The organism is Pleionea mediterranea, from assembly GCF_003148745.1.
GTDB lineage: Bacteria > Pseudomonadota > Gammaproteobacteria > Enterobacterales > Kangiellaceae > Pleionea > Pleionea mediterranea.
Genome location: NZ_QGGU01000012.1, coordinates 1 through 115,343 on the forward strand (window position 1 = coordinate 1; position 115,343 = coordinate 115,343).

The following is a 115,343-nucleotide window of genomic DNA, read 5'->3' on the forward strand; positions in this document are numbered from 1 at the left end:
AAATGCGCTTGCCATTGAGGTTCAAATAACAAACAAAAATCATCGACATCTACGTAAATTGCCTCTAAATTAGTCATGCCCTTGTCCTGTGTGATTTTTCTTTTTTCGTCGAAAGATCTGATCACCGCAAGGGCATTTAGTTCACTTTTCTTATCCGCAGCTCAGGTTAAATAATTAATGAGAATAAATTAACGCTAGGAGAGGTGCTTATATAAATTAAAAGAGTAATAACTTACTAACCTTTAAGCTATTACAATTAGCAATAAAAAAACCACCTTATTTAAGGTGGTTTTTTGTTTTAAATAATGAGAATTGCAGTTATTGCCCTTGTTTTGCCTCTGCAATATAAACTCTGGCCCGGCTTACCTTATCCAGGCAACTGTCATAACGCTCTATCGATTGCTGAAACTTGGCCGCCGATAATAAGCCCACTGCTTTGGTGTAACTGACGGATCCGGCAAAGCCTTCGGTTTTAGCAATATCCAGTTCTTTCCAGGCAATCTCCAGTTGAGTCGCACAGGTATCACGACCCAACTGTTTGGCTGCGCAGCCGCTGAGTACAACGAATAACAATCCTATAAACACTGTTTTTGCCGGTACAATCACTGCTTTAATAGATGTCATCTTTTAGTGTCCTCTGTGTGAATTTAAACGTCCAGGTTCGCCACGGCTAATGCATTATTTTCAATAAACTCTCGACGAGGTTCCACGTGATCACCCATCAAACAGGTGAACAGTTGATCCGCTGCCACAGCGTCTTCAATGGTAACCTGCAACATACGACGTGAGTCGGGATCCATGGTGGTTTCCCAAAGCTGCTCAGGGTTCATCTCGCCCAGTCCTTTGTAGCGCTGTACCGCCAGACCTTTACGAGACTGCTTCATTAACCATTCCAAAGCTTGTTCGAAGCTTGAAACCATCTGTTTACGTTCGCCACGCTGTATGTAAGCACCCACTTCCACCAAACCTGTTACTCGTTTTCCGATTGAGATTACTTTGGCGTAGTCGTTCGAGCCGAAAAACTCATGGTTAAAAGCATAGGGGTGTTCAAGGCCATGATGGATCACATTAACTTCTGGATAATAAATATGACGTTCATGATCTTCTTTGATAGTAACTTCATAACGAACAGCACCGGCTGTTTTATCCTGATTAATCGCTTCAAGCATTGCGTCACACCAGACTTCTACTTTAGAGCGATCACCTAATGACTCCGCGCTTAGTTCGGGTAAGTAAATCAGGTTCTTCATCACTTCTGACGGATACAAACGCGCCAACCGGTCAATCAACTTTTCTACTTCACGATAATCTTCAACCAACTCTGCCAGACCCTGCCCTTTAATTGGTGGTGCATCCGGATTAACGTACAAAGCGGTATCGTTTAGCGCTAAATTGGTTAAGTAGGCTTCTAATGCAGGATCGTCTTTCAGATAAGTTTCCTGTTTGCCTTTTTTCACTTTATACAACGGTGGTTGCGCAATATAAACGTAACCGTTTTCTATAAACTCGGGCATTTGACGGTAGAAGAAGGTCAATAATAAGGTTCGGATGTGTGCTCCATCCACGTCAGCATCGGTCATTATAATGATTCGATGATAACGGATCTTTTCCGCATTAAATTCATCGCGGCCAATTCCACAACCCAAAGCGGTAATTAAGGTGCCAACTTCAGCAGACGACAGCATTTTATCAAAACGCGCTTTTTCCACATTAAGGATTTTACCTTTTAGTGGAAGAATCGCCTGATTCTTACGATTACGCCCCTGCTTAGCAGAACCACCCGCCGAGTCACCCTCCACTATGTAGAGTTCAGATAACGCCGGGTCTTTTTCCTGACAATCCGCCAATTTACCTGGCAGGCCAGCAATATCCAGCGCCCCTTTACGGCGTGTCATTTCACGGGCTTTACGGGCTGCTTCCCGTGCTCGGGCCGCTTCCACCATTTTATTGACAATCATTTTCGCTTCGGTTGGATTCTCTAACAAATACTCACCGAGCTTTTCACCCATGGCCTGCTCTACTGCACTTTTCACTTCCGACGACACTAACTTATCTTTGGTTTGCGACGAAAACTTGGGATCCGGTACTTTTACTGATATTACGGCGGTCAATCCTTCTCGAGCATCATCGCCCGCTGTGCTGACTTTGCCCTTGTTCATGCCTTCTTTTTCAATAAAGTTATTTAGGGTACGCGTAAGCGCGGCACGGAATCCTGCTAAATGGGTACCGCCATCACGCTGAGGGATATTATTGGTGAAGCAGTAAATATTCTCCTGATACCCATCATTCCACTGCATCGACACTTCTACGCCAATATCGTCTTCTTCACGCTGCGTCGTAAAGTGGAATACTTCGTTATGAATGGGCGTTTTGTTTTGGTTTAAGTACTCAACAAAGGCTTGAATACCGCCTTCGTACTTAAAATGATCTTCTTTTCCGTTGCGTTCGTCTTTTAAAATAATCGAAACACCGGAGTTCAGGAATGAGAGTTCACGCAATCGTTTGGCCAGAATGTCGTAGTGGAACTCTATATTTGTAAAAATTTTATCGCTTGGTTTAAATCTTAAGTCTGTACCTGTAACATTTGTATCCCCCACAACCTTAAGATCACTGAAGGGTTCGCCCAGATGATACATCTGTTCATGCACTTTACCCTGACGACGAATGGTAATTTTAAGTTCGTCGGATAAAGCATTAACAACAGATACGCCCACACCGTGTAATCCACCGGATACTTTATAGGAGTTATCGTCGAACTTACCGCCAGCGTGCAGAACCGTCATAATAACCTGTGCAGCAGAAACCCCCTCTTCTGGGTGGATATCCACTGGAATACCACGACCATCATCGGAAACCGTTACTGAGTTATCGGTATGTATTGTCACTTTAATATCATTACAGTGGCCGGCTAGAGCCTCATCAATGGAGTTATCCACCACCTCAAAAACCATATGGTGCAAACCGGTACCGTCGTCGGTATCGCCGATATACATACCCGGTCGTTTCCTTACCGCATCGAGTCCTTTTAATACCTTAATACTGGATGAGCCGTAATCTGCATTCTCTGACATATATATACCTTTATTGTTGACTATTCTGCACCTGGAACTGGCCGTGTTCCACGTGAAACATTTGCCTATTATACCCTGAAATTGCCCTTGGCAGGGAGTCTTGTGTGATGGCAGTTAGCACTATTTGTGCGCCTTCTAACGCCATCAGAGCCTTTAGTAAACGCTCCTGATTGCTGCTATCTAACTCTGACGGCAAGTCATCAATACAAATAAGACAAGGCTTATTGTTCTTCATTAAAAAGCATTGAATCATCGCCAACATTACACCATTAATCAATATTTTTTGTTGTCCCCTGGAAGCTGTTTCCAGGATGTTTTGCTTGTCTTTAATCAGACGAAAATCGGCTCTATGAGGACCACTTTGTGTACTGCCTCTTTGTATATCCGATTCCTGATTATTTTTCAGTACCTCTGACAAACTTGATGATTTACTGGAACCCGTCAAATACTCCATATCGATACCCTGCAAAAACTCTGAGTAATCCAACTGATTATTTTCGAACAGCTGACTTATGGACTTAAAATAGCGAAGCCTTAATTCGGTCAGTTGCTCGGAAGTATTGCAGAACAAAGAATCCCAGTAGGATAAGTCTTTCAACCCATGCCCTTTATATTTAATTTGTTTTAGTAGAGCATTGCGTTGTTTTAACACTTTATTGAAATCACGCCAAACGCTGTAAAAATTATGTTCCACGTGGAACACTCCCCAATCGAGTAGCTTTAATCTCGCCTGACGTTGCAATGATATTTGATCATAAAAACCAGGAACTATGGAGAAAACGGGCAATAATTGAGTGAGCTCGTATTGCTTTTGACAAATATCACCATTAATTTTGGCTTTATAGTCACCAGAAAGTGAACGACTTAAGCCTACCTGAAAGGGATAATCCTCGATAAAGCCATGAGCAAATACGGTTAATTTATCGGTATTCGATTGTATAACCTTGGCAACTTTGCCAGTGCGAAAGGATTTGCCATTGGCTAATAATGACAGAGCTTCCAGTAAACTGGATTTACCGGCGCCATTGTCGCCCGTTATGATGGTGAGTTTTGGATGAAGACTAAGGTCAGCGTAAGCAATGTTGCGCACATTGCTTAGCTTTAACTGACGAATTAACATGAAAGGCTAGACTACAACCTCATCGGCATGATGACGTAAACACTGGTAGAGCCGTCTATTTCTTCCACCAATAAACTGCTGTTAGCATCGGAAAAAGTCAGTTTTACGTTTTCGCTGGATACCGTGCCTAATACATCCAGCATGTAATTAACGTTAAACCCTATTTCAAGATCGGGCCCGTTGTAATCCACTTCCAGCTCAATTTCAGCTTCTTCCTGCTCAGGATTATTCGAATGAATTTTTACTTGGCCATTCAGCAGGTTAAATCGAACCCCTCTGAATTTTTCATTACATAAAATAGACGCCTTTTGTAATGAGTCTCTTAAGTTGGAACGATTGGCGACCACCAGTTTATCACCGCCTTTCGGCAGTACTTTTTCGTAATCCGGGTATTTTCCATCGACTAACTTGGAAGTGAATGAAAAATGATTACTGGAGGCTTTTATATGATTACCACTGATTTGTAACTGGATCGCTTCATCAACACTGGATAGAAAACGATTCAGTTCCAATACACCCTTGCGCGGTACAATGGCTTGTTGGCGTTCCTGAATATCACTTTCAATGTCCGTTGAGGACATGGCAAGACGATGGCCGTCGGTGGCAACAGCAATCAGCTTTTTATCGGGACTGAAGTCGAACAGCATGCCATTCAGATAGTAACGGACATCCTGCTGTGCCATGGCAAACTGGGTGTCACTGATCACCGATTTAAGCTCGTCAACATTCAGTTTAATATCGGCTAGCCCTAAGGAATCTTCGAGACTGGGAAACTCGGTCGCAGGTAAGGTAGATAGAGTAAAACGACTTTTAGTGGTCGATAATTTAACTTTATTCTCAATTAATTCCAGACCTACGTGTTCGTCTTGCGATAAGCTTTTTATGATATCGACGAATTTTTTTGCCGGTACCGTGGTTTCACCAGGCTCAAACTCACCATCAAGGGGAATATGGGCAACCATTTCAACTTCTAGATCGGTGCCCGTGATCGAGAGCTGACCATCTTCAACCTGCAGTAAAACATTAGCCAGAACCGGTAACGTCTGTCGACGCTCTACCGCACCACTAACCAATTGCAAAGGCCCGTAAAGTGCCTGCTGTGTAAGCGATAATTTCATAAAATTACCTTTAAAATCAACTAGTTAATATACGAAGTAGGTTGGTGTAATCTTCTTCGATATCGAGGTTTTCATCTTTTAATTCTTTGATCTTACGACAGGCATGCAGCACTGTTGTGTGATCTTTACCGCCAAAGGCGTCACCAATTTCTGGCAAACTGCGATTGGTTAATTCTTTTGCCAGACTCATGGCAACTTGTCTGGGCCGAGCAACGGAACGACTGCGACGCTTAGATAATATATCAGCGACCTTAATCTTATAATACTCAGCGACAGTTTTTTGAATATTTTCGACACTGATTTGTTTATCTTGCGCAGCGATAAGATCCCTTAACGCTTCTTTCACAAATTCAATGGTGATTGGTTTTCCGGTAAATTGAGCGTTGGCGATAACCCGCTTAAGCGCCCCTTCCAACTCACGAACATTTGAACGAATCCGTTTGGCGATAAAAAATGCCACTTCATTAGGCAATTTAATTCCTGAGGATTCTGCCTTTGAAATTAAAATAGCAACACGGGTTTCGAGTTCTGGTGGCTCAATGGACACGGTTAATCCCCAGCCAAAACGAGATTTTAATCGTTCTTCTACACCATCGATTTCTTTTGGATAGCGATCACAGGTCAAAATAACTTGCTGATTGCCTTCAAGCAGTGCGTTAAACGTATGAAAAAACTCTTCCTGTGAACGCTCTTTATTGGCAAAAAACTGAATATCATCAATCAATAAGGCATCGACAGAGCGATAATAACGTTTAAATTCATCAATGGTGTTGGTTTGCAGCGCTTTAACCATGTCGGCAACAAACCGTTCAGAGTGTAAATATATTACTTTACCGTTAGGTTTCTTATCTAAGATTAGATTGCCTACAGCATGCATTAAATGGGTTTTACCTAAACCCACACCGCCATAGATAAATAAAGGATTATAAGCCGTACCCGGGTTCTCTGAGACCTGTTTGGCCGCTGCATTGGCCAACTGATTTGATTTACCTTCAACAAACTTTTCAAAACTGAAATTTGGATTTAAGTTTGAACGGTGATCAATGGAAACTTTTGAGTTTGGTTTTGGTTGTTGTTTCGCTGGTGCAGGATTAATTTGCCGCGGCTGTTGAGGTTTATGATTAACTGCAGAGGGTTCTGACTGGCCAATCGTTAAATTAACCTTTTTTGGTGTTCGTTGATCGATATCCTCAAGTAAACTATTGATTTTATTTAAATAGTTTTCTCTCACCCAATCAAGTACAAATCGGTTAGGGGCACTGACCGTAATAGATTCATTATTTTCGTTGATTTTTAATGGACGGATCCAGGTGTTGAACTGAGTAGGTGCCAGTTCATCCCTGAGTCTGCTTGCACAATATTGCCAGTGCTCTTGTTCCAATGTTCTAGTGCCCCGAATAATCGATTTGCTTGTTATATTTTTTGATAGCTAGCGAGTGTAGATCGATTTTGATTTCTGATCCATTACTTTTCCACAGTTTGTTTAAATCAAACTAATTTTTTGAATAATAATTAAACTGAACAGTTATTGGTCTTTTATTATTAAGTGGATTAAATCAGGGGTTAATTACCCTGTGTTATTGTAACTTTCTTGTTAATAATTATTACTTTTTTATAAATAATCATTTTATCCAAGATCTATACCTAGATTATACCTGGGTTATATAATGATGAAACACAGGGTTATTATTAATATAAACTATTGTATTTAATATAAAATACCCACTTATCCACAGATAATCCTTTGACTAATAATAGATCTTATAAAGATCTTTTTATATTTATTATTAAATATAAATATAGGTGGTGTGTGGATAGCTTGTTTGTGAACTTTGAATAGTCTTTTGGTAGGGTTTTGATAGAATTTGAAGAAATAATGGGAAAACATCGGAAAATGGTAATTTATTTTAAAATATTATTTTCCACAGTTAAGATTATTTAATTACTATATATTGATATAAATTGATCGAACTATGGACGATATAGTGGGTTTTTGGTGGAGAGCGGTATTTTTAAGTCTATGGGAAGCGTTAAAATAGCGGTTATTGCCTGTTATTTCGGCAGAAACTCGTTGATCTCAATAGACGCATCGGCTAGAATTTCGCCCCCTCCCAAGTTGGGAGTACAGTTGGATTAAAGCAACCGCGGGTTTTTAACAATGAAACGTACATTTCAACCAAGTAATTTAAAGCGTAAGCGTACTCACGGTTTCCGTGCGCGTATGGCAACTAAAAACGGACGCGCTGTTTTGGCTCGTCGTCGTGCAAAAGGCCGCAAAGTACTTAGCGCCTAATACGACTCTAGTTTCTAGAATAAAACGCAGGCTCTTGCTGAAACTATGATGGGTTCCGAAACGAACTCGTTTGGTTTTTCGCAGGAGCTTCGTCTTTTAAGCGCTAAGCAATTTTCATTTGTATTTGCTGATGCCAATCGCATTGGTAATAAAGCGTTTACTGTGTTGTTTCGTAAAAACGGGCAAACACACCCTAGACTGGGCTTAGCAATTGCCAAGAAGCAGGTTAAACTGGCCACTGGCAGAAACCTGATCAAACGAAAGATCAGAGAGTCGTTCCGCTTAAACCAACACCGTTTACCGGCGGTCGACTTTGTCTTTATGGTTCGTCGAGATATTAATCATATGGACGCAAAAGCCATTGATGATGCATTGGCTCATGTGTGGCGAAAAACTCGAAAACTATGCGAAAATTATTGATATTGATTATAAGGCTCTACAAAAAGGCATTAAGTCCTTTGTTGGGTGATCGATGTCGTTTTTACCCCAGCTGCTCATCCTATGCCATAGAAGCATTGGAAAAGCATGGTGTTTTAAGAGGCAGCTGGTTATCAATAAAACGAATTTTAAGGTGCCATCCGCTCAATGACGGCGGAAACGATCCGGTACCGGAATCATTCAGTGGCGTTCACAAACACAAACATTAAGAAAATTTGAGATTGTAGATTATGGAATCTTCCCGCGGAATTTTATTGCTTGCCCTCGCCTTTGTAACGTTTTTAATGTATCAACAATGGCAAGAAGATTACGCACCAAAGCCACCTGTGCAATCAGATGTAGCAGCTGAAAGCGCTGCTATCAGTCAAAATGAGTCGGGTATTCCCTCGCAAACCTACCAGCCGGATAGCTCTTCTGACTCAGATATTCCTCAAGCCACCCCTACTGAGCAACCGGTAACACACAATCAATCAGAAACCATCACTCTGAAAAACAATGTACTTGAGTTGAATATTGATACTCATGGCGGAGATGTTGTGCTGGCTCGGTTGTTGAAATTTAATGAAAAACTGAATCAAAACGATAATAAAATCGAGTTATTGAATCGCACGCAAAATCGAACATTTGTCGCTAAAAGTGGTTTGATTGGTGAAAATGCGCCTGATACGGCAAAAGGTCGTGCTCAGTTTAATGTGATTGAAAACAGTACCACCGACAAAGGCAGTCGTCTGGTTCTTCGCTGGATCAACAGTGATGGTGTGGAATTTTATAAAGTGTTCGAGCTGGCGAAGGATCAATATGATTTAGCGGTCAGTTATCGCATCAATAATAAATCATCTGAAGAGCTGAATGTCAGAATGTTTAATCAGCTTAACCGGGATCGTTATGTGTCTTCCGAGGGCGGCAGTGGCTTTGGTATTCAGGCCTACACTGGTGCTGCTTATTCTACGGAAGAAACGCGTTATGAAAAATACGATTTTGACGACATGGATGAAGCCAATCTAAATTTAAAAACCAAGGCGGGCTGGGTAGCGTTTTTGCAGCACTACTTTGTTACTGCCTGGATCCCGAACCAACAGGGTATTAATGAAATAACCTCACAAGTGTTGAAGAACAAAAATGTCTCTATCATTCGAGTAATGCAACAATGGGTGAGTGTCGGTCCTCAGGCGACTAAAGAAATCAGCAGTACCTTGTATATGGGACCAAAAGAACAGGAACAATTAGAACAGTTAGCGGAAGGACTTGATCTTACCGTGGACTATGGCATTTTCTGGTGGATTGGCCAGCCGCTTTTCTGGTTATTAACTTTTTTCCAATCCATAGTGGTGAATTGGGGTGTGGCCATTATTTTGGTTACGGTTACGGTGAAACTTCTGCTTTACCCATTAGCTAATGCGCAATACCGGTCGTTCGCTAAAATGCGGTTATTGCAACCGAAATTACAGCAACTTAAAGAACGCTATGGTGATGATCGTCAGAAAATGTCCATGGCGATGATGGAAATGTACAAGAAAGAAAAAGTGAACCCCATGGGTGGTTGTTTGCCTCTTATTGTACAAATGCCAGTATTTTTTGCACTTTACTGGGTGTTGTTGGAGAGTTATGAAATTCGACATGCGCCATTAGCATTATGGATCCAGGATTTATCCGCGGCCGATCCTTATTATATTTTGCCAATATTAATGGGTATTTCCATGTGGGGGATGCAAAAACTGCAACCGACTGCTGCAACTATGGATCCCATGCAACAAAAAATCATGCAGTTTTTACCAGTAATGATGACCGTATTCTTTATTTTCTTCCCTGCTGGTCTGGTACTTTACTGGTTAGTGAATAACTTATTGTCGATAGCTCAACAACTCTATATCACCAAAAAAATAGAGCGTGAGTACGCGGCGAAAAAAGCCTAGCGATCAAATTTATGAGTGCGACGGAAATTATTGGATCTTCAGAGCAAACGGAGTTTCAGCAAGACACAATCGTCGCACTAGCCACACCACCCGGTCGAGGTGGTGTGGGTATTATTCGTATCTCTGGCGCAAAAGCTTCCAACATTGGCGTAGCCATTACGGGCCAAGTTTTAAAACCCCGTATTGCCACCTATCTAAATTTTCATCTTGAAAATGATCAGGTTGTTGATCAAGGGATCGCACTTTTCTTTAAAAATCCTCATTCATTTACTGGCGAAGATGTGGTTGAACTGCAGGGACATGGCGGACCTGTGGTTTTAGATATGTTGATTAAACGCATTATTCAACTCGGTGTAAGGATGGCCCATCCGGGGGAGTTTTCGGAACGCGCATTTCTCAATGATAAAATCGATCTGGCACAAGCAGAAGCCATTGCCGATTTAATTGATGCCTCTTCGGAACAAGCTGCAAAAAGTGCACTTAAAAGTTTACAGGGCGAGTTTTCAAATAAAGTACACAATCTGGTTGAGCAATTAATTCATTTGAGACTCTATGTTGAAGCCGCCATTGATTTTCCCGAAGAGGAAATAGATTTTTTATCCGATGGTAAAGTAGAGAAAGATTTGCGGGCCATCGTTTCATCTATTGCACAGTTGCAACAGGAAGCGCAGCAAGGTGCTATTTTACGTGATGGTATGAATGTGGTGTTGGCGGGTAAACCTAACGCCGGAAAATCCAGCTTGCTGAATGTGTTATCCGGTAAAGACAGTGCAATTGTCACAGATATTCCGGGAACCACTCGAGATATTTTAAAAGAGCATATCCATATTGATGGTATGCCATTGCACATTATTGATACCGCTGGTTTGCGGGAGTCGGGTGATCATGTTGAAAAAATTGGCATTACCCGAGCCTGGCAGGCAATTGAACAGGCGGATCGATTATTATTGGTGGTTGATGCTACGGACAAAGATCCGCAAGCAAGCATGCAGGATGTAATAACTTTTTTATCCAGTCATATTCAACAATTACCACCATTAACGGTTGTCTATAATAAATGTGACCTGATTGGATCGACAGAAACATTAAAACAAACCCAGTCAAAAACGTTATTTCTCAGTACTAAAAGTAGCCAGGGTATAAGTGAGCTAAAGCAACACCTTAAAGATTGTATGGGGTATGAATCCACCGGTGATGGTGTATTTATGGCAAGACGCCGTCATATTGAGGCAATAGAAAGTGCCAGCGATCATACCGATAAAGCTATGTATCAGTTAACGACTCATAACGCTGGTGAGTTGGTTGCTGAAGAATTGCGTCAGGCACAAAATCAATTAAGCGAAATTACCGGTGAGTTTTCTGCCGACGATTTATTAGGGCGTATTTTTTCCAGCTTTTGTATTGGCAAATAATTTTTTATTGAATTTCAATTAAAATAAAACTCCTTCAGTACAATATTTTTACTGAGTACTGAAGGAGAGGTTGAGCTAGTTATCGGGTTGCTTCGCTACAAGATATTTTTAATAGATTATATAGGTTCAATTGATTTCACTTGTTGCGGCTTAAACCTAACCTGTGCCTTACCACCCGATTGTCGAATTTCCAGTTTAACCAATTTTGCGGTTACTAATAGCAAGCGACCTTCATACTCCCTCCCATTCTCGTCGATTAACAGGACAGTTTCATTTAAGCGTTGCTTTAGTTGATAGAGTGATGGATTACGAATAATCTTTGATACTGGCTGAACAACTGCTGGTTTATTCTGTTTTTGTTTTTCTTGTGCTAACTCTTCTTTGGTCTTTTCTGTTTTAAGTTCAGTAATTGCACGACCATTTATATTCAACTTCATACCGAAGGCATTAACTTTTTCAGCCAAAGATAGCTCATCTATAGTATTTAAACGGATACCAGTTCTAGGGCTTAGAGTAAACGAAAAGTTTTCCGGGGTGTTAGTAAAGTTCTCATATTGCTCTATTAATAAATCAGATACAACAATGCCATTATTTTGCAGATGATTAATAACGGCTTCGGCATGGGATTGTTTAAAATTAGCCATCGATTGATCAGAAAGTTTGGCGCAATATTGATTGCGACTGTTAATGACATGAGGATCGAACATGACCCATTGAGCGTATACTAAATAAGGCGATGTTAGGCTGTCGGGTATCACGTCGTTTAATTCGAACTGCCATTCAAAAGATGCCAGTTGATCGAGTTTAACGCTACTGGTGAGTTTAAGATTTTTTGCAAGACTGTCGTATTGATAATTTAGATCCATAAATCCGGTTACTTTTGTAACTCCGGTATTAATTAAGTCCACCAAAGAAAAACTTTCAGAGTCGCCGCATTGTTGTGCCATTAACTTTATTAAAGTGAGATCACTGGTTTGTTTGAGTGATTTTGCCAGATTACTGATAGGTATTTCGATATTGGTAAAGTTAAATTGCCCTGCTTCTGTATATTCCGAACGAATAATCTGTTCGTTCAAATCAAATAGTTCATCCCAGCCACCCGGTTCAAATGTCAATACATCTGCCTGTAGCAACAAACCGTAAATGGAATGATTGACTCTTGGGTTGGTTAAGACAATTTCGCCCTGTGAGTTGATATAGTGATGTTTATAGTGCAGTGAAAAGTGCTGCGGTAATTTATCCTGAGCCGACTCAATGATCTGGCCAGTTTCACGCCAGCCATAAAATGCAACAGTGACGACAAGTAATAACAATAACAGCAAGAAGCGAAAGATTTTCCTGACCATGAAGTGTCCTTGGGTTTACACCTGTTTTTTATAATTAATAAAGTAAATCAATAAGTTACCTTATTTAATAGCAGATATACAGATTAAATACATCGACAGCGTTCAAAATTTAGGCAAACTCAGGTAAAATCGGCGCCCATTTTCGAAAAGTGACACGATTTTATGCGTTTTGCAGAACAGTTTGATGTGATTGTCATTGGCGGCGGTCATGCGGGTACCGAAGCGGCACTGGCTGCTGCTCGTATGGGATCCTCGACTCTGCTGTTGACTCACAATATAGAGACTCTTGGGCAGATGAGTTGCAACCCGGCCATTGGTGGTATCGGTAAAGGCCATCTGGTGAAAGAAGTGGATGCGCTTGGCGGCATTATGGCTCGAGCCATTGATAAAGGCGGCATCCAGTTTCGTACCCTTAATGCGTCGAAAGGCCCTGCGGTTCGAGCCACCCGTGCTCAGGCCGATCGTGCACTTTATAAAGCAGCGGTACGGGAAGCGCTTGAAAATCAGCCCAATCTTAAGATATTCCAACAGGCAGCTGATGATTTAATTATCGAAAATGACCGTGTGGTGGGTGTTAAAACCCAGATGGGTCTCGATTTTTCAGCCAAAACCGTTGTCTTAACCACGGGTACCTTTTTGGGTGGTGTGATCCATATTGGTATGCAAAACCAGAGTGGTGGCCGGGCCGGCGATCCACCATCAATCGCGCTTGCGGATCGTTTGCGTGAATTGCCCTTTCGGGTTGACCGACTAAAAACCGGCACGCCTCCCCGTATTGATGCGAAATCAATAAACTTCGAGGGACTTGAAGCGCAGCCCGGTGATTATCCAACGCCGGTGTTTTCGTTTACCGGTTCAAGACAAGATCATCCCAAGCAGATTGATTGCTGGATCACCCATACCAATAACCAGACCCATGATGTTATTCGCAGTGGTCTGGATCGTTCGCCCATGTATTCCGGAAATATTGAAGGCATAGGCCCGCGTTATTGCCCATCCATTGAAGATAAAATCATGCGATTTGCCGACAAATCGTCGCACCAGATTTTTATTGAGCCTGAAGGGTTAAATACCCACGAGGTTTACCCTAACGGTATTTCGACCAGTTTACCGTTTGATGTGCAGTTGGCGTTTGTTCGATCCATTAAGGGGTTTGAAAATGCTTTTATCACACGCCCGGGTTACGCCATCGAATATGACTTTTTCGATCCAAGGGACTTAAAGCGTTCATTAGAAACCAAGTTTATTAACGGTTTATTTTTTGCCGGACAGATCAATGGCACAACCGGCTATGAAGAAGCCGCCGCTCAGGGATTGCTGGCAGGATTGAATGCGTCACTGCAAGCTCAGGAAAAAGAGGCCTGGTCGCCCCGTCGCGATGAAGCTTATATGGGTGTGTTGGTGGATGACTTGATCACTTCCGGCACCAAAGAACCCTACCGGATGTTTACCTCTCGAGCGGAATATCGCTTATTGCTTCGTGAAGATAACGCCGATGCCAGACTGACAGAAACTGGTCGTAAACTGGGGCTGGTGGATGATCATCGCTGGTCAGTGTTTAGCGACAAAATGGAAGCCATTGCTGCAGAAAATACCCGGCTGAATAAATCCTTTGTGCAGGCAGGTAGTTCACAAGCGAAAGCATTGGATCAATTTATCGAAAAGCCTTTATCGCGCGAAGCGCGCTTGATGGATCTATTAAAGCGTCCCGAACTCGACTATCAAAAATTAATGTCGGTTGAAGGCGTTGGACCGGGTGTTAAAGATGAGCAGGTGGCATTACAGGTGGAAGTTCAGGCGAAGTACGCCGGTTATATTTCACGGCAGCAAGATGAAATAAACCGTAGTTTACGCTATGAAAATGCCCCGCTTCCGGTGGATCTGGATTATTCGGATATTAATGGCTTATCAGCAGAAGTGATGCAAAAGTTGCAGGACAGTCGACCAGAAACGGTGGGTCAGGCCTCGCGTATTTCCGGGGTCACGCCAGCGGCCATATCATTGATGTTGGTGTATTTGAAAAAACGAAACCTGTTGCGAAAGTCAGCTTAATGGATCTGTCTAAAAAAATTGCCCAGGGTATTAATAAGCTAGGGCTTAGTGTAGGTGAGCAGCAACTTAGTCAGTTTCAGGAAATTATTGAGCGACTGATCAAATGGAACAAAGCCTATAACCTGACGGCGATACGTGATCCGGAGCAAATGGTGATCCTTCATTTATTTGACTCCTTGTCGATTGCGCCTTTATTACGACCGGGTCGATTGCTTGATGTTGGCACCGGCCCAGGCTATCCCGGAATTCCACTGGCCATACTGGAACCAAACCGGGAATATGTGCTGTTGGACAGTAATGGAAAAAAAACACGTTATCTCAAGCAGTTAGTTCATGAGATGAAATTAAAGCAGGTAACAGTGCTAGACAGCCGAGTTGAACAATGGCAACCTGATCGACCGTTTGATGTTATTGTCAGTCGTGCCTTTGCCAGCTTACAAAAAATGACCGATCTGACTGACCACCTGTTAGCGGAAGACGGTGTGTGGCAGGCGATGAAAGGCGAAAACCCCGTAAACGAACAGGCATCACTGCCTGAAAACATTCAACTGGTGTCGGTTGAACCTGTGGCGGTTCCCCTGTTGAATGCTGAACGTCATCTGGTGACATTAAAAAAAGCCTGAAGATAAAATAGTTGAGGTTCAAAGTGGCAAGAATAATTGCAATCACAAACCAGAAAGGTGGTGTGGGTAAAACCACAACCAGTATTAATATTGCTGCCTCTTTAGTGGCCACCAAACGTAAGGTGTTATTGGTGGATCTTGATCCTCAAGGCAATGCTACCAGTGGCTGTGGTGTCGATAAAGCACAGCAGGAACAAAATGTACTCGATGTACTACTGGGAGATTTGTCGGCTGAGCAGGTGATTCAGCCTGCAGTTAATGGTGGTTTTGATTTGTTGGCCGCAAACGGAGATTTATCCGCTGCCGATGTGCATTTAATGGAGTTGGAAAATAAAGAGTCCCGTTTAAAAACGGCACTAAAAGCCGTTCAAGAGAATTACGATTATATATTCATTGATTGCCCGCCTTCGCTCAACATGCTTACCGTTAATGCTTTAGTGGCATCAGGTTCGGTACTTATTCCGATGCAATGTGAGTATTATGCACTGGAAGGTATTTCTTCTTTAATGGATACCATTAATCAGATAGTCGAACATGTGAATCCTGATTTAGAAATTGAAGGGATCCTGCGCACCATGTACGATCCGCGCAACCGTCTGGCGACCGAAGTTTCGAACCAATTACATGAATACTTTGGTGATAAAGTCTATCGAAGTGTTATTCCAAGAAATGTGCGTCTGGCCGAAGCGCCAAGTTATGGTATGCCAGCGTTACAGTATGATCGTTTATCAACCGGTGCAAAATGCTATCTGGCATTGGCCGGAGAAATTATTCGTCGACAAGAACAAAAAGAACCGCCACTTGCGGTTACCAATGCCTAACAGCAATTTACTCAGAACATCAATAGAACGACTTTAAAGAGCAGGAATCATCATGAGCAAACGACTGGGCCGCGGACTGGATGCGTTTATCAGTAAGAAAATAGCTGAAAATAAAGCGGCTGAGCCTGAGCCAGCAACATCATCGGATGATGACCTTCAAGCAAACGAAAAAGGTGAGTTGCGCAAACTGCCGATTGAGTTTTTGCAGCCAGGTCAGTATCAACCTCGAAAAATAATGACTGACGATGCTCTGGAAGAGTTGGCGGAGTCGATAAAAGCTCAGGGCATTATTCAGCCAATCGTGGTTCGGGCTATTGGTCAAAATAAATTTGAAATTATTGCCGGTGAACGCCGATGGCGTGCAGCACAACTGGCCAAACTGTCTGAAGTGCCGGCATTGGTAAAAGATGTACCCGATGAAGCCGCCATAGCCATGGCGCTGATCGAAAACATCCAACGCGAAGATCTGAATGCCATTGAAGAAGCGTCGGCGCTGCAACGGTTGATGACCGAGTTTGGATTAACCCATCAGCAAACCGCCGATGCGGTTGGTAAAAGTCGTACCACCGTGACCAATTTATTGCGTTTGCTGCAATTAAGCGAAGCTTGTCGCGTTATGCTAGAACGTGGTGATATTGAAATGGGTCATGCGCGATCCTTGTTATCGCTGGATAAAGAGCAGCAATCGGAAGTGGCCCGTCAAGTGGTGGCAAAAGGGTTAACGGTTCGTGAAACAGAAAAGCTGGTGCGTAAAACCATTAATCCGGTGAAAGTGAATAATCCGGTAAAAGATGAAGATCCTCATATTGCCAAGTTGGAACAACGGATTTCCGATAAGTTTGGTGCCCCTGTTTCAATTCAACATGGTGCCAAAGGTAAAGGAAAGCTGGTGTTAAGTTACAGTAATCTTGATGAACTCGATGGTATTTTGGGGCATCTTGGATTGACCGACGACTATTAATTAAGCTGCGCACGAAAAGTTTAAGCGTCTAAATTATGACAAAACAGCAACCCAATAATCCGCTGCATGGAATAACTCTTGAGAAAGTGGTAACAAGTCTGGTTGATCATTACGGCTGGGAGAAACTGGCTCAGCGAATAGATATTAACTGCTTTAAAAGCAATCCGTCGGTTAAATCATCGTTAAAGTTTTTACGAAAAACCGATTGGGCAAGAGCAAAAGTTGAGAGTCTGTATTTATCGACTTTTGATAACCCATCACCCTGGGGTCGTTAGGCGTTTTAACGTCAATCATGCCTATGGTTGACGTAAGTTAGATTTAAGTTAAAAAATAACACGCAGTAAAAAAACACCTAAATTTCAATACGTTCTTTTCAAATCCTTCTATGCATTTACACTTTGTTACCTTTTACACTTAGCGCTTCAATTTTAGCTCCGTTATAACTATCAGGTTTTTTGTTGATAAAAGTAACCGGAGGAAGGGTCGAATGATTCAGACCAGAAAATTTAAAGGTATGGCCATTGGAGTGGTCACAGCGCTGGCGCTTAGTCATAGCGTTATGGCAGCTGACAAAGGTAAAGACAGTAAGAAGAAAAAAGATAAAACTGTCGCTGAACTGATTAAAGATAAAACCGAATACGATGGGTTTCTGGATTTTTATCAAGATCCTAAAACCGGCTCGATGATGCTGGTAATTGACGAGGCGCAGCTCGACAAGCCATTTTTATATCACACTCATACTGTAAACGGAGTTCTGGACGCAGGGCATTTTAAAGGTGCATTTCGTACTCAGCGTTTGTTGGAGTTTAATAAGGTTTATGACAACATTGAAGTGGTTTCAAAAACCCCTCGTTATTTGCTCGATGAAGACAGCGCTATTTCTCGATCTGCCGGCACCAATATCAGCAAAGCCATTTTAGCCAGTGCAAAAATAGAAGCGCACGATAAAGACAAAGGTCAATACGTAATTAAGCTTGATCCTTTGTTGTTGTCAGAAACGCTGGAAAAAGTATCACCCTACCCTCGCCCACCTGTACCCGGACAAAAGCCGAAACCACGCTTTAAACTAGGTGGTTTAAGTAAGTCTAAAACCAAATATGTTGGTGTGCGTAGCTTTCCGAAGAACAGTGATGTTGTGGTTGAGTACGTGTTTGATAATAAAGCACCCATGGTCCGTGGTAGCAAGGCGGTTTCTGATCCTCGAACGGTAGCGGTGCAGTTACAACATTCCTTTATTGAATTGCCTGAAAACGGATACCACCCACGACGTGATGATCCCAGAGTCGGTTATTTCACTCAGCAGTTTGATGATTTATCTTCTAATTCCTGGGCGCCTTATAAAGATGTGATCAATCGTTGGAAGTTGGAAAAGAAAAATCCAGAGGCTGAATTATCTGAGCCCGTGGAGCCAATTGTCTGGTGGATAGAAAACACCACCCCCGTTGAGTGGCGGGACACCATAAAACAAGCGGGCGAAGCCTGGAACATTGCGTTTGAAAAAGCCGGATTTAAAAACGCCGTGGTGGTTAAAGTTCAGCCCGATGACGCTGAATGGGAAGCCGGTGATATCCGTTATAATGTTTTACGTTGGACGGCATCTCCGCGCCCACCTTTTGGCGGCTATGGACCCAGTGTGCCTAACCCGTTAACCGGACAAATCATCGCTTCGGATATTATGCTGGAGTTTTCCTATTTCCGTAATCGCTGGTTATACACCTCGTTATTCAGCGATGGAGCAACGGCTGAAGAAATGATGCCAGACACTCCTGTTGAACTAACCTGTAGTGCCGGTCATTTGTTACACGATTCAATGATGGCCGGATTGGTGATGTCGGACATCAATGGGTTCGATGTCAACATGAAGCACAAACTGGTTGAGCAAGCCATGAGTCGTCTGATTTTGCATGAAATCGGTCATACCCTTGGTTTGAATCACAACATGAAAGCCAGTCAGTTATTTAATGCAACCGATGTCCATGATGCGAGTAAAACACAGGGCGTTATAACCGGTTCTGTTATGGATTACCCGTCAGCCAATATTGCTCCACCGGGAATGACACAGGGTGATTTTTACGATACCAAACCGGGTCCTTATGATTTATGGGTGATTGAATACGGCTATTCACCTGCACTGGAAGATCCTGAGGCAGAAGAAAAACGTCTGCAAGGGATCCTTTCGCGATCAACGGAACATGGTTTGGCGTTTGGTAATGATGCTGATGATATGCGTCGTCCAGGATTACACATAGATCCCCGCATTATGATTGGTGATATGTCGAACGAAGCGGTTAAATACGCTGAAGGTCGTTTTCAGTTGATTGATAAAGCCTTTGCTGAATTAAAAGACAATACAACTCAGGAAGGTGGAAACTATCATCAACTGTTAACGTCAGCGAATTATCTTGCGCGTGAATGGCGCACACAAACCGGTGTCATTTCACGTTATATCGGTGGTGTGTATATTGATCGGGCTTATGTTGGCCAAAAAGGCGCAACACAACCTTATACACCGGTGGATAAAGCGACACAGAAAGAAGCCATGACAGCCTTGAAAGATCATCTGTTCACACCCGATGTGCTGAAAAATGCCCAGCCAGTATTTGCTTACATGCAAAAACAACGTCGCGGTTTTGATGGGTTTACCACAAACGAAGATCCTAAACTGCACAAGATGGTGTTGAATGTTCATCGCAATACATTGGATCACCTGTTGCACAGAAATGTATTGCAACGGATCAGTGATACTTCTTTGTACGGTAATGAGTACACGTTAAATGACGTGTTGAATGATTTGACCGATGGTATTTTTGCAGAAGATTTGGCAGCGGATGTAAATACCTATCGGCAAAACCTACAGCATGAATACGTTAAGCGATTAATCGCCATCAGTGGTGCGAAAAAAGGCTCGGCTTATGACTATCTGTCACAAGCTGCTGCGACAGCGCAATTGAAAAACATTAATCGTATGATTAAGTACAATAAGGGAACTGGTTCTACCAGAGTGCATCGTGATTATTTACATATGCAAATAGAAAAAGCGTTTCATGGTGCTTGATCAGGAGTTAATTAAATCGTGAAATTAAAAAAAGGGGCTTAACGCCCCTTTTTTGTATCTTATTGTTTTTTAAGGGAGTTATTGGTAGTGGGGATACCTGTGGAAATGATAAGTTGGACTATTTACTGCGCGAATAAGCGTTTATTAAACTCAGAGCAAGAAAAATAAGTTGGCAATATTTACTCTATTTTATCTCATATCACTATGCTAGCTTCGAGTTCTCTTGGAGAAAATGATAAGCCGCCCCAGGGACCATAAAAATAATGGCGGCAATAATTAAACAGATAAAAAGAGACTACTCAATGATAAATAATAAAGTATTCCTGACAACTCTGGTTGCAGGATCAATCTCCGCAGCGCTGGCCCAGCCTGCACAGCTGAAATCCGTTTCAGCAATGAATACCGATAAAATGGGTACCGTTGAACAATTAGAGCAACGCTACATTATCAAATTTAAAAACGGTTCAACTTTCTCTACCTTAAATAAATCAGGCAAGGCTACTTTAGCCGCAAAAGCAGCGCATAACGCTATTCAAAAAGCTGGCGGTAACGTTAAGCTGGATATGCCAAACAACCTGGCGGTTGCGGCTGTTTTATCGGCTTCTGCAAAACAAAAATTACAAGCTGACGCAAATATTGAATACATCGAAATTGATCAACCCCGTCGTTTAATGGCACAAAGTCAGCCTTACGGTATCGGCATGGTTCAAGCCGATCAAGTTGATGATTCGGTTGCTTCTGCAGCAGCAGGTGGTAAAAAAATCTGTGTTATTGATTCTGGTCTGGATTTGCCACACGAAGATATGGGTTCTTTAAATGGAACCATCACAGGTACTAATAATAGCGGTACTGGAAACTGGTACCAACACGGCGGCCCACACGGTACTCACGTAGCTGGAACTATCGCTGCATTAAATAATGGTCTTGGTGTACGAGGCGTTATTGGTACTGATCCAAACATGCACATTATTAAAGTATTTAATGAGTCAGGTTGGGGTTACTCTTCATCTTTGGTTAGCGCCATTGAAACCTGTGCAAACAATGGTTCTGATGTGGTTAATATGAGTTTGGGTGGTTCAGGATCATCAACCACTGAAGGCAACGCAATGCAATCACTGTACGACAGTGGTGTGTTATTGATTGCTGCCGCTGGTAATGATGGTGTTGCATCATCAACCACTGATGCGGAATCTTTCCCAGCTTCTTACGATGCGGTTATGTCGGTTGCGGCTATTGATAGCTCAAAAGCATTGGCGGATTTTTCACAGAAAAACTCTCAGGTAGAAATTGCTGGCCCGGGTGTTGATGTTTACTCGACTTACCCAGAAGGTTTGGGATCGGTTGTTGAGTTATCAGTAGGCAGTAACGGTTACAGTGTTAACGCTATGGAAAATCAAGGCAGCGCTTCCGGTGCATTATTTGATATGGCAACTGGTGAATCAACCAATTCTGGTGCAAACGGTAAAGTTTGTTTGATTCAACGTGGAAATATCTCTTTCCATGACAAAGTGAAAAATTGTCAGGACAGTGGTGGCGTTGGCGCGATTATTTATAATAACGCTGCCGGTTCTTTCGGTGGAACATTGGGTGACACTAATGCGACTTCAATTCCTGCGGTAACAGCAACAGACTCTGATGGCGCAGCGATGTTAAACCAGCTAGGTCAAACAGCGTCTATTAATATTGGTCCGGGTAACTACGGTAAAATGAGTGGAACCTCTATGGCTTCTCCTCACGTGGCTGGTGTTGCTGCTCTGGTATGGTCAACACACCCAACCTGTAGTGCTGCAGAAATCCGTAATGTATTGAACACAACGGCACAGGACTTAGGTTCTGCCGGTCGTGATGTTAAGTTTGGTTATGGTTTGGTGCAAACCAAAGCAGCGGTTGATTACATCACCAATAACGGCTGTGACGGTAATGGCGGAACTACCCCACCACCACCACCGCCTTCTGATACAACTTTGGAAAACGGTACAGCTAAAACAGGTTTGTCCGCTTCTACTGGTGAAGAGCTTCACTACACAATGGAAGTGCCAGCCGGTGCAACGGATCTTTCGTTTGTAACCAATGGTGGATCGGGTGACGGTGACCTTTACGTGAAGTTTGGTTCACAGCCCACTACGTCTAGCTACGACTGTCGTCCATACAAAAATGGTAATGCAGAAACTTGTAGCATCAGTAATGTACAGGCGGGCACTTACTACGTAATGGTTCGTGCTTATTCTACTTTCTCCAATGTTAGTCTGACGGGAAGTTTCACTGAAGGCGCGACGGGTGGTGAAGGTGGTTCTGCATCTCTGTCCAACTTGTCAGGCAGTCGACGTGCCTGGGATCACTACACTGTTGATATTCCAGCTGGAATGAGCAGCCTGACGGTGACCATGTCGGGTGGTTCAGGTGACGCGGATCTGTATGTGAAGCAAAGCTCACAGCCAACTACGTCAAGCTACGATTGCCGTCCTTATAAAAACGGTAACAATGAAGTATGTACTTTTACTAACCCTACTTCAGGAACCTGGTACATCAGCTTACGCGGTTACAGTGCTTACTCAGGCGTTAGCTTGAATGTCGAGTGGAAACCATAATCGACTTTAGTACTTTTAAGTAAGTTAAAAAGCGGCCCGTTAAACGGCCGCTTTTTTTATGTCTGGAATTTTTTAAAGAAATTCGAGGGGTAGATCATTACTTTATTATTTATATTTTAAAGTGAGATATAAAAGTTTCTAATTGATAAAAATATGTGAATATTTACCTATTGCAAAGTGAGCTGATATGGCAGTTTTATGACTGGTCACAAAATGGCCAGATAGGACTACCTAAAAACATAACCTTATAAACAGAGGCAAATATAGTATGAAAAATAAATCAGCCAAACTGTTTATGACGACTTTGATTGCTGGATCCATTTCAGCAGTGTTGGCTCAGTCGCCATATGACATGAATAAATCTGATAGCTCAAAGCAGATAATGTCTACCAACAAGATGATTGCAGAAACGCAAGGTGAAAAGCGTTATATCATTAAGTTTAAAAATAATTCAGCTTATGCAATGTCTGCGGCTAATGGTGAAATGAAAGTTTCTTCACAAGCTCATCAGTTATTAAATAAACACGGTGCTCGTGTACAGCGCACACTTAATAAGCAAGGCGCAATGGCTGCCATGTTAACCGAGCAGGCGAAACAGCAATTAATGGCAAATAGTGATGTTGAGTATATCGAGGAAGATCCTCGTCGACATCTAATGGCAGAAAGCACGCCTTATGGCATTGGTATGGTTCAAGCGAACCAGGTAAGCGATGGCCTTACAGCAAACAGAAAAGTTTGTATCGTTGATACCGGTTACGACATCAATCATGAAGATTTGATCTCAAATGGTGTTACCGGTGATGACAATGACGGTAATGGCAATGACACCGGTAATTGGTACAACGATGGCCACGGTCATGGTACCCATGTTGCTGGAACTATTTCTGCACTTAGCGGAAATGGTAAAGGAGTAGTTGGGGTTAACCCAAGCGGAAACCTTGGTTTGCACATTGTAAAAGTATTTAATGATTCAGGTAGCTGGGCTTATGGTTCTGACCTGGTTGCTGCGGTTAATCAGTGTGTCAACGCTGGCTCCGATGTGATCAGCATGAGTTTGGGTGGTAGTGCTTCAAGCACCACTGAGCGAAATGCTTTTGTATCAGCATTAAATAACGATGTGTTATCAATTGCAGCCGCTGGTAATGGTGGAAACTCAAGCTTGTCTTACCCTGCCTCTTACGATGAAGTTGTTTCAGTTGCAGCGGTAGACTCTAGCGGTAACCATGCAAGTTTCTCGCAGTACAACTCTCAGGTTGAAATTGCTGCGCCAGGTGTGAGTGTTAACTCAACGCTTCCAGGCAATAGCTATGCATCCTGGAATGGAACATCAATGGCCACACCTCATGTGTCCGGTGTTGCGGCATTGGTATGGAGTCATTACACCTCTTGTAGTGCAGCTCAAATCCGTAGTGCTTTGAATGCAACAGCTGAAGACCGCGGTTCAGCGGGTCGTGACACCCGTTATGGTTGGGGTATCGTAAAAGCGAAAGCGGCTTATGATTATCTGGCCAATGGTTGTGACGGTGACGGCGGTGGCGGTGAACCACCTACGGGCGATACTGAACTAACCAATGGTGTTGCAGAAACCAATTTATCGGGTGCGCAATACTCAGAAGCTTTCTTTACTCTGGATGTACCTGCTGGTGCTACGGACTTAAGCTTCCAGATCTCTGGTGGTTCCGGTGATTCCGATATGTATGTGCGCTTTGGTTCCAAGCCAACTACCAGCAGCTATGACTGCCGTCCATATCGTAACGGTAACAATGAGACTTGCTCAATCAGCAATGTCCAGGCCGGAACATATTATGTGATGCTTCGCGGTTACAGCAGCTTCTCTGGTGTGTCCCTGGTAGGCGCTTTCACTGAGCCTGGTTCAGGCGGTGATGGTGGTACCTTCAGTAAGAGCAATTTATCGGGCAACTCTGGTAGCTGGAGACACTACACGGTAGATATCCCATCAGGTATGTCTTCGTTTACCATTGATATGGCCGGTGGTTCGGGTGATGCGGATATGTACGTACGTCGTGGATCTCAGCCAACAACCAGTAACTATGATTGCCGCCCTTATCGTTGGGGTAATACCGAGTCTTGTAGCTTTAATAATCCAGCTTCAGGTACCTGGTACATCAGTGTAAGAGGGTATTCTTCTTACTCAGGTGTTGGCATCAACGCTGAATGGAAGCCTTAAAACTCATCTGAGTTTGAAAAAGCTGGCTTAACCGCCAGCTTTTTTTATTAACATAACAACTCAGTGTTTGATCGCCAGTAGAGTAAGGTTGTTTAAAATATCTACATCTGGCTAACAAAATACCTTTTTATACATATATCTAGATAAATAAGCATTACGACCTACGCAGGTTTAAAAATGCAATAGAGCTTCAAACTCACCCTTTCCAACTTTAGCGCTACAGAGCAGTAATTTCGGTTGAATTAAGGTCGTTACGAAACTATAATCTGCGCGAAATATAAATATTGGTTGATAATGATTATCATTTTTGGATGTTCAGCTGGTTTTTTACCGATAATTTAAAAGTTAGTGGGTTTAATTGAGAATGTCGCATAGTTTATCAAAATATGGTCGTGCGGCTGCTTTTAAAGTTATTGCTGTCCAGTCAGCCGTAGTAATTATTTCAGCAGCAATAGCTTTGTTTTGGGGATTTAAGGCTAGTCTTTCAATACTTCTTGGCGGAGCCGTGAGTGTATTGCCCTCCCTTGCTTTTGCATATTTTGCTTTTAGGCACTCGGGTGCGCGTTCGTCACAGCAGGTGGTTAAGGGATTTTTATTGGGTGAAGCCATTAAATTTTTCTTAACAATAGTGCTGTTCATTCTAGTGTTTAAATTTGCATCGGTCATGATTGGCGCGGTGTTTATTGGATTTGGAGTGGCGCTAGTCAGTTACTGGTTAGTGCCCTTTGTTTTAGATCGTCAACCGGTAAATAAGAAGGTTTAATTATGGCGACCGAAAATGGTGAGTTAACAAGTGCCGGATACATCCAGCACCATCTTAAAAACTTGACTGTTTGTCACACTGAACAAGGTTGGCAATGGAGCGGTGCAGACAATAACTACGTATGCGACGGTAACTTTACTGCATTTCACGTAGATAGTATTGGATGGTCTATTTTCTTAGGTGTTTTCTTTTTGTGGCTATTTCGCCGAATTGCGAAAAAAGTCGAAATTGAAAAGCCAGGAAAGCTGCAATCTTTTGTCGAAATGATAGTTGAGTTTGTCGATAAAAGCGTTAAAGATACGTTTCATGGTAAAAGCCCGGTTATTGCCCCTCTTTCTCTTACCATTTTTGTGTGGATTTTCCTAATGAATCTGATGGATTTAATCCCAGTAGATTTATTGCCTTGGGCGTTCCATGCTGGCGGCGTTGATTATATGAAGGTCGTTCCTTCGACTGATCCTAATATTACCTTTGGTCTTTCTTTATCTGTTTTTGTATTGATTATTTTTTACAGCATCAAGATTAAAGGTGCTGGTGGGTTCTTCAAAGAATTAGCCTTTCAACCCTTTGGCCCTTGGATGATGCCATTTAACTTGATACTTGAAGGTATAGGTTTGTTGGCGAAGCCGGTATCGCTTGCGTTACGTTTATTCGGTAACCTGTACGCAGGTGAACTTATTTTTATGCTTATAGCACTTTTATTTACTGCTGGTATAGGTGGTGCTGTAGGTGGTGTGCTAGCACACATTGTTTGGGCGATTTTCCATATTTTGGTAATCGTACTTCAAGCTTTTATTTTCATGATGTTGACCATTGTTTATTTAAGCATGGCACACGAAGATCACTAGAATTTAACAGATATTTACTTTATTAACTTTTAATAACTTTTTAGTTTTATAATCCCTGGAGGAAAACAATGGAAACTATCTTAGCTATGACCGCTTTAGGTGTAACTTTGATCTTAGGTCTAGGTGCTTTAGGTACTGCGATTGGGTTTGGTATTTTAGGTGGTAAGTTTATCGAAGCTTCTGCTCGTCAACCAGAATTAGCGCCTCAGCTTCAAGTTAAAATGTTCTTAGTTGCAGGTCTTCTTGACGCCGTAACCATGATTGGTATTGGTATTGGTATGTGGTTCACTTTCGCAAGCCCATACTTAGCAGCTCTTCAAGGTTAATTTTTTATCCAAACCCATTAGGAGAGAACCGACGTGAATATTAATCTCACTTTAGTAGTACAAATGGTAGCTTTTGCTATCTTCGTCGCGTTCTGCATGAAATATGTGTGGCCTCCTTTGCTTGGCGCTATTATCGAGCGTCAAAAGAAAATTGCTGAAGGCTTAGCTGCTGCAGAAAAGGGTGAGCACGATTTAGTGCTTGCCAAAGAAAGCGCAGTTAACACTTTAAAAGAAGCAAAAGCTGAATCAGCAAAGTTAGTTGAACAAGCAAAGAAGCGTCATAGCGAAATCGTTGAATCTGCAAAAGACGATGCTCGTGAAGAAGCCGAGAAAATCTTAAAAGGCGCTCGCGCAGAAATTGAGCAAGAGGTTAACCGTGCTAAAGAGCAATTACGTGCTCAGTTAGCTGGATTAGCGGTAGCCGGTGCCGAGAAAATTCTTGAGCGTAACATAGATGCAGCACAGCAGAACGACATTGTTGAAAAGCTGGTCACAGAACTTTAATAAAGGTGGACCATGGCTGAATTAACCACAGTAGCGAGACCTTATGCCAAAGCGGCATTTGAGCATGCTATGGCGGAAAATGCGTTATCCAGTTGGTCAGACATGATTGATTTTGCAGCAGCAGTTGTTGCTGATAAACAAATGAAAAGTTTATTGTCTAGCCCACACTTAACGCATGAGCAACAACGTGACGCCATGTTGAAAGTTTGCGAAGGCAAACTGGATGCTCAGGGACAAAACTTTATTAAGTTATTGTCTCAAAATCACCGCTTATTGGTGTTGCCACAAATAGCAGATATTTTTGAGCACTTGAAGGCTGAGTTTGAAAAAACCGTTGATGCTCGAATTACCTCTGCTGCTGAACTGACAGCTGAGCAACAAGATAAGTTAAAACAGAAGCTGGCTTTAAAGTTAGGGCGACAGGTCAATATCGAAGTTAAAATCGATGCTGATTTACTGGGCGGCCTGGTCATTGAAGCTGAAGATATGGTCATTGATGGTTCGGTACGCGGTAAGCTTGCCAAACTGTCAGAGACGCTGAAAGTATAAAAGGAATCCAGAGCATGAGTATGCAACTGAATCCATCTGAAATTAGCGAGTTAATTAAACAACGCATCAACGAGTTTGAAGTTGTTTCTGAAGCTCGTAATGAAGGCACTATCGTCAGCGTTTCTGACGGTATATTAAAAATTCATGGCCTCGCCGACGCGATGCAAGGTGAAATGATTGAGCTTCCTGGCGGAAGTTACGGTCTTGCATTGAACCTTGAACGTGATTCTGTCGGTGCGGTTGTATTAGGCGACTATTCACACATCGTTGAAGGTGAAAAAGCCAAGTGTACCGGACGTATTCTTGAAGTCCCAACCGGCGAATGTATGTTAGGCCGTGTTGTTGATGCACTAGGTAACCCACTCGACGGTAAAGGCCCAATTGAAGGCGCAAAGAATGCACCAGTAGAAAAAGTTGCACCTGGTGTTATTTCTCGTCAATCGGTTGATCAACCTGTACAAACCGGTATCAAATCAATTGATGCGATGATTCCTGTTGGTCGTGGTCAGCGTGAGCTTATCATTGGTGACCGTCAAACAGGTAAAACAGCGATTGCAATTGATGCCATCATCAACCAGAAAGGTACTGGTGTTAAATGTATCTATGTCGCGGTTGGTCAAAAAGCGTCAACAATTTCTGGCATCGTTCGTAAGTTAGAAGAGCATGGCGCAATGGATCACACAGTGGTTGTTGCGGCAGGCGCGTCTGATTCTGCAGCGTTGCAATACATTGCACCATTTGCGGGTTGCTCAATGGGCGAATACTTCCGCGATAAAGGTGAAGACGCTTTAATCGTATACGATGACTTAACCAAGCAAGCTTGGGCTTATCGTCAAATCTCACTATTGCTTCGTCGTCCTCCTGGTCGTGAAGCTTACCCTGGTGACGTATTCTACTTGCACTCTCGCTTATTGGAGCGTGCTGCACGTATCAATGCCGATCACGTAGAGAAGTTAACCAACGGTGAAGTTAAAGGTAAAACCGGTTCTTTAACCGCGTTACCCATTATCGAAACACAGGCGGGTGACGTATCAGCGTTCGTACCGACTAACGTAATTTCGATCACCGATGGTCAAATCTTCCTGGAAACAGATTTGTTTAACTCAGGTATTCGTCCTGCGGTTAATGCGGGTCTGTCGGTATCGCGTGTTGGTGGTGCTGCTCAAACCAAAATCATTAAGAAGCTTGGTGGCGGTGTTCGTCTGGCGTTGGCTCAATATCGTGAGCTTGCCGCTTTCGCGCAGTTTGCTTCGGATCTTGATGAAGCGACTCGTGCACAGTTAGAGCACGGTCAACGCGTTACCGAGTTAATGAAACAATCTCAATACTCTCCAATGTCTGTGGCAGAGATGGGCGTATCTTTGTACGCTGCTGAAAAAGGTCACTTACAAGCGGTTGAGTTGGATAAGATTGGCGACTTCGAGTCGGCTTTGATTGATTACATGAACAATCAACACAAAGCATTGATGGATAAAATTAATGAAACCTGCGCTTACGACGATGAGATCGCAGCAGCATTAGAAGAAGCCATCAATCAATTCAAATCAACTCAAACCTGGTAATTGAAATGGGAAGTGTTCTGCACTTCCCTTTTATTTTGATTAACGTTTTGAGAGTAACAGGAAAAGATTATGGCCGGCGCTAAAGAGATTAGAACGAAAATTGGGAGTATTAAAAACACCCAAAAGATCACCAGTGCCATGGAAATGGTAGCAGCCAGTAAAATGCGTAAAGCTCAAGATCGCATGGCCGCTACACGTCCCTATGCCAAACGTATCCGCAGTGTTATTGGCCATCTTGCGCACGGTAATACTGAGTATCAACACGCGTTTATGAATGAACGTGAAGTTAAGCGTGTAGGCTTTATTGTTGTTTCAACCGATCGTGGTTTATGCGGCGGTTTAAATATTAATTTATTTAAACAAGCGCTTAATGCGATGAAACAATGGAGTGACCAGGGTGTAGAAATTGAATTATGCCTGATTGGTTCTAAAGCCCACAGTTTCTTCAAGCGATACGGTGGTAAAGTGGTCGCAAAAGTTTCTGGCTTAGGCGATGCTCCGCAAGTATCCGATTTGATCGGTGCTGTTAAAGTTATGCTGGATGGTTACAACAAAGGTAATATTGACCGCTTATTTATGGCGCAAAATGACTTTGTGAATACCATGACTCAGAAGCCTGACGTCAGTCAGCTATTGCCCATCGTACCCAGCGAAGATGATGAACTAAAACATCACTGGGACTATATTTATGAGCCTGATGCAAAAGCGTTGCTTGAAGTGTTATTGACTCGTTACATTGAGTCTCAGGTTTATCAAGGTGTGGTTGATAATCTTGCTTGTGAGCAAGCTGCACGTATGGTGGCGATGAAAGCAGCATCGGATAATGCTGGTGATTTGATCGACGAATTACAACTGGTTTACAACAAAGCGCGTCAAACAGCAATTACTCAGGAATTGTCGGAGATTGTTGCAGGCGCGGCAGCGGTATAGTGAATCAGCTCAAAGAATTAAATTTGGTTAAGAGGACTGTGATATGAGCAGTGGTAACATTGTTGAAATTATCGGTGCGGTAATCGATGTGGAATTTCCACGTGGCAATGTACCCAAAGTGTACGACGCGTTGAATGTGAGCGGTAGTGAAATCGTTCTTGAAGTTCAACAGCAACTCGGTGACGGTGTTGTGCGTTGTATCGCGATGGGTTCATCCGATGGTATGAAGCGTGGAATGGACGTTAGCAACACAGGCGCGCCAATTCAGGTACCGGTAGGTAAGAAAACTCTAGGACGTATTATGGACGTTCTGGGTAACCCGATTGATGAGAAAGGCGCGATTGGTGAAGAAGAGCGTATGTCTATTCACCGTAAAGCCCCTTCTTATGAAGAGCAAGCAGCAACCAACGAACTGCTGGAAACAGGTATCAAGGTAATCGACCTTGTATGTCCGTTTGCCAAAGGTGGTAAAGTTGGTCTGTTTGGTGGTGCTGGTGTTGGTAAAACCGTAAACATGATGGAGCTTATTCGTAACATTGCGATTGAGCACTCGGGTTACTCGGTATTCGCTGGTGTTGGTGAGCGTACTCGTGAGGGTAACGACTTCTACCACGAAATGACGGATTCCAACGTTATCGACAAAGTATCCTTGGTTTATGGTCAGATGAATGAGCCTCCAGGTAACCGTTTACGTGTTGCACTGACCGGTTTGACCATGGCGGAAAAATTCCGTGATGAAGGTCGTGACGTACTGTTGTTCATCGATAACATTTACCGTTATACCCTGGCAGGAACAGAAGTATCTGCACTGCTTGGTCGTATGCCTTCAGCGGTTGGTTATCAGCCGACTCTGGCAGAGGAAATGGGTGTGCTACAAGAGCGTATTACCTCGACCAAAACGGGTTCGATCACATCGATTCAAGCGGTATATGTACCTGCGGATGATTTAACCGATCCATCTCCTGCAACTACCTTTGCTCACCTTGATGCAACGGTTGTATTGTCTCGTCAAATTGCAGAGCTTGGTATTTATCCTGCGGTTGATCCTTTGGATTCAACATCACGTCAGCTTGACCCATTGGTTATTGGTCAGGAGCATTATGACGTTGCTCGTGGTGTACAGTCGGTTCTTCAACGTTATAAAGAGCTGAAAGATATCATCGCCATTTTGGGTATGGATGAGTTAAGTGAAGAAGACAAGCAAGCGGTTGCGCGAGCTCGTAAAATTCAACGTTTCTTATCTCAGCCATTCTTCGTTGCCGAAGTATTTACCGGTGCACCTGGTAAATACGTACCACTGAAAGAAACCATCAGTGGATTTAAAGGCATCCTGAACGGTGAATTCGATCATCTGCCAGAGCAAGCTTTCTACATGGTTGGAAGCATTGAAGAAGCAGTTGAAAAAGCCAAGAGTCTTTAAGACTTTAACCTTGAAGGGATGAAGACTATGCCTTATACATTTCATCTCGATATCGTCAGTGCCGAAGAAGAAATCTTCTCCGGCACCGTAGACATGTTGGTTGCAAACGGTGAGCTGGGTGAGTTGGGGATTTCCCCGGGTCACGCACCACTGTTAACCTCGCTCAAACCTGGGCCGGTTAAGGTAACCAAGCATGGTGGCGACGAAGAGTTTTATTATGTATCCGGTGGAATGCTTGAAGTGCAACCGCACGTGGTAACGGTACTGGCTGATACAGCAGTACGAGCCGATGATGTGGATGAAGCAGCGGCTATCGAAGCACAAAAAGCGGCTGAACAAGCACTGCACGATCAATCCTCCGAAATTGAATACTCAAAAGCGGCTGCAGAGCTGGCTGAAGCTGCGGCTCAGTTACGTACTTTGCAGGCCATCCGCCGTAAAGCGGGAAAATAAAAACCAATCTGGTTTTTCACAGTCCAAATTAAGGGAGCTTAGCCTCCCTTTTTTGCGTGTATGGCCCTGAACTATTCCAATTCCTACGGTCTTAGGGCAAGATTACATTCTTTATTCATTGCGTTAAAACAATTATCTGACAGGGAATAATTATGGGATTAAGCGTTATTATTCTGGCAGCGGGTCAAGGTACGCGAATGCGTTCTTCAATGCCTAAAGTATTGCACCCAATCGCGGGTAAACCCATGTTACAGCACGTTATTGAAACCAGTAGCAGCTTACAGGCCGATAATATATTCGTGGTGTATGGTCACGGCGGTGAACTGGTCAAGCAAACCATTACGGAAGATGGCATTCAGTGGATTGAACAAAAACAGCAACTGGGTACTGGTCATGCAGTGGATCAAGCCAGTGATTTTCTGGCGGATGACGATGACGTATTAATCCTCTACGGCGATGTACCGCTGATCCACCACGATACTTTGTATGAATTGTTAAAGATAAAGCCAAATAATGGCATATCACTATTAACCAACCTGCTTGATGATCCAACCGGTTATGGTCGAATTGTTCGCGATGATACGCAAAAAGTAATAGGCATTGTTGAGCAGAAAGATGCCACCGACGATCAATTGTTAATAAGTGAAGTTAATACTGGAATATTGGCTGCAAACGGTAAAGATCTAAAAACCTGGTTATCGAATTTAAGTGATGACAATGCACAGGGTGAATATTACCTGACCGATATTATTGGTTTTGCAGCAACGGAAGGTCGTGAAATAGTTACCGCGGCACCAAAAGATGCCAGTGAAGTGGAAGGTGTTAATAACCGAATTCAACTGGCAGCACTGGAACGCGCCTATCAAAGAGCTTGTGCTTACAATCTTTTAGAAGGTGGCGTCACCTTGATTGATCCTGAGCGATTTGATTTGCGCGGAAAGTTAATTGTCGATCCTGATGTAACCATCGATGTTAATGTGATTATTGAAGGCAAGGTCAGCATCAAAAAAGGCGCGGTGATTCAGGCAAACTGCATTTTAAAAGACTGCAGTATTGGTGCAAATTCTGTGATTAAAGCCAATTCAATCGTTGAAGATAGCATTGTCGGTGAAGATTGTACCGTTGGTCCTTTTGCGCGACTTCGGCCCGGAACAGAACTTAACAATGATGCGCACATTGGAAACTTTGTTGAAGTTAAAAAGTCCACTATAGGTTCAGGCAGCAAAGCCAACCACCTTGCCTATATTGGTGATGCAGAGATTGGCAAAAAAGTTAACGTGGGTGCCGGTACAATCACCTGCAACTATGATGGTGCTAACAAACATAAAACCATTATCAAAGATAACGCATTTATTGGCAGTGATACGCAACTGGTCGCCCCGGTTACCATTGGTTCAGGCGCAACAATTGGTGCCGGGAGTACCATTACACGCGATGTATCCGATGAAACTTTATGCGTCACCCGCGTAAAGCAAAAAGAAATTAACGACTGGCAACGTCCAGTTAAGAATAAGTCTTAGTACTTGATGGAGTAAATAAACATGTGTGGAATTGTGGGTGCGGTTGCACAAAGGGATGTGTCTGAAATTTTAATTGAAGGTTTACGCCGACTCGAATACCGGGGGTACGATTCCGCGGGCGTTGCGATTTTAAATAACGCAGAAATACAAAGAGTCAGACGTTTAGGTAAAGTTAAAGAATTAGCCGATGCGGTTTCTGAATCCCCTGCTCCTGGTGGCATTGGGATTGCGCATACACGCTGGGCTACTCATGGCGAGCCCAGTGAAATAAATGCTCATCCTCATGTTTCCGGCAGTGATATCGCCGTAGTGCATAATGGAATTATTGAAAACCATGAAGCATTGAAGCAACAGCTAAGCGCTAAAGGTTATGAGTTTGTTAGTCAAACCGATACCGAAGTGATTGCGCATCTGGTAGCGGATCACTTTAAACAAACCAATGATTTATTAAAAGCGGTTCAACTTGCGGTTAAAGAACTTGATGGCGCCTACGGTACGGTGGTTATGCACCGAGATAAACCCGAAGAACTTGTGGTGGCCCGCTCAGGCAGTCCTCTGGTTGTGGGTAAAGGTATTGGTGAGATGTTTGTTGCGTCGGATCAACTGGCGCTTTTACCCGTGACGCGACAATTTCTCTATCTTGAAGAAGGTGAAGTGGCGCGTGTAGAACGTACTTGTGTTGAAATTTATGATGTTGATGGCAATTCGATTGATCGTGAATTTGAAGAGTCAACCGTGCAACATGACGCTGGTGATAAAGGACCCTATCGCCATTACATGCTAAAAGAAATATATGAACAGCCGACTGCCATTAGTAATACCCTTGAAGGGCGAATCATAAACGGTGATATTAACAGCGAGATATTTGGTGTTAATGCCAGTGACATTTTTGATAAAGTGGAAGCAATACAAATTGTTGCCTGCGGCACTTCATTTCACGCGGCTATGGTTACCAAATATTGGTGTGAATCCATTGCCAATATTCCATGTCATGTAGAAATCGCCAGTGAATATCGATATCGCGTCAGTTACACGCCAAAAAATGCGTTGTTTATTACTATTTCGCAATCCGGTGAAACCGCCGATACCTTGGCCGCCCTTCGACTTGCAAAAGAAAAAGGCTTTATGGCTTCGTTGTCCATTTGTAATGTGCCAGGTTCTTCTTTAGTCAGAGAATCTGATTTGGCCTTTATGACTCGTGCCGGCGCTGAAATTGGCGTTGCCAGTACTAAAGCCTTTACCACTCAATTAACCGGTTTATTAATGATGGTGGTATGTATCGCAAAACAAAAAGGCATGGCGAAAGAACAGGTCAGTCAACTGGTTGCTTCCATTGAATCGATTCCGGGTGAGATAAAACACGCATTAGAAAAAGATTCATTGATTGAGCAAATGGCGGAAGATTTTAGTGAGAAACACCATAGCCTGTTTTTGGGTCGTGGCGATCAATACCCTATCGCGATGGAAGGTGCGTTAAAACTAAAAGAAATTTCCTATATTCATGCAGAAGCCTACGCGGCTGGTGAATTAAAACATGGTCCTCTGGCATTAATCGATCATGAAATGCCGATTGTTGTGGTTGCGCCAAAAAATGAACTATTAGAAAAATTAAAATCTAATATGGAAGAGGTTCGAGCTCGTGGTGGTCAGCTGTATGTATTTGCTGATAAACAAGCGGCATTCAAAGAAGAGTCTGGTGTAAAAGTGGTTTCAATAGACTCGGATCATGATGTGACTGCCCCGATAATCTATACCATCCCATTACAATTACTGAGTTATCATGTTGCGGTGATCAAAGGTACCGATGTTGATCAACCCAGAAATCTGGCAAAATCTGTGACTGTGGAGTAAAACATGTCAAACAAACAATTACTTATTAAAACTATATTGATCAGTGCCATCTTTTTCATCTCGAATATTTTTGCAGTAGAAATGGAAGAAGGTGTCCATTATGACATCGTCAGTGCGCGCAAAAGTGACAGTAAAGTCGTAAAAGAATATTTTAACTACGGCTGCCCCGGTTGTTATAAATCGGAGCCATTAGTCAAAATGATAGAAAACTCTTTGCCAGAAGACGCTTCTCTACAGTCGGTTCCTTTTGAAAACCATGCAGGCTGGCGCATTTATGTTGAAGCTTTTTATATAGCTGAAATGTTAGGTATTCTGGATAAAGCCCATGAAGCTTTATTTCATCAGGTGCATGTTGAAAAGAAAGCTATTGCCAATAAAGATCAGCTTAAAACACTGTTTGTGAAATTAGGCGCTGATGAAAAACGCTTTGATCAGGCGGCCAATTCGTTTCAACTCAATTCTAAATTGCGACTGGCAAGAAAAGAAGCCATGAGTCATAAAATATTATCGACCCCCTCTTTTGTGGTGAATGATTATTACCGAATCAATGCTCAGGCATTTAAGTCGAATAAAGATCTAGTAGATGGGATTAATGAGTTGTTGCAGCGTTAAGCTAATAGCTCTCTGTCATTAAAACCATTAAAAAGGCGCTAAATAGCGCCTTTTTTACATTTTGTTACATGGAAAACTCAATCATTGAAAACTTTTAACCAAGACTGGTCGACTAGACAATAAACGCAAAAATAAAGAGGGACGTAATATGAACAAGAACAGCATCATATCGTTAGGCTTGATCAGTGGTTTGTTATTCTCCAGCGGCGTAAATGCAGAAATTAATGCCTGTGACTACGATTTTCCATATGATATCGAAATTAAACAACGCAATATTAAAATCAGCGATCATCATAAAGAAGTGCTCTCGATTAATGTTGATAATCAGTTGTTTATACGAGGTGAGAAACAATCATTAACTCACAATCAGCAACAGTTGGTTGATGAAATGGCGATGGGTTATCGCTCATTACTGCCATCGATAGCTGCGATTGCTGGTGAAGCGGCAGAGATTGGTATGAAAGCTGCCACGGTCGCACTGAATGCCCTATTTATTGATGATCCTGCGCTGCAGGCGTCATTGCTTAAAAAGCTGGACGGCATCGGTGAAAAAGTGAAAGCCAATGTCAGTGAGCAACATTTAAATGGTCATGTGCTATCCGATGATGTGTTAAATAATGAGTTTGAGCAAGAGATAGAAGCTCTGGTAACAGAAGCGGTAGAAAAAGCGAGTGGCAAAGTACTATTAAAAACCATTGCACAGGTGCTCAGTGGTGATCAGGAAGAAATAAACGATCTGGAATTTCGTATGGAAATGATGGGTGAAGATTTGGCGATGCAGGTTGAGTCTGAAGCGGAAAAGCTTGAAAAAGAAGCCGAAAAGCTGTGCGACAAAATAGCCGAGTTGGATAAAGTTGAAAGTAACTTGCAAACGGCATTGCCAAGTTATTCTGCCATTAATCTTATTAAGAAAAACTGAATATATAGAAAGCTGGTTGATCTTCAATTAGAGCCGTAATTGACTAAGAAATCTGTCCTCAGGTTTCTTTGTTTTACTTTAGACTCAAATTTGTTAATCGATTAATTGGTAGTCTGCTCTGGTATCCCATAAAATAGATGCCATACAGATTTTATTAGACTATCAATTATGGGCGTATGACAGAATTACCTCATTCAAAATTTTCCTTAAAACTAACATTGATCAACAGTCTGCTGTGGTTAATTGCACGACTGTCGTTTATGACCGCTCGTCGTTGGGGCGCATTTTTTGGCCGATTAAGTTATTACCTGAACTCGCGCTCCGTTAAAGTCAGCGCTAAGAATATAGCGTTATGCTTACCTGAATTATCCAGTAAACAACAAAAAAAATTACTGAAACAGAGCTGTATTCATTCTGGCATGGTTTTTTTTGAGTCCTGCTGGGTGTGGCAGGCATCGAATCAGGATGTTGCCAAGTTAATTGTTTCGGTAACTGGGCAGGAATATCTTGATAAGGCCATAGCGAAAGGCAAAGGTGTTATTTTAACCGGCCCTCATTTAGGCAACTGGGAAGCGTTACTGGCCTGGGGAGGCATGAACTTAAAGGCATCCTGTATGTATCGGCGGCCAAAGATAACTGAACTGGATCCGCTTATTCAGCAGGCACGGAGTAAATCCGGTGTTGAATTAATTATTGGTGAGCGCAGCAGTGTGCGGCAGATGCTTACGACCCTTAAGCAAGGTGAATGTTTTTTATTATTGTCGGATCAAAATCCTGCCGCAAACGCCGGTGTTTTTGCCCCCTTTTTTCACCACCCTGCCTATACTATGGTGCTTATCCAACGGTTAATAGCAAAAACGAAATCCGAATTATTATTTTTTCATGCTGAGCGGGTGGAAAACGGTTTTAAGGTTCATATTAAACCAGCGAATTTTTCAACGGCGGATCAATCCACAGAGCAGTTTGCCGAATTATTAAACCAGCAACTGGCGCAACAGATAAAAAGTTGCCCTGAGCAATTCGAATGGTCCTATCGACGTTTTCGTCCGGTACCGGAAGGCTATTCTCACGTATACCTGGATTTATGAAATCACTGATTATTTATCTTATTGCAGGTTTTCATCGCCTGTTGCCCTTTTCGGTCAATCGCTGGGTGGGACGACAATACGGTCGATGCCTTTACTATACTCATTCACGTTATGCTCGCACCAGTTTTACCAATTTAGAACACATCTTTTCTGAGCGCAGTCACAAAGAAAACCAACAGCTTGTGTATCAATCCTGCCTGCATACCGGAATGATGATTGCCGAGTCTTTTTGGCTGTGGCAACAGTCACTTGAAAAAATAAATCAACGGATTATCAGCGTTAAGGGGCAAGAATTAATAGAGTCTGCGATAAGTGAAGGTAAACCAGTGCTATTAACCGGACCGCACATGGGTAATTGGGAAGCATTTTCCATCTGGTTTGGTATTCATTTTAATACAGCTGTTATGTACCGACCGGCGAAAATAAAGGTTTTGGATAGGTTAATACGAAAAGGTCGTAGTTTAACGGGAACACAGTTAATTAAGGGTGAGAAGCGAAGTGTCCGTAAAATTTTGAGACACTTAAAATCTAAAGGTATTTTATTTATACTTTCTGATCAGGAGCCGGATAAAGGCAGTGGCGTTTATGCAGATTTTATGGGAAAGCCCGCTTATACAATGACTCTTGTGCAAAAATTAATGCAGAAAACACAAGCGATGCCTTTGATATTTCGCACTGAGCGGGTGTCAAAAGGGTTTGCCATTAATATTTCAGAAGCATTATCTCTGGATGTGGATGAAACGCCGGAAAAGTTTGCTGGTCAGTTAAATCAACTTCTGGAGCAGCAAATTATGACAAATCCAAGCCAATTCGAGTGGGGTTACAAGCGATTTAAATCACCGCCTGATGGCGATTATGACTTTTATCCAGAATAATCCAATTAAATTTCTGCAGTATACGAGAAGCGATCTCATTTAAATTTGTTATTTTAATCTTACCTTTAGTCGTAAAATGCATATAAATACTATGATCGACAGTTATTTACTGTAAATTGCTGAGAAATTTGGACAAATTTCATACCACTAACTATATTTACCCGTAATTACTCCCTCCGCGAGGATCAGCGTTAGTAGTCGCCTCTGTTGTGTGACGCTCGATAAAACTTCATGTTAAATCATTCCGTAAAATTAAAGATTTTTCTGGTATCGGCTTTTGCCCTGTTGATTGGTGCAATATTTAAAGCGGTTGAAAACGACTTTATTGTCGTAGTCGCTGATGTATTAATGGTTGGTATATTTTTACTGGCAGCCTTTCAGGTAGCCACCAAGCGTGAACGAAATCCCTCTGACTTTTTTATACTACAGATGGTTACGTTGTTTTATATGTTGGTGGTTTATCGGTCGCCAGAAGTTATTTACTTGTGGTCATATCCGTTGGTAATGGCGTACTACTTTCTATTACCACACCAGAAAGCTATTTCGTTAAATGGAGTTTTGCTGGCTTGGTCCGCACTGATTACTTATTCCTTCCTACCAATAGAATATTTTGCCCGTTATATTGTGACTTTATCTACTGCATCGGTGTTTGCCTACTCATTTTCGGTATTGGTGGCTAAGCAAAGCGAAATATTAAAACAACAGGCTCAAACGGATATTCTTACCGGTCTGTCGAATAGACGGGCCATGGAGGCCGAACTGGTAACCGAGCTGTCGCGCTTAAAGCGGTATAAAGGTGACAGTTGCTTGATGATATTGGATATCGATCATTTTAAATCGATCAATGACAAATTTGGACATGCCAAGGGTGATAAAGCATTAAATGCGCTGGCAAATATTGTTAAACAACGGTTACGAAAGTGTGATCGAATATTCCGTTACGGCGGCGAAGAATTTGTGATTATTTTACCCAATACGGAATTGCAACACGGTGTATTACTTGCGGAGTACTTTAGGGAGCTGGTGTCTCACACGGAGTTGATTGATGAAGTGAACTTAACCATTAGCGTCGGTGTGACCGAAATGGTTGTTGGTGAAGACTGGAAAACCTGTTTTGAACGTGCCGACAGACACTTATACGTTGCTAAAAAACAAGGTCGAAATAGAACTGTTTCTGACAAAGAAGACTTTCTGCAAATTATTAACGGCGGTGTCGGCTAACTCAGCCAACTTATGGTTTAGCGCCGCCAGAACGCAGGCGTTAGTAACACCAATAGTGTAAAGATTTCCAGTCGACCAAATAACATGGCAAGACACAGCAGCCATTTGCCCAAATCACTTACCGATGAATAATTCGCGGCAACTTCTCCGAGCCCGGGTCCCAGATTATTCATACAGGCTGCTACTGCTGAGAAAGCCGTGACCTGATCCATACCATCGGCAATTAAAATCAACATAATAATGACAAATATCGCCACATAAGCGGCAAAAAATCCCCAGACAGCGTTAGAGACTTTTTCCGGCAGTATTTGTTTACCCAGTTTTACCCGAAGCACAGCGTTAGGGTGGATCAGTTTTTGGATCTCACGCATGCCCTGCTTAAACAACAGTAAAAACCGCACGACTTTTATGCCGCCGCCTGTGGATCCGGCACAGCCACCGACAAAACTGAGTAATATAAGAAGCAGAGGCAACATGCCGGGCCAGGCTGAAAAATCGCTGCTGGCAAAACCGGTGGTGGTGCCAATGGAAATGGTGTGGAATATGGCTTTGTAGATGGATTCTCGAAAATTAAATTGTTGCGATATAAACAACCCGACAAAACAGATAATAAACACCAGAGTAATCAGTGTGATGTAAGCGCGAAATTCCGGGTCGCGACTGTAGGGCTGGATGCTTAATTGGCGATAGGCGACAAAATGCAGCGAAAAATTTATTCCTGAAATCAGCATAAAGATACTGCAGATAATTTCGATATTGCTGCTATTAAACCAGCCGATACTCGCATCGTGGGTTGAAAAGCCGCCAATGGCAACCGTTGAAAAACTATGACTGATGGCGTCAAACGGTGACATTCCCGCTACCCAATAGCTTAATGCACAGGCGATGGTGAGTCCCAGATAAATAAACCAGAGGGCTTTGGCGGTTCCGGCAATTCTTGGGGTGAGCTTGGCGTCCTTTACCGGGCCGGGTGTTTCGGCTCGATACAACTGCATGCCGCCGATCCCCAGCATCGGCAGTATGGCGACCGCCAATACGATTATTCCCATGCCACCCAACCACTGCAGTTGTTGGCGATAAAATAATATCGAGTGTGGCAGGTTATCAAGCCCGGAAATAACAGTGGCGCCGGTGGTTGTTAAGCCAGAAAAAGACTCAAAAATAGCGTCCACCAGATTAAAGTTTTGAATGTCGGACAGATAGAGAGGGATGGCACCGAAAAAACTGAGTACGGTCCAGAACATCACGACAATTAAAAAGCCATCGCGGGTTTTTAATTCGGCCTGTGCGTGTCGATTTGGCCAGAATATAGCAAGACCGGTGAGTAAGCTGAACATTAAGGCTATGGCAAAGTCGGTACCGGCACCATCGCCATAAATAATCGACACGGCAATGGGTGGCAGCATGGTTGTGCTGAACAGCATTAACAGAATGCCCAAAATACGAATAACCACATTGCGCTGCATGTTAGATTACGCCGCCTGTTGCTTTAGAAAAATGCAAAGTCCACCTGAAACAGTTGCTCAACATCATTAATGTATTTTTTATCCACCAGAAACAGAATAACGTGATCGTCCGACTGAATAACAATATTGTCGTGGGCAATTAATACCTGATCATCACGAACAATCGCACCAATATTGGTGCCCGGTGGCAAACTGATATCGCCAATGGCGCGGCCGACCACCTGTGAGGTTTGTTCATCGCCATGGGCAATGGCCTCTATGGCTTCAGCGGCACCGCGTCTGAGCGAGTAGACATTAGCAACATCACCGCGACGAATATGAGTGAGCAAGCTGCCGATGGTGGCCTGTTGGGGTGATACGGCTATATCAATTTCGTGCCCTTGCATTAAGTCCACATAAGCAGGGCGGCTGATCAGAACCATGGTTTTTCTGGCACCAAGCCGTTTTGCCAGTATGGCCGATAAAATATTTACTTCGTCGTTATTGGTAACGGCAACGAACACATCGATGTCTTCTATGTTTTCATCCATTAGCATATCTTGATTCGACGCATCGCCTTGCAATATTAATGTATCGTCAAGTTCTTCTGAAATAAGCTGGGCCCGCTTGGCATTGTGTTCAATTAATTTAACCTGATAATTTTGTTCAAGCAGTTTCGCCAAACCGAGACCTATATTACCGCCGCCGGCAATCATGACTCGCTTATAAGGGCGTTCCAGTTTTTGCAGTTCACCCATCACCGAGCGAATGTGATTTCTGGCGGCGATAAAAAATACTTCATCATCGGCTTCGATGACGGTGCCGCCGGTTGGCATAATGGCCTGACCCTGGCGAAAGATGGCAGCCACTCGCGTATCGATGGTTGGCATATGATCTTTTAGTGCCGATAAAGCATTACCCACCAGAGGACCACCGTAATAAGCCTTAACAGCAACCATACGCACTCGACCGCTGGCAAAGTCGACTACCTGTAAGGCGCCCGGGTTTTCAATCAGACGAAAGATTGACTGAACCACCAGTTGCTCAGGGCTGATCACCACATCCACCGGAATGGCGTCACTGTGAAACAGATCCTCTTCGTCAAGATAACTGGTGGCGCGAACTCTGGCGATTTTGCGCGGGGTATGAAAAATAGAAAAGGCTACCTGGCAGGCGATCATATTGGTTTCATCACTGTTGGTCACAGCAATTAGCATATCGGCGTCATCAGCGCCGGCTTGCCGAAGAATATGAGGAAAGGAGCCACAACCGACTATGGTTCGAAGATCAAGGTGATCCTGAAGCTCACGTAAGCGCTTGGCGTTGGTGTCTACTACGGTAATGTCGTTGTCTTCACCAGCCAGGTTAACCGCTAAAGTGCCACCAACCTGACCCGCTCCGAGAATGATAATTTTCATTTGATTCTGCGATTGTTGGGCAAATTCTTTGTAAAGACAAAGGCTTATGAACAATTTACAGCATTATGCGCTATTTGCGATGATTTTCCAGTAAAACCTCTGTTTTTACTGGAAAACGATAGACTTTATTGGAAATACCAAGTTACAGCAGAGAGTATTGCTCTCTGCTGTTTAATAAAGAAGTGCTGGAAGGATTAAAAAACTAATGGTTAGCCAACCAGTTTTTTTACTGCTCCAACAATGGCATCGCCTTTAAAAGGTTTAACAATCCAGCCTTTTACTCCGGCAGCTTTGCCCCGCTCTTTCATTCGCGGATCGCTTTCTGTGGTCAGCATAATGATATTGACGGTTTGATTACCCAGTTCGCCGCGAATTTTTTCTGCCATGGTCAGTCCATCCATATTTGGCATATTCACGTCAGAAATAATTAACTTTAGCGCGCCATCAGCACGAGTTTTATCCAGACCGTCTTTGCCATCAACCGCTGTGGCTACGGAAAAACCGTTATCGCTTAAAAATGTCGACACTTCGTTTCGTACAGTGGCTGAGTCATCCACCACAAGTATTTGCGCCATAGTGATCTCCTGTCTTGCTCGTATGTTCTTAAATAATTATAGGTTAGAAAAATTCCAGTTCGCCTGATTCAACCAGTTTATCGGTTTCAGTATCACAGTTTTGAAAGTCATCGGGATACCAGCTTAGATTAAAAATAAACTTTTGATAAATATCGATATAGGGTACGGAATCATTAATGCCACGAATGCGATAATGAAAGCACAGTTGTGGATCAGTGGTTCCAAATGATATATAGCGATGATGGTGATTGATGGAAATAGGTACCTGAGTTCGGGTATTTATGCCTGAGTCATCATTACTGACCGATGAGAATTTATTTTTAATACCACCCCAAATCAAGTTTGTGATCTCATTCAGTATCGCATTCACAAATCGAAAATCGGTGTCCTGTTTATTGATGTGTGTTAAACCCTTTTGAATAACGTCAACCACTTCCTGTTCGGTGGTTTGCAGCATCATATAACCGCGATACCAGTTACTTTCTAGTGGTATTAAGCTTAACAGTTCTCCGTATATGATTTGATCTTTAACCAGATAAGGTGGATCCACTTCGATTTTGCATTGCTTTATATTGGCTTTGATGGCTTCCAGTGAAATTTCCTGCATACCGCGGATTAAAGGTATGGGATAGTAGGTGGTAAATAAATGTTTATCGATGGCCTGTTTCAACTCATCCATATTATCCAGAGTAAAACTGCCCGATAAAAATGCGGTGGCTTTATCGGACGGTGATCGACCTCTGATAAACAGTGGTAATTCAGGGCGTTTATAGTGTAACTCCTGTATTAAAGAATCACCGGAGTAGTTCTCTATAGAGTAAGCATCGGACACAATAATGCCACCCAAGTCAGTATTGTTGTTGATGATTTCTAATGATGTTTGTGCGCTGGGTTTAAGCGCAATAATATTATTGGCTTCACAAAATTTCGCCACTTCTGTTGCCGCTGCTTGATCATGATCCAGAATAAGCAGTTTGCTTTTTACATGATTAATGTCAGTCATAAACCTTGCCTGTGTTTATGGTTAAAAGAGTTCGAGTTCACCGGTGTCGGATGTATCTTCTTCAACTAACGACACCAATACTTCCTGATTGGATGATGGTAAATAATAAAAACTGCAATAAAATAATATCGACTCGTTTAAACTGATTTGATAGTGCGCTTTTTTGTCGATTGAATAACTGGTCATCAAGTTAACGCTTTCTCTTGAAAGAAGGTTTGGTGTTGACATACCAAGTGCAGGCGTCGCTTTTCCGATTTCACGTTTAAATATGCCACAAAGGCCATTGCCAAACTCAAACATATAGTCATAAAACTCTTGTTCGGTCATGGTATCGGTTTTTGATTGGGTTGCCAGTCGAACAAATTCAGAGCAATCTTTTTGTGATAAATCAATCACCACAAACAAACGAAAACGATGGCTGCTAATGGTTAAAAATATCGCTTGATTTGTTGAACGCTTTTTAAAGCTTTTAGCCGAAGCGACAGAAAAGCTATCGCGACTGTTTGAATCCTGTATCGCCATGCTGATACTGCGATTAAACATATCATCGAGTAAAGTTGATAGGTTAACGTCATTCATTGCTAGCTGTCCGATACTCTATTTAAACATTTGTCCACCTGACCTTGCGCGGTTGATAATTCTGTCATAATCATTTTGCCGCTGGCCTGAATATCCTGAAAGGTTGACGTGGTTAAAATATCGTTTTTATATAAATTTTCACGATAGCTGTCGGACAGTTCCTGTGATCGCAATGCCAACGCCCTAACTTCATCGGCCACAACCGCAAAGCCACGACCGTACTCCCCTGCTCTGGCGGCTTCTATTGCCGCGTTAAGAGCAAGAATAACGATTTGTTTTACGATATTATAAAACTGACCATTCTGTTCGCTCATGGCCTTGTTGTGATCCATTAAATCGGTCAAGGATTCGTGCCAGCGCTCAAAGGTGATCATTATGTCTGCAAGCTCTTTTAACTGCAGTTGCAACTCAATCAATTGCGACTTTAAATCCCCCGTGACATTATCGGATTGCATACGGATGGATTCGATTTGCTCAGTCAAGCTGCTGGTAATATCCTGTCTTTCAGAATCAAATTGTTCCGCAAGCTCTGTTTTCATTTGCTCAGCAGAAGCCAGTTGTTGTTCATAGTCCTGAGATGTTGATTCTAATTGCTGTTGCAATTGAGTAACCAATTCTGCATCAACTTTATTGGCTAATTCGTTGGAGAGCTCATTGTTGGTTTGTTGTAGAAGGGTGAGCTTTTTATTAAGCCAATAGTAAATGGCGAAGGCACCAATGGCGCCGCCGACAATCAATAAAACAAAATTTAAAATTATATTAGTCATGGTATTAACTTACCGGCTGTCACGGTTAAAATTCAGGTTGTTCTAAGGTGTATTTTTTATGAATGTGAATTTCGGTAATAAACTGTCGATAATCATCACCTTCATTTCCAGAGGTCAGTGATATTTTAATGCTACCACCGGATTCTTCCAGAAACTGTTTGACGGCATCCATACCCACACCTCTACCAGAAATGTCGGAAACTTCCTCAGCGGTAGAAAAACCTGAATGAAAGATCAGGTTGGCAATGGTTTGATCATCGGGTTTAGGATCGCCATCACTCAATAAGTTCTTCTTTAAGGCACTGGCGTAAAGCTGTGAAAGTGCCAGGCCTCTACCATCATCCTGAATGGTAATAATCAGGCTGTTGGTTTTATCGGAAACATCCAGTGAAATGGTACCCTGTTCTGGTTTGCCAGCTTTACGTCGTGTGGCTGAATCTTCAATGCCATGATCGACCGCATTACGAAGCACATGCATGAATATATTATTGAGCATGTTATGAATTTCTTTTCGAATCAGATAGGGGCCGTCATTAACATTAAATACTGGCTTTTCTTTACCCAGTTGATCGGCCAGAGAATTAACCGATGAAATAACTGAAGTCAGTACGCCGCTAATCGGTTTTGCCTGAGTATGGGCTAAAACATCAAATGCATCTTTTACCCAGTTTTTAACCGGATTTTTGCAGCCTTCTATATTCAGATTAATGGCCTCATTAATTAAGTCTCTGACGTGAGAGTGATCAATGACAATACCACTGTCGCTGCCACCCCGTTGCATCAATTTTTCTTCCGCCACTTTTTCGTAGCGTTTGATGTCATGTTCGGCTTGCGATAGTTCTTCTAATAATAATTCCGGCTGCCACTCTTTGGTTTCATCTTTGCGTAATTCATCGTAGGAATGCTCAACATTATGAACAGAATCGGTTATATAGCTGAAGCCATAGGTTCGAGCGTTACCCTTAACGGTATGCATATTTCTAAACAGTGTTGCTACCAGTGAGGGATCTTTGTTTTTGGCCTGTTCGATAAGGCTTCGACAATTTCCGATGAACTCATACGAACTGTTGAGGAACTCTTCGAACTTCTCATCATCAACCGAGAGAATTTGGCCAATAATTTCAAGCTCTCGTTTTTGTTCTTCGGCGGCCATTTGTAAGGCTTTTAATTCGGTGACATCCCGAACCGTGACCATTAACTTTTCTATTTCATCGGTGTCCTGATTAACAATAGGCACCCAGTCAAGTTCCAGTAACTTATCGCTGCCTTCATCTGTGGTCATGGTGAATTCTGAAACCAGCAAGTGTGAATTAAAGTCAAACATCATTTCATCGACACCCAGCAGAGAATCAACAGCGGTTGAAATTTGATTCAAACTGTCGGAGCCAAGATTGGTGTTTTTAAATACCACATCCATAAAGTTGCGATTGGCGATTTGCTTGGTTTGTAAAATCTGCTCAAGGAATGATGAGTATTCAGGGTGAATTACACCGCCGTCCGTAATGGTGAATAAACCCTGATGCAGGTTTGCCATCATGGTGGCGATGTCTTTATTTTTCTGACGCAGTTCTGCTGTACGCTCACGCACTTTTTGTTCCAGAGTACGATTTTGCTCTTCAATAACTTCACGCATGCGTATGTTTTTAATGGTCGTCACTAACAAACGTGCAATCGATGAAGCAAATTCGTAATCACTGTCTTCAAAGGTAACGTCACTCACATTGCCCGAGAAGTTCATGGCACCAATCAATACATCTTTATCCACCAGTGGCACACAAAGCAGTGCTTTGTCAGGCATATTTTCCTGACCAATAAAGTTACTGTCTTTGGCAGTATTTGGCACAAATTTGATTTTCTTGCGTTCAGCGGCTTTCCCTAAAATACCTTCGCCCAAAGCAAATTGGGCTGGCTTAATATCGGGATCAACCTGTTTAGGTGGGTATGAGGCTTTAACTTCAAGTTTATCGTCCTGATTCATCAGGAATACAGAACCATAGGCGACGCCGGTTTGATCGTGCATCGCTGCCAACACAGATTCTAACGCCCGGTTTTGATCCATCAGAGATGCGAGTTCTTCGCCCGTTGAATTAAGCTTCGCCAGATCAGCCATTTTCTTCTTGATGGATTTGCGCATTGAATTAAAGTTTTGCCACGCCAGTGCGATTAATACAATCCAGGCAATAATGACACTTTTACTGGCCAGATCCACGGTGTCGATTACGCTTTTTTGCCGATCGTTAAACAAGTCATCGGCTTGCAGTAATAAGGCATCGAATTTTGTAATGACTTCACGAATGGCGGCTTCTGACAGATCCAGTTGTTCTCTTGCTTTAATGGTTTGCTCGACCTGTTCGATTTTATAGTCAATAAGAGAGTTGTCACCGGCGACCCTTTGTTCAAGTTCAGTAAGGGCATTTTGATAATCTTTCCAGAGTTCTCTGTCTTTTAAATCGGGAATATTATTTTCTGCGCTGTTGTTGCGAACACGTATGCCATTGATCGAGGCTGCAATATCGTCTTTTGCATTGGTTAGGCTGTCGAGGTTATTGCTTAAGTTAATGTCTTCAAAGGCATTGAATAAGCCAATGATTAAGCCATCTATTCTTCCGGCAATGCCTTCAATCAAATCGCGATTTTTGTCATCGTCGCCGTATTCAACCCAGACAACATCCAGTAAATAAGCGCCGGCATCGTCAATTAGGTTGCTTAATGACTTTAGTTCTTCATTGGCGTTGTTCTGTGCTTTCAATAATTTTGATTTGGCGTCAAACATGCGCTCAACGGCTTGTGTGTATTCATCATAAAACTGCTTCGCGGTTAACAGATCTTCGGACATGGACGGATCCGAGCCAATGGTGTCAGTAAGCATCACATATTGTTGATTAAACAGAGTATCGCCCTGCTTAAAACTGCTGGACGCTTCACTGATCTGTGATTCATTTACTGCGTTGTAACCGGATGAACTGAGCTTGCCGAGTTTCAGTAAGTTAATTTGAATTTGATTGCTTTGTTTGAGAACCGGAACGGCGCTTTCATTAACTTCGGTGGTGGAATCACTGATATCGTAAAGGTTGTACAAGGCAACCATGCTTGAAAGTGATAATAGAAGGATAATGATACCGAATCCGAGCCATATTTTTTGTGAAAAATCGAGCTTGGGAAACATCGTGTATTGAGCCAGTTTGTTTTGTCTAAGGTAGTTAAAGTATGGCCTATTTCTTCAAATCGGCAACTTTCGGCAAGATTTTTATTTCTTGTCAATCAAGCCTTAACCTTTGGTGATGTTCACTTGAATGACTGGAAAAAAGGGTGATTTTGGTCTATGAGCAAGTTTCACGTCTATACTGAATTCACAGTCATTTGATAAGTGCTAAACTCCCCTCTATGGAAGAAGTAAAAGAAGAACACTATATAGGTCATCTGAAAGACATTAATACCCAACAGCCGGTATTGGCTTCGGAAGATATCTACAATGAAAACGGCGTCTTGCTGGTTGCTAAAGGAACGCCGCTGAGTGCGTCAGCCAGCCAGAAATTACTGTCTCATAAACTGGCAAAGCCGTTGGATGAAGTGGTCGCGTTGGAACACCGATTGACGGAGTTAAAATTATTTCATTCGATCCAGCAGTGTATCAAGCAGTATCCGGATCTTTATTATATCCATCAGTCTTTTCAGTTTGATGGCACCTTAAAAAATTTATTTACCACCCATGATCTGCCACGCACTCTGTTGCAAAAATTGACCGTGTTGCAGGAGAAGTTTCCACAAGTCTATCAATGTACCTTATTTACCTGCTGGTTCAGCAGCCTGATGGTATCGGAGATGAAGCTGCCAAGGCAGCAGGCCGAATCCATTTTTTTGGCGAGTTTGTTTTCTGATTTAGGCCTGCTGCACATTGCGGAGGAGCTGGTCGAAAAAGACAGTTTTGATGACGCCGTAGAGCAGCGCAATTACCAGAGTCATCCGCTTATTGCCCGAATGATTGCGGATAATTGTTCGCTGTACTCAAATGATATGCTTGAAGCCATTGCGCAGCACCACGAACGTCGCGATGGTCACGGTTATCCAAAAAAGCTCTATGGCGAGCAATTAACTTTTGAAGGGCAACTGCTAGCTATGGTGAATCATTTGTATCACGTACGAATGAAGGTATTCGTAAAAAAGCATCACACATTAATGGAGTTTGCGCCTTATTTGCTGATAAATTTGCGCAGCTTTCCTGCCGAGTTAATTCGAGCCATGCATCAGTTATTGCGTCGTTCCGGATTGCCTTTGCATCATAATATTGAGCTCGGTCAGCTGGTATCGGCAAGCCAACAACTCACCATTTCGATAAAGGCGATCCGCCAGGTACAGGCAAGCCTTGTGGAGTTAGCTCATTTGCTGGAGCCTTTACAGACCATAACATCGGCGAAAAGATTGTTGCGTTCGGCCTTGTCGCTAAACAGTACAATAGTGCGTTCGGGACTCACCAGTGAAGACATAGAAAACTGGCTTGGCGGTCTCAAAGAGTCTGACTATCAGGACAGTGTGCAGGATGTGGCAGAATTGCAACATCTGGAATACTGGTTGTATCAGGGAATTGATCGCATTAAACAACAACTGAGCAAGATGTCTGAACAGGATAAAGTGAATGACTCCACCAAGCAGTCTTTAACGGGGTTGGCTGAGCAGATCCAGCAGCAGCTCGCCGTTATTTATATATGATCATTCATATTTAGTCTTTCATCTATAGCAATTCATATATAACAACCAAGGATGGCTCAATGATTCAAAATCTGATGAGAGACAATCTCAAAATTTGCCTTGCCTCAGCTTCGTTCGCTATTTTTAAGATGGCATCTAGCTTACTTAAGTCTGCTTACAGTATTTTATTACGAAGACTTTTTTAACAGGCTATAGAAAAAGCCATCGTGATCCCGCTGGGGAAAAAGCTGTAAACCAAAACCGGTATCTGTGCCGGTTTTTAATACTGTGTCAGGCAGCGTTACTAGCGCTGCGTCCGATTGCTGTTTCAAAAACTTTTTAATCTGCTTTTGATTTTCATCGGGCAATATAGAGCAGGTAGCGTACAACAGGTGGCCGCCGGGTTTTAATTGTTGCCACAGATTGGTCAGAATAGCGTTTTGCAGTTGCACCAGTGGCCAGATATCTTCATCGCGTCGATGCTGCTTTATATCGGGTTGCCGCCGAATTACGCCAGTGGCTGAACAGGGTGCGTCAAGTAATATGGCGTCAAACGGTTGCTGCACAGAATAGGTTTGCGCATCGTCAATGATCACCTGTGCGGTTAAATTAAGACGCTGCAAATTTTGATGAATTTTTTCGGCACGCGCGGCCTCAAGTTCCAGTGCAGTAAGCGACAGCTCAGGATGCATTTCCAGTAAGTGAGCCGTCTTTCCGCCGGGTGCGGCACAGGCGTCCAGTACACGATCGCCAGCATTAACGGGCAGTAACGCTGCAGCAAGCTGCGCCGAGATGTCTTGCACACTGAATAAGCCGGTGGCAAATTCGGGTATATCCTGTACGTTTCGCGCCTCGTCTAGAATTCGTGCGTCTTTAGCAACCGGGTGAGTTTTAAATTCGATATGGGCCGATTGCAACAATGCATCAGAGCTTTTAGCGTTGGCGTGACTGCGATTCAGCCTCAGGGTGAGAGGGGCTTTCTGATTACTTTGTTCGCAGATAGCTTGCCAGTGTTTCGGCCAGGCGTTTTTAAATCGTTTAAGCAGCCAGTCTGGCATTGAGTATTGCACCTTCTCTGGCGCATTCGTTTGCTCCAGTAATGATTGCTTTTGACGTAAGGCATTACGCAATACACCATTAACCAACTTGGCAGCCCAGTCTTTTTCCATTTGCCGACAGGCATTGACGCTCTCTGAAATTACCGCGTGCTCAGCAGTATTGAGATAGAGCAGCTGGTAAACGCTGGAAAGCAACAATGATTGCAGTGACCATTGGTTTTTCTTCAAAGGTTTTTGCAGCAGTTGGGAGATTGCCCAGTCGAGTTGTTCAAACTGCCGACAAACACCAAACAGACATTTTCTTGCCAAAGCACGGTTTCGAGGATCCGTTACTTGCTCGGCTATTTGTTGAGTCACCACATTTGCAGACTGACCCTGATAAATTACCTGTGCCACCCAGTTGGCAATTTGACCGCGTAAATTAACCGGGTGCTGTTGATTGCTCTGCTGGTGTGATTGACGATGGATCACCGGTTATTCACCAACCATCTGATTGGGGACGAACCATTGGGCTCGGGAATTCAATAAGTCGCCAGCCTTCATGCGCTTTTTACCTGCAGGCTGCAGTTCGAGTAAGGTAAGTCGACCATTGCCGCAGGCAATTTCTATACCCGACTTATCGGCACCGAGAACTGTCCCAGGTTGTTGATCGTGCTGTTCGTCCGATGCAGTGGCCTGCCACACTTTTACCGGGTCGTCCCCCACCTTGAAAAAGGCTACCGGCCAGGCATTAAAAGCGCGCACTTTACGGGCAATGACGTCTGCGGGATCCTGCCAGTCGATGGCGGCCTGTTGTTTGCTCAGTTTGTGGGCGTAGGTTACACCCTGTTGCGATTGAGCGGTTGGTTGGCTGCTGCCTTGAAGAATGGTTGGTAAGCAGTTACTTAATGTTTGAGCCCCAATTTTAGCGAGTTCATCATGCAGGCTGGCACCGGTTTCTTCGCCCGTAAGCGCAAGTTCAGCAGATTGCCAGACAGGGCCAGTATCGAGGCCGGCGTCCATTTGCATGATAGCAACGCCAGTTTTATCATCGCCAGCTTCTATGGCTCGTTGGATCGGGGCTGCACCACGCCAACGGGGCAATAATGAGGCGTGAACATTAATACAGCCAAGCCTCGGCGTATCAAGTACCGACTGGGGCAGTAATATGCCATAAGCCACCACAATCATCAGATCAGCGTCATAGGACGCCAGCTGTTTTAGATGGCTCTCATCTTTAAAATTGATCGGTTGTTCCACCGGAATATTATGTTGTTCGGCCAGTTGCTTAACCGGCGAAGGTTGTAATTTTTTACCGCGACCGGCTCGGCGATCCGGCTGAGTGTAAACGGCAACAACCTGATAGGCATCATTTAGCAGTTGTTCGAGGCAATGAGCGGCAAAGTCCGGGGTACCCGCAAAGACAATTCTTGGCTTGGTCATGGCGTTAGCGGGCCTTTTGTAACTTTTTCAGCTTCTTTTTTATGCGATCTCGCTTCAGAGGTGACAAATAATCGACAAACAGCTTACCTTCGATGTGATCCATTTCGTGTTGTATGCAAACCGCCAATAGATCTTCGGCATCGAGAGAAAATTTCTTGCCTTCGCGATCCAGGGCTTCTATGGTTACTTCATCGGCTCGTTCGACTTTTGCAAACACTCCGGGAAATGACAGACAGCCTTCTTCCCGTTGTTCTACCCCTCTTTTTTCAATGATTTTGGGGTTAATTAGTACTAACGGACTGTCCTGATTTTCGGAGATATCGATAACAATCAGCTGTTGATGAAAGTTAACCTGAGTGGCGGCCAGACCAATGCCCGGAGCCTGATACATGGTCTCAAACATATTGTCGATCTGCTGCTGCAAAGCATCGCCAAAGTCGGTTACAGGCTCTGCTTTGGTGCGCAGTCGGGGATCTGGGTATTCAAGAATCTCTAATAAAGGCATATATCTGTGATCTAAGTTCTAGTAAAAAAGTAACTTTTGCTGCTAAGATTATGATCATACTGAATAAGTCTGTATAAATATACTCAGATTTACTTGGCAACAAAGACGAATTGTGAGGTTGAGTTTAACAGTATTCGGTAGTGCTAACCCGATAGTATAAATTAAGGGATATCTATTATGAAAACGTTTATTGCCGGAATTGCGGCGATGGTGGCATTTTTCAGTGTTTCCTGGGCCGATGCCGCTGAGTTACGACCCGATCATCCGGAATTTCACATTGTACAACCGGGTGACACCCTCTGGGATATTTCTGCCCAGTTTTTACAGGACCCCTGGTTATGGCCTGAAATCTGGCACGTTAATGATCAGGTTGGTAATCCCCATTTAATTTATCCCGGTGATGTACTGGCGCTGGTTTATGTTGATGGCCAGCCGCGTATTGTGCGCAGTGACCGATTACCCGATGGTACCGTAAAGCTATCACCACAAATTAGAGAACTAAGCCGTGGTCAGGCGATTACCACTATACCGCTTGATGCCGTATTGCCATTTTTGGTCAGTGCCCGCGTCGTATCAAAGCAAGAATTGAAAGATGCTCCTTATGTGCTGGCTGGAGATGAAGGGCGATTGGCCAATGCAGTACAAAACAAGGTCTATGTACGAGGTATCACTACACCTGAAACCAGTAAGTTTGCGTTTTTCCGACAAGGTGATGACTACGTCGATCCGGATACCGGCGAATTTTTAGGCGTTGAGGCCATTCATCTCGGTTCGGGCATTAAGGTTCGAAATGGTGATCCGGCATCTATCCGCATCGATAATTCTGTTGCAGAGATTATGCGTGGCGACCGACTCTGGGCGACCAACGATGAGCAGTTACGCCCCTATTACTTTCCTCATGCTCCGGAAAAAAATATCGATGCTTCCATTATTTCGGTGTACGACGGTGTGGTGCAAATTGGTCAATACGACGTAGTGGTACTGAATCGTGGTGAGCGTGATGGTCTGGAAGTGGGTCATGTATTAACCGTACACCAACGCGGCGGCGAAGTGGTTGATCCTTATGCCCGAGATAATAAAAACGTCAATAAAGACGGCGCTTTCGTTAATTTCTTTAAAGATCTGGTGAATAAGAAAGAGGAAGTGACCTTGCCTGATGAAGAAGCGGGTATGTTGATGGTGTTCCGAACTTTTGAGAAAGTCAGTCTTGGACTGGTATTAAAAGCTCAACGCCCTCTGCATGTGCTGGATAAGGCAAAAACACCTTATTAATCAAATAACCCATCAATCTTTTTTAGTGATGGGTATAAAATCGAATAACAGGAGGTTCATGGATGAACCCATTACAGCTGCAACGCTGGTTTACATTATCGCAACTGGATCGCGTGGGCTGGGCCACCAGTCAAAAACTGCTGGATCATTTTAAAACCATTGATGAAGTTTTTGAGGCCAGCGAAGCCGATTTATTGGCGACTGGCGCCAGTGAGGCACTATGCCAGCGTTTATTAACTGCCGAGCCTGTCAATATTGATTATGAATTAGAATGGTTGGCGGCCGATAGCTCCCATCACATAGTCACGCCGGATCAATCCAGCTACCCTCGTTTACTGAAAGAGTGTCCCGGTGCACCCATTATACTGTATGGCAAAGGCGATATTTCACTGCTGCACCAACCACAAATTGCCATTGTTGGAACACGAAACCCGACACCTGCCGGCAAGCTTGCTGCAAAAGATTTTGCCGCAGAAATGGCAAAGCAGGGACTGGTGATCACCTCGGGCATGGCGTTAGGTATTGATGGAATTGCTCATCAGGCGGCATTATCAAGTGGTGGCGCAACCATTGCTGTAGCGGGTACCGGGCTTGATCGGGTTTATCCGGCACGACATAAACAGCTGGCGCATCAAATAGTAGAACAAGGACTTATAATTTCCGAGTTTGCACTGGGGACGCCTGTGAGGGGCATTAATTTTCCCAAACGCAACCGGATCATCAGTGGTTTGAGTTTAGGCGTATTGGTGATTGAAGCGGCGATTAAAAGCGGTTCATTAATCACGGCGCAAATGGCGGTTGAACAATCGCGCGAAGTGTTTGCACTGCCCGGTTCAGTGAACAACACTCTCGCTAAAGGGTGTCATGCTTTGATCAAGCAGGGAGCGCACCTTGTTGAAACGGCGGACGATGTGTTGCAACAGATTGGCTGGCTTGCTCAGGCTCAGTCTGACAAAGGAGAGTCGCAACAAAACTCCGAGAGCGCAGAAGCTTTTAAAGCAGCAAAACACCCGGATGCAAACGGTAAAAAAGAAGCATCGCTAGCAGGCGCATCACCGAAAAATGCCATCGACAGTCTGGATGAAGAATCGCTTAATTTATTGCGACAAATCGACTTTTGCTACACTTCGCTGGATTTATTGGTTGAGCGATGTGAAAAATCGGTGGCTGATCTTTCCTCAAAATTGTTAACATTAGAACTTGATGGCTGGATCACCAGCGGCGCTGGTGGTTACCAGCGACAAAAATAACCATATAAAGCAGTTAACCGATACTTTGCTTAGTTAGGGGAATCCATGAAAAATGACGTGCTAGACGTCTTGATGTATATCTTTGAGCGTTTTCAGGATCAGGAATATGTGGTCATTGAAGAGGCAACCAAACTTGCATCTGAATTAACGGAAGTAGGATTCTCAGATGTTGAGATCGATTCGGCACTGGAATGGATCGATGGGCTGGTAGAGTTGCGGGAGTCCGCTGACAAGGATCCTGATGAGGTATCAACGCCGGTATTCAGCAATCGCCTGTTTTGTGAACCTGAGTGTAAAGCTATTTCACTTAAAGCCAGAGGCTTTATTTACCATATGGAGCATCTGGGTGTGTTGGATGCTACCACCCGGGAACTGGTGATTGAACGGATTATGGCTCTGAATATGGATAATGTAGATGTAGAACAGGTTAAATGGATCACCATGATGGTGTTATTTAATTTGCCCGGTCGTGAAAGTGCCTGCGCCTGGTTTGAAAATATGGATGATCATATTCACTGAGTAAACCCCTCCTTTAAAGTTTACTCAGTGGGATTTAACTTTCAAGATATCCTGATTGCCCAACTAAATGCCATGAAGGCCGTTTTGTACTGGTGAATCATTTAGGTAATTAATTTCGCATTCCGTTGGTCCTTTGTTAAAATTTGCCCACCCACTAATCTCTGGTTAACCTCTAAATTAATCAGCCGATCATAATCAATGGTACATTGAACGACTGGATGAACGATGCATTCTAGTAGCGGATTTATTTCTAACTGGCAGCTTGATAAGGCTGCCATTTTGTTATCCAGAGGCGGCGTTATTGCCTACCCCACAGAAACCGTTTGGGGATTGGGTTGTCGACCGGATGATCCGGAAGCCGTGGATCGTATTTTATCGATTAAACAGCGAGTGCCAGAGAAAGGCTTGATCCTGCTGGCGTCACATCCAGACCAGTTTCGAAACTGGGTAACTCCGTTAACCAGTGATGAGCAAAAAAAGCTAATGGCGAAGCAACAACAACCGACGACCTGGGTGTTGCCAGCCACTCAACATGCACCTAACTGGATTACCGGTGGTCGATCGTCCATTGCCATACGAATGACCACGCACCCTCTGGCGCGAGGTTTATGCCAACGAATGGGTTTGCTGGTATCTACCAGTGCAAACCGTGCCGGAAAACCTTCGCTAAAACAGCGCTTTTCATGCATTCAACAATTTGCCGGTGAAGTCGATTGGGTCATGCCCGGACAATGCGGTGGAGAGCGCGGCGCTTCCCGTATCATCGACTGGCAAACTGGCCGCGTATTGCGATAATTCCGCTCTATCAAAATCAGGAACTTTATGAATAAACAACAGGTTTTAAGTTACCTTCAACAATTGCAACAGACGATTTGTAGTGCGTTGGAGCAACTCGACGGTGACGGGCAATTTATTAAAGATAGCTGGCAGCGAGAAGAAGGTGGTGGCGGTTGTTCGCGGGTGCTAGAAAATGGCCGTGTGATTGAAAAAGGCGGGGTGAATTTTTCTCATGTTATGGGAGAGCAATTACCCGCTTCGGCTACTGCCGCTCGTCCTGAGCTGGCGGGTCGATCGTTTGAAGCTATGGGGGTGTCGCTGGTGATCCACCCACACAATCCTTTTGTGCCCACCTGTCATATGAATGTGCGCTTTTTTGTTGCAGAAAAGCCTGGAGAAGATCCTGTCTGGTGGTTTGGTGGCGGCTTCGATTTAACACCCTATTACGGCTTTGAAGACGATTGCCGGCACTGGCATCAAACGGCATATAATGCTTGTGAACCTTTTGGCGACGCACTTTATGATGAGTTTAAAACTTGGTGTGATCAATATTTTCATATAAAACATCGTGATGAGGCCCGTGGTGTTGGTGGTTTATTTTTTGATGACTTAAACCGGTGGGATTTTAAAACCTGTTTTGCTTTTATGCGTTCAGTGGGAGATGCGTTTGTTCCGGCCTATCTGCCCATCGCTGAAAAACGAAAAGATCACCCTTACCAAACGTCCCATGTTGAGTTTCAGCGTTACCGGCGTGGCCGCTATGTTGAGTTTAATCTGGTGTACGATCGTGGCACCCTGTTTGGATTGCAAACCGGAGGTCGCACCGAATCCATATTGATGTCGTTGCCGTCACACGTCAGCTGGCATTATAACTGGCAGCCTAAGCCTGGTAGTGAAGAAGAAAAATTGTACACAGATTTTTTACCTGTGCGAGACTGGCTTAAGCAATAAGTTTTTTTATCGATGATTAAACCACATGTAGGAGAATCACGTGAGTGGATTTAGTTTTGGGTTTTATCCGTCAACACGAAAGCGGCGTAATCGAACCGATGATTTCGTTCGTCGTCTGGTGGCCGAAAACCAACTGAGTGTTAATGATCTTATTTACCCGGTTTTTGTGTTACCGGGTGAAAAGCAGCAACAAGCGGTTTCGTCGATGCCGGGGGTTGAGCGTAAATCGGTGGATCTTCTTCTGCAAGAAATCGAACAGCTGGTTTCACTGGGTGTTCCGGCTGTAGCCCTGTTTCCGGTTGTGGGTGACGATAAAAAATCATTACAAGCTGAAGAAGCCTATAACGAGCAGGGATTGGTACAAACAGCGGTTCGGGCCATTAAACATCGTTTTCCTGAAATGGGTGTGATCACGGATATTGCACTTGATCCTTACACCAGCCACGGACAGGATGGCATCATCGACAAAAACGGATATGTATTAAATGATGAAACCGTCGATGTACTCACCAAACAAGCGTTATCGCATGCTGCCGCAGGTGCCGATATTGTGGCACCTTCGGATATGATGGATGGACGTATTGGCGCAATTCGTGAGTCGCTGGAAGTAGAAGGCTTTGTTAACGCTAAAATACTCGCCTATTCTGCGAAATACGCATCAGCGTTTTATGGGCCATTTCGAGACGCAGTTGGATCGGCGGGCAGTTTGGGGAAAGCCGATAAAAAAACTTATCAAATGGATCCGGCTAATAGTGATGAAGCGCTGCATGAAATTGCACTGGATATTGAAGAAGGTGCGGATATGTTAATGGTTAAACCGGGTATGCCTTATCTGGACATTATTCGCCGCGTAAAAGAAAACTTTAAAGTACCGGTGTTTGCCTATCATGTCAGTGGTGAATACGCGATGCTGAAAGCTGCCAGCCAAAATGGCTGGTTAGACGAACAGGCTGTGGTGATGGAAGCCATGACCTGCTTTAAACGCGCTGGCACTGATGCCATTCTTACCTACTACGCCAAAGATATTGCTCACTGGTTAAAAAATTCATAACACTGTCATTGACACATTCCTGAACACAGACAATCATTAAAGAACGAAAGATAAACACGCTCTAGATGATTGTCTGTTTTAGGATCCTTAATGAGTCAAGATAACACCACTGAAAAGAGTTCGGTTACTGATGGCGCGGTAGAAGCCATAAAGCCATTGGGCAGTTATCTTGAAGAGGTCAATCCACCAACAAAAAAAGCGCTGGTTGATTTAGACAGTCCCGAGCTTTACATCAATCGCGAGCTATCCTTTTTACAATTTAACTGGCGTGTTTTACAACAGGCGCTGGATGAAGATCTGCCTATACTTGAACGAATAAAGTTTATCTTTATTTTTAGCAACAATCTGGATGAGTTTTTTGAAGTTCGGGTTGCAACGCACGTTCACTGGGCAACGCATCATCCACAGCGTACCGGCCCTGATGGTTTAACACCGCAACAGGTGCTTACCGAAGTCAGCAAAACCTGCCATAAAATGGTCGATGAACAGTACCGTATATTCAATGAGGTATTACTGCCGCAATTATCTAAACAGGCCATTCACTTTTTGCGTCGCAGACAATGGAACAGTAAACAGGCGCGTTGGATCAAACAGTATTTTAATAATGAAGTAGCTCCGGTTATCAGTCCTATTGGACTCGATCTGGCGCATCCGTTTCCTCGCCTGATCAATAAAAGTTTACACTTTATCGTTGCACTGGAAGGAAAAGATGCGTTTGGCCGTGATAGCGGTTATGCAGTGGTTCATATGCCTCGTTCATTGCCCCGTATAATTCAATTGCCCGATGAATTAAGTGAGCACGGACAAAGTTTTGTGTTTCTATCAGCCATTATTCACGCAAACGCTAAAGAGTTATTTCCGGGCATGAAGGTAAAAGGCTGTTATCAATTTCGCTTAACCCGTGACAGTGATTTATTTGTCGATGAAGAAGATGTTGAAGATCTGGCACATGCCCTGAAAGAAGAGTTGCAAAGTCGTGATTTTGGAACCTCGGTCAGACTTGAAGTGGCCGATAATTGTCCGGAAAAAATAGCGCATTTTTTATTGCAAAAATGTCATTTAACCGAAGCCGATTTATACCGGGTTAATGGACCGGTTAATTTAAACCGGCTGCTTAGTTTGCTGGATATGGTGGACCGACCCGACTTAAAATTCAAACCTTTTGAACCGGCCCATTCGAAAAAATTTGATAAAGACATTTTTAATATATTGCAGAGAAAAGATATTGTATTGCATCATCCGTATCAAGGGTTTGAACCGGTGGTTAACTTTATCAAAAAAGCAGCCAATGATCCCAATGTGCTTGCCATTAAGCAGACTCTTTATCGAACTGGGGCGCGATCACAAATTGTAGATGCGCTTATTGATGCCGCACGACAGGGTAAAGAGGTTACCGCTGTTGTAGAGTTAAGAGCGCGGTTTGATGAGCAGGCCAACATAGAATTAGCCAATAAACTACAGGAGGCTGGTGCATTAGTGGTTTATGGCGTTGTTGGTTATAAAACACATGCAAAATTATGTGTGGTTACCCGTCGCGAAAAAAAGAAACTGCGACATTATGCCCACTTAGGCACCGGAAACTACCACGCTGAAACTGCTAAAGTTTATACGGATTTAAGTTTGTTTTCTGCCAATAAAAATGTGTGTGACGATGCGCAACGAATATTTTTGCAGTTAACCGGAATGGGTAAAGCGTATCATATGAATCATATTTTACAGGCGCCTTTTACCTTACAAACAGGGTTGTTTGATTTGATCGATAAGGAAATAGAAAATAAAAATAATGGAAAGAAGGCTTATATTAAAGCGCGAATGAATTCTCTAACAGAATCAAGAATGATAAAAAAATTATACCAAGCCTCTCAGGCCGGTGTATCGATTGATTTAATAGTGCGAGGTTTGTGCTGCTTAAGACCCGGTCTAAAAAACATATCGGAAAACATACGGGTGCGATCCATTATTGGTCGATTTTTAGAGCATTCCCGGGTGTTTTGTTTCGCTGCCGATGGCGCTGAAAAAGTTTACGCTTCCAGTGCCGACTGGATGGATCGAAATTTATACCATCGGGTAGAAACCTGCTTTCCAATTCTCGATAAAAAATTAGCCACTCGAGTGAAACATGAAACCATCGATTTGTATTTAAAAGACAATACCCAAAGCTGGGAGTTGCACAGTGATGGCCGTTACATTAAACACATTCCTCAGTCGGAACCTTTTCGGGTACAAAGTTATTTACTTGGTGAATTAACCAGTAAACAGTGACCATGTATGTCCAATCATAAGTTTTTGATGATAGGTTTAAATGGCTCTATTTTTTTATAGAGCAAAAAGTTTGGCTAACAATATTTATTATTACAGTTGGGTTGTTTATAAGCATTAAAATAGCGTTGATTAGCCTATTGGGTAATAATTGGCTTTTTTTCTTCTTGTATTGAATTATGTTATAAACAAATGTAGTAATTATTATCCCGATAAAGCATGGCAGGTATTTATTATGATGCAGTATAGAGCTTTAGTTAAAGTTGCCCGTTGGTTGTTTATTTCAGTGTTGGCATTAATAAGTGCCTGTGGTGGTGGCAGTAGTGATTCATCTGGACCAACCCTAGGTGGCAGTACATTCCAGCAGTGCTCGGTACCGGATCAAAATCAGGTGTGGTTTGATTATCTGCAAGACTGGTATTTATTTTATCAGGATTTACCATCTTCCATCGATCCGGAAGCCTATTCCAGCGTCTCGGCAATGCTAAATGATGTGCGTTCAGCTCAGGATCGTTTCTCTTATATTATTACCAAACAAGAATACGATGAATTTTTTAATAGCGGCTCATTCTTTGGTTATGGTTTTAGTCTTGATCGCCAAATGTTTAATGACAGCTTTGTTATCCGTTATGTGTTTAATAATTCTGGCGCGGCCAATGCGGGTTTACAGCGAGGCGATCGATTAACCACGATTAATGGTTATACTATTTCAGAAATCCAGCAACAAAATATCGATGATGAAACAGTGTTTGGTCCTGATGAAGAAGGCTTTACCATAGAAGTGACCTACACCAATACCAATGGAGATAGCCTAACCACAAATATTGTTAAAGGTGATGTTGCTACCAATACCGTGTTTGCTGCGGATGTGATTAATACTCAGGTCGGTGCGGTGGGTTATTTATCGTTTCAACATGGCTTTATTGAGCCATCAGAAGCTGAACTCCAATCTGCGTTTGAAACTTTATCCGCTGGTAATCCGAATCAATTAATACTTGACCTTCGTTACAACGGTGGTGGTCGTATTAGTATTGCACAAATTTTAGGATCCTTAGTCGGTGGTGATACCACCAATAACGAAATATTAGGTACGCTTGATTATAATGATAAGCATCAAGACAGTAATTCGACTTATCGATTTAACAATCAAACTAATAAACTGGCAATTGATCGTTTGATTGTACTAACCACCGATAATACCTGCTCCGCCAGTGAAATGATCATTAATGGTATTGATCCATTTATTGAGGTTGTCACCATTGGCACAACCACTTGTGGTAAACCCATTGGTATGTCACCGCAAGAATATTGCGATATGGTAATGTCTGCGATTAATTTTAAAGTCGTGAATGCGGAAGGCTTTGGTGATTATTTTGATGGCATAAGCTCACAGTGTGTTGTCAACGATAGCATAGTGGCAGACTGGGGCAGCACCAATGATCCTGTGTTTGCAGAAGGCCTTTATTACGCGCAAAACAGCAGTTGCAGTATTAGTAAAATGAATGGCTTTGAGCGCTATATAGCACCTGAGAACCGTGAAAATTATCAAAGTATTTTGTTCAATAATACGTATTAGACAATGAAGAATTACCGTCAAAACGACTGATTCTTCAACAACACAATGACACAATAACGTAATATCACAATAAGGCTTAAGCTTATTCACTATTAATGACTAAGTTTAAGCCTGCTTTATTCAGGAAGTATTGTTCTTGCTGTAAATCTGCCGCCAACAGTTTATGTTGTTCCAAATAGCCTTTACTAAAGGTTAATACTAAAGTGTCCTGATCATCGATACTAATATCCGCATCCGGGCTATCAAAATCACGTCGTCGATGATTAAACAAAACTGCCAGACGAAGTAATCTTGCCAGACGGATCAGTCTTTGTTTATCTTGCTTATTGTCGATGGTATCAAATCGGTGCAATGGAAATTTTCGGCGAAAACTTCGAACCAACAGTGCCAGTTGTTGCTGCTGTTGCAGACTAAACCCATTGATGTCGGTATTTTTTAAAATGTATTCGCCGTGCTTCTGTTGCTTACTAAAATTAATATTCAGTCCAAGCTCGTGGCATCGAGCTGCCCAGCTTAATATAAGGCGTGATTGATCATCGTCTAGCTGCCAGTGTCTGGCCACTTTTTGCCATAATACCAAGGCGGTTTGGTTAACCCGTCGTGCCTGATCCATGTCCACATGATGTTTATTCAGCAAACCTTTGATGGCTCGCTCTTTAATATCGAATATCTTTTCGATACCGGTAAGTTCGTACAACATCCCTTCGCGCAATGCTGCCGGTGACGTTTCAATCGATGAAATTTTTAATGTCTGAAAAATGGCAATCAATATGGCCAGACCGGCAGGCAAAATTTCGCGGCGATTTTCAGCCAGACCATCCAGTACAATGGCATCAAAGTGTTTCATAGCCAATAATTGCTGTTTAAGTGTCAGCAAACAGTCCAGGGTGATGGTATTGGATTTGAAACCAATTCCATGACAAATCTCAACGATTGATTCTATGGTACCCGAAGTGCCAATGGTGAGGCTCCAGCCTTCTCTAAGGTACAAATCTTGTATTGATAATAGCTCTAGCTGTGAGGCCGTTATGGCACGCTCGAAATTCTCATCGTTGAGATGTTTATCGCTAAAATATTTTTGGCTGTAAGACACACAGCCCATTTGCAAGCTGTCCAGTAATACAGGTTCAAAGGCTTCGCCAATAGCAAACTCGGTGCTGCCCCCACCAATATCGATCACCAGTTGTTTGTGCTTTGATAGTTGGAAGTGCGCGACACCTTCATAAATCAAGCGCGCTTCTTCGGTGCCCGATATAACTTCAATCGGATAACCCAAAGCCTGTTGCGCCAATTGTAAAAACTGGCGGGCGTTTTTTGCTTTTCTTAAGGTATAGGTGCCTACCGCACGTACCTGCTGTTGAGGTAGGCCATGCAAGCGATGACGAAACTGTTTTAAACAGTCAAGGGCTCGCTGCTGTGCCTGTTCAGACAGCATATGTTGTTCATCGAGCCCCTCGGCAAGGCGAATTTTTTCTTTTAGACGACCAATAATCTGAAGATTATTGTGTTGCAGCCGGGCCAGGGTTAAATGGAAACTATTGGATCCCAAGTCGATGGCCGCTATTGTTGGCGCGACCTGTTCATCGATATTTTTTTCAGGCTGCTCAGCCATAGACATTCCTTGTCCGGTGATTAATGTTTGCGTTGCTGACCTTTTGGCGGACGCTTATTTGGACGACCGCGTGAAGGACGCGTTTTTCGAAACGGTTTAACGGCAGCTAATAAGTCGGCACTGATTTCTTGTTTCGGTATGCTGTGCTCTATGTATTGTTCAATGGCTGGCAGTGAAAAAGCACTGTCTTCACAGGCAAACGAAATGGCATCGCCATCGGCACCGGCACGGGCGGTACGGCCTATTCTATGAACATAATCTTCGGCATCATCGGGTAAATCGTAATTGAACACATGAGATACATTATCAATGTGTAACCCTCGTGCTGCGACATCCGTTGCGATCAGAGCTGGCAGCTCGTCGGATTTAAACTTTTCGAGCAGACTCATGCGCTTTTTCTGTGGCACATCGCCGGTTAACAAGCCAACTTTCCAGTCATTGGCGCGAAGCATTGAGTAGATGGTTTCAGCGTCGCGTTTGGTGTTAACAAAAATCATCGACTTTTCTGGCTGGTGCTTGTTCATAAGCCCTAATAACAGAGACAGTTTATCGAAATTGCTGGGATAATAGAGTACTTCTCGAACTTTTTTGGCGGTGACTTGCTCAGGTTCTACCTGTACATGTTCTGGGCTGTTCATATGTTCGTAAGCCAGCTCTTGCACCCGGTGAGACAAGGTGGCTGAAAACAGCATATTAAGTCGCTCAGTTGGTGCAGGCATTCGGCGCAATAAATAACGTATGTCGGCGATAAAACCAAGATCAAACATTCGATCGGCTTCGTCCAGTACAACCACATCAATAGCATCGAGTTTGTAAATGCCCTGCTTGTAATAATCAATCAGGCGACCGGTTGTGCCGATCAACACATCAATACCCTGAGTAAGCATTTGCCGCTGTTCGTCATATCCGGTACCACCATAAACGGCACCAACCTTTAGATCGGTAAATTGAACCAGATGTTTTGCGTCTTCCAGTATTTGCACCACCAGTTCCCGAGTTGGCGCCATAATCAATACACGGGGCTCATTCTGCAATCGGTTAGGATCGGCCGGTAACGTTAATAATTCATCCAGCGCAGCTAGCAAAAACGCAATGGTTTTGCCTGTGCCCGTTTGTGCCTGTCCGGCTACGTCCTGACCTTTTAAAGAAAGCGGTAGACTGAGCTTTTGAATGGGGGTGCAATGGGTAAAGTTTATGGCGTGAAGTGCTTTAACCAGTCTGGGATCAAGACCCATATGCGCGAAGGGTGTATCGGTAAGATGTTTTGCCATATATGTTTTCTTGGGGTTTCCTGTGAAGAACTCTTAGTGTAATTTATTAGAGTACTATATTTTATCATTATAAAATCAAGTGCTTATCTCATAAGAGATGCGCGAGTTAGGCGCTTAAAGCGCTGTGTGTGGAGTCAGTTTAATCGGGATCGCCACATTTGCAAACCGATTGTTTTGATATCTGCCTTGAAATTTGTCAAACTGAACCCCACAAATACAGCTTCTTGCTACCCACAGCACAGCTACATTATTAAGTTGAATTTTACAGGAGATACCTGCAAATGAGTGACCAAATTGTCCATCTAACCGACGACAGTTTTGAATCTGAAGTATTGCAATCGGATGTTCCGGTTTTAGTGGATTACTGGGCTGAGTGGTGTGGTCCCTGCCGAATGATTGCCCCTATTCTTGATGATATTGCCAGTGAGTATGATGGCAAAGTCAAGGTGGCTAAATTAAATATTGATGAAAACAGCGCGACACCCCCTAAGTATGGTATTCGTGGCATTCCAACGCTGATGTTATTTAAAAATGGCGCAGCCGAAGCGACTCAGGTTGGTGCTGTTAATAAGTCTCAGCTAGTGGCTTTTTTAGATTCTAATATCTAGTTTTACCCGACCTTGGTGATAAGGAATTATCGCCAAGGTATTTTCGAGTGCTGGACACTTCTTATTTTTAATGCTAAGTTTCGTTTAGCTTTCCTGTGGGGCCCACCCAGCTACAACGATTTTCCAGGCAAAAGCATTCACCTTAAACCGTTTTTGAATCGCTTATTACAGTCAAAATGTGTGTTCTGAAATAAGCAGCAATCTAACAAACAACAATCATTCGAATACCCAATCATGAATTTAACGGAACTTAAACAGAAATCAGCGTCAGCGCTTGCTGACCTTGCGACGAGCATGGGCATTGACAACATGGCTCGTAACCGCAAACAAGATATCATTTTTTCAATACTTAAAGCCCACGCAAAGTCGGGTGAAGACATCTTTGGTGATGGCGTATTGGAAATATTACCTGATGGATTTGGCTTTTTAAGAAGTGCTGACTCATCTTATCTGGCAGGTCCAGATGACATCTATGTTTCACCCAGTCAGATTCGCCGTTTCAGTTTACGAACGGGCGATACCATAGCCGGAAAAATCCGCCCACCCAAAGACGGTGAGCGTTACTTCGCTTTGTTAAAAGTGAATAAAATTAATTACGACAGCCCAGAAAATGCCCGCAACAAAATATTATTTGAAAACCTGACGCCACTGCATCCTGATGATCGCATGCGTATGGAGCGAGGCAATGGCAGTAGTGAAGACATCACTGCTCGTGTTATTGATTTAGCTGCACCAATTGGTAAAGGTCAGCGTGCGTTAGTGGTTTCACCGCCAAAAGCCGGTAAAACCATGATGATGCAAAATATTGCGCAGTCGATAACCGCAAAAAATCCGGATTGTACGCTGATTGTTTTATTGATTGATGAGCGCCCGGAAGAAGTTACCGAAATGCAACGTTCTGTTCGTGGTGAAGTGATCGCATCAACCTTTGATGAGCCTGCCAGTCGTCACGTTCAAGTGGCCGAAATGGTTATCGAAAAAGCCAAACGACTGGTTGAACATAAAAAAGATGTGGTGATTTTGCTCGACTCCATCACCCGACTGGCGCGTGCCTACAACACGGTTATTCCATCATCGGGTAAAGTATTAACCGGTGGTGTTGATGCTAACGCCCTGCAACGTCCGAAACGATTTTTTGGTGCCGCCAGAAACATTGAAGAAGGTGGCAGTTTAACCATTATTGCAACCGCACTGATTGATACTGGTTCGAAAATGGACGAAGTAATTTACGAAGAGTTTAAAGGTACCGGTAATATGGAACTGCATCTTGATCGTAAAATCGCTGAAAAACGTGTTTTCCCTGCGATCAATATTAATCGCTCCGGCACTCGTAAAGAAGATTTATTAACCTCTCCTGATGAACTGCAAAAAATGTGGATCTTGCGAAAAATTGTTCACCCGATGCAGGAAATTGAGGCCATGGAGTTTTTGGTCGACAAGCTGGCTCTGACCAAAACCAATGATGAGTTCTTTGAGTCCATGAAGCGCTAAATGCGCTCCATGGCGCTTGTCACTGTAATGTGTCAGGCGGCGCTGCATTGAGAGTGTTATGCAATATCGTGATTTAAGAGATTTTATTCAGCAACTGGAAGCTTTGGGCGAATTAAAGCGAATTTCTGAGCCTGTGGATCCCAATCTTGAAATGACGGAGATCGCCGATCGTACCTTGCGTGCTGGCGGTCCAGCCTTATTATTTGAAAATCCTGTTGGCAGTGAAATGCCGGTGCTTGCAAACTTGTTTGGTACCACTCGGCGCGTTGCATTGGGAATGGGTCAGGAAGATATTTCGGCACTAAAAGACGTTGGCGAGTTACTGGCTTTTTTAAAACAGCCGGAACCACCCAAAGGCATTAAAGAAGCCTGGTCTCAATTGCCGATATTCAAGCAAGTGCTGAATATGGCACCCAAGGTTGTGAAAAAAGCACCCTGTCAGGCGATTGTCTGGGAAGGTGATGATATTGATCTGTCCAAAATTCCGGTGCAAACCTGCTGGCCAGGTGATGCGGGCCCTTTAATAACCTGGGGCCTGGTGATCACTCGAGGGCCGGATAAAGAACGGCAAAATCTTGGCATTTATCGGCAACAGGTGATCGCTAAAAATAAAGTGATTATGCGCTGGTTATCCCATCGTGGTGGTGCGCTGGACTTTCAGGAGTGGCAACAACGACACCCAGGTGAACCATTTCCGGTATCGGTTGCATTGGGCGCTGATCCGGCAACCATTCTGGGCGCTGTAACGCCAGTTCCGGACAATTTGAGTGAGTACGCCTTCGCCGGTTTATTGCGCGGTAAAAAAACCGAACTGATCAAGTCTCTGGGCAATGATTTACAAGTGCCAGCATCCGCTGAAATTGTTTTAGAAGGAGTGATCCATCCGGGTGAAACAGCCCCTGAAGGGCCGTTTGGGGATCACACTGGCTATTACAACGAGGTTGATGAGTTTCCGGTGTTTACCATAGAGCGCATGACCATGCGTGAAAAACCAATTTACCACAGTACATATACAGGTCGTCCTCCCGATGAACCGGCTATTTTGGGTGTTGCTTTGAATGAAGTATTTGTGCCCATTTTAAAACGTCAGTTTCCGGAAATAGTTGATTTTTATCTACCACCGGAAGGCTGTTCCTATCGTATGGCCGTTGTGACCATGAAAAAACAGTACCCGGGTCATGCCAAACGTGTAATGCTTGGTGTGTGGTCGTTTTTACGGCAGTTTATGTACACCAAATTTGTTATTGTGACCGACGATGACGTTAATGCGCGCGACTGGCAAGATGTGATCTGGGCATTAACCACTCGAGTCGATCCAACCAGGGACACCACACTGATTGATAATACACCTATCGATTATCTGGATTTTGCATCGCCTGTGTCTGGGCTTGGCTCCAAAATGGGGATCGATGCTACCAATAAATGGCCGGGTGAAACAGATCGTGAGTGGGGTGAAGTCATCACTATGAGTGACGAAGTCAAACAGCGAGTCGATCAGCTGTGGGACAAATTAAAAATAATGGAGTGATCGTGCAAGAGATATTCTGTCAGGTAGATGATATTCAGTTATTGGGTAACGATGTTTATCAGGTAAAGCTGGTGTCGGATGAGCTAACTCGGCTGCCCTATTCCGCAGGTCAGTATTTAACGTTACAGGCCGATGGTGGCCGCTGGATCCCTTTTTCAATTGGCAATGCGCCGGAAGAAACCTCTCATCTGGAACTGCATATTAAATTGATACCGGGGCATGAACTGGCCGAACTGATCGTTGATCAACTTAAATCCACAAAGCAAGCCCATATACAGATCCCGATGGGTGAATGTGTGCTGCGAGATGGCCCTCGACCGGTGGTTTGTATTGTTGGTGGCACCGGATTTTCGCCAATAAAAGCCATGCTTGAATCGGCTTTTGCACAGCAGGATCCACGAGAGTTTTATCTGTACTGGGGCGCAGCCGTTACCAGTGATTTTTATCTGGATGAGTTACCAAGTCAGTGGCAACGTCAATATACAAACTTTAATTATGTACCAGTGTTATCCGGTGACGATGCGCAGTGGCAAGGCGAACGAGGTTTGGTGCATCAAACGGCAATGAGTCAATTGTCCGATCTGGCAAACAAAGACTTTTATATTTCTGGATCAGAAGCCATGGTGATGGCGGTTTACCATGATTTGCTAGGGCAAGGAGTTCCAAAGTCGCAGATTTTTGCCGATATGCTGGATATTAAACGCGAAATGGGTGAAACGGTTTAGCTCAGATGATTTAACTCAGATCAAATAACCTGAGTCAAAAAGTTCAGGATTTATAAAAAAGCACTCAAGTAAATTACTCGAGTGCTTTTAAATCATCTTCTTTTTAAAGCAAATATTTCTTTAAAATGTCCTGATAGGTGCCGTTGGCTTTGATGGTTTCCAGCGCCTTATTAAAACTTGCCACTGTCGTATGATCCACCGATTGCATACTAAACATTAAATGTACATCACCACTGTGAATGGTAATGTCCAGCTGATCAATTTGATCACTTAGGCCTTTACGTTTCAGGTTGTAAGCGCCAACAAAAGGATCCTCCACTACCACATCGACATTGTGTTGCAACAGATTGTAGAAGTTAGCTTCGCCAACCGGTGAGTAAACGAATTGTTTGGCAAAATCGGGGGAGTCCTGCAGATTGGATACCTGATCACCATAAATATAATCGGTGGTTAAACCTATGGTTTTACCAGCGCTGGCGATGCTTTTAATATTGTCAGAAAAGTTATCCTGTTCCCCTGCTCTAACGTACATCACGAAGGATTCTCGACGATAGGGCTCAGAAAACAAGGCGTACTTCTTGCGTTTTTCAGTGATGGACGCACCTGCCACCATATCCACTTCGCCATTTTCAACTTTTTGCAGCAAACTCATCCAGTCATCCTGCACAAAGTTCAAGTCACAGTCGGCTTCTTCAGCCAGTGCGCTAATGATTTCAACATCAAGGCCCGAAACTTTATTACCCGGCATCAGATACATGTAGGGTTCCCAGGGATCCCAGCCCATGGTGATGGAGCATGCGGGCTCTGTTTTCATTGGTTGTTTTTTCGGGACTTCAGTCTGAGCTTCTGTTTCTGCGGTTTGCGCCGGCTTAGACGGCTCATTGCAGGCACTGATGAACAGTGACAGAAACAACAGGCATCCCAGTGAAAGTTTTGACATATGCCCTCCTCGTAGTGGTTTGCTGTTATTCTTATTAGCACTAAAAATAAGCGGTATAGATTAAGTGTAGCCCATACAGATTAAGCCATCGAAATTTTACCGGGATCTTGAAGGTGACAATCGTTCTTTAAGTGAGATATTTGCGTTCATCAAGTGAGATACTTGAAAATACCGTCAGGGCAGTTACGGTAGCCAGAAAAGATACATGCTTGTGGCAGGCATAAAAAAAGCGCCAGAGTCGGCGCTTTTTTAATATTGATGGATCGATTACTAGGCGAGAATGGAGCCTTTCAGTTTTTTAATGGCGTTTTTCTCTAACTGACGAACACGTTCGGCAGAAACATTGTAGTGATCGGCCAGTTCTTGCAATGTGGATTTATTTTCACTTAACCAGCGTTTTTGCAAGATGTCCTGACTGCGCTCATCCAGTTGTTGCATAGCGTTCACCAGTTTTGCTTCATGGTGACTCTGCCAGTCATTCTTTTCATAAGTGTCAGCGGGATCAGCGGAGCTGTCTTCTAAAAACTGTGACGGTGAAAAGCTGCTGCTGTCATCGTCATCGCCAGCAGGCGCATCAAATGCCATATCTCTCGCATTAAGACGGCCTTCCATACGACGCACTTCGGTTTCACTGACACCAAGATCTTTGGCAACCGCCGAAACTTCATCGTTATTAAACCAGCCGAGACGTTTTTTAGAGCCACGCAAATTAAAGAACAGTTTGCGCTGTGCTTTTGTGGTGGCGACTTTAACGATGCGCCAGTTACGTAAAACAAATTCGTGAATTTCGGCTTTTATCCAATGTACGGCAAAAGATATTAATCGAACGCCGACTTCCGGATCGAATCGCTTAACGGCTTTCATCAGGCCAACATTGCCTTCCTGAATTAAATCGGCCTGTTGCAGACCATAGCCGTTGTAGCTGCGAGCAATATGAACGACAAAACGTAAATGAGACAAAATAAGCTGGCGAACCGCTTCCAGATCATCATTATCACGGAATCGTCGGGCCAGTTCTCTTTCGTCTTCTGCGCTCAATACCGGAACCGCGTTTACCGCGTGAACGTAGGCCTCAATACTGCCTTGTGGTACTGATAAAGCAAGATTTTGTGTCGAAAGCTGAGTGTTCATAGTTCTCCTAAACCTCTGACATAACTTACATGCCAAGTTGTTGACCGGTTATATTAGCACCCTTATTTAACGATTGCTAATACTTAACCGCCAATACTATAGAGTGTTTACTGGGGAAAAAGTTTCACCCAATCAATGATATGTAAGCACCTGATCTAGGGGTAAAAAATACTTTTTCAAGTGAGTGATCACAAACCGTTACAATTGCAGTTTTATGAGCTAATAAGTACTCACTGTAGATTCAATATAACGGTTAATCCTAATAAGAATAATAATTCGTAAAAGGACGCTGACGAGTTATAAAAAATAGTCAAGTTTGCTTTCTGTTAAAGATGATATTTTTAGGTGGGCTCAATATCTCGAATATGGCGGCCAACCGACAGCCAGGAACCAAGAAAACCCAGCGACGTTGCTATGGCAATCAGCTGTAAGGCTTCGAGAAAAGCCAGGCCAGACAGTTGAAACTGGCTGTCGTAGAGGCCTGCCAGATTTCGCACCGGATCCTTAAGCCAGAAGACACTGCTATTCACCAGTATCCAGCTAAGTGCGCCAGCAAAAATACCGTACCAGAGGCCGCTGTACAGAAATGGACGACGAATAAAAGCATCTGTCGCGCCGACCAGTTTAATGATTTGAATTTCTTCCCGGCGGTTCTGAATTGCCAGCCGGATGGTATTGCCAACAATGAGTAACACCGCCAGGCCGAGTAACAGTCCAAGTGCCGAAACTGCACGCTCGGCGATGGCCATCATACTGTATAGCTTGCGTACCCATTGTAAGTCGAGCTGAGCCAGTTCAACTTCTGGTAAAGCTTCGAGTTCAGCAAGTAACGCTTGAGAAGCTTGTGGCGAACTGTGAGATTCCGTTGGTGTAATAACCAGTGTATCGGGTAATGGATTGTCTTCAAGATAGGATAACGCATCACCAAAGCCTGACAGCTCTTTAAACTCTTTCAGCCCGGCTTCACGCGAAATATAACTGACTTCGGCGATTTTTTCGGACTTCTCAAGCTGGCCTTTAAGGCTGATAACCTGTTGTGACGAGATATTGCTTTCGATAAATAATGAAATCTGTGTCGCGTTATCCCAGCCACTGGAAACATTTTGGGCATTCTTTAAAAACACATGAAATCCAGCAGGTAACGCCAGAGCTATGGCAAGTACCGCAATGGTCATAAAACTGGAAAAAGGTGCGCGAAAAATTTCGTGCAGGCCTTTGCGGCATTCGACGCCGTGCTGCCTTAAGCCCATTTTAAGGCGCGATAAAAAAGTGCTGCCGGTTGAGACTCTGGCGCCTTTTAATCCTGATGCATCAGGCTGACTCATGACTGGCCTCCTGCCTGTAGCTCATCGTGGATCATTTGACCGTCTTTTAAAGACATCACCCGGTGTGGCAGTCGGGCAATCAGACCCAAATCATGGGAAGCAATTAGAACGCTGACACCAACCTGATTAAACGATTCAAACAGCGACATGATTTCTGCCGAGAGTTCAGGATCGAGATTACCGGTAGGTTCATCGGCCAATAATAATGGCGGTTTGTTGACAACGGCACGGGCAATGCCGACCCGTTGCTGCTCACCGCCGGATAACATGATCGGGTAAAGTTTTTCTTTCGAGAGCAATCCAACTTTATCCAGTGCTGCTCGCACGCGGCGACCTATTTCTTTGTGTGGATAACCGGCAATGATCAATGGCAGTGCAACGTTATCGAATACGGTTCGATCAAACAGCAGGCGGTGATCCTGAAATATCATACCGATATTGCGTCGGATAAATGGAATTTTTCGACGACTGGCACGACCGACATTGCGACTGTCGATGATCACCTGACCGGCGGTTGGCTTTTCCATAACGCAGATAAGTTTCAGTAAGGTACTTTTTCCAGCGCCTGAGTGTCCGGTTAAAAATGACATTTCACCATTGCCAAGATTGAAGCTGACATTGCGCAAAGCTTCATGGCCATTGGGGTATCGCTTGGACACTTCGTTAAACTGGATCATCTGTTTTTATAACCGTTGAATGATTAAGCCTGATTATTCCTGGTTTCAAGTATTAAATGCCTTGATATGTCTTTAACACAGTAACTGTTTTTAATACCGTATCTATCTTTAATCTGTAGCGGTGCTGAGTAAAACATCGCTGCTATTGATCAAATAATGCGTCAATAAATTCATTTGCATCGAATGGACGTAAATCTTCCAGCGACTCACCCACACCAATAAACCGGATTGCAATGTTCATCTTTTTAGCTAAGGCAAAGACTACACCACCTTTGGCGGTACCGTCGAGTTTGGTCAGGGTGATACCGGATAAGCCCACTGCTTTATGAAATTGTTCTGCCTGATTCAGTGCATTCTGTCCAGTGCCGGCATCAACCACTAACATGACTTCGTGCGGTGCGCTACCATCCAGCTTCGCCATAACCCGTTTCACTTTAGTCAGCTCTTCCATCAGATTGTCTTTGGTGTGAAGCCGGCCAGCGGTATCGGCGATCAGCACATCAACGGATTTTGACTGGGCCGATTGCAGAGCGTCGTAAATAACCGACGCCGAGTCGGCACCTTCATGTTGTGCCACCACCGGAATACTATTGCGTTGCCCCCAAACTTGCAGTTGCTCAACGGCAGCCGCACGAAACGTATCGCCCGCGGCCAGCATTACAGAAAGACCCTGTTCTTTCAGTTGTTTGGCAAGTTTACCAATGGTGGTGGTTTTACCAACGCCATTAACGCCCACCATTAAAATTACAAAAGGCTGGTGGGTGCTGGTGTCGATGGTGAGCGGCTGTGCCACTGGCTCTACCATTTCTGCTAGCAATTCTCGCAGCCGTGCCATTAATGCATCGGGATCTTTTAATTGCTTACGGGCAGAGCGTTCGGTTAAATCTTTAATGATCACTGCGGTGGCGTCATAGCCCACATCCGCCATCAATAACTGGGTTTCAATGTCTTCGAGTAAATCATCATCGATGACCTTTTTACCCAGTACCAGACTGCCGAGTCCGTCAGAAAAATTTGATCGTGTTTTACTTAAACTGGATTTTAGCCGTGAGAAAAAGCCGGGCTTATTCTGTGTTTCAGGTTGCATTTGCGCTGCATCTGGATCATCGGTGATAACACCCGGTTCGGCAGTGGCTGGCTGTTCGGTTAATTCGTCAGAAGATAAATCATCAGCCTGGGTATCATGAAGGCTTGTTTCATTGGCTTGTTTGATTTCTGTTGTATCTACTGCCTGATCCGTTTCGCTGTGGCTTGACGGTTCAACAGAGTCATCGGGGCTATCGTTAGCAGGCTGATTTTCTGGCTTACGATCTTTTTTAAACCAGCCAAACAGGCCGCCGGATTTTTTCTTTGTGTTAGAATGCTCGTTTTCTGACATAACTGTATTGTATCGTTAATAAATCGGTGAAAGCTTACCCATGAAAACCGATGATAGGTTTATCATGGCTTAACTGTTGAGGCCGTTACCGAGGTTGACAATTGGGCGATATCCTACCATTTCCCGTTAAAAAGCCATAGCGAGTTCGTCGTATGATCCATCAAACCAAACGTAAACCCAGTCGCGGTTCAAAAACCGGCCACGTTCGAATTATTGGTGGTCGCTGGAAAGGGCGTCGATTAAAGTTTACTGAAGTGGCCGGTTTACGGCCCACTCTTGATCGGGTGCGCGAAACACTTTTTAACTGGTTGATGTACGACATTAATGAATCACGCTGTCTGGATCTGTTTGCGGGCAGTGCTGCGCTTGGCATTGAAGCCTTGTCACGGGGCGCCAGTGAAGTGGTATTTGTTGAAAAGAATAAAAAAGCAGCGGATCACATTCACGCCAATCTTAGAGAGTTACAGTTCTCCAATTACAAGGTGTTTAATACCAGTGCGGAAGTGGTGTTTAAAAAGAATGAAAACCCTTACGACATCATTTTTGTTGATCCACCGTTTTTTCAATCCTATCTTACGTCGACGCTTAAATCGCTCAATCAGCCAACTTTCGTAAAGCCGGGTAGTCTGGTTTATGTAGAACACGAGCGCCATTCCGATGACATAGAGTTTCCTGAAAACTGGCAAGTCGTAAAACAAAAACAGGTGGGCGGACTGGTGTTTTATCTGTTTCGGGTTGAAGCGTCCAGTTAACCCAATTGCTATTGCTGCGGCACACTGAGTACAGATGTTAGTGTGACAAAATTAATGATCAATCACCGTTAATTATTTTTTATTAAAGAGATTATTATGTTTCGTTTTTTTGAAAAGCTAACCAATGCTTTTCCGGATGACCAGCCAGAACAGCCACCAAAAGGGTTGTGGGCATTTTGTCGATACTACACCCGTGGCATGGAATGGCCGCTTATTATTATGTCGATCACCACGGCGTTAATTGCCGTACTGGAAGTCTCCTTGTTTGGCTTTGTCGGCACCCTGGTCGATAAAATGGAAGGCTCAACACCGGATCAGTTTATTGCCGAAAACAGTGCAATGTTGCTCTGGATGGGCGGACTTCTGGTGATTGTGTTGCCTTTACTGGCTATGTTGCACTCATTAATTGTTCATCAGTCATTGCTGGGTAATTATCCCATGCGCATTCGCTGGTTGGCGCATAAATATTTACTCGGCCAGAGTATCAGCTTTTTTCAAAATGATTACGCCGGTCGGGTCGCGACCAAAGTGATGCAAACCGCCTTATCCGTGCGTGAAACCGTGATGAAGTTGCTCGATGTATTAATGTATATCACGGTGTATTTCACCAGTGCCCTGATTTTAGTCGCGCAGGCAGACTATCGTTTAACTCTGGTTATTCTGGTGTGGTTTATTATTTATGTTTGCGCACAAATTTATTTTATTCCGCGGCTAAAACAACTGTCAGCAAAGCAGGCCGATGCCCGTTCAACCATGACGGGTCGGGTGGTCGACAGTTACAGCAATATTTCCACAGTAAAATTATTTGCACACACGCAACATGAAGCAAATTACGCCCGTAACAGTATGAAAAGTTTTCTTGATACTGTGTACCGGCAAATGCGTATGGTGACATTACTGGGAATTGTTGTTCAGAGTATGAATTACCTGCTGGTGTTTGCCATTGCAGGAATGTCTATATGGTTGTGGTCTTCGAGTTTAATTACCATAGGCGCAATTACGGTGGCGATCCCAATCGCACTGCGTATGAATGGCATGTCGCAATGGATTATGTGGGAGGTCAGTAGCCTGTTTGAAAATCTGGGAACCGCAACCGATGGTATGAATACCTTGGCGAAACCTCAAACCGTTACCGACGATTCTGCTGCAGTGGACATAGACGTTAACAAAGGTGCCATCGAGTTTGACAAAATTACTTTTCATTACGGTAAAGGCAGCGGTGTTATTGAAGATTTGTCTTTGTCGATTAAGCCAGGTGAAAAGATTGGTCTGGTGGGTCGAAGCGGTGCCGGTAAGTCGACTCTGGTTAATCTGTTGTTGCGGTTTTACGATGTGGAAAGCGGCGCAGTAAAGGTGGATGGGCAAAATATTGCTGAGGTGCAGCAGGAATCGCTTCGGGCGCAAATAGGTATGGTGACGCAGGATACCTCGTTACTGCATCGTTCGGTGCGAGATAATATTCTCTACGGCAATCCAAATGCCAGTGAGCAGCAGTTAATGGACGCCATAAAGCAGGCGGAAGCCGATACCTTTATTAATGACTTGCAAGATCCGGAAGGACGAACCGGTCTCGACGCGCAGGTCGGAGAGCGCGGTGTTAAGTTATCCGGTGGTCAGCGTCAGCGTATTGCCATTGCCCGCGTTCTGTTAAAAGACGCGCCAATTTTAGTATTAGATGAAGCAACTTCGGCACTGGATTCGGAAGTTGAGGCGGCAATTCAGCAGAGTCTGTATCGCCTGATGGAAGGTAAAACGGTGATTGCCATTGCCCACCGACTGTCGACCATTGCCGCCATGGATCGACTCATTGTACTGGATGAAGGACGCATTATTGAGCAGGGAACACATCAGGAGCTGGTGGATAACAATGGTATTTATGCGCAATTATGGGCCCATCAAACCGGTGGTTTTCTGGGGCTTGATACCGATGAAAATGAAGAAGTAGCAATCAATATGCCATAAAGGGATAAACATCGACAGCCTGCAATAACTCATCTTTGAATAAATGCCCGCTTGTTGCCATACTGTTTATGCAAGGCGGTAGTAAGCATGAGTCGACTCAAGTGTCATGGTATCAGAGTTGATGTTTTCTCTAGTGAAATAAAAAGAAAAGAATGGCGACAAGTATATGCATCCTTTTAAGAAGCTATCCAACAGGTTCGCGTCGACCTTTTTGGCCATAGCTTGGTTGTTGAATAGTATAAACGCTGAAGCCATTGAATTGGCGGTGCAGGATCAACATGGTGATCCCTTGCCATATACAGTGATTGAACTGCATGTTGAAGGCGCAGAACCGGCATCTAATTTGTCTGTTGCAATAATGGATCAGGTGGATAAATCATTTTCACCAGAAATACTGGTGATCCAGCAAGGTCAGTATGTTAACTTCCCCAACAGTGACAATATCCGACATCATGTTTATTCTTTTTCGCAGGCCAAAACATTTGAATTAAAACTCTATTCAGGCCAGCCGAAGCAACCGGTTAAATTTAATAACGATGGCATTGCTGTACTAGGCTGTAATATTCATGACTCTATGGTCGGCTATGTCTATATTGCCAGCAGTCCTTATTATGTTGTGACCGATACACAGGGGCGTGCAAAGATCAATTTACCAAAAGGTGTAAAAAGCATTACTGCCTGGCATGCTTTACATCGAACAGGTCCTGAATCACGAATGACACTAAATCATAAAAGTATCGCCAGTAGTGATGACAAACCATTTCCAATCACACTGGTGACAACAAAGCCTGCTCCAAGAAATACCTTCCAGTCGAAGTTTAAAAATGACACTAAAAACAAGCCTTAAAAATCAGGTTGTACTGGTTTGTATTAGTCTGGTTATATTAACCAGCTTAACACTGTTTGTTATTTTCTGGTGGACAGCAACCGATTTTCATCAAAAACAGATTAACAAGCAAATAGACAGTGCAGAAACCGTACTGGTTGAATATTTAAATGCCAAAGAACAGTTGTTGATTACGGCCGCAAAAGTATTAACGGCGGATTTTGGATTTAAGCAGGCCATAGCAACCGGTGATTCGGAAACCATTGGAAGTGTACTGAACAATCATGGCTCTCGAATTAATGCCGATCTGATGATATTAACCGATCGTGATGGTGAGTTAATTTCCAGCAGTGATAAGCGGTTATTATCAACACTAAAAGCGCAAAACAGTTTGAATAGGCTTGAATTAAGTTCAATTGAGTCACAGTTTATTTTAATTGATAACACTCTTTATCAAGTGATTACATTACCAATTAAAGCACCGCGAACCATTGCATACAGTATTATTGGGTTTGAAATAAATGACGCAGTGATTAGTGAATTAAAAAAACTGACTTCATTAGAAATTACATTTTTTGGTCAATCGAATAACATCATCATCAGTACCAATAAAAATATCAGTAATGGAGAGATAACAGAAGCATTTGATAAAAAGACATCGGGGGTTTTATGGTGGCAACGACCAATGTTCAGCAATCGAAAACTTTCTCTGAACCAGGCCGATGGCAATGTAAACGTTTTAATATCAGCCAGCTTGTTATCCGCTTATAGCGAATTTGATCGTTTAATTTTAACTATTTTTGTTCTTTCGTTACTGATACTGCTTCTGGCGATAACGACCAGTGGTTATGTGGCTAAAAATATTACGCACCCATTATATCATTTGGTGAAAATGGCCCAGGCGTTTGCTGGCGGAAATTATTATCGCCAAAAACCTCCGAGACGATCCAGTACGGAGGTTGACAGGCTCTATGAAAGTTTCAGTGAAATGGGTAAAGAGGTTCAGTTACGTGAAGCAGAAGTTTTATATCAGGCTCGCCATGACTTAACCACCGGTTTATACAATCGACATACTCTATTGGAAATTTTGTCAGAAAACCTGGTCAGCGAACGAGAGTATGTTTTTATGGCCATCAATATTCGCGGATTCAGACGGATTAATGACGCGTTAGGCCCAGATATTGGTGACCAATGTTTACATGCCGTAGCGAATCGTTTGCAAGATTATAAACAAAGCAGTTTTTCAATACACGGTCGGCTTGGTGGCGATGAGTTTATGGCGGTTTATTCTGTTGAAGAAAGACAAAATAGTAAAACGATTGTTCGAAATGTGCAGGACTTATTAGCAGAACCCATCATAGTTAAAGATTTGCAACTGAATTTAAATTATAGGATTGGCGTGTGCCTATATCCTGAACATGGACAGGAGTCTAAACAACTATTTCGACGCACAACGATTGCGCTGGATGCGGCAAGTAAAGAACAGCAGTCGGTAAGAATGTATCAGGCTGGTGAAGATGAAGAGCATTTGAAACGACTGGCAATAATAGATGAGTTGAAGCAGGCTTTAAAAAACGACGATGGTCAGTTGTACATTAACTATCAACCAAAATTAAACTTGGAAAAAAATACCGTTGATAAAGTCGAATCGCTGATTCGATGGAAAAAGCTGGATGGAAGTTTTGTATCGCCTGAATTATTTATTGGTCTTGCGGAAAAATCAGGATTAATTATTGAATTGACCCACTGGGTTGTTAAGCAAGTTTTGATGCAACTTCAAAACTGGCGCAATGATGGATTAATGATGACCGCTGCCATTAATGTTTCCGCACAAGACTTAAGCCATTCAGAATTTTTGAGTTTCTTATTGAATCAACTCGATCAATTCGATGTTAATCCTGATCAAATAACGCTTGAGTTAACGGAACGTGACATTATGATCAATGAAGATTTAGTGATAGAGCGATTAACACAATTGAAGAAAATTGGTATTACCATTTCAGTGGATGATTATGGTATTGGTCAGTCGTCTTTAGGAAAGTTAAAACAGCTTCCTGTAGATGAATTAAAAATAGATAAGAGTTTTATACTAAAATTATCAGAATCTGATAAAGATCAAAAAATTGTAAGCTCAACAATTGAGTTAGGCCATAAGCTTGGCTTATCTGTTGTTGCTGAAGGAGTTGAGACAGAGAGCTCATTACAGTTATTACAAACCATGAAATGCAATCACGCTCAAGGTTATTATTTAAGTCGCCCGGTATCATCTAATGAATTTGTCGAATGGTTGCAACAAAGAGATGCTTAAACTTAAACACTTAATACTAGCTTCGTTAATACTTCTGGTTGTTCATACTAATGTTCGTTCAGCCGATGGAAAGTTATTGGCAACACCCGGTGTTTCCCAAGTCGAAGGCTCAGCTGGCGGTGGTATTGTGCCCTGGGCGCAGTTGGCGGGTTATGCCAGTCGCGAACAGATATCTGGCAGTGGTTATTGCAGTAAAGTGAGTGTCGATGACTTTGCCTTAAATGTTTGCGGTGTACAGGCTAACTTTTTTGATCGAGTGGAAGTTTCCTATGCCAAACAAAGCTTTGAAGTTAAACCTCTAAATACCGATCTAAAACAAGACATCGTTGGTGCAAAAGTTAGATTGTACGGTGATCTGGTTTACTCGAAATGGCCTCAGATAAGTGTCGGCATTCAACATAAATCATTAAAAACTGAAACCATAGCTTTTGCATTAGGGGCTAATAAAAAAAGTGACACTGACTTTTATATTGCTTCCAGCAAACTGCATCTTGGTGCTGTTGCTGGCTACAACTGGTTATGGAATGTCAGTTTACGACACACACAAGCCAATCAAATGGGCTTGTTGGGTTTTGGGGGCGAAGGCAAGAATAAGCAATGGTTACTGGAAGCATCAACTGCGGTATTGATGAGTCGCCATATTGCGATTGGTATGGAGTTTCGGGAAAAACCCGATAATTTAAACCTTGGCGAAGATCACTGGCGTGATGTGTTTGTCGCCTGGTTCCCCAATAAATCGGTAAGCGTTACCGCAGCCTGGGTTGATCTTGGCAGTATTGCAGCAATCAATGATCAAACTGGCTGGTATCTGTCGGTTACCGGTTATTTATAATATTTTTTGATGTTTGGCACCCTATGGACAAAAGTTTTTAAGGTAGATAATGAATACTATTAAAATTTTAATCGCTATAGTTTTTTGTACTTTGACTTCTTGCGTCAGTCTATCGACGGATAATAAACAGACTTTGTATCAAGAGCTGGGTGGTGAGACTGGCATTGAAAACATCGTTGATGACTTGATCAATGAAATTGGTAATGATCAGCAAATTTTTCATTATTTTGCCAAAGCCGATATAACGCATTTCAGACAAGGATTAATAGAACATTTTTGCGCGATATCCAATGGACCCTGTGAGTATACCGGCGACAATATGATTGATATTCATACCGGCATGAATGTAAAAGAAACGGACTTTAATCATTTGGTGGACTTATTAATTAACGCGATGGATCAAAATAATGTACCGCATAGTGTACAAAATCAATTACTCGCCAAACTTGTTCCTTTAAGAAAAGATATCATTTACCGATAAGCGTTTATCGGCGGATTGAAAGATTCTTATTAAGTTTCTAACTGCCCATTATTGGTTAAGTACACATCAAATCGATGTTTTTTTGTTGTGATTTGAAATGAAGGTGAACGTTCGGCAATAAATGGTGCTGATGCCGGACGTTTTACAACAACTCTTTCTTCAGCAACCTTACAGGCTATCGTTAAAAGCTCCGCGGCATCCATATCCTCTCCGGCAAGCTGTTTAAATATGCGCATTTCTTTTTTTACCGCGGCAGACTTATTGCGATCCGGAAACATGGGATCCATATAGATTACCTGGGGTTTTTCCGAGTTCTTTTGGCGGTTTAAATCCGTTAAATAATCGGTACTATTGGCGTGAATAAGCTTTAACTGACTAGCAGATAAACCTCGATCACCATTTAGGTATAAGCGATTAATGGCATCGTTTAATAATAAATAGATCACCGGTTGACGCTCTATCGCAAGAACTTTGCAGCCCATGGATGTCAACAATAATGCTTCTCGGCCCATGCCTGCTGTTGTATCGATAACAAAAGGTGTTTTTGCTTTTTTTAATCCGACGGCTTTTGCCAGAGGTTCTTTACGCCCACCACCGTGTTGCCGTCGATAATTGAGTTGTGCTGATTGTAAATCAAAACTGAGTGAAAATGTCTGTTGCTGTAATACGCCTTTTAAAGTGAGTTGTTGATTGTCTTGTTGTAAAAACCATTCTTGTTCACTGGGTGTGTGGTTACCATTTTGCTCAAGGATCAAGTTACTCGATATTTTAGGATGGATACTCTCAGAAAAACTAGCTTCGGAAAGCAAAGAATACAGTGATGGATCGATGATTTTAATCAGGCGCTGTTGCGGCATCTGGGTATCCAGTGAATTATAAGTTCGACTCAAAAATTATTAACACGCTCTAGAGATGGAGTGATTATACGGTGTTGTCAGGATCTGAGAAACGCTAGATTCTACAAATGCTAATAGAGGGTGAGAACACTCAACGACCAGTTTAGTAATTATGATGGTTTAAAATGATGGTGTAAAATGATCGTTGAGAAAGATTCAGTGAAACGGAGTTCACTGAATCAGAGACAAATATAAGGTGCCGCAATCACACCAGTCCAAAGTATTATATTACTCAGTCGCTTTTATGCTGGACGATTTGGGGGCAGGCCGTTACACGGCAATTGGTTTGCTTGCCAGCGCTAAAACCTTGCTGATACTCGCTGGGTTTAAATCCATCGGGCGTACCGTACACCATGTGATAATTATCGCGCCAATTCTCAGTAAAGCCGGATTGGGCTTCCTTAAACCCCAGGTTATACCAATTGGTTGGTTTAAAAGTTTGTTGTTGCCAACCACCACACGCGGTTAACAGGCTAACAATAAACAGTACAACAATGGATTTCATAGATAAGCTCTTCTGGTCAATTTTAGTGGTAGCGGGCAAATCACTAGTCAGCCAATTGCTAACATCCCAATAACTAACAACGCCCTGATTTAAACAGTATAGATAGTAAATGATAACTGTGTCACATTTTTATACAGGAATGTCAGTTGCTTTTCATTGGCCACTGCTGAAAAAAGTGGCAAGTGTGAATATTGACAGACCAACCGGTCTGTTTATATACTTCTGCCCTATATTGGTCTATCTAATAACTGATGTATGACAAGCGTGTGACGGTATAAACAATTCGGCCGTTACCGCTGACACTATTGTTTGACAATCATCACCTGACAAATCGGGAGCTTTGTATGAAAAATAAAAGGGTGGTCGCCTACGCAGAATGGATCATTCGCTGGCGCTGGCTGGTTATATTTTTGTCGCTGGTATCTGTAGCGGCCATGATAACCGGCTTTTCAAAAATGGATTTTAAAAGCGACTACCGCATCTTTTTCTCCAAAGATAATCCGCAGTTACTGGCGTTTGAAGACATGCAGGACACCTACTCCAAGTCGGATAACGTGTTATTTGTGATAACGCCAAAAAACGGTGATGTGTTCACTCCGGATACTCTGGAAACACTGCAATGGCTGACAGAAGAAGCCTGGCAAACCCCGTTATCCACCCGTGTCGACTCCATTACCAACTTTCAGTACACCTACGCCGATGGCGATGAGCTGATTGTTGAAGATCTGGTGCAGCAACCCTCTTCCTTGTCGAAGCAGGATCTGCAGCGCATCGGTGATATTGCTATATCGGAGCCACTACTGGTTAACCGGCTGATCGCCGAAGACAAAGGCACCACAGCGGTGAATGTAACCGTTGAAGTACCCGATGATCCGCAAACTGCAGAAGAAAAACAGGCGGTGATGGTAATTGCCAATTTTGCCCGTGAGCTGGCGCAAAAGGTCGAACAAAGAAACCCAAATCTTGAGGTCAGGCTGACCGGCATGGTAATGATGAATGTGTCATTTCCGGAAGCCACCATAAAAGATTTAAGCACGCTTTTACCGATAATGGCGTTTATTGTGGTGCCCGTATTTATGTGGTTTATGGTGCGCTCCACCAGCGGTGTGATCACCTCGGTCTTGTTGAATCTATTTTCTATTTTAGGTGCCTGGGGTTTGTTCTTTTATCTGGGAGGTTATCTGTCTGGTCCTGCCATGAGCACGCCGATAGTGATATTGACCATGGGAGTCGCAGATGCGGTGCATATATTGGTAACCTTTCTACAGCAAATGCGGCGTGGCGATTCAAAACAGCAGGCCATGGTGGAGTCGTTACGGCTTAATATGCAGCCAATATTTTTAACCAGTATCACCACTATTATTGGCTTTTTAAGTATGAATGCATCCGATGTGCCGCCACTGCATGACTTTGGCAATATTGTGGCAATCGGTGTTGGCCTGGCGTTTATTTATTCGGTTACCTTTTTGCCGGCACTGCTTATGGTAATGCCGGTAAAAGTACGCAGTAAAGAGCCCAAGGCCTACCACTGGATGGATAATCTTGGTGACTGGGTTATTGCAAAGCGAAAAGTATTGTTACCCAGCTTTGCTTTATTGAGTGTCGGTGTTATAGCGTTTATTCCCAACAATGAGCTGAACGATGAGTTTGTGAAATATTTCAGTAAAGAAGTGCCGTTCCGGGCAGATACTGACTACACCAGCGAACACTTAACCGGCATCTATAATGTGTTTGTATCGGTTAAAACCGGTAAAGCCAATGGCATTAGTGAGCCCGAATATTTAAAAGCAGTGGATGACTTTTCCCAGGTTGCAGAAACCTGGTCGGAAGTGCGCCATGTAGAAACCATCACCGACATTATGAAGCGGCTGAATAAAAACATGCACGCCGATGATCCAGAATGGTACCGACTGCCTGAGCGCAAAGATTTAGCGGCACAATATTTATTGCTTTACGAAATGTCACTGCCTCAGGGGCTTGATCTCACCAATCAGATCAACCTTGATAAATCGTCCGTTCGTGTCGGGCTGACACTGTATAACCTGTCATCAAATGAATTACTGGTGCTGGAAGATCGTATCTACGACTGGTTTAACAACAATGCCCCTCAGTATGAGCTGGATGTGGCCAGTTCCAACATGATGTTTGCGCACATAGGCGAGCGAAACATTAAAAGCTCTTTATCAGGCACTTTGATTGCACTGGTGTTAATTTCGTTGATACTGATGTTTGCGTTACGCTCCTTTAAACTGGGCATGTTAAGTCTTATTCCCAACTTATTACCGGCGGCTCTTGCGTTTGGTCTTTGGGGAATGCTGGTAAGTAACGTAGGTATGGGGTTATCGGTTGTAGTTGGCATGACTCTGGGTATTGTTGTTGACGATACCGTCCACTTTTTAAGTAAGTACCTGCGTGCCCGCCGCGAGAAAAACTTAAGCCCGCAGGACGCGGTTCGTTATGCGTTTCAAACCGTTGGCATGGCATTAACGGTGACCACCATTGTTCTGGTGGCCGGTTTTTACATTATGACGTTATCAACCTTCACCATGAACAGTGAAATGGGCATGATGACGGCCATGACCATTGCCATCGCACTAATTGTCGATTTCTTATTACTCCCTCCACTTTTAATTAAACTTGAGGAAAAACAACATGAAAAAGCTACTACTGACTCTGAGCTTGCTGAGTCTACTGCCTCTTAATAGCCTGGCAGAAACGGCTGAAGAAAAAGGTTTGGCGATTGCCAAAGAAGCCGAACAACGCAATACCGGCTGGAATAACTCAAAAGCAAAAATGGTGATGAAACTGATCAGTAAGTCGGGCGATACCAGCTCGCGCCAAATTCGTGTTCAGTCACTGGAAGTTGAAAACGACGGCGATAAGAGCCTGACTATTTTTGATGAACCAAAAGACGTGGAAGGCACCGCTTTTCTTTCGTTTTCTCACGCGCAACGACCTGATGAGCAATGGCTTTACTTGCCGGCACTGAAACGTGTGAAACGTATTTCTTCGAGCAATAAGTCGGGCCCTTTTATGGGCAGCGAGTTTTCATTTGAAGATTTATCGTCGTTTGAGCTGGAAAAGTACGACTACAAATACCTGCACGACGATGAAGTTGATGGAAAGCCCGTGTACGTGGTGGAAAGCTATCCAACCTATGAGCACTCAGGCTACACCCGGCTGGTAAATTATATTGATCAAAAAGAATATCGCATTTTGAAAACAGAGTATTATGATAGAAAAAATGCGTTATTGAAGACATTGGTCAACAGTGAGTACAAGCTTTATCTGGATGACTATTGGCGAGCGCATAAAATGGAAATGCAAAATCATCAAAAAGGCAAGGCAACCATACTCACCTGGAGTGATTATGAGTTCCAGACCGGTGTTGATGAGCGAGATTTCAGTAAAAATGCGTTAAAGCGGATCCGCTAAACGCAGTTGTTAGAGGTTTATTATGGTGGTACTTCGAAATCCAGATGAAACGCGGCGACGAATACTCGAAGCCGCGCTGGAGGAAATTCATTTAAGGGGCTTTCAGGGCATGCGTGTGGAGCATATTTTGACACGCACCAAACTGACAAAAGGCGCCCTGTACCACCATTTTGCTAATAAAATGGCCATTGGCTATGCGATTGTGGATGAAATACTGGGTCAGGATGTGATGAATCGTTGGGTGATGCCACTCAAAGATTCCGATGATCCGGTAAAAACCATCATCGATATTTGTGAGCAGGAACGCGCCGGCAATACCGCCTCCGAGATTGAAAAAGGCTGCCCAATCAATAATTTATCTCAAGAAATGTCACCCATTGATGAAGGCTTTCGAGAGCGGCTTGAGGCCGTGTATCAGGAGTGGACCGGCGCAATTGCTGATGCTTTAAGACGTGGGCAGGAAAAAGGCACCATACGAAAAGAGGTTAGTCCGGAAAAAGTAGCCAAGTTTTTATTGGCGTCGCTGCAAGGTATTATTGGCGTGGCCAAATGTTGTCGCCATGACAATATGCTGGATGATATGGCAGATTGCCTGAAAGACTACCTGATGCAGCTGAGGGTTTCATAAAGTGTATAAGGTATAACTCGATGTGGCAGCAATATGAAAAGAATACAATTTAAGTGGGCAGTCGATATTTTAAAACCATGAATTCAAAAACAGATTAACATCGAGCTTTATTTCATCTCATCTGTTTCGCCCTTTTGGGCGACCTTCTTTTTCAGGCCAAAAAGAAGGCAAAAGGCCCTGCGTTCCAACAATTAAGCCCTACGGGTTCCTCAAAATCACTCATACCTGTCAACACACCGTTATTGACAGCCTTCCATGGCTGACAATAACTTCCACTGGCGTCCATGCCAGTGGCTGTGTGCGGTATGACTGATTTTGAGCTTAATTGAGTCACTCTAAAACCTGAAAAACAACTATGTCAAAGCTATACTGTCTGTTTGCCTAGAGCTCTTTTGATTGTCACAGTAAGATCATGTCTAAAACATCAGGGCAAAAAAATGCCCCGACCAGCGGGGCAAATATCTCACTTTTTCAACCAAAGAGTACGTTTTTAACAAAAAACATCAAAAAACAACCAAAGTTAACTAGACCTTACACAATTTAAACAACCGGGAAATCATTTAAACTTATACATTCAGACGACCCATATTCAGAATAGTTCAACATTTTTCAAAAACTTTTAGTGATTGGCAGCGCGTCGGAAGTTTGAGCGCATGGAGCGCACGTAATTCACCATCTCCAGCTCAGCGCTGGACTGATCCGGAAACGGCCCCATATTGATACCTTCTCGGGTATCGAAGAACCATCCGCTGCCTTTTTTAAAAATACGATCACGTTTGATAGTTTGAGAAGCTGACGATGTATAAACGTCCATATCATTTATCCTGTTTTCAACTCGGCAATTTATCAAGGGTTGTCAGTATAGGTCATCTCTTTTAGGGATTATGTAGGTTTAGCTGATAATTTAATGTGAGAGATCCGCTATATTTAAACGTCTATACAAGCGTTATTGTCATTGCTTGTATAGACGACTGTTGTATAGCGATGTATGGAAAAAGGTTATGACAGTTGATTGGTTTGCGTTGTCAGTTATGCGATTTCATCGTATTTGGCGTAAATAATTCGTTCTTCTTTTTGAATGCGCTGAGACAAAGTCGCAACCAGGCTACCAAAATCTTTTGCGAATTCTATTCCGGAGCCCCCGCCATCGTATTTATCAAAAAACTTCAAGGCAGCGCTAGATATGTTATTCATGTCTTTGGCAAACAGATCGAGTGTACGTTTTAGATCAGGATTTTTCTGTGCTTCCTGATTAAGTTTAGGATAAAGCTGCTCGTCTTCCTTTTTCAGGTGGGCCAATAAACTTTTTTTCGCCAGAGCCAGTTTTTTCTGCCCTTCTGCACTGGTGACACCAAGTGTTTTGATTTTTGTCAGGTTTTCAACAATGGCCTGATGTTCTTTTTTTAATTCATCAACTAACCGAGACATCTGTTACTGCTCCTTAATTATTAACTTTGTAGTGGAACGTCCTGTTTATTAAATTTATCCCTACTACCAAAAAATAGCAGAGTATCCAGAAGCGTGTAAAATAAATAACTATACAACGCTAATCGAGATTGCTTGCTGATAATTTACCTTCAGTGTAGAGTTTTATTGGCTTGCGGTGGTTTTTAATATTATCAAGGAGCAACCTGTGACTGACTTAAAAACTCAAAAAAACAAAGCCAGTGTGGAAAGCTTTTTAAATGCTGTGGAGCCGGAACAACGTAAGCAAGATGCGTTTGCGGTGCTTGAACTGATGAAAAAAGTCACCGGGGAAGATCCCGCTATGTGGGGCAGTTCCATTATCGGCTTTGGCAGTTATCATTATGTGTACGCAAGTGGCCGGGAAGGCGACTGGATGCGCATTGGATTTTCACCGCGTAAAACGGCGCTAACGCTATACATTATGTCAGGGTTTGCCAAATACGATGAATTAATGGACAAACTTGGCAAGTACAAAACCGGTAAATCATGTCTGTATATCAAAAAACTTGAGGATGTGGACATTAAAGTACTGACCCAGTTAATGAAAGAATCGCTTAAATATATGAAGAAAACCTATCCTGATTAATATTTCGAATAAACCTCGATACCGTCAACAAACGTTTTTAACACTTCAACATTCTTTATGGTTTTTGGATCAATAGCGTTCAGGTTATCACTTAACACAACAAAGTCTGCCAGTTTTCCGGTTTCTATGGAGCCTTTATCCTGCTCAGAAAACGATGCGTAGGCAGCATGAATTGTATGGGCGTTGATGGCTTCAGCGACACTGATTTTTTCTTTTGCCACCCAGCCGTCAGGGTTTTTACCATCCAGCGTTCGTCGGGTAACGGCGGCGTAAATGGTCATTAAGGGTTTTGGTGGCGCGACAAACCAGTCGCTACCGAATGCAATGGTGGTATCCTGTTTTAATAAACTGTTAAAGGCGTAAGTGGTATTGATGCGGTTGCCAATTAACTTTTCTGCCCAGCGACCATCGTCTATGGCATGGTAAGGCTGCATGGATGCAATGACGTTTAATTCGGCAAAGCGCTTAAAATCTTTTTCCGCAATATGCTGCGCATGTTCGATGCGAAAGCGGCGATCTTTTTCGCCATTTGTTTTAATGACTTTTTCGTAAACATTGAGCAGTGTGTGTATGGCTTTATCGCCAATGGCGTGAATGCTCAAATTTAAATTATTCTTATCAGCACCTTGAACCTGTTGTAACAGTTTTTCAGGCTCAATAACCAGAAAGCCTTTATCGTCAGGTTGATCATTATAAGGCTGAAAAAATGCCGCCGTATGTGAACCCAGTGAGCCATCGACAAAGGCTTTAAGTCCACCAACTTTATGCCATTGATCACCGCGTCCATTTTGCTCAATGTATTGTTTTAATGCCTGCCATTGATTTAATGGCACATGACTATAAACTCTTACACTGAGTTGTTGATTGTTGTGCAACTGTTTTACGGTATTCAGCGAAGTAAAGTCGGCCATATCAACCACCGAGGTGACGCCTTGCTGATTGACGTATGTCATAGCATCCAGAAGCGCTTGTTGATTTTGTTGCGCGGAAGCTTCTGGAATAGCATTGGCTATATAAGCCATGGCATTGTCTTTAAAAATGCCGGTTATACGACCTGTTTTATCGCGAACTATATCGCCACCTTTTACGTCTTTTACCTCGTTGTTGATACCAGCAAGTTCCAATGCCTTGGAATTAGCTAATGCCATATGCCCATCAAGCCGGGTAACCCAGACCGGATGATCCGGTACGGCTTTATCGAGCCAGTCACGATGCGGCAGGTTGCCGCCCCAGTTTTCATGATCCCAGTCGCCACCAATGATCCATTGCCCCGGTTTCAGTTGCTTACTTTTGGCGGTAATGCGTTGTATAAATTCTCGCTTTGTTTTTGCATCGCGCAATTTAACTTGTGATAAACGGTAGCCGCCAATTAAAAAATGCACATGAGAGTCTATAAAACCGGGCACCACAAACCGGCCTTTTAAATCCACCGTGTGTTGCACTTTATCCTGATAGCGTTTTGCTAATGATTTGTCTCCAACCGCAACGAAGCGATTGCCTTTTACCACAAATGCTTTATGGGGATTACTGGGTTGCTCGGTATTCCAGATTATGCCATTGGTATAAAGCGTGAGCGCTGGAGATTGTTTGTTGCTAGTGGTTGAGTAGGCAAGTAAAGGCAGGCTGAGTAGCAGGGTAATGGATAAAGGTTTTATAGATAGTGGTTTAATAGACAGATGTTTAATGGTGAAAGGCTTAAAGGAGATTTTGTTATAGCCAGTTCGCTTGCCATTAATTTTTGTCCGATAAAAGAAAGCTTTAAGCTGATAAATCACAAGCGAAGAAAAACTATGTAATGGCGACATATTTAGCTCCTTAAGGATTATTGCGAGTTGCTTAGTTGATGCAACACAGGCATCATCCTGTTGTTATTTCATTAGACCTGCAGCGATAAATCAATTGAAGCTCAACATAGCATGGCTTGTTTTTTTGAGCAAAAAATCATCAGTCAGTTTATAGCGATATAATGGGTTAACGCCAATAATTTCAGCAAGTGGATACAAGCAGAGATGACGTCTCAGGAACAGCAATTAATAGATGCAGTAAATCAGGTAATGCCTTTTGGTAAATACAAAGGACGTAAGTTACTGGAACTGCCAGAGCCTTATTTGGTTTGGTTTCACAAACAAGGGTTTCCTGACTCAAAATTAGGTCAACAATTGGCGTTGCTCTACGAAATAAAATTAAATGGTCTGGAATCGATGCTGCAACCTTTATTGAGCAATAGTAATAATCACTCATCCGTTACAAGAGAACATAACTCGTGACACAAGCTGCCATTATCTGGGTGGATGCTGACGCTTGCCCAAATGTGATCAAAGACATTTTATTTCGTGCTGCGGTTAGAACTAAAACCGAAACCATTTTAATTGCCAATCAACCGATATCGACACCTTCGAGTCCTTTGATCCGCGCGATACAGGTGTCCGCCGGTTTTGATGTGGCCGATAATGAAATTGTCCAGCGTTGCAATAAAGGTGATCTGGTGATCACGCAGGATATTCCTCTGGCGTCGGAAGTAATCGATAAAGGCGCTTTGGCACTTAGCCCTCGGGGAGAACTCTTCACCCGCGAAAATATCAGGGCACGTTTAAACATTCGAGATTTTATGGACACCATGCGCAGCAGTGGTATTCAAACCGGTGGCCCGCCGGCATTAAATCAAAGCGATCGAATGGCGTTTGCCAATCAGCTGGACAAATGGCTGGCGCAGCAACCGAAAAAATAACGGTATTAATTTTTGTTGAAGGAAAGATGTTTCCTCCCGATAAAAAACGCCTCGCAATAAACTTTATGTTTACAGCGAGGCGTCGAACTATTCCCTTAGCTTTAATTGAGTCTCTAAATCTTTCCGTTCATGATTACTTGTGGATTAATAGTAACCAGAAATATCGTCGATAATTGGACGAATTGCATTGTAGGCATTGGACACGCCAGATACGCCACAAGGCTGTGAGTTACAGGCATTCCAGTTAGGATCCGAGAATACATCTAACCGGGAGACATTACCGCGGAAGGCTTGTGGGTAAGCCATGATGGTTGAAAAATTGTAATCAACACCATGTCCCATACCGTATCGGTAAACACCACCGGATGTATCACCCTGGCGACGTGAATGGGCCAGCCCCATATTGTGGCCCAGCTCATGTACAAATGTATTGTTACCACAGTCGACGGCACTGATGCTGTAAGCCCGGCTTTTAGAGGATGAATACATACGGCCATTGCTGCCCTGTCCTATCCATGCGATCCCACATACATAACCGCCCGATACATTTTGGCGTTTACCTAACAGTGCCACCATGTCAGCACGGTATTGGCTACGATAGTTTTTAATGGAAGAACTGTTGGTTAACCAGTTTAAATCGTTACTGCTGGGTACACGATTGGTACTGGTAATACGGCCTTGCGCTACAACACGCAAGTTAATGTTGATGCCATTATTACGATACACACGATTAGCATAAGAAATCAGGTTATTGATTTTTGTGCTCATATTACCCGAGTACTGCTGTGCCGGGCTGGTGTACAACATCATAATATCAATGGTATCGGCTTTGATCGCTGATGTGGCGGCCATCAGTCCCAACGCGAGACTTGTTATTATTGCTTTCATTTGAGTTAGCTCCTCATTTTTTGTTTTAGTATTGCTTAGGGGTTATCGTCGGATGATGACTCGACCACATAGTCGAAATCGACATCAATGTCATCATCGTTAGATTCAGTGGATTCGGTGGGGGTGGCAGGTACAGCCTGATCCGATGCTGCATCGGGTGGAATCAGGCCGTCTTCATGCCCAGACCAGTGACTGGCAACCAGCGCCTGTCGAGAAGTAATCCAGGCGTTATCGCCCTGCGCTTCCAGAATATAAACACCATTGGGCGTGCTGATTTGTGCGTAGCTGCGTTCGCTGCCAACGGTAAACACGGCAGAAAAATATTTATCCATTCCGGGGAAAAAGGCTTCAACGGTTTTATCACCGTTGGGGTGTTCGGTAATGTAATCCACTTCGGCGGCGAGTGATGAGCCCTGTTGCGGGATTTGCACATCAAATCCATCGCCAATCACCATTTGACTAATAGCCGTGGTGTTTAATTTTATATAAGCCTCTTCCGCCAGATCGCCGGGTAATTTTTCCGGGTTGGCCTGAAGAGCATTTCTCGCTTCTTCCGATGTTTGCCAGATAACATTTCCGGTTAAGCGATCCGGTGATTGAGTCTGATCAATATGAGCCGGAATGACCGGATTATGTGCGGACGATTTTGACGCTTCAATTGATTGACCGGAGACCACAGGTTTTGTCGGTTGTTGTACGACAACAGAGGAATGTGTGGCTTGATTATTTTTAGTGATCAACCAGAAGGTGATTCCAACTGCAATCAACAGCAATGGAAGCAATAGTTTTTTAATCATAGGAGGTGACCTGCAATTGTTGTATTTATATTTGTTTTGTTATTGACGGTACTGCGAAATCAGCAATAGAAGTTGTAGATGTATAGTGGTTAATGTTTGCTCAGTGTGGACTCGAAGAAGGGATCTGACCAGTAAATATTACCTGTAATAATTGTGTAATATTGCACAATTATGACGTCAAAAGCTCAATTTATGTGATCTAAGTCATTGTTGTTAAGTGTTTATTGGTAGATGAGACTATTCTGCAGAGCCATGCGGCAAGGAGAGCACTATTGACAGATCTGTCATTTATGTGGCTACTGACTAAGTTTGAATAAAACAATAGTTCTTTAGTTGTATATGGATGTTGCCAGTGTTGTCGATAATGGCTGTGGGTAATGAAGGTGAGTGATGAAGGTAAGTTATTGTCTCGAAAACAGTTCCGATAACTGACGGTAAAGTGGAGACAATCGACGATAAAGTTTTTGATAAACGTTGCGGTGCATTTTTTTGTACAAAGCGACATTTTCGGCAATCGGCAGAATTTCCTGTTTCACATGACACATAACATTAACCGCTGATGGATGATCAGGGTAAATGCCCCGGTTGACGGCCAGATTTATCGCGGCACCCAAGCCTGATGTCTCAAAGGTATGAGGCAACTTAACCGGAAGATTAAAAACATCGGCGGTAATTTGCAGTGCGGTTTGACTTTGTGCGCCGCCTCCGGAAACAAACAATTCCCGAATGGTTTGCCCGCTGCGTTTTTGCATCTTTAATTTTCCCTGATACAAGCCGAAACTAATGCCTTCCAGTAGGGCCCGGTAAATATGGGCGCGGGTATGGCTGTCATTAAAGCCGATAATCGCTCCTCTTGCTTCGGGACCCGGGTAACGCACACCGGGGCTCCAGTAGGGTTGCAGCATTAAACCATCGGCTCCGGGTTTTATTTTGGCGGCCTGTTGATCGAGCAGTTGCTCGGTGGAGTATTCACTGCTTTCAGCTTGCTGTACTTCTTTATGAGCAAATTGTTGTTTAAACCAGCTCACCATCCAGTAACCGCGGTATATTTGATATTCACAGGTGTAATGTCCGGGAAGCGCAGCAGGGTATGGCGGTAAATATCGCAGTGGCTCAATATAGTGTTTCGACAGGGTATTAAAGGTGGCGGTTGTGCCGTAACTAATCTGCCCCTGATGGGATTTTATGGCGCCACAGCCCAGAGTTTCGCAGGCTTTATCGGCTGCCGCTGCGACAATCGTTAACCCTTTGGGCAGTCCTGTTTGCTGGTGTGCCGCTTCAGTGATGTGGCCCAGTGTTTCGGATACCGCTACAAGTTCTGGCAAATGCTCAGGTTTAACCGGACAGGCCTGCCACTTCCAGCTACTCGGTTTTGCCCAGTGATGTGTTTTGTAATCAAAGGGCAAGTAACCGACCTGTGCGCCAACACTGTCTTTAAATTCACCGCTGAGCTGATAATTAAGGTAGCCGGACAACAATAAAAACTTATGGGTTTTGGCCATTACATCTGGCTGATGTTGATTCAACCAGTTGATTTCGGCATCGCGCATAAATTGTTTAACGGTACCGCTAACGCCAGCGAACTTAAATGCAGCCCGCCACCAAAAGGATAAGCGAGGTGTATCCGTTGCTTCACGTTTGTCCATCCAGGTAATGGCCGGACGAATCGGTTCGCCCTGCTGATCCACAGGAATAACTGTTGCCCGCTGTGTGGTTAGCGCGACACCGGCCAGCTGCTCTGGTTGAATCCCCTGCTGCCAGAGTTTTTGGCAAGCCCGGCATAATGAATCCCAAAAATAACGACCATGCTGTTCCACCCAGCCAGACTGATCAGAAAAATAACCTTCTAACGATACCTGCGAGCGAGCCTTAAGTTGACCTTGCCGATCAAACACCAATGCACGAACGCTTTGGGTTCCGCAGTCTATGGCCAGTAAAAGTTCAGGGCTATGATGAGTCGTTCGATCAGATGACATAGGGTTAAATATAAATGAAACGAAAGGGAGTTTTACCGTTATTGGACAATAAAGGCAAAGTAAACATTACCAATGCTTGAGTTTGTTATCCGATAATTAAAACGAGAAAGAAAAATAAAATAGCAATTTGAGAAATGTCGATTATAATTTAATCACCTGCTATGGGTATGACAAAAGCGTCCAGCGTCAAGCAAAGCTAATTTAAATGGAATAATTGATGCTCAAGGAGATCTTATGATTGCTCACGAAGAGCCCTCGCCTCAAACCGCGCCAAATAAACAGCGATTTCACTATGATTGTCAGATTGATCATAAGGCAAAAGTACTGACATTGAATTGCTATGGTGAGCTGGCTTTGGCAGATTGTTTACAGCTGATTTTGGCGATACGTCACATGGATGAAGAGGTACAGCATTATTCACGACTTTATGATCTTACCAAACTGACAACAACGGATCTTTCTGTGTCGGAGTTTGACACCATATTAATGAATGCTAAATCTGCGTTTACCCATAAAATGAATACGATAAAAGTTGCTTTTGTAACCAGTGATACCCTCAACTTTAATATGGCCATGTTATTCAAAACCATGAGTCAAAGATTCCAGTTTCAGGAAGTGGAAGTTTTTACCAGCCGTAAAACGGCATTAATGTGGTTTGAAGATGCTTTGGGAAAATAACGAGCAAGCACTAAAAATAAATGTCTTAAAACGAAAAAGCCCGAGTCAATGCTCGGGCTTTTTGCTGAATTCGAATGGTGGCCCGGGGTGGAGATGAATTGGACGGCACTCCAGCGTCGATACAGGGCCTTTCAATCTTAAATTCTTTCTATATACCTTTTTAACATAGGAGGTTTGAATCGCTGGGGCGACATCATGTTTATCTGGTTGGCTTAGAACAAGCACAATTTTGGCCGGAGCATCGGCCAAAACAGAGCCGAAGTAATCAACTCTGGGGAGCTGATTACTCCTTGCCCAGCTGGTGCTGGTCACTCTGCCCTTCGCGCTTGGGCGCTGCGCAGCGCTCAATATGCCTGAACGGCACTTGATGGCATTTGCAAAACCTCTTATGTGAGATCGGTTGTATAGGGTAAATATATGTCATATTCTTCAATATGTTATAAGCTCTTCTTTTATATTTAGAAAAATTTCAATCTTGTAATTGGTCTATGCTCAAGCTCATGGGAAGAACTAAGGAAGTTATATTCGAGTATATTTTCTGAACCAATTCTAAGAAGAAAGGACGTTTTAACGGTGTACGATGACTCCAATAAATAAAAAAGCACTATCAGAAACCGATATCATCAGTAAATTCATCATGCCAGCAGTAAAAAAGTCTGGCTGGGATGATATGACGCAAATCCGTCAGGAAGTGAGGCTTCGTGATGGTAAGGTCATCGTGCGCGGTATGGCAGCAGCACGCAAGACGGTTAAAAGTGCTGACATTGTTCTTTATCACAAACCTTCGATACCTTTGGCGGTGATTGAAGCCAAGGCCAACAAGCATGAGATTGGCAAGGGTATGCAGCAAGGGCTCGATTATGCCAACTTGCTGGATGTGCCTTTTGTGTTCGCCAGTAACGGTGATGGCTTTATCTTTCATGATAAAACCAATCCAAGCCAGTTAGAATCTGAAATAACACTCGAAGATTTCCCAACACCAGAGCAGCTGTGGGATAAATTTTGCGCTTACAAAGGCTACCAGCCAGCACAGTTACCCATTATCACACAAGACTATTACGATGATGGCTCCGGTAAGTCACCACGTTATTATCAGTTACAAGCCATTAACAAAACGATTGAAGCCGTTTCACGAGGCGAAAACCGTATTTTGCTGGTCATGGCCACAGGCACCGGCAAAACCTACACCGCATTTCAAATTATCTGGCGATTATGGAAAGCCAAAGCTAAAAAACGCATTCTATTTTTGGCCGATAGAAATGTACTTGTCGATCAAACCCGTATTAACGATTTTCAGCCATTCGATCAGGCGATGACAAAAATCACCGGTCGCAAGGTCGATCCGGCCTATGAAGTACATTTGGCGTTGTATCAAGCGTTAACTGGGCCTGAAGAACACCAAAAAGCCTACAAGCAAGTTGATCCCGATTTCTTTGATTTAATTATTATTGACGAGTGCCACCGAGGGAGCGCAGCAGAAGACAGCGCCTGGCGCGAGATTCTGGAATACTTCAGCCCAGCCACCCAAATCGGCCTAACAGCAACCCCAAAAGAAACTGACGAAGTTTCCAACATCGACTACTTTGGTGAGCCGATTTATCAGTATTCGTTAAAAGAAGGCATCGAAGATGGCTTCTTAGCACCCTACAAAGTGGTTCGTGTTGATTTAGACATCGATTTACAAGGTTGGCGACCCACCAAAGGCATGGTGGATAAACAAGGCCACGAAATTAAAGATCGCATCTACAACCAAAAAGACTTTGACCGCACAATGGTTATTGATGAGCGAACCCAACTGGTTGCTGAAACCATTACCAACTACCTAAAGCGCACCGACCCAATGGCGAAAACTATTGTCTTCTGTAACGACATCGACCACGCAGAGCGCATGCGCCGCGCCTTAATTAACTGTAATCCCGAGCAAGCCGCTAAAAACGATAAATACGTGATGAAAATCACTGGCGATGATGAAGTGGGCAAAGCGCAGCTGGATAACTTCATTAACCCGAAAAAGCCTTACCCCGTTATTGCAACAACCTCAGAGCTGATGACCACCGGTGTCGATGCTAAAACCTGCAAGTTAGTCGTGCTGGATCAAAACATTCAGTCCATGACCAAGTTCAAACAAATCATCGGTCGCGGCACCCGTATCGATGATAGGTTCGGTAAGCTGTGGTTTACCATCCTCGACTTTAAAAAGGCCACTGAGTTGTTTGCCGATGAGCGTTTTGACGGCATTCCAGAAAAGGTCATTAACACTAAAACCGCTGATATCAACGACCCAGATTCAGACTTTGATGACATGATGGACGACACCGAAGCCTCTGACGAGCACAAAGCCCAGGAGCCAGATGGCAACTATGATCCTAATGCAAATAAGCCTTTTGATAATCCATCCTCTGCTGAAATCGGTGCAGGAGACTGGGGCGAAGACGAAGACAAGGTTAACAAGTACCACGTCAACGGCGTACCGGTAAAAAAACTCGGTGAGCGTGTTCAGTATTATGATGAAGACGGCAAACTGGTCACCGAGTCCTTCAAAGATTATACCCGCAAAACTTTAAACAAAACCTTTAGCTCGCTCGATGAGTTCGTGCGCCGATGGGATCAAGCTGAGCGCAAACAGGCTATTATCGATGAACTTGCCGCCGAAGGCGTCATTTGGGAAGTGTTAGAGCAAGAAGTCGGGAAAGATTTAGATCCCTTTGATATGATCTGCCACGTTGTATTTGATCAGCCACCATTAACGCGAAAAGAGCGCGCGAATAATGTGAAAAAGCGCAATTACTTCACCAAATATGGCGAGCTAGCACAAACCGTATTGCAAGAACTGCTCAACAAATACAGCGATGAAGGCGTTACCGCCATAGAAAGCAAAGACGCCCTCAAAACCGGCAAAATTGTTGAGCTAGGCAGACCGCTAGAAATCGCCAAAAAAGGATTTGGTGGTAAGAAACAATACGAATCAGCCATTATCGAATTAGAAAAAGCCATCTACGAGATAAAGCCTGACAAATCGGCATAAACTGCCCGTCAGGCTTTAGCACTCATCAAAACAGCACAGAATTTGAGAAACAAAAAACATGTCAGTCAGTACCGTAATAAAATCGATTCAAGACATCATGCGCAAAGACGCCGGTGTCGATGGTGATGCACAGCGCTTAGGTCAACTCTCTTGGTTGTTATTCCTCAAGATATTCGACGCTCAAGAAGAAGAGCTGGAATTCGAGCTGGACGACTACCGCGAACCAATCCCTGAACAATTCTTATGGCGCAACTGGGCGGCAGATGCACAAGGCATCACGGGTGATGAATTACTAAGCTTTATTAACGATGAATTATTCCCCAAGCTAAAAAATCTCACCGCACCGATTGACAAAAATCCACGCGGTTTTGTGGTGAAAGAAGCCTTTTCCGATGCCTTTAACTACATGAAAAATGGCACCCTGCTACGCCAGGTGATCAATAAGCTTAACGAGGTCGACTTTACCGACTCCAAAGAGCGCCATTTATTTGGTGATATCTACGAGCAAATTCTGCGAGACTTACAAAGCGCCGGTAATGCTGGTGAGTTTTACACGCCACGTGCCGTTACCCGCTTTATGGTGGATAGAGTCGACCCAAAGCTTGGCGAGCAAATCTTTGACCCCGCTTGCGGTACAGGTGGCTTTTTAGCTTGCTCCGTCGATCACGTCAAGAACAACTATGTCAAAACCGTCGCTGACCACAAAACATTGCAAAGCCAAATTCATGGTGTCGAGAAAAAGCAGCTACCGCACTTATTAGCGACTACTAATATGATGCTGCATGGCATCGAAGTGCCGGTACAAGTTAAGCATGGTAATACCCTCAATAAACCGCTCTCCAATTGGGACAGCGACTTCGATGTGATTGTTACCAATCCGCCATTTGGTGGCACCGAAGAAGACGGTATCGAAAAGAACTTCCCATCGGATATGCAAACCCGCGAAACCGCCGACCTGTTCTTACAACTGATTATCGAAGTCTTAAAGGAGCCTTCAGCGGGTAAAGAGGGAGGCCGCGCCGCCGTGGTATTGCCAGACGGCACCTTGTTCGGTGAAGGCGTCAAAACCAAAATCAAAAAGCTACTCACTGAAGAATGTAACCTCCATACCATAGTGCGCTTACCCAATGGTGTGTTTAACCCCTACACCGGCATTAAGACTAACATTCTGTTCTTTACCAAAGGCCAGCCCACTAAAGACATTTGGTTTTACGAGCACCCTTATCCAGAAGGCGTAAAAAACTACTCCAAAACCAAACCCATGAAATTCGAAGAGTTTAAAACCGAACAAGACTGGTGGGGCGATGAAGCCGATGGCTTCGCCAGCCGAGTGGAGAATGAACAGGCTTGGAAAGTGTCGATTGAAGACGTGATTGAACGTAACTTTAATTTGGATATTAAAAATCCGCACGTAGGCGAACTAATCAGCCACGATCCTGAAGAACTGCTGCAACAATACCAAGTGCAACAAAACGAGATTCAAACATTACGCGACCAGCTAAAAGGTATTTTGGCCGAAGCACTTTCAACCAATGGCGAGGGTAATGCCTAATGTCGGTAGAAAGTGTGATTACAAGTAATTTAGATATCTGGACATCAGCAATTAAAACCAAATCGGCTTCAGGTCGTGGTAGCTCCAATAAGCTAGAGCTTTACGGTATTAAAAAGCTACGTGAGTTGATTTTGGAGTTGGCTGTGCGAGGCAAGCTAGTACCTCAAGACCCGGATGATAGTTCAGTTGAACAATTAGTAAGCAGGGTAGAACAAGATAGAGCTGAATTTTTTAAAAAAACAGGAATTCGACCACCAAAAGTAAATAATACAAAAGACACTTATACAGAGCCTTATACTATTCCAGATAATTGGCTTTGGATATCTAATAGTAAAGTATTTTCATTAGTAAAAGGAAAGCGACCAAAGGACTTATCAGAGTCAATGCAAAAGTTTGAATACCTTGATATAGAGGCTTTGGATAGAGGAAATATAAATAGGTTCACTAATGACGATAAGGTGCCTAGAGCAACTTCTGAAGATATCCTTGTTGTTTGTGATGGTTCGAGGAGTGGATTGGTTCTAGATGGCCGAAATGGTGTTATAGGTTCAACTCTAGCAAGAGTTGATGTGCCTACATATCTTAGAGAGTTTATAAAGTTGTTTTTCAAACAATCTTTTAATCGCTTGAATACTTCGATGAAAGGCGCAGCAATCCCACACTTGGACACAAAGGAATTAAGGGCTGGATTCTTTGCATTACCACCTTTAGAAGAGCAAGGCAGAATATTAAATAAAGTCGACGAACTCATGTCCCTCTGCGATCAACTCGAATCACAAACCGAAGCCAGTATCCAAGCCCATAAAACACTGGTTGAGACATTATTAGCTACCCTCACTAACGCCAAAGACGCCGACGAAATCAACGACAGCTGGCAACGCATTAGCGAGCATTTTGATGTGCTATTCACCACCGAAGACAGCATCGACCAACTCAAACAAACCATCCTGCAACTGGCCGTAATGGGCAAACTGGTTAAGCAAGATCCGAATGATGAGCCAGCCTCCAAACTACTCCAACGCATCGCCGCAGAAAAAGAGCAACTGATTAAAGAAAAGAAGATTAAAAAGCAAAAGCCACTGCCACAAATATCGGATGATGAAAAGCCTTTTGAGCTGCCTGTGGGTTGGGAGTGGTGTCGAATTGGAGCTGTTACGTTATCAAGATTAGGCAAGATGTTAGACAAAGCAAAAAATAAAGGAAGAGAACTGCCATATCTTAGAAACACGAATGTTCAATGGGGAAGCTTTCAACTTGATGATATTAAGTTGATGAAATTTGAAGAAGATGAGCTGGATGAGTTTCGCTTGCAGGTAGGCGACTTGCTGATTTGTGAAGGAGGTGAACCAGGTCGATGTGCTATTTGGTTAGATAGCAGCACTGATATGTATTTTCAGAAGGCATTGCACAGAGTCAGGCCCCTTGGGAAAGTTTTATCGGAGTATTTAGAGATTTGCTTAACTGTAGACTCTGCTAATGGTGGACTCGAAAAATATTTCACTGGTGCTACGATCAAACACTTGGTTGGTGCTAAGTTAAATATTTACGTTTTGCCTCTTCCGCCAATAGGTGAGCAAGGAAGAATTGTAAGAAAGGCAAAAGAGTTGTTTGAATCTTGCGATGCTTTGAAAGCAAAGGTTCAAACAGCACAATCAATGCAAAATCAACTAGCTGATACAATTTCCGATAGTGCTGCTTAAAAAGACTTACAAGGATGTCCAATGAAACTTATCAATGAAAAATATCGAGCCTTAAAGCCTACTCTTGAATATTTAACTGATGAGGTGGTGATCGCGCAGGCTTGGAAGAAGACTCACGGTTATATTCGATCTTTTAATTGGTATGCCGATACATTAGCCCTTGATATATCTGCGTTAACTATTGAAGAGAATGCAAAAGTTTGGGCTAAAGCTTTAGAAGATGGTAAACCTATAAATGCGATTGAGTTAGTTCCTGCAGCAAAAAGTGAGAGCTGGGAGGTAGGTGATAAAGGGTGGACTTGTAATAGCGACAGAAAAGATAAAGATGGTAAGACCAAGCTTCCTATCAGGCCACTGGCTCATTTAACTATACGAGATCAAACATGGGCTACAGCAGCCATGATGTGTCTGGCTGATGCAGTGGAAACCGCGCAAGGCCAGTGTGAATTGCCTTTCGAGCAAGCTAGATACAAGAAAGTATATAGTTATGGCAACCGTTTACTTTGTGACTGGAATGATAAAGGCAAGGCTTGGTTCCGTTGGGGTAATAGTGAAACCTATCGTAAATTTTTTACGGACTACCAAAGCTTTTTAAATCGTCCGTTAGAACTAGGCCGCGAAGTGGAGAACCTAAGTTCAGGCAATGAAGATGTTTATATTGTAAATCTTGACCTTTCAAAGTTTTATAACACGATTGATACATTTGTACTTTTAGAGCGGTTACAAAAGCTAGCCTCAAATTATGGGCATGCAACAGTGCCAGAGTTTTGGGACTCTTTAAAAAACATATTTGCTTGGAAATGGCGCGATGAGGATTTAGTGACGGCCAAAAAATTGCAGTTGGATGATGATGCAATAAAACTAGGCTTGCCCCAAGGATTAGTTTCAGCTGGCTTTTTCGCTAATGCTTATCTGTATAAGTTTGATAAAGAGGTCGGCTCTTTCATTGGAAAGGATATAGGAACTAACTCATCAATAACTATTCATGACTACTGCCGTTATGTCGATGACTTAAGGCTTGTAGTTTCCGCAGATAATTTATCACTTGCCAAGATTACCGATGTTGTTAATAGGTTTGTTGAACAAAAACTGTTGGCGTTCGGTGGCACTGAGTTAAGTATTAACTCAAGCAAAACTAAGGTGACCTTATTATCTGACCTAGATAATAAAGGAAGTATGTCGAATAGGATTCAGTTACTGCAAAGTGAGCTGAGTGGTCCTACTGACAGAGATTCTATAGACTCCATTACTGGTGTTTTGGAAAACTTACTTACCATTGAAACCGAATCAATAAATCTAGATAAAGAAGGCATTCAAGACGCTAGTTTATTGGCCATAGCCAACTTTGATCACGACATTCGCCCCGATACGCTGAAACGGTTTGCTGCTAACCGTATAGAATCGATAGTGCGTAGCAAACGAAAAATGGTCTTTGCTGGGGATGATGCTGAATTACAGTCAAGTGAATCTGAAAATGAACTGTTAGCGAAAAAGCTGATTCTAGCATGGATGAAAGACCCTTCATTAGGGCTGGTGTTGAGAAAGGCGATAGAAGTTTATCCTGACGCTGACCTATTTGAACCTGTATTTGACGCAATTTATAAGCGCAGTAGCTTTGGCGATTCCGCAAATAAGGCTGATAAAACAACATCGGCAATGATGGACTATCTTTTGGCAGACTTGTTTCGGTGCGCTAGTGATTTTAATGGCTATTTTCAGGTTATCCAGTATCCAGACCAGATCGAGCCATTCTCCGTAATTGAGCTATTGGTGAGGTACGCGCAAAAAATAATCGCTAATTCAAACGATTCAGACTTTGTATTACGGCAGGCGCTGATGCTATTAGCAGTAGTAAATAAACCTATATTGACGAGTTTCGCAAGTGAGTCTCTGCATATGCAAATCGCATTACATAAGATACTCGCAAATACTCCACCAAGCTATCAGTCGCAGCGAAGTGCACTTTTTGAGGTTGCAGGACAAATAACAGGGCATTTTGACACTTATGCCTCCTTATTTGTCGAAAACATAAAAGACTTAAAAGACAAAAAGGTCGAAGCGCTATCTGTTTTTGCTAAACGAGGAGGCCCATTTTGGCTGGCAATCTGGAAGCAGTTAAAAAAGCAAAAGCTTATAGAGCTCATTAAGCAACTTAAATGGGCAGAGCCTGCAGCAAGTTCCTTACCAAAGCCGCGTAAGCAATCCCTAGCGAAAGTAATTACTTCTGAGCTAAATGGATTTAAATACGAGCACTCAGCCTTAAAACTTGCTTTGGGTCTATTGAATGAAGTCCGTTTGAAAAAGCAATTAATTGGTGTATCACCCTCTTCAATAGAGGTGAAAGTTGATGGATTGAAGTCGTGGGACAAGGTGTGGAAGCATTATTTAAAGGAAGTAAATTGTACTTACAAAGCTTCTTTAGTAGGGAAAGATCCTAGGTTTAAAATTCCTGACTGGATAGACTCTGAAAGTGATCCCGAAAAAGGCGTGTTATATTGGATTGGCTGTATTTTGAGAGCGTCGGTTCTGGGTGGGGCAGACTACACTGGAACACAATGGAAGCCGGGGAAGACGATTACTTATAAAGGATTGCGGAGCAGTTGGTATAAACGCCGAATGGGGATGATACATGCTCCAGAGGCAATAATTGGCGAGTATGCGACAGTTAGCGACTGGTTTTCTGAATTGTTGATGCGCTGCTTACAGTGGCCGGGGTTTGAGTCTTCTTTCGTTAAAAACGAAGACATCCAAAGGATTCAGGATTTGGTCTCTTTTAGAAAATGTATAGAGTCTCGAATAGAAAAGCTTAACGGTTTGATTTGCCGTTCATCAGAGTTGCCAGCAATTCCTACCGAAGTCAGAAGACCGAATAAGTTTGATAAAAACTTTAGAATAGTTACTGTTCAACAAATTCTACCAAAGACTTCTGATTTTAGCGCTTCCGATGTGGAACTGAATAATCCTCGAATCAGAGCAAAGCACAGGGCTCATTTAGCCTCTATATGCAGCCTGACTTTAAAGACATTAGAAGCAAAACGAATTGCAGATGGTGAAGATAAGAAACCTTCCGCGGACTTGATAGTATTTCCAGAGGTTGCTGTCCATATAGAAGATCAAGATATTATTAAACGGTTAGCTGATAAAACGAATTCAATTATTTTCGCTGGTCTTGTGTTTACTGACCATAATGGAAAGCTGGTTAATATAGCGAGATGGTTCATTCCAGATTATCAAAAAAGTGGACGGCAATGGATTGTTCGTGATCAAGGCAAGCAGCATATGACTCAGAATGAGCAATTGCTTGGGGTGACAAGTTATAGACCTTGCCAGCATATCCTCGAAGTTCATGGGCATACAGAGGGACCATTTAGAATCACTGGCGCTATTTGCTATGATGCGACGGATATAAATTTAGCTGCCGACTTAAGAGATAAGACTGATTTATTTGTGGTAGCCGCTCATAACAAAGACGTGACCACATTTGATAATATGGCGTCGGCACTTCAGTGGCATATGTATCAGCACGTGGTTATTTGTAATATTGGTGAGTTTGGCGGTTCTACCATTCAAGCTCCATATAAGCAGCAATACGATAAGTTAATTTCCCATGTGCATGGAGTTGGTCAAATTTCTATTAATACTGCTGATATTGATTTAGCGGCGTTTAGGCGTAAGAAAAAAGAGTACAAGGAAGTTAAGGCAAAACCCGCTGGAGTTAAGTAAAAAAATGAGTTTGACTTGGTGTTTGGCGATACTATTAGATCTATTATGATAGAGAGAAGTTGATGACAATTGAACGTGATATTGTTTTAGTGGATGAGTTATGTAGCCAATCAGCTGAAAATGCTTTGGTTGAATTTAAACATAATAACTTTAAACCTGAAATGGTAGGCAAGTTATGTTCAGCTATGTCAAATGCTGCCCGTATCGCCCAGAAAGACTTTGCCTACGTTTTATGGGGTGTTGACGATGAAACTCAGCAAGTTATTGGAACTACGTTCGAGCCAAATAAACAAACAGTAGGAAATCAGGTATTCGAATTTTGGTTATCTAGCCGACTTAACCCGAGCATTGCTTTTGAGTTTCGTGTAGTGGAGCATCCAAAAGGAAAGGTTGTTTTGTTGGAAATACCAGCTGCGACATCAGCGCCTGTTTCGTATGACAATATTCCTTATGTCAGAATTGGTAGCGCAACCCCAAAGTTATTAGATTATCCTGACCGTTTTCAAAAACTAATAGATAACATAAAGCCTTTTACTTGGGAAAAGGCCATAGCCAAATCATTTATTAGCGCTGATGACGTATTGGAGCTACTTGATTATCCGAAATATTTCAAACTGACTCAGCAAAGACTACCAGAAAATAAAAAGGGGATACTTGAGGGATTAGAAGCCGATCTTTTGATTACTAAAGATGTTGGTGAGCATTGGAATATTACAAATTTGGGTGCGATCTTATTTGCTAATGATCTACAACAGTTCGATGCTGCGCTTGCTCGAAAAGGCGTAAGGTTTATAGCGTATGATGGGAATAATAAGGCTGCAATCGTAACGCATCGACAAGATGGTCGTAAGGGATATGCTATTGGCTTTGAAGGGCTTGTTGAATACCTGAATAATTTACTGCCACAAAATGAACATATTGGGGCTGTTTTTAGAGAGCAGCAGAAGCTTTATCCAGAGATAGCAATTAGAGAGCTTATTGCTAATGCTCTCATTCATCAGGATATGACCGTTCGTGGAGCAGGCCCTCAAGTGGAGCTTTTTTCTGACCGATTGGAAATTACTAATCCTGGAACACCCTTAGTGCACACAGATCGAATGATCGACCAACCGCCTCGTTCTAGAAATGATGTTCTTGCTTCGCTAATGCGTAGAATGGGTCTATGTGAAGAGCAAGGCAGTGGACTCGATAAGGTCATTATCAGTGCAGAGCTTTTTCAATTACCTGCCCCTAAGTTTCAAGCGGAAGAAAATTCGATGCAAGCTACGCTATATGCACCTCGTTCATTTGCCAATATGAGTATCGACGAGCGTATAAGAGCATGTTACCAGCACGCAGTAATAAAATACTTAAGTGGAGAAAGAATGAAGAACGCTAGCCTTTGTGAGCGGTTTGGAATTGATCCTCAAAAAAGCCCTGCTCAAGCGACAAAAGTAATAAATGCAGCACTTGATGCCAACCTTATTAAGCCTGCGGAGCAAGATAGACCAAGGGCTGGTTATGCTCCTTGGTGGACATAAAGTATTTTCTTTACTGGTTCTTTACTCAAAGGCCGAACTAAGACGTTGAAATTATAAAAAGCCTTAAAAAACAATGAGATAGAGATTTTAGCTTTCTTTTTTATTGCATCAGATCTTCTGTTTAGTATTGGTAAGTTAGAGGATGAACATTTCTGAGACCAAAACCGTAAGAATGGATCTTATTTTTAAATTAAATCCGTCTAATGAGGACCTGTGGAGAGAATGAAAAATAAATGGAAAACTTAAGCATTTTCAATACTGGGGTCAGGTTAGCTGAAAAAGTACTCGGCAGGATTGGAGTTTATGTTTGCCCACTTTGTCTTAAATCATTTGACGCTAACGATCTTAGTGAAGGACTCTTATCGTTAGAGCATGTGCCGCCTAAGTCTACCGGTGGCAAAGGAATAATTCTAACATGTAAGAAATGCAATAATTCTTCCGGCTATTTGTTTGAAGGCGATTTTAAAAAGAAAAATAAATTAATCTCTGCAATAGAAGCTGTATTTCAATTAAGTAATGATAGTCCTCATAGATTTAAAATGAATTTATCAGGCATAGAAACAGATGTAAAGCTTCAAGTTGATGATGGAAGGGTCAATATAGAAGTGCTGAGAAACACAAACGACCCAAAACAAATAAGCCAACAGTTAAGCCAATTAAAAATCATGTCTGACGGTGACTTCCGTGGATTAAGCTTTAATTTGACTACTTCACAAAGATTTAAAGAGCGAAATATTGAGTTATCATTCTTAAAATCTGCATTTTTGGCATGCGTTGCGAAATTTGGATATTCTTTTTGTAAATCAAATTCAACTGATGAAGTTAGGAAGCAAATTATTTATCCAGAGAAAGATTATTTTGAAGGTTTTTTATTCAGGAAAACTTCTGAGATTGATGGAGAAAATAAAATAATTTACTTTCAAAAAAGAAATGTATTGCTTTGTATAATCGATAATTATGTGGTCGTGCTACCCATTCCAGATGAAACCCTAGACGACTATAATGCCTTTGTTGAAGAATATAGAGAGATAAATAATGCCACTCTAAATGGTATAGACCATGGTTGGCCTTCAAGCTTTGAAGGGATATATGATTGAAGTTTCGAAATTAATTGTGCACTGCAAAGATTTACTGAACTTCAAAAAATAATTGAAAACGTAACCCCAATAAAAAAGGGTTTGTAGTTATTAACTACAAACCCTTTGGAATAATGGTGGCCCGGGGCAGAGTTGAACTGCCGACACAAGGATTTTCAATCCTCTGCTCTACCAACTGAGCTACCAGGCCACTTTAGAAGAGTTTGTGTTTTAAGAGCTAACTCGGAACTCTATTTCTCAAACATGGCATTGAGCCAAGTTCGATAAATTCTGCTCTTTCGGCCTAAAAATTAGGGCGTTTTCGAAAGAGCGCGTATTAAACCGATTTAGCGCTTTGAAGTCAAGCTTTTGCCAGCAATTATTCGGCCTTTTCTGGTGGAATATAACCTTCAGGCTTGTCGTAATCGCCACCAAACAAAAATTTCTCCATTTCACCGGCCAGATATTTTCGCGTTTCTGGTTCAATAACGTTCAAACGTTTCTCATTGATCAACATGGTTTGGTGTTGCAGCCACATTTGCCACGCCTGCATGGAAATTTCTTTGTATATTTTTTGTCCAAGCTCACCTGGGTAGGTGGGTGCATTAAGGCCGGGTAATTCTTTATCGAGTTTTTTACAGTGCACGGTGCGTGACATGGTGACTCCTGAAGAATGTTTAATGGTCAGTCGATCCGTTAAGTTGTTTTAAAAGTTTGAGCACTGGACCGGGTAAACCTATCTGATCAAGTTTTGCTAGATCCTGCCACCTTAATTGGCTTTCGTCCATTACTTGCGGCGATTGTTTGGTTACCAGTAAGTATGGCTGAATATCCAGATGAAAATGACTAAAGGTATGGCGAAAAGGCGATAGCGCCTGTTGATGCGGCAAGTCATCGGTCGAAACTACCGCGGCGCTTAATTGAATTAAATAATCGCTCAATAACTGAGAAGATTCGGCCTGTGGTAATGACCATAGGCCCCCCCAGATCCCGGTGGAAGGACGCTTTTCCAGTAAAACTTTATTTTGGCTTTGTACAATGGCAAACGCTGCCTGACGTACCGGTTTGTTGGCTTTTGGTTTACTGTTGGGGTACTGGTGTTGAGTACCTTGTTGATAAGCTTTGCAGTGAGAGACTAACGGACATTGTTCGCAGTCAGGGTTACGGCGGGTACACAAAGTCGCGCCCAGATCCATCATTGCCTGATTATATTCGTCGGCCCGCTGCTCTGGCGACAGCTTCTCAGCAATTTGCCACAACTCTTTATGGACTTTGCTTTGACCGGGCCAACCTTCAATCTGATAGAACCGACATAACACTCGCTTCACATTGCCGTCCAATATAGCGGCGGGTTTTCCGGTGCTTAACGAATGGATCGCCCCTGCCGTTGAGCGGCCAATGCCGGGCAGTTGTTCCAGTTCGACAACGGTATCTGGCCAGCGTCCATTATGCTCATTCACGATTACCTGAGCACACTTATGCAGGTTGCGCGCGCGCGAGTAATAACCAAGTCCGGTCCATAAGGTCAGCACATCATCCTGCGAAGCTTTTGCCAAATCTTCCAGCGTCGGAAACTTTGTCATAAATCGTTTGTAGTAAGGAATAACCGTTGCCACCTGAGTTTGCTGCAGCATAATTTCAGACACCCAGACACGGTAATGGGTTTTATCTTGCTGCCATGGCAAATTTTTTCGGCCATGTTGCTGGTAGAAGTTTAAGACAGCGCGTTGAAAATCTTTTGGATCCAATCGGAGTTCTCGTTGGTGAGTGTGGGAGGGAGTGTACAAAATTGAGGTTTTAGGGGGAAGGTAATTCTAGGTTTATGTGATATCGCTTTTCGCCCAGCCGGGCGACCCACTTTTTTTCAAGAGCAAAAAAAAGTAGGCAAAAAATGCCCTACGCTAGCCGCTGTGGCATTTGTTCAGAATGTTTCAAATCTATAGTGTACTTCTGTAACCTGGGAGAAGCCTGATAAATCTTTTAGTGCCAGTTAAGATTTGTTCTGAGTTGTTAGACAACTTTAGTTAGTATGAGGCATGAGCTTTTTGGCTTTTTTTAAAGCAGATAAGCACAGTGTTTTTAGTTCTTTAAAAAAACAGGCGAGTTTAAGAGTTTCGATTAAAAATGAATTATCCAATCTTACAACTCTAATCTTCCCTGCCCGACACAAGAATTTTCCGACAATTATTAACGGTCAGGAATATTTATTGAGTTAGATAGAATACGAAACAAGTGCCTAGCGGCGAGCGACAGGGTATTCTTTGCCTACTTTCTTTTGCTCTTGAAAGAAAGTGGGTCGCCCGACGGGGCGAAACCCAGTGTATAGATAAACGTTTAAGTAATAAGTTTCACTCTAACTCGGCGTCAGAGGATGCAACATAGGCACCACAAAACTCAACACTATCCACATCAAAATCACCAGCGGCCCACCAATTCGAACAAAGTCGGAAAACTGATAGCCACCGGCGTTCATTACCAGCAGGTTAGTTTTATACGCCACGGGTGTGGCATAACTCATATTGGCGCCAAACAGTACTGCAATTACAAAGGGTTCTGGTGAAAGCTGAAGTTGTGACGCCACCGATATGGCTATTGGAGTACCAATAACCGCTGCTGCATTATTCGACACAACATTGGTCAAAATGGCCAGCAATAGCATCAGGCCACTTAAGATAACCACCGGCGGTGCACCAGAGAATACGGCGACAAAAGATTGCGCCAGATAATCGGCGCCTCCTGTGAGTAACAGGGCTTCACCGAGAGCGAGCGATGCGACAACGATAAGAACCACCTGGGTGCTTAATGCCAGTGATGCGTCGCGCCAGCTCATGCAGCGGGTGATTAACATCAAAATTACCCCGCACAGGGCGCTGACTGAAATGGGTAAAATGCCAAGCGCCGCAAAAAAGATAATGCTCGCCATAATGCCCAGTGCCACGGGTGCTTTATCGGAATGTGGCAGATCAGTGGTGGCGTCTAATACTAACAGCTCACCTTCTTTTTTCATTTTCGATATATTCTCGCGCGGCCCTTGAACCAATAAAACATCGCCCACGTGCAGCGATACATTGCCAAGCTTACGATACAGATCGATGGCTTTACCGCCTCGGTGCAGCGCTATGGCTACCAGTTTAAATTGATCAATAAAACGGACATTTTTTAGGGTTGATCCCGCAAGAGGTGAACCGGGGACAACAACAACTTCGGCCAGCTGTTGATCTTCGGCCACCAGTGGGTGTTCATCGTCCACCATCTGTTTACCCTTGAACAACCTGGCACCAATGGAAGATTCGTATTCTTTAAGATTATCCGGGGTATCGGAAACGCGCAGTCGATCACCGGCGTTAAGCACCACATCGGGCATGGGTAATATTCGCGTATCGGTTTCTTCGCCTCGTTGAATGCGTTCAACTTTCATATGGCCGCCTGCCTGATTGATCACTTCGGCAAGTGTTTTGCCGTTGGCGTAACCGTCTTCCTGAATGGTTAAGTGAGCAGTAAACAGCCTGGGCGAGCTGTCGGACATGGAAGCGGTACGTTCCGGAATAATTCTGGGCGCAATTAACCACAAATAAACAATTGCTACAGCACCGGCAATGGCGGCAGCTGGCATAAAATCAAACATATCGAGCCTGCGCATGCCCATATCGGCAGCAACGGATACCACCAGCAGATTGGTTGATGTGCCTATTGTGGTGGACATGCCGCCAACCAGAGTGCCAAGACCCATGGGCATTAACACGGATGAGGCCGATGATTTGGTTTTAAGCGATACGCTGATTAAAATGGGCAGCAGTAAAACCACTATCGGCGTGTTGTTCATAAACGCACTAAGAACAGCGCCAACAATCAGGGTTAGCAACAGGGAGATAACCGGTGACGTCTTCCACACTTTGGCCAGCACCCGACCAATAGGTTCCAGTGCGCCGGTGCGCACTAACCCCTGACCGGCCATCATCAATGCGCATACCGACACCAATGCTTCATGACCAAAACCGGAGAAAAATTGCGTCGCTTCTATTCGTTCAGCCTGTGCCGGAGGCACATAGGGGAAAATTTCAAAACCAACCGTTACAAGCAACAATACCGCAAGGCAGCTGGTTTCCAGTGGAATATCTTCGCGGCGGAAAAGATAAAGCGCAATCACGGTCAGTATTAATACTGCCAGAGCATGGTTATTCGGGATTGAAGGTAAATCAAACATGCGGTGATGGTTGCCTTTTTTATTTTATCAGTGCGTTATGGGTTGGTTTCAATCAGCCGCTTTAACTGGCTGGTCAGTATATCGTTTTAACCGAGCATTTTTTTAAGAATAACGAGGAATAACTTAGAAGCAAGAAATAACGTGACATTTTTTCCTGAATCTTGCCCAAGTCGGCAGGTGTGTCGCCTTTTGAACTTTGCTACAATCGCTCGAATTCAGTATCTGCGCGGTATGGGATGTTTTGGGTGTGATCTGGGAAGGTTCGTTTAATCAGGCTACCTTGTGTAAACTCCTTATTTAAACAAACCTACTGTAATCAACTATTGTAAATTGTGAATCAACACGACAGCGAACGACATCCCATTATGAATGACACCCGGCAACCTCAGTTTATGCGAAAAATCCGCAGCTTTGTGTTACGAGAAGGCCGTATGACCAAAGGTCAGCAACGAGCCATGGACACCTATTTTCCACAAATGGGTGTGGTGTTTTCAAGCAAGTCGATAGATTTTACCGAGTTGTTTGGCAACACCAATCCGGTGATCCTTGAAATTGGCTT

97 protein-coding genes and 1 tRNA gene (1 of these 98 running past the window's edge) are annotated in these 115,343 nt (G+C 43.3%); 62 read left to right on the forward strand and 36 right to left on the reverse strand.

Features of this window, described 5'->3' with window-relative positions:
• Positions 1-318 precede the first annotated feature (318 nt).
• Genes C8D97_RS15120 through dnaA form a run of 5 tightly spaced genes read right to left on the reverse strand, consistent with a single transcriptional unit; the run spans position 319 to position 6,690 of the window.
• On the reverse strand, positions 319-624 hold the full coding sequence (locus C8D97_RS15120; protein WP_109764640.1) for a hypothetical protein: 306 nt from the start codon (positions 622-624) through the stop codon (positions 319-321).
• A 23-nt stretch (positions 625-647) separates the two neighbouring features.
• Positions 648-3,071: a DNA topoisomerase (ATP-hydrolyzing) subunit B gene (gyrB, locus tag C8D97_RS15125; protein ID WP_109764641.1), complete on the reverse strand. Its 2,424-nt coding sequence runs from the start codon at positions 3,069-3,071 to the stop codon at positions 648-650.
• Between the two features lie 10 nt (positions 3,072-3,081).
• Positions 3,082-4,191 carry a DNA replication/repair protein RecF gene (recF, locus tag C8D97_RS15130; protein WP_109764642.1) on the reverse strand — a complete coding sequence of 370 codons (1,110 nt, stop codon included), beginning with the start codon at positions 4,189-4,191 and terminating at the stop codon, positions 3,082-3,084.
• Positions 4,192-4,202: 11 nt separating this feature from the next.
• Entirely contained in the window at positions 4,203-5,309 is a 1,107-nt protein-coding gene (gene dnaN, locus C8D97_RS15135; RefSeq protein ID WP_109764643.1) for a DNA polymerase III subunit beta, read from the reverse strand.
• A 16-nt stretch (positions 5,310-5,325) separates the two neighbouring features.
• Positions 5,326-6,690, reverse strand: a complete 1,365-nt coding sequence (dnaA, locus tag C8D97_RS15140; RefSeq protein ID WP_245411469.1) for a chromosomal replication initiator protein DnaA — start codon at positions 6,688-6,690, stop codon at positions 5,326-5,328.
• Between the two features lie 777 nt (positions 6,691-7,467).
• Between dnaA and rpmH the strand changes: the two genes are divergently transcribed.
• The 5 genes from rpmH to mnmE are packed head-to-tail and all read left to right on the forward strand — an operon-like array spanning position 7,468 to position 11,365.
• Positions 7,468-7,602, forward strand: coding sequence for a 50S ribosomal protein L34 (rpmH, locus tag C8D97_RS15145; protein WP_109764645.1), 135 nt, complete (start codon positions 7,468-7,470; stop codon positions 7,600-7,602).
• A 45-nt stretch (positions 7,603-7,647) separates the two neighbouring features.
• Positions 7,648-8,022 (forward strand): ribonuclease P protein component, encoded by a 375-nt coding sequence (rnpA, locus tag C8D97_RS15150; RefSeq protein ID WP_245411470.1) that lies wholly within the window; start codon positions 7,648-7,650, stop codon positions 8,020-8,022.
• The gene (gene yidD, locus C8D97_RS15155; protein WP_210204967.1) at positions 8,007-8,249 is read left to right on the forward strand and encodes a membrane protein insertion efficiency factor YidD; all 243 of its coding nucleotides are present in this window, start codon (positions 8,007-8,009) and stop codon (positions 8,247-8,249) included. The genes rnpA and yidD overlap by 16 nt, the downstream gene beginning before the upstream one ends.
• 21 nt (positions 8,250-8,270) lie before the next feature.
• A complete protein-coding gene (yidC, locus tag C8D97_RS15160) occupies positions 8,271-9,953 on the forward strand; it encodes a membrane protein insertase YidC (protein WP_109764647.1) in 1,683 nt (560 codons plus the stop codon).
• A gap of 11 nt (positions 9,954-9,964) precedes the next feature.
• Positions 9,965-11,365 carry a tRNA uridine-5-carboxymethylaminomethyl(34) synthesis GTPase MnmE gene (mnmE, locus tag C8D97_RS15165; protein WP_109764648.1) on the forward strand — a complete coding sequence of 467 codons (1,401 nt, stop codon included), beginning with the start codon at positions 9,965-9,967 and terminating at the stop codon, positions 11,363-11,365.
• Positions 11,366-11,481: 116 nt separating this feature from the next.
• Here the strand turns inward: mnmE and C8D97_RS15170 are convergent, their stop codons facing one another.
• Positions 11,482-12,711 (reverse strand): hypothetical protein, encoded by a 1,230-nt coding sequence (locus tag C8D97_RS15170; protein ID WP_109764649.1) that lies wholly within the window; start codon positions 12,709-12,711, stop codon positions 11,482-11,484.
• 162 nt (positions 12,712-12,873) lie between these two features.
• On the opposite strand from C8D97_RS15170, the gene mnmG reads away from it, so the two are divergent.
• From mnmG to C8D97_RS15290, 24 genes are all read left to right on the forward strand, one after another.
• Positions 12,874-14,763: a tRNA uridine-5-carboxymethylaminomethyl(34) synthesis enzyme MnmG gene (mnmG, locus tag C8D97_RS15175; RefSeq protein WP_109764650.1), complete on the forward strand. Its 1,890-nt coding sequence runs from the start codon at positions 12,874-12,876 to the stop codon at positions 14,761-14,763.
• Positions 14,763-15,386 (forward strand): 16S rRNA (guanine(527)-N(7))-methyltransferase RsmG, encoded by a 624-nt coding sequence (rsmG, locus tag C8D97_RS15180; RefSeq protein ID WP_109764651.1) that lies wholly within the window; start codon positions 14,763-14,765, stop codon positions 15,384-15,386. Before mnmG ends, rsmG begins: the two co-directional genes overlap by 1 nt.
• A gap of 23 nt (positions 15,387-15,409) precedes the next feature.
• The gene (locus C8D97_RS15185) at positions 15,410-16,207 is read left to right on the forward strand and encodes a ParA family protein (RefSeq protein ID WP_109764652.1); all 798 of its coding nucleotides are present in this window, start codon (positions 15,410-15,412) and stop codon (positions 16,205-16,207) included.
• 52 nt (positions 16,208-16,259) lie between these two features.
• Positions 16,260-17,168, forward strand: a complete 909-nt coding sequence (locus tag C8D97_RS15190) for a ParB/RepB/Spo0J family partition protein (RefSeq protein WP_245411471.1) — start codon at positions 16,260-16,262, stop codon at positions 17,166-17,168.
• Positions 17,169-17,203: 35 nt separating this feature from the next.
• On the forward strand, positions 17,204-17,443 hold the full coding sequence (locus C8D97_RS15195) for a VF530 family protein (protein WP_109764654.1): 240 nt from the start codon (positions 17,204-17,206) through the stop codon (positions 17,441-17,443).
• Between the two features lie 212 nt (positions 17,444-17,655).
• Positions 17,656-20,223, forward strand: coding sequence for a zinc-dependent metalloprotease (locus tag C8D97_RS15200; protein ID WP_210204968.1), 2,568 nt, complete (start codon positions 17,656-17,658; stop codon positions 20,221-20,223).
• A gap of 302 nt (positions 20,224-20,525) precedes the next feature.
• On the forward strand, positions 20,526-22,811 hold the full coding sequence (locus tag C8D97_RS18530) for a S8 family serine peptidase (RefSeq protein WP_109764655.1): 2,286 nt from the start codon (positions 20,526-20,528) through the stop codon (positions 22,809-22,811).
• Positions 22,812-23,079: 268 nt separating this feature from the next.
• Positions 23,080-24,999 carry a S8 family serine peptidase gene (locus tag C8D97_RS15210; protein WP_170115271.1) on the forward strand — a complete coding sequence of 640 codons (1,920 nt, stop codon included), beginning with the start codon at positions 23,080-23,082 and terminating at the stop codon, positions 24,997-24,999.
• A 364-nt stretch (positions 25,000-25,363) separates the two neighbouring features.
• Positions 25,364-25,762, forward strand: a complete 399-nt coding sequence (locus tag C8D97_RS15215) for an ATP synthase subunit I (protein WP_109764656.1) — start codon at positions 25,364-25,366, stop codon at positions 25,760-25,762.
• A 2-nt stretch (positions 25,763-25,764) separates the two neighbouring features.
• Complete coding sequence (gene atpB, locus C8D97_RS15220) at positions 25,765-26,610, forward strand: F0F1 ATP synthase subunit A (protein ID WP_109764657.1); 846 nt, start codon at positions 25,765-25,767, stop codon at positions 26,608-26,610.
• Positions 26,611-26,678: 68 nt separating this feature from the next.
• On the forward strand, positions 26,679-26,936 hold the full coding sequence (gene atpE / locus C8D97_RS15225) for a F0F1 ATP synthase subunit C (protein ID WP_109764658.1): 258 nt from the start codon (positions 26,679-26,681) through the stop codon (positions 26,934-26,936).
• 33 nt (positions 26,937-26,969) lie between these two features.
• Positions 26,970-27,440: a F0F1 ATP synthase subunit B gene (locus C8D97_RS15230; protein ID WP_109764659.1), complete on the forward strand. Its 471-nt coding sequence runs from the start codon at positions 26,970-26,972 to the stop codon at positions 27,438-27,440.
• 12 nt (positions 27,441-27,452) lie between these two features.
• Positions 27,453-27,989, forward strand: a complete 537-nt coding sequence (locus C8D97_RS15235; protein ID WP_109764660.1) for a F0F1 ATP synthase subunit delta — start codon at positions 27,453-27,455, stop codon at positions 27,987-27,989.
• Between the two features lie 20 nt (positions 27,990-28,009).
• The gene (gene atpA, locus C8D97_RS15240) at positions 28,010-29,551 is read left to right on the forward strand and encodes a F0F1 ATP synthase subunit alpha (RefSeq protein ID WP_245411475.1); all 1,542 of its coding nucleotides are present in this window, start codon (positions 28,010-28,012) and stop codon (positions 29,549-29,551) included.
• Positions 29,552-29,620: 69 nt separating this feature from the next.
• A complete protein-coding gene (gene atpG / locus C8D97_RS15245) occupies positions 29,621-30,481 on the forward strand; it encodes a F0F1 ATP synthase subunit gamma (RefSeq protein ID WP_109764662.1) in 861 nt (286 codons plus the stop codon).
• Positions 30,482-30,524: 43 nt separating this feature from the next.
• Positions 30,525-31,901 (forward strand): F0F1 ATP synthase subunit beta, encoded by a 1,377-nt coding sequence (atpD, locus tag C8D97_RS15250; protein ID WP_109764663.1) that lies wholly within the window; start codon positions 30,525-30,527, stop codon positions 31,899-31,901.
• A gap of 27 nt (positions 31,902-31,928) precedes the next feature.
• A complete protein-coding gene (locus C8D97_RS15255; protein WP_109764664.1) occupies positions 31,929-32,354 on the forward strand; it encodes a F0F1 ATP synthase subunit epsilon in 426 nt (141 codons plus the stop codon).
• A 152-nt stretch (positions 32,355-32,506) separates the two neighbouring features.
• The gene (gene glmU, locus C8D97_RS15260; RefSeq protein ID WP_109764665.1) at positions 32,507-33,874 is read left to right on the forward strand and encodes a bifunctional UDP-N-acetylglucosamine diphosphorylase/glucosamine-1-phosphate N-acetyltransferase GlmU; all 1,368 of its coding nucleotides are present in this window, start codon (positions 32,507-32,509) and stop codon (positions 33,872-33,874) included.
• 21 nt (positions 33,875-33,895) lie between these two features.
• Positions 33,896-35,725, forward strand: a complete 1,830-nt coding sequence (gene glmS / locus C8D97_RS15265; RefSeq protein ID WP_109764666.1) for a glutamine--fructose-6-phosphate transaminase (isomerizing) — start codon at positions 33,896-33,898, stop codon at positions 35,723-35,725.
• Between the two features lie 3 nt (positions 35,726-35,728).
• A complete protein-coding gene (locus C8D97_RS15270; protein WP_109764667.1) occupies positions 35,729-36,337 on the forward strand; it encodes a thiol:disulfide interchange protein DsbA/DsbL in 609 nt (202 codons plus the stop codon).
• 148 nt (positions 36,338-36,485) lie between these two features.
• Positions 36,486-37,256, forward strand: a complete 771-nt coding sequence (locus tag C8D97_RS15275; RefSeq protein WP_109764668.1) for a DUF2884 family protein — start codon at positions 36,486-36,488, stop codon at positions 37,254-37,256.
• 176 nt (positions 37,257-37,432) lie between these two features.
• Positions 37,433-38,344, forward strand: a complete 912-nt coding sequence (locus C8D97_RS15280) for a lysophospholipid acyltransferase family protein (protein WP_109764669.1) — start codon at positions 37,433-37,435, stop codon at positions 38,342-38,344.
• Positions 38,341-39,219, forward strand: coding sequence for a lysophospholipid acyltransferase family protein (locus C8D97_RS15285; RefSeq protein ID WP_170115272.1), 879 nt, complete (start codon positions 38,341-38,343; stop codon positions 39,217-39,219). Before C8D97_RS15280 ends, C8D97_RS15285 begins: the two co-directional genes overlap by 4 nt.
• A 231-nt stretch (positions 39,220-39,450) precedes the next feature.
• Positions 39,451-40,440, forward strand: a complete 990-nt coding sequence (locus C8D97_RS15290; protein ID WP_109764671.1) for a GGDEF domain-containing protein — start codon at positions 39,451-39,453, stop codon at positions 40,438-40,440.
• A gap of 17 nt (positions 40,441-40,457) precedes the next feature.
• Here C8D97_RS15290 and C8D97_RS15295 read toward each other — a convergent pair whose 3' ends face one another.
• The 7 genes from C8D97_RS15295 to C8D97_RS15325 form a co-directional block, all read right to left on the reverse strand.
• Positions 40,458-41,906: a TrkH family potassium uptake protein gene (locus C8D97_RS15295; protein ID WP_109764672.1), complete on the reverse strand. Its 1,449-nt coding sequence runs from the start codon at positions 41,904-41,906 to the stop codon at positions 40,458-40,460.
• A gap of 23 nt (positions 41,907-41,929) precedes the next feature.
• Entirely contained in the window at positions 41,930-43,303 is a 1,374-nt protein-coding gene (gene trkA / locus C8D97_RS15300; protein ID WP_109764673.1) for a Trk system potassium transporter TrkA, read from the reverse strand.
• 209 nt (positions 43,304-43,512) lie between these two features.
• Positions 43,513-43,878 carry a response regulator gene (locus C8D97_RS15305; RefSeq protein WP_109764674.1) on the reverse strand — a complete coding sequence of 122 codons (366 nt, stop codon included), beginning with the start codon at positions 43,876-43,878 and terminating at the stop codon, positions 43,513-43,515.
• 43 nt (positions 43,879-43,921) lie between these two features.
• Positions 43,922-44,881 (reverse strand): chemotaxis protein CheX, encoded by a 960-nt coding sequence (locus tag C8D97_RS15310; protein ID WP_109764675.1) that lies wholly within the window; start codon positions 44,879-44,881, stop codon positions 43,922-43,924.
• Positions 44,882-44,902: 21 nt separating this feature from the next.
• Positions 44,903-45,460, reverse strand: coding sequence for a hypothetical protein (locus tag C8D97_RS15315; protein ID WP_109764676.1), 558 nt, complete (start codon positions 45,458-45,460; stop codon positions 44,903-44,905).
• Between the two features lie 2 nt (positions 45,461-45,462).
• Positions 45,463-46,227 carry a methyl-accepting chemotaxis protein gene (locus C8D97_RS18535; RefSeq protein WP_280951694.1) on the reverse strand — a complete coding sequence of 255 codons (765 nt, stop codon included), beginning with the start codon at positions 46,225-46,227 and terminating at the stop codon, positions 45,463-45,465.
• A gap of 25 nt (positions 46,228-46,252) precedes the next feature.
• On the reverse strand, positions 46,253-49,393 hold the full coding sequence (locus C8D97_RS15325) for an ATP-binding protein (RefSeq protein WP_109764677.1): 3,141 nt from the start codon (positions 49,391-49,393) through the stop codon (positions 46,253-46,255).
• Between the two features lie 218 nt (positions 49,394-49,611).
• Between C8D97_RS15325 and C8D97_RS15330 the strand changes: the two genes are divergently transcribed.
• Positions 49,612-50,934: an HD-GYP domain-containing protein gene (locus C8D97_RS15330; protein ID WP_109764678.1), complete on the forward strand. Its 1,323-nt coding sequence runs from the start codon at positions 49,612-49,614 to the stop codon at positions 50,932-50,934.
• A gap of 167 nt (positions 50,935-51,101) precedes the next feature.
• Here C8D97_RS15330 and rsmB read toward each other — a convergent pair whose 3' ends face one another.
• From rsmB to def, 3 genes are read right to left on the reverse strand one after another with little or no spacing between them, the layout of a single operon-like run.
• Positions 51,102-52,442 (reverse strand): 16S rRNA (cytosine(967)-C(5))-methyltransferase RsmB, encoded by a 1,341-nt coding sequence (gene rsmB, locus C8D97_RS15335; protein ID WP_109764679.1) that lies wholly within the window; start codon positions 52,440-52,442, stop codon positions 51,102-51,104.
• A 3-nt stretch (positions 52,443-52,445) separates the two neighbouring features.
• Positions 52,446-53,393 carry a methionyl-tRNA formyltransferase gene (gene fmt, locus C8D97_RS15340; RefSeq protein WP_109764680.1) on the reverse strand — a complete coding sequence of 316 codons (948 nt, stop codon included), beginning with the start codon at positions 53,391-53,393 and terminating at the stop codon, positions 52,446-52,448.
• A 4-nt stretch (positions 53,394-53,397) separates the two neighbouring features.
• Entirely contained in the window at positions 53,398-53,898 is a 501-nt protein-coding gene (def, locus tag C8D97_RS15345; RefSeq protein WP_109764681.1) for a peptide deformylase, read from the reverse strand.
• 177 nt (positions 53,899-54,075) lie between these two features.
• On the opposite strand from def, the gene C8D97_RS15350 reads away from it, so the two are divergent.
• From C8D97_RS15350 to C8D97_RS15385, 8 genes are all read left to right on the forward strand, one after another.
• Positions 54,076-55,170: a LysM peptidoglycan-binding domain-containing protein gene (locus C8D97_RS15350; protein WP_109764682.1), complete on the forward strand. Its 1,095-nt coding sequence runs from the start codon at positions 54,076-54,078 to the stop codon at positions 55,168-55,170.
• 62 nt (positions 55,171-55,232) lie between these two features.
• The gene (gene dprA / locus C8D97_RS15355) at positions 55,233-56,420 is read left to right on the forward strand and encodes a DNA-processing protein DprA (RefSeq protein ID WP_109764683.1); all 1,188 of its coding nucleotides are present in this window, start codon (positions 55,233-55,235) and stop codon (positions 56,418-56,420) included.
• Positions 56,421-56,465: 45 nt separating this feature from the next.
• Positions 56,466-56,939, forward strand: coding sequence for a Smg family protein (locus tag C8D97_RS15360; protein ID WP_109764684.1), 474 nt, complete (start codon positions 56,466-56,468; stop codon positions 56,937-56,939).
• A 225-nt stretch (positions 56,940-57,164) separates the two neighbouring features.
• The gene (locus tag C8D97_RS15365; protein ID WP_109764685.1) at positions 57,165-57,734 is read left to right on the forward strand and encodes an L-threonylcarbamoyladenylate synthase; all 570 of its coding nucleotides are present in this window, start codon (positions 57,165-57,167) and stop codon (positions 57,732-57,734) included.
• Between the two features lie 27 nt (positions 57,735-57,761).
• Complete coding sequence (gene hemF / locus C8D97_RS15370; protein WP_109764686.1) at positions 57,762-58,667, forward strand: oxygen-dependent coproporphyrinogen oxidase; 906 nt, start codon at positions 57,762-57,764, stop codon at positions 58,665-58,667.
• Between the two features lie 40 nt (positions 58,668-58,707).
• Positions 58,708-59,718, forward strand: coding sequence for a porphobilinogen synthase (gene hemB / locus C8D97_RS15375; RefSeq protein WP_109764687.1), 1,011 nt, complete (start codon positions 58,708-58,710; stop codon positions 59,716-59,718).
• Between the two features lie 90 nt (positions 59,719-59,808).
• Positions 59,809-61,980, forward strand: coding sequence for a polyphosphate kinase 1 (ppk1, locus tag C8D97_RS15380; RefSeq protein WP_109764688.1), 2,172 nt, complete (start codon positions 59,809-59,811; stop codon positions 61,978-61,980).
• A gap of 232 nt (positions 61,981-62,212) precedes the next feature.
• Complete coding sequence (locus tag C8D97_RS15385; protein WP_109764689.1) at positions 62,213-63,553, forward strand: S41 family peptidase; 1,341 nt, start codon at positions 62,213-62,215, stop codon at positions 63,551-63,553.
• Positions 63,554-63,635: 82 nt separating this feature from the next.
• Here C8D97_RS15385 and ppx read toward each other — a convergent pair whose 3' ends face one another.
• Together ppx and rhlB are read right to left on the reverse strand one after the other, a co-directional pair.
• The gene (gene ppx, locus C8D97_RS15390) at positions 63,636-65,165 is read right to left on the reverse strand and encodes an exopolyphosphatase (protein ID WP_170115273.1); all 1,530 of its coding nucleotides are present in this window, start codon (positions 65,163-65,165) and stop codon (positions 63,636-63,638) included.
• A 20-nt stretch (positions 65,166-65,185) separates the two neighbouring features.
• The gene (gene rhlB / locus C8D97_RS15395; RefSeq protein WP_109764691.1) at positions 65,186-66,436 is read right to left on the reverse strand and encodes an ATP-dependent RNA helicase RhlB; all 1,251 of its coding nucleotides are present in this window, start codon (positions 66,434-66,436) and stop codon (positions 65,186-65,188) included.
• Positions 66,437-66,717: 281 nt separating this feature from the next.
• Between rhlB and trxA the strand changes: the two genes are divergently transcribed.
• The 4 genes from trxA to C8D97_RS15415 all read left to right on the forward strand — a co-directional run bounded on the left by trxA (position 66,718) and on the right by C8D97_RS15415 (position 70,788).
• A complete protein-coding gene (gene trxA / locus C8D97_RS15400; RefSeq protein WP_109764692.1) occupies positions 66,718-67,044 on the forward strand; it encodes a thioredoxin TrxA in 327 nt (108 codons plus the stop codon).
• 234 nt (positions 67,045-67,278) lie between these two features.
• The gene (rho, locus tag C8D97_RS15405) at positions 67,279-68,535 is read left to right on the forward strand and encodes a transcription termination factor Rho (protein WP_109764693.1); all 1,257 of its coding nucleotides are present in this window, start codon (positions 67,279-67,281) and stop codon (positions 68,533-68,535) included.
• Positions 68,536-68,593: 58 nt separating this feature from the next.
• A complete protein-coding gene (ubiD, locus tag C8D97_RS15410; protein ID WP_109764694.1) occupies positions 68,594-70,063 on the forward strand; it encodes a 4-hydroxy-3-polyprenylbenzoate decarboxylase in 1,470 nt (489 codons plus the stop codon).
• 2 nt (positions 70,064-70,065) lie between these two features.
• Complete coding sequence (locus C8D97_RS15415) at positions 70,066-70,788, forward strand: NAD(P)H-flavin reductase (protein ID WP_170115274.1); 723 nt, start codon at positions 70,066-70,068, stop codon at positions 70,786-70,788.
• Between the two features lie 103 nt (positions 70,789-70,891).
• Here the strand turns inward: C8D97_RS15415 and C8D97_RS15420 are convergent, their stop codons facing one another.
• From C8D97_RS15420 to ftsY, 5 genes are all read right to left on the reverse strand, one after another.
• Entirely contained in the window at positions 70,892-71,728 is an 837-nt protein-coding gene (locus C8D97_RS15420) for a substrate-binding periplasmic protein (RefSeq protein WP_109764696.1), read from the reverse strand.
• Between the two features lie 270 nt (positions 71,729-71,998).
• Positions 71,999-72,859 (reverse strand): RNA polymerase sigma factor RpoH, encoded by an 861-nt coding sequence (gene rpoH / locus C8D97_RS15425; RefSeq protein WP_109764697.1) that lies wholly within the window; start codon positions 72,857-72,859, stop codon positions 71,999-72,001.
• A gap of 341 nt (positions 72,860-73,200) precedes the next feature.
• Positions 73,201-74,184 carry a permease-like cell division protein FtsX gene (gene ftsX, locus C8D97_RS15430; RefSeq protein ID WP_109764698.1) on the reverse strand — a complete coding sequence of 328 codons (984 nt, stop codon included), beginning with the start codon at positions 74,182-74,184 and terminating at the stop codon, positions 73,201-73,203.
• Entirely contained in the window at positions 74,181-74,861 is a 681-nt protein-coding gene (ftsE, locus tag C8D97_RS15435; protein WP_109764699.1) for a cell division ATP-binding protein FtsE, read from the reverse strand. The genes ftsX and ftsE overlap by 4 nt, the downstream gene beginning before the upstream one ends.
• Before the next feature lie 142 nt (positions 74,862-75,003).
• Positions 75,004-76,239: a signal recognition particle-docking protein FtsY gene (ftsY, locus tag C8D97_RS15440; protein ID WP_109764700.1), complete on the reverse strand. Its 1,236-nt coding sequence runs from the start codon at positions 76,237-76,239 to the stop codon at positions 75,004-75,006.
• Positions 76,240-76,391: 152 nt separating this feature from the next.
• Here ftsY and rsmD point away from each other — a divergent pair, with 152 nt between their 5' ends.
• From rsmD to C8D97_RS15470, 6 genes are all read left to right on the forward strand, one after another.
• Positions 76,392-76,991 (forward strand): 16S rRNA (guanine(966)-N(2))-methyltransferase RsmD, encoded by a 600-nt coding sequence (gene rsmD / locus C8D97_RS15445; protein WP_109764701.1) that lies wholly within the window; start codon positions 76,392-76,394, stop codon positions 76,989-76,991.
• A 96-nt stretch (positions 76,992-77,087) separates the two neighbouring features.
• Positions 77,088-78,953, forward strand: a complete 1,866-nt coding sequence (locus C8D97_RS15450; RefSeq protein WP_109764702.1) for an ABC transporter ATP-binding protein — start codon at positions 77,088-77,090, stop codon at positions 78,951-78,953.
• 229 nt (positions 78,954-79,182) lie between these two features.
• Positions 79,183-79,800 carry a methylamine utilization protein gene (locus C8D97_RS15455; protein WP_210204969.1) on the forward strand — a complete coding sequence of 206 codons (618 nt, stop codon included), beginning with the start codon at positions 79,183-79,185 and terminating at the stop codon, positions 79,798-79,800.
• A complete protein-coding gene (locus C8D97_RS15460) occupies positions 79,778-82,087 on the forward strand; it encodes a bifunctional diguanylate cyclase/phosphodiesterase (protein WP_109764704.1) in 2,310 nt (769 codons plus the stop codon). Before C8D97_RS15455 ends, C8D97_RS15460 begins: the two co-directional genes overlap by 23 nt.
• Positions 82,050-82,919: a DUF3034 family protein gene (locus C8D97_RS15465; protein ID WP_210204970.1), complete on the forward strand. Its 870-nt coding sequence runs from the start codon at positions 82,050-82,052 to the stop codon at positions 82,917-82,919. The genes C8D97_RS15460 and C8D97_RS15465 overlap by 38 nt, the downstream gene beginning before the upstream one ends.
• 49 nt (positions 82,920-82,968) lie before the next feature.
• Positions 82,969-83,400, forward strand: coding sequence for a group I truncated hemoglobin (locus C8D97_RS15470; RefSeq protein ID WP_109764706.1), 432 nt, complete (start codon positions 82,969-82,971; stop codon positions 83,398-83,400).
• 29 nt (positions 83,401-83,429) lie between these two features.
• Here C8D97_RS15470 and C8D97_RS15475 read toward each other — a convergent pair whose 3' ends face one another.
• Positions 83,430-84,257, reverse strand: a complete 828-nt coding sequence (locus C8D97_RS15475) for a class I SAM-dependent methyltransferase (protein ID WP_109764707.1) — start codon at positions 84,255-84,257, stop codon at positions 83,430-83,432.
• A gap of 271 nt (positions 84,258-84,528) precedes the next feature.
• Positions 84,529-84,801, reverse strand: a complete 273-nt coding sequence (locus tag C8D97_RS15480; protein WP_109764708.1) for a DUF2799 domain-containing protein — start codon at positions 84,799-84,801, stop codon at positions 84,529-84,531.
• 344 nt (positions 84,802-85,145) lie between these two features.
• Here C8D97_RS15480 and C8D97_RS15485 point away from each other — a divergent pair, with 344 nt between their 5' ends.
• From C8D97_RS15485 to C8D97_RS15495, 3 genes are read left to right on the forward strand one after another with little or no spacing between them, the layout of a single operon-like run.
• On the forward strand, positions 85,146-87,503 hold the full coding sequence (locus C8D97_RS15485) for an efflux RND transporter permease subunit (RefSeq protein ID WP_109764709.1): 2,358 nt from the start codon (positions 85,146-85,148) through the stop codon (positions 87,501-87,503).
• A complete protein-coding gene (locus C8D97_RS15490) occupies positions 87,454-88,236 on the forward strand; it encodes an outer membrane lipoprotein-sorting protein (RefSeq protein ID WP_109764710.1) in 783 nt (260 codons plus the stop codon). Before C8D97_RS15485 ends, C8D97_RS15490 begins: the two co-directional genes overlap by 50 nt.
• 22 nt (positions 88,237-88,258) lie before the next feature.
• Complete coding sequence (locus C8D97_RS15495; protein WP_109764711.1) at positions 88,259-88,864, forward strand: TetR/AcrR family transcriptional regulator; 606 nt, start codon at positions 88,259-88,261, stop codon at positions 88,862-88,864.
• Between the two features lie 151 nt (positions 88,865-89,015).
• On the opposite strand, the gene C8D97_RS18055 is transcribed toward C8D97_RS15495, so the two are convergent.
• From C8D97_RS18055 to C8D97_RS15505, 3 genes are all read right to left on the reverse strand, one after another.
• Positions 89,016-89,198, reverse strand: a complete 183-nt coding sequence (locus tag C8D97_RS18055) for a hypothetical protein (RefSeq protein WP_146196166.1) — start codon at positions 89,196-89,198, stop codon at positions 89,016-89,018.
• Positions 89,199-89,483: 285 nt separating this feature from the next.
• Positions 89,484-89,678, reverse strand: coding sequence for a DUF6316 family protein (locus C8D97_RS15500; RefSeq protein WP_109764712.1), 195 nt, complete (start codon positions 89,676-89,678; stop codon positions 89,484-89,486).
• Between the two features lie 215 nt (positions 89,679-89,893).
• Positions 89,894-90,292 carry a hemerythrin domain-containing protein gene (locus C8D97_RS15505; protein ID WP_109764713.1) on the reverse strand — a complete coding sequence of 133 codons (399 nt, stop codon included), beginning with the start codon at positions 90,290-90,292 and terminating at the stop codon, positions 89,894-89,896.
• 205 nt (positions 90,293-90,497) lie between these two features.
• On the opposite strand from C8D97_RS15505, the gene C8D97_RS15510 reads away from it, so the two are divergent.
• Positions 90,498-90,917, forward strand: a complete 420-nt coding sequence (locus C8D97_RS15510; protein WP_109764714.1) for a DUF1801 domain-containing protein — start codon at positions 90,498-90,500, stop codon at positions 90,915-90,917.
• On the opposite strand, the gene C8D97_RS15515 is transcribed toward C8D97_RS15510, so the two are convergent.
• Entirely contained in the window at positions 90,914-92,722 is a 1,809-nt protein-coding gene (locus tag C8D97_RS15515) for an amidohydrolase (protein ID WP_109764715.1), read from the reverse strand. The two genes, C8D97_RS15510 and C8D97_RS15515, sit on opposite strands and share 4 nt — an antisense overlap.
• A gap of 204 nt (positions 92,723-92,926) precedes the next feature.
• On the opposite strand from C8D97_RS15515, the gene C8D97_RS15520 reads away from it, so the two are divergent.
• Positions 92,927-93,184: a DUF3820 family protein gene (locus C8D97_RS15520; protein WP_109764716.1), complete on the forward strand. Its 258-nt coding sequence runs from the start codon at positions 92,927-92,929 to the stop codon at positions 93,182-93,184.
• A complete protein-coding gene (locus C8D97_RS15525; protein ID WP_245411472.1) occupies positions 93,181-93,645 on the forward strand; it encodes a YaiI/YqxD family protein in 465 nt (154 codons plus the stop codon). The genes C8D97_RS15520 and C8D97_RS15525 overlap by 4 nt, the downstream gene beginning before the upstream one ends.
• Positions 93,646-93,789: 144 nt before the next feature.
• Here C8D97_RS15525 and C8D97_RS15530 read toward each other — a convergent pair whose 3' ends face one another.
• The 3 genes from C8D97_RS15530 to C8D97_RS15540 form a co-directional block, all read right to left on the reverse strand.
• Entirely contained in the window at positions 93,790-94,533 is a 744-nt protein-coding gene (locus C8D97_RS15530; RefSeq protein WP_109764717.1) for a zinc-dependent metalloprotease family protein, read from the reverse strand.
• A 35-nt stretch (positions 94,534-94,568) separates the two neighbouring features.
• Positions 94,569-95,330, reverse strand: coding sequence for a hypothetical protein (locus C8D97_RS15535; RefSeq protein WP_109764718.1), 762 nt, complete (start codon positions 95,328-95,330; stop codon positions 94,569-94,571).
• 401 nt (positions 95,331-95,731) lie between these two features.
• Positions 95,732-97,306 carry an FGGY-family carbohydrate kinase gene (locus C8D97_RS15540; protein WP_109764719.1) on the reverse strand — a complete coding sequence of 525 codons (1,575 nt, stop codon included), beginning with the start codon at positions 97,304-97,306 and terminating at the stop codon, positions 95,732-95,734.
• 234 nt (positions 97,307-97,540) lie between these two features.
• Here C8D97_RS15540 and C8D97_RS15545 point away from each other — a divergent pair, with 234 nt between their 5' ends.
• The 7 genes from C8D97_RS15545 to C8D97_RS15575 all read left to right on the forward strand — a co-directional run bounded on the left by C8D97_RS15545 (position 97,541) and on the right by C8D97_RS15575 (position 110,601).
• Complete coding sequence (locus C8D97_RS15545; RefSeq protein WP_109764720.1) at positions 97,541-97,984, forward strand: hypothetical protein; 444 nt, start codon at positions 97,541-97,543, stop codon at positions 97,982-97,984.
• Between the two features lie 580 nt (positions 97,985-98,564).
• Positions 98,565-101,009, forward strand: coding sequence for an EcoAI/FtnUII family type I restriction enzme subunit R (gene hsdR / locus C8D97_RS15550; protein WP_109764721.1), 2,445 nt, complete (start codon positions 98,565-98,567; stop codon positions 101,007-101,009).
• A gap of 58 nt (positions 101,010-101,067) precedes the next feature.
• A complete protein-coding gene (locus C8D97_RS15555) occupies positions 101,068-102,561 on the forward strand; it encodes an N-6 DNA methylase (RefSeq protein ID WP_109764722.1) in 1,494 nt (497 codons plus the stop codon).
• Positions 102,561-104,261 carry a restriction endonuclease subunit S gene (locus tag C8D97_RS15560; RefSeq protein ID WP_109764723.1) on the forward strand — a complete coding sequence of 567 codons (1,701 nt, stop codon included), beginning with the start codon at positions 102,561-102,563 and terminating at the stop codon, positions 104,259-104,261. The genes C8D97_RS15555 and C8D97_RS15560 overlap by 1 nt, the downstream gene beginning before the upstream one ends.
• A 21-nt stretch (positions 104,262-104,282) precedes the next feature.
• Entirely contained in the window at positions 104,283-107,984 is a 3,702-nt protein-coding gene (locus C8D97_RS15565) for a reverse transcriptase domain-containing protein (RefSeq protein WP_109764724.1), read from the forward strand.
• A 62-nt stretch (positions 107,985-108,046) separates the two neighbouring features.
• The gene (locus tag C8D97_RS15570) at positions 108,047-109,504 is read left to right on the forward strand and encodes an ATP-binding protein (RefSeq protein WP_109764725.1); all 1,458 of its coding nucleotides are present in this window, start codon (positions 108,047-108,049) and stop codon (positions 109,502-109,504) included.
• Positions 109,505-109,737: 233 nt separating this feature from the next.
• Entirely contained in the window at positions 109,738-110,601 is an 864-nt protein-coding gene (locus C8D97_RS15575; protein ID WP_109764726.1) for an HNH endonuclease, read from the forward strand.
• Positions 110,602-110,715: 114 nt separating this feature from the next.
• Here C8D97_RS15575 and C8D97_RS15580 read toward each other — a convergent pair.
• The 4 genes from C8D97_RS15580 to C8D97_RS15595 form a co-directional block, all read right to left on the reverse strand.
• A tRNA-Phe gene (locus tag C8D97_RS15580) sits at positions 110,716-110,791 on the reverse strand.
• A 168-nt stretch (positions 110,792-110,959) separates the two neighbouring features.
• Entirely contained in the window at positions 110,960-111,238 is a 279-nt protein-coding gene (locus C8D97_RS15585; protein ID WP_109764727.1) for an oxidative damage protection protein, read from the reverse strand.
• 19 nt (positions 111,239-111,257) lie between these two features.
• Entirely contained in the window at positions 111,258-112,328 is a 1,071-nt protein-coding gene (gene mutY, locus C8D97_RS15590) for an A/G-specific adenine glycosylase (protein ID WP_109764728.1), read from the reverse strand.
• Positions 112,329-112,933: 605 nt separating this feature from the next.
• Positions 112,934-114,784, reverse strand: a complete 1,851-nt coding sequence (locus C8D97_RS15595) for an SLC13 family permease (protein WP_109764729.1) — start codon at positions 114,782-114,784, stop codon at positions 112,934-112,936.
• A gap of 332 nt (positions 114,785-115,116) precedes the next feature.
• On the opposite strand from C8D97_RS15595, the gene trmB reads away from it, so the two are divergent.
• A protein-coding gene (gene trmB, locus C8D97_RS15600) for a tRNA (guanosine(46)-N7)-methyltransferase TrmB (protein WP_245411473.1) crosses the window boundary here: on the forward strand, positions 115,117-115,343 show its beginning. 505 nt of this gene lie beyond the right edge of the window; only the first 227 of its 732 coding nucleotides appear in the window; it begins with the start codon at positions 115,117-115,119; its stop codon lies off the right edge, out of view.

Coding starts and splice junctions, on each gene's coding strand:
- C8D97_RS15120 (WP_109764640.1), bottom strand. CDS start 624: ATGACATCTATTAAAGCAGTGATTGTACCGGCAAAAACAGTGTTTATA.
- C8D97_RS15285 (WP_170115272.1), top strand. CDS start 38,341: ATGAAATCACTGATTATTTATCTTATTGCAGGTTTTCATCGCCTGTTG.
- C8D97_RS15190 (WP_245411471.1), top strand. CDS start 16,260: ATGAGCAAACGACTGGGCCGCGGACTGGATGCGTTTATCAGTAAGAAA.
- C8D97_RS15270 (WP_109764667.1), top strand. CDS start 35,729: ATGTCAAACAAACAATTACTTATTAAAACTATATTGATCAGTGCCATC.
- C8D97_RS15450 (WP_109764702.1), top strand. CDS start 77,088: ATGTTTCGTTTTTTTGAAAAGCTAACCAATGCTTTTCCGGATGACCAG.
- yidD (WP_210204967.1), top strand. CDS start 8,007: ATGCGAAAATTATTGATATTGATTATAAGGCTCTACAAAAAGGCATTA.
- C8D97_RS15325 (WP_109764677.1), bottom strand. CDS start 49,393: ATGTTTCCCAAGCTCGATTTTTCACAAAAAATATGGCTCGGATTCGGT.
- C8D97_RS15465 (WP_210204970.1), top strand. CDS start 82,050: ATGAATTTGTCGAATGGTTGCAACAAAGAGATGCTTAAACTTAAACAC.
- C8D97_RS15555 (WP_109764722.1), top strand. CDS start 101,068: ATGTCAGTCAGTACCGTAATAAAATCGATTCAAGACATCATGCGCAAA.
- C8D97_RS15235 (WP_109764660.1), top strand. CDS start 27,453: ATGGCTGAATTAACCACAGTAGCGAGACCTTATGCCAAAGCGGCATTT.
- ppk1 (WP_109764688.1), top strand. CDS start 59,809: ATGAGTCAAGATAACACCACTGAAAAGAGTTCGGTTACTGATGGCGCG.
- C8D97_RS15460 (WP_109764704.1), top strand. CDS start 79,778: ATGACACTAAAAACAAGCCTTAAAAATCAGGTTGTACTGGTTTGTATT.
- C8D97_RS15305 (WP_109764674.1), bottom strand. CDS start 43,878: ATGGCGCAAATACTTGTGGTGGATGACTCAGCCACTGTACGAAACGAA.
- hemF (WP_109764686.1), top strand. CDS start 57,762: ATGAATAAACAACAGGTTTTAAGTTACCTTCAACAATTGCAACAGACG.
- C8D97_RS15485 (WP_109764709.1), top strand. CDS start 85,146: ATGAAAAATAAAAGGGTGGTCGCCTACGCAGAATGGATCATTCGCTGG.
- C8D97_RS15540 (WP_109764719.1), bottom strand. CDS start 97,306: ATGTCATCTGATCGAACGACTCATCATAGCCCTGAACTTTTACTGGCC.
- C8D97_RS15215 (WP_109764656.1), top strand. CDS start 25,364: ATGTCGCATAGTTTATCAAAATATGGTCGTGCGGCTGCTTTTAAAGTT.
- C8D97_RS15520 (WP_109764716.1), top strand. CDS start 92,927: ATGACGTCTCAGGAACAGCAATTAATAGATGCAGTAAATCAGGTAATG.
- C8D97_RS15255 (WP_109764664.1), top strand. CDS start 31,929: ATGCCTTATACATTTCATCTCGATATCGTCAGTGCCGAAGAAGAAATC.
- ftsX (WP_109764698.1), bottom strand. CDS start 74,184: ATGAGTCAGCCTGATGCATCAGGATTAAAAGGCGCCAGAGTCTCAACC.
- C8D97_RS15595 (WP_109764729.1), bottom strand. CDS start 114,784: ATGTTTGATTTACCTTCAATCCCGAATAACCATGCTCTGGCAGTATTA.
- glmU (WP_109764665.1), top strand. CDS start 32,507: ATGGGATTAAGCGTTATTATTCTGGCAGCGGGTCAAGGTACGCGAATG.
- C8D97_RS15210 (WP_170115271.1), top strand. CDS start 23,080: ATGAAAAATAAATCAGCCAAACTGTTTATGACGACTTTGATTGCTGGA.
- C8D97_RS15385 (WP_109764689.1), top strand. CDS start 62,213: ATGATGCAGTATAGAGCTTTAGTTAAAGTTGCCCGTTGGTTGTTTATT.
- C8D97_RS15515 (WP_109764715.1), bottom strand. CDS start 92,722: ATGTCGCCATTACATAGTTTTTCTTCGCTTGTGATTTATCAGCTTAAA.
- C8D97_RS15475 (WP_109764707.1), bottom strand. CDS start 84,257: ATGCCGCAACAGCGCCTGATTAAAATCATCGATCCATCACTGTATTCT.
- C8D97_RS15360 (WP_109764684.1), top strand. CDS start 56,466: ATGAAAAATGACGTGCTAGACGTCTTGATGTATATCTTTGAGCGTTTT.
- rho (WP_109764693.1), top strand. CDS start 67,279: ATGAATTTAACGGAACTTAAACAGAAATCAGCGTCAGCGCTTGCTGAC.
- C8D97_RS15310 (WP_109764675.1), bottom strand. CDS start 44,881: ATGACTGACATTAATCATGTAAAAAGCAAACTGCTTATTCTGGATCAT.
- trkA (WP_109764673.1), bottom strand. CDS start 43,303: ATGAAAATTATCATTCTCGGAGCGGGTCAGGTTGGTGGCACTTTAGCG.
- C8D97_RS15500 (WP_109764712.1), bottom strand. CDS start 89,678: ATGGACGTTTATACATCGTCAGCTTCTCAAACTATCAAACGTGATCGT.
- rhlB (WP_109764691.1), bottom strand. CDS start 66,436: ATGGCAAAACATCTTACCGATACACCCTTCGCGCATATGGGTCTTGAT.
- C8D97_RS15585 (WP_109764727.1), bottom strand. CDS start 111,238: ATGTCACGCACCGTGCACTGTAAAAAACTCGATAAAGAATTACCCGGC.
- C8D97_RS15420 (WP_109764696.1), bottom strand. CDS start 71,728: ATGTCAAAACTTTCACTGGGATGCCTGTTGTTTCTGTCACTGTTCATC.
- dprA (WP_109764683.1), top strand. CDS start 55,233: ATGAACCCATTACAGCTGCAACGCTGGTTTACATTATCGCAACTGGAT.
- C8D97_RS15280 (WP_109764669.1), top strand. CDS start 37,433: ATGACAGAATTACCTCATTCAAAATTTTCCTTAAAACTAACATTGATC.
- ppx (WP_170115273.1), bottom strand. CDS start 65,165: ATGGCTGAGCAGCCTGAAAAAAATATCGATGAACAGGTCGCGCCAACA.
- C8D97_RS15315 (WP_109764676.1), bottom strand. CDS start 45,460: ATGAATGACGTTAACCTATCAACTTTACTCGATGATATGTTTAATCGC.
- C8D97_RS15490 (WP_109764710.1), top strand. CDS start 87,454: ATGAAAAAGCTACTACTGACTCTGAGCTTGCTGAGTCTACTGCCTCTT.
- yidC (WP_109764647.1), top strand. CDS start 8,271: ATGGAATCTTCCCGCGGAATTTTATTGCTTGCCCTCGCCTTTGTAACG.
- C8D97_RS15530 (WP_109764717.1), bottom strand. CDS start 94,533: ATGAAAGCAATAATAACAAGTCTCGCGTTGGGACTGATGGCCGCCACA.
- dnaN (WP_109764643.1), bottom strand. CDS start 5,309: ATGAAATTATCGCTTACACAGCAGGCACTTTACGGGCCTTTGCAATTG.
- C8D97_RS15495 (WP_109764711.1), top strand. CDS start 88,259: ATGGTGGTACTTCGAAATCCAGATGAAACGCGGCGACGAATACTCGAA.
- atpD (WP_109764663.1), top strand. CDS start 30,525: ATGAGCAGTGGTAACATTGTTGAAATTATCGGTGCGGTAATCGATGTG.
- C8D97_RS15560 (WP_109764723.1), top strand. CDS start 102,561: ATGTCGGTAGAAAGTGTGATTACAAGTAATTTAGATATCTGGACATCA.
- C8D97_RS15195 (WP_109764654.1), top strand. CDS start 17,204: ATGACAAAACAGCAACCCAATAATCCGCTGCATGGAATAACTCTTGAG.
- hsdR (WP_109764721.1), top strand. CDS start 98,565: ATGACTCCAATAAATAAAAAAGCACTATCAGAAACCGATATCATCAGT.
- C8D97_RS15535 (WP_109764718.1), bottom strand. CDS start 95,330: ATGATTAAAAAACTATTGCTTCCATTGCTGTTGATTGCAGTTGGAATC.
- C8D97_RS15330 (WP_109764678.1), top strand. CDS start 49,612: ATGGAAGAAGTAAAAGAAGAACACTATATAGGTCATCTGAAAGACATT.
- atpB (WP_109764657.1), top strand. CDS start 25,765: ATGGCGACCGAAAATGGTGAGTTAACAAGTGCCGGATACATCCAGCAC.
- glmS (WP_109764666.1), top strand. CDS start 33,896: ATGTGTGGAATTGTGGGTGCGGTTGCACAAAGGGATGTGTCTGAAATT.
- fmt (WP_109764680.1), bottom strand. CDS start 53,393: ATGACCAAGCCAAGAATTGTCTTTGCGGGTACCCCGGACTTTGCCGCT.
- ftsE (WP_109764699.1), bottom strand. CDS start 74,861: ATGATCCAGTTTAACGAAGTGTCCAAGCGATACCCCAATGGCCATGAA.
- C8D97_RS15480 (WP_109764708.1), bottom strand. CDS start 84,801: ATGAAATCCATTGTTGTACTGTTTATTGTTAGCCTGTTAACCGCGTGT.
- rsmD (WP_109764701.1), top strand. CDS start 76,392: ATGATCCATCAAACCAAACGTAAACCCAGTCGCGGTTCAAAAACCGGC.
- recF (WP_109764642.1), bottom strand. CDS start 4,191: ATGTTAATTCGTCAGTTAAAGCTAAGCAATGTGCGCAACATTGCTTAC.
- rpoH (WP_109764697.1), bottom strand. CDS start 72,859: ATGAACACTCAGCTTTCGACACAAAATCTTGCTTTATCAGTACCACAA.
- C8D97_RS15570 (WP_109764725.1), top strand. CDS start 108,047: ATGACAATTGAACGTGATATTGTTTTAGTGGATGAGTTATGTAGCCAA.
- rsmG (WP_109764651.1), top strand. CDS start 14,763: ATGGATCTGTCTAAAAAAATTGCCCAGGGTATTAATAAGCTAGGGCTT.
- C8D97_RS15565 (WP_109764724.1), top strand. CDS start 104,283: ATGAAACTTATCAATGAAAAATATCGAGCCTTAAAGCCTACTCTTGAA.
- C8D97_RS15470 (WP_109764706.1), top strand. CDS start 82,969: ATGAATACTATTAAAATTTTAATCGCTATAGTTTTTTGTACTTTGACT.
- mnmE (WP_109764648.1), top strand. CDS start 9,965: ATGAGTGCGACGGAAATTATTGGATCTTCAGAGCAAACGGAGTTTCAG.
- C8D97_RS15505 (WP_109764713.1), bottom strand. CDS start 90,292: ATGTCTCGGTTAGTTGATGAATTAAAAAAAGAACATCAGGCCATTGTT.
- atpA (WP_245411475.1), top strand. CDS start 28,010: ATGCAACTGAATCCATCTGAAATTAGCGAGTTAATTAAACAACGCATC.
- trxA (WP_109764692.1), top strand. CDS start 66,718: ATGAGTGACCAAATTGTCCATCTAACCGACGACAGTTTTGAATCTGAA.
- def (WP_109764681.1), bottom strand. CDS start 53,898: ATGCCTTTATTAGAGATTCTTGAATACCCAGATCCCCGACTGCGCACC.
- gyrB (WP_109764641.1), bottom strand. CDS start 3,071: ATGTCAGAGAATGCAGATTACGGCTCATCCAGTATTAAGGTATTAAAA.
- rnpA (WP_245411470.1), top strand. CDS start 7,648: ATGATGGGTTCCGAAACGAACTCGTTTGGTTTTTCGCAGGAGCTTCGT.
- ubiD (WP_109764694.1), top strand. CDS start 68,594: ATGCAATATCGTGATTTAAGAGATTTTATTCAGCAACTGGAAGCTTTG.
- atpE (WP_109764658.1), top strand. CDS start 26,679: ATGGAAACTATCTTAGCTATGACCGCTTTAGGTGTAACTTTGATCTTA.
- C8D97_RS18535 (WP_280951694.1), bottom strand. CDS start 46,227: ATGACTAATATAATTTTAAATTTTGTTTTATTGATTGTCGGCGGCGCC.
- rpmH (WP_109764645.1), top strand. CDS start 7,468: ATGAAACGTACATTTCAACCAAGTAATTTAAAGCGTAAGCGTACTCAC.
- C8D97_RS15545 (WP_109764720.1), top strand. CDS start 97,541: ATGATTGCTCACGAAGAGCCCTCGCCTCAAACCGCGCCAAATAAACAG.
- C8D97_RS15295 (WP_109764672.1), bottom strand. CDS start 41,906: ATGCAGCGCAATGTGGTTATTCGTATTTTGGGCATTCTGTTAATGCTG.
- atpG (WP_109764662.1), top strand. CDS start 29,621: ATGGCCGGCGCTAAAGAGATTAGAACGAAAATTGGGAGTATTAAAAAC.
- C8D97_RS15290 (WP_109764671.1), top strand. CDS start 39,451: ATGTTAAATCATTCCGTAAAATTAAAGATTTTTCTGGTATCGGCTTTT.
- C8D97_RS15275 (WP_109764668.1), top strand. CDS start 36,486: ATGAACAAGAACAGCATCATATCGTTAGGCTTGATCAGTGGTTTGTTA.
- C8D97_RS15170 (WP_109764649.1), bottom strand. CDS start 12,711: ATGGTCAGGAAAATCTTTCGCTTCTTGCTGTTATTGTTATTACTTGTC.
- C8D97_RS15365 (WP_109764685.1), top strand. CDS start 57,165: ATGCATTCTAGTAGCGGATTTATTTCTAACTGGCAGCTTGATAAGGCT.
- C8D97_RS15350 (WP_109764682.1), top strand. CDS start 54,076: ATGAAAACGTTTATTGCCGGAATTGCGGCGATGGTGGCATTTTTCAGT.
- C8D97_RS18530 (WP_109764655.1), top strand. CDS start 20,526: ATGATAAATAATAAAGTATTCCTGACAACTCTGGTTGCAGGATCAATC.
- C8D97_RS15200 (WP_210204968.1), top strand. CDS start 17,656: ATGATTCAGACCAGAAAATTTAAAGGTATGGCCATTGGAGTGGTCACA.
- C8D97_RS15575 (WP_109764726.1), top strand. CDS start 109,738: ATGGAAAACTTAAGCATTTTCAATACTGGGGTCAGGTTAGCTGAAAAA.
- mnmG (WP_109764650.1), top strand. CDS start 12,874: ATGCGTTTTGCAGAACAGTTTGATGTGATTGTCATTGGCGGCGGTCAT.
- ftsY (WP_109764700.1), bottom strand. CDS start 76,239: ATGTCAGAAAACGAGCATTCTAACACAAAGAAAAAATCCGGCGGCCTG.